Annotated in this window: 79 protein-coding genes and 1 riboswitch (1 of these 80 cut by a window edge); of the genes, 64 read left to right on the top strand and 15 right to left on the bottom strand. The window is 45.9% G+C overall.

The annotated features are described in order from the left end of the window. Positions 1-438: 438 nt before the first annotated feature. Complete coding sequence (gene yicI / locus GQF01_RS08890) at positions 439-2,760, bottom strand: alpha-xylosidase (protein WP_161406409.1); 2,322 nt, start codon at positions 2,758-2,760, stop codon at positions 439-441. 129 nt (positions 2,761-2,889) lie between these two features. Here yicI and GQF01_RS08885 point away from each other — a divergent pair, with 129 nt between their 5' ends. The 6 genes from GQF01_RS08885 to GQF01_RS08860 all read left to right on the top strand — a co-directional run bounded on the left by GQF01_RS08885 (position 2,890) and on the right by GQF01_RS08860 (position 10,397). Next, on the top strand, positions 2,890-3,771 hold the full coding sequence (locus GQF01_RS08885) for an AraC family transcriptional regulator (RefSeq protein WP_161406408.1): 882 nt from the start codon (positions 2,890-2,892) through the stop codon (positions 3,769-3,771). Between the two features lie 67 nt (positions 3,772-3,838). After that, entirely contained in the window at positions 3,839-5,563 is a 1,725-nt protein-coding gene (locus GQF01_RS08880; RefSeq protein ID WP_161406490.1) for a sensor histidine kinase, read from the top strand. Further along, positions 5,556-6,659, top strand: a complete 1,104-nt coding sequence (locus GQF01_RS08875) for a response regulator transcription factor (protein ID WP_161406407.1) — start codon at positions 5,556-5,558, stop codon at positions 6,657-6,659. The genes GQF01_RS08880 and GQF01_RS08875 overlap by 8 nt, the downstream gene beginning before the upstream one ends. A gap of 160 nt (positions 6,660-6,819) precedes the next feature. After that, positions 6,820-8,523, top strand: coding sequence for an extracellular solute-binding protein (locus GQF01_RS08870; RefSeq protein ID WP_161406406.1), 1,704 nt, complete (start codon positions 6,820-6,822; stop codon positions 8,521-8,523). An 81-nt stretch (positions 8,524-8,604) separates the two neighbouring features. Further along, complete coding sequence (locus GQF01_RS08865) at positions 8,605-9,495, top strand: ABC transporter permease (protein WP_161406405.1); 891 nt, start codon at positions 8,605-8,607, stop codon at positions 9,493-9,495. Between the two features lie 17 nt (positions 9,496-9,512). Beyond that, complete coding sequence (locus GQF01_RS08860; protein WP_161406404.1) at positions 9,513-10,397, top strand: carbohydrate ABC transporter permease; 885 nt, start codon at positions 9,513-9,515, stop codon at positions 10,395-10,397. Positions 10,398-10,465: 68 nt separating this feature from the next. Here the strand turns inward: GQF01_RS08860 and GQF01_RS37085 are convergent, their stop codons facing one another. Next, complete coding sequence (locus tag GQF01_RS37085) at positions 10,466-10,558, bottom strand: AraC family transcriptional regulator (protein ID WP_161406489.1); 93 nt, start codon at positions 10,556-10,558, stop codon at positions 10,466-10,468. A gap of 45 nt (positions 10,559-10,603) precedes the next feature. Here GQF01_RS37085 and galA point away from each other — a divergent pair, with 45 nt between their 5' ends. Both galA and GQF01_RS08845 read left to right on the top strand, forming a co-directional pair. Continuing rightward, positions 10,604-12,976 (top strand): beta-galactosidase GalA, encoded by a 2,373-nt coding sequence (gene galA, locus GQF01_RS08850; RefSeq protein ID WP_161406403.1) that lies wholly within the window; start codon positions 10,604-10,606, stop codon positions 12,974-12,976. Positions 12,977-13,445: 469 nt separating this feature from the next. Then, the gene (locus GQF01_RS08845; protein WP_161406402.1) at positions 13,446-16,052 is read left to right on the top strand and encodes a discoidin domain-containing protein; all 2,607 of its coding nucleotides are present in this window, start codon (positions 13,446-13,448) and stop codon (positions 16,050-16,052) included. 201 nt (positions 16,053-16,253) lie between these two features. Here GQF01_RS08845 and GQF01_RS08840 read toward each other — a convergent pair whose 3' ends face one another. After that, complete coding sequence (locus GQF01_RS08840; RefSeq protein ID WP_161406401.1) at positions 16,254-17,249, bottom strand: LacI family DNA-binding transcriptional regulator; 996 nt, start codon at positions 17,247-17,249, stop codon at positions 16,254-16,256. A 173-nt stretch (positions 17,250-17,422) separates the two neighbouring features. Here GQF01_RS08840 and GQF01_RS36600 point away from each other — a divergent pair, with 173 nt between their 5' ends. The 7 genes from GQF01_RS36600 (at position 17,423) to GQF01_RS08810 (ending at position 25,314) form a co-directional block, all read left to right on the top strand. After that, a complete protein-coding gene (locus GQF01_RS36600; protein ID WP_268894330.1) occupies positions 17,423-17,557 on the top strand; it encodes a hypothetical protein in 135 nt (44 codons plus the stop codon). 85 nt (positions 17,558-17,642) lie between these two features. Then, positions 17,643-18,911: an ABC transporter substrate-binding protein gene (locus tag GQF01_RS08835; RefSeq protein WP_161406400.1), complete on the top strand. Its 1,269-nt coding sequence runs from the start codon at positions 17,643-17,645 to the stop codon at positions 18,909-18,911. A 92-nt stretch (positions 18,912-19,003) separates the two neighbouring features. Beyond that, entirely contained in the window at positions 19,004-19,879 is an 876-nt protein-coding gene (locus tag GQF01_RS08830; protein ID WP_161406399.1) for a carbohydrate ABC transporter permease, read from the top strand. A 17-nt stretch (positions 19,880-19,896) separates the two neighbouring features. After that, the gene (locus GQF01_RS36255; RefSeq protein WP_161406398.1) at positions 19,897-20,775 is read left to right on the top strand and encodes a carbohydrate ABC transporter permease; all 879 of its coding nucleotides are present in this window, start codon (positions 19,897-19,899) and stop codon (positions 20,773-20,775) included. A gap of 54 nt (positions 20,776-20,829) precedes the next feature. Further along, positions 20,830-23,445 (top strand): GH116 family glycosyl-hydrolase, encoded by a 2,616-nt coding sequence (locus tag GQF01_RS08820; RefSeq protein WP_161406397.1) that lies wholly within the window; start codon positions 20,830-20,832, stop codon positions 23,443-23,445. A 22-nt stretch (positions 23,446-23,467) separates the two neighbouring features. Then, positions 23,468-24,301: a nucleotidyltransferase domain-containing protein gene (locus GQF01_RS08815; RefSeq protein WP_161406396.1), complete on the top strand. Its 834-nt coding sequence runs from the start codon at positions 23,468-23,470 to the stop codon at positions 24,299-24,301. Positions 24,302-24,858: 557 nt separating this feature from the next. Beyond that, positions 24,859-25,314 carry a GNAT family N-acetyltransferase gene (locus GQF01_RS08810; RefSeq protein ID WP_161406488.1) on the top strand — a complete coding sequence of 152 codons (456 nt, stop codon included), beginning with the start codon at positions 24,859-24,861 and terminating at the stop codon, positions 25,312-25,314. A 64-nt stretch (positions 25,315-25,378) separates the two neighbouring features. Here GQF01_RS08810 and GQF01_RS08805 read toward each other — a convergent pair whose 3' ends face one another. After that, on the bottom strand, positions 25,379-25,795 hold the full coding sequence (locus GQF01_RS08805; protein ID WP_161406395.1) for a GNAT family N-acetyltransferase: 417 nt from the start codon (positions 25,793-25,795) through the stop codon (positions 25,379-25,381). 92 nt (positions 25,796-25,887) lie between these two features. After that, positions 25,888-25,966: riboswitch (ZMP/ZTP riboswitch) on the top strand. 54 nt (positions 25,967-26,020) lie between these two features. Between GQF01_RS08805 and GQF01_RS08800 the strand changes: the two genes are divergently transcribed. The 7 genes from GQF01_RS08800 (at position 26,021) to GQF01_RS08770 (ending at position 39,232) form a co-directional block, all read left to right on the top strand. Continuing rightward, a complete protein-coding gene (locus GQF01_RS08800) occupies positions 26,021-26,869 on the top strand; it encodes a bifunctional 5,10-methylenetetrahydrofolate dehydrogenase/5,10-methenyltetrahydrofolate cyclohydrolase (protein ID WP_161406394.1) in 849 nt (282 codons plus the stop codon). A gap of 98 nt (positions 26,870-26,967) precedes the next feature. After that, positions 26,968-27,423 carry a CBO0543 family protein gene (locus tag GQF01_RS08795; RefSeq protein WP_161406393.1) on the top strand — a complete coding sequence of 152 codons (456 nt, stop codon included), beginning with the start codon at positions 26,968-26,970 and terminating at the stop codon, positions 27,421-27,423. 131 nt (positions 27,424-27,554) lie between these two features. Then, positions 27,555-28,793: a TolB family protein gene (locus GQF01_RS08790; RefSeq protein ID WP_161406392.1), complete on the top strand. Its 1,239-nt coding sequence runs from the start codon at positions 27,555-27,557 to the stop codon at positions 28,791-28,793. A 119-nt stretch (positions 28,794-28,912) separates the two neighbouring features. Beyond that, on the top strand, positions 28,913-30,511 hold the full coding sequence (locus GQF01_RS08785; RefSeq protein ID WP_161406391.1) for a GGDEF domain-containing protein: 1,599 nt from the start codon (positions 28,913-28,915) through the stop codon (positions 30,509-30,511). 555 nt (positions 30,512-31,066) lie between these two features. Further along, complete coding sequence (locus tag GQF01_RS08780) at positions 31,067-36,700, top strand: S-layer homology domain-containing protein (RefSeq protein ID WP_161406390.1); 5,634 nt, start codon at positions 31,067-31,069, stop codon at positions 36,698-36,700. 99 nt (positions 36,701-36,799) lie between these two features. Then, positions 36,800-37,582 (top strand): MBL fold metallo-hydrolase, encoded by a 783-nt coding sequence (locus GQF01_RS08775; RefSeq protein WP_161406389.1) that lies wholly within the window; start codon positions 36,800-36,802, stop codon positions 37,580-37,582. Positions 37,583-37,603: 21 nt separating this feature from the next. Beyond that, positions 37,604-39,232: a metallophosphoesterase family protein gene (locus tag GQF01_RS08770; RefSeq protein WP_161406388.1), complete on the top strand. Its 1,629-nt coding sequence runs from the start codon at positions 37,604-37,606 to the stop codon at positions 39,230-39,232. Between the two features lie 238 nt (positions 39,233-39,470). Here GQF01_RS08770 and GQF01_RS08765 read toward each other — a convergent pair whose 3' ends face one another. Then, positions 39,471-40,049: a TetR/AcrR family transcriptional regulator gene (locus GQF01_RS08765; protein ID WP_161406387.1), complete on the bottom strand. Its 579-nt coding sequence runs from the start codon at positions 40,047-40,049 to the stop codon at positions 39,471-39,473. Positions 40,050-40,223: 174 nt separating this feature from the next. Here GQF01_RS08765 and GQF01_RS08760 point away from each other — a divergent pair, with 174 nt between their 5' ends. Beyond that, positions 40,224-40,964 (top strand): SDR family oxidoreductase, encoded by a 741-nt coding sequence (locus GQF01_RS08760; RefSeq protein WP_161406386.1) that lies wholly within the window; start codon positions 40,224-40,226, stop codon positions 40,962-40,964. Positions 40,965-41,067: 103 nt separating this feature from the next. On the opposite strand, the gene GQF01_RS08755 is transcribed toward GQF01_RS08760, so the two are convergent. Both GQF01_RS08755 and GQF01_RS08750 read right to left on the bottom strand, forming a co-directional pair. Next, positions 41,068-41,472, bottom strand: coding sequence for an Rrf2 family transcriptional regulator (locus tag GQF01_RS08755; protein WP_161406385.1), 405 nt, complete (start codon positions 41,470-41,472; stop codon positions 41,068-41,070). 422 nt (positions 41,473-41,894) lie between these two features. Continuing rightward, positions 41,895-42,833 carry a magnesium transporter CorA family protein gene (locus GQF01_RS08750; protein WP_161406384.1) on the bottom strand — a complete coding sequence of 313 codons (939 nt, stop codon included), beginning with the start codon at positions 42,831-42,833 and terminating at the stop codon, positions 41,895-41,897. A gap of 598 nt (positions 42,834-43,431) precedes the next feature. On the opposite strand from GQF01_RS08750, the gene kdpB (GQF01_RS08745) reads away from it, so the two are divergent. From kdpB (GQF01_RS08745) to GQF01_RS08715, 7 genes are all read left to right on the top strand, one after another. Further along, complete coding sequence (kdpB, locus tag GQF01_RS08745; RefSeq protein ID WP_161406383.1) at positions 43,432-45,468, top strand: potassium-transporting ATPase subunit KdpB; 2,037 nt, start codon at positions 43,432-43,434, stop codon at positions 45,466-45,468. A gap of 17 nt (positions 45,469-45,485) precedes the next feature. After that, on the top strand, positions 45,486-47,765 hold the full coding sequence (locus GQF01_RS08740) for a sensor domain-containing protein (protein WP_161406382.1): 2,280 nt from the start codon (positions 45,486-45,488) through the stop codon (positions 47,763-47,765). Between the two features lie 155 nt (positions 47,766-47,920). Next, positions 47,921-49,939 carry a potassium-transporting ATPase subunit KdpB gene (kdpB, locus tag GQF01_RS08735; protein WP_161406381.1) on the top strand — a complete coding sequence of 673 codons (2,019 nt, stop codon included), beginning with the start codon at positions 47,921-47,923 and terminating at the stop codon, positions 49,937-49,939. 26 nt (positions 49,940-49,965) lie between these two features. Continuing rightward, positions 49,966-51,261, top strand: a complete 1,296-nt coding sequence (locus tag GQF01_RS08730; RefSeq protein ID WP_161406380.1) for a methyl-accepting chemotaxis protein — start codon at positions 49,966-49,968, stop codon at positions 51,259-51,261. A gap of 122 nt (positions 51,262-51,383) precedes the next feature. Further along, the gene (locus tag GQF01_RS08725) at positions 51,384-52,043 is read left to right on the top strand and encodes a hypothetical protein (RefSeq protein WP_161406379.1); all 660 of its coding nucleotides are present in this window, start codon (positions 51,384-51,386) and stop codon (positions 52,041-52,043) included. Positions 52,044-52,108: 65 nt separating this feature from the next. Then, a complete protein-coding gene (locus tag GQF01_RS08720) occupies positions 52,109-53,308 on the top strand; it encodes an MFS transporter (protein WP_161406487.1) in 1,200 nt (399 codons plus the stop codon). Between the two features lie 52 nt (positions 53,309-53,360). Further along, positions 53,361-54,329: a 2-hydroxyacid dehydrogenase gene (locus tag GQF01_RS08715; RefSeq protein WP_161406378.1), complete on the top strand. Its 969-nt coding sequence runs from the start codon at positions 53,361-53,363 to the stop codon at positions 54,327-54,329. Positions 54,330-54,631: 302 nt separating this feature from the next. On the opposite strand, the gene GQF01_RS08710 is transcribed toward GQF01_RS08715, so the two are convergent. From GQF01_RS08710 to GQF01_RS08690, 5 genes are read right to left on the bottom strand one after another with little or no spacing between them, the layout of a single operon-like run. Beyond that, on the bottom strand, positions 54,632-55,729 hold the full coding sequence (locus GQF01_RS08710; RefSeq protein WP_161406377.1) for a GerAB/ArcD/ProY family transporter: 1,098 nt from the start codon (positions 55,727-55,729) through the stop codon (positions 54,632-54,634). Between the two features lie 17 nt (positions 55,730-55,746). After that, a complete protein-coding gene (locus GQF01_RS08705) occupies positions 55,747-56,850 on the bottom strand; it encodes a GerAB/ArcD/ProY family transporter (protein ID WP_161406376.1) in 1,104 nt (367 codons plus the stop codon). Positions 56,851-56,882: 32 nt separating this feature from the next. Further along, positions 56,883-57,122, bottom strand: a complete 240-nt coding sequence (locus tag GQF01_RS08700; protein ID WP_161406375.1) for a hypothetical protein — start codon at positions 57,120-57,122, stop codon at positions 56,883-56,885. Positions 57,123-57,127: 5 nt separating this feature from the next. Beyond that, the gene (locus GQF01_RS08695) at positions 57,128-58,312 is read right to left on the bottom strand and encodes a Ger(x)C family spore germination protein (protein ID WP_161406374.1); all 1,185 of its coding nucleotides are present in this window, start codon (positions 58,310-58,312) and stop codon (positions 57,128-57,130) included. A 30-nt stretch (positions 58,313-58,342) separates the two neighbouring features. Beyond that, positions 58,343-59,902 carry a spore germination protein gene (locus tag GQF01_RS08690; RefSeq protein WP_161406373.1) on the bottom strand — a complete coding sequence of 520 codons (1,560 nt, stop codon included), beginning with the start codon at positions 59,900-59,902 and terminating at the stop codon, positions 58,343-58,345. A 155-nt stretch (positions 59,903-60,057) separates the two neighbouring features. On the opposite strand from GQF01_RS08690, the gene GQF01_RS08685 reads away from it, so the two are divergent. Next, positions 60,058-60,480 carry a universal stress protein gene (locus GQF01_RS08685; RefSeq protein ID WP_161406372.1) on the top strand — a complete coding sequence of 141 codons (423 nt, stop codon included), beginning with the start codon at positions 60,058-60,060 and terminating at the stop codon, positions 60,478-60,480. 101 nt (positions 60,481-60,581) lie between these two features. On the opposite strand, the gene GQF01_RS08680 is transcribed toward GQF01_RS08685, so the two are convergent. Further along, entirely contained in the window at positions 60,582-61,631 is a 1,050-nt protein-coding gene (locus GQF01_RS08680) for a LacI family DNA-binding transcriptional regulator (RefSeq protein ID WP_202556128.1), read from the bottom strand. 272 nt (positions 61,632-61,903) lie between these two features. On the opposite strand from GQF01_RS08680, the gene GQF01_RS08675 reads away from it, so the two are divergent. From GQF01_RS08675 to GQF01_RS08655, 5 genes are read left to right on the top strand one after another with little or no spacing between them, the layout of a single operon-like run. Beyond that, entirely contained in the window at positions 61,904-63,337 is a 1,434-nt protein-coding gene (locus GQF01_RS08675) for an L-fucose/L-arabinose isomerase family protein (RefSeq protein ID WP_161406371.1), read from the top strand. A gap of 13 nt (positions 63,338-63,350) precedes the next feature. Continuing rightward, complete coding sequence (locus GQF01_RS08670; RefSeq protein ID WP_161406370.1) at positions 63,351-64,196, top strand: transketolase; 846 nt, start codon at positions 63,351-63,353, stop codon at positions 64,194-64,196. Between the two features lies 1 nt (position 64,197). Next, positions 64,198-65,139, top strand: a complete 942-nt coding sequence (locus tag GQF01_RS08665) for a transketolase family protein (RefSeq protein WP_161406369.1) — start codon at positions 64,198-64,200, stop codon at positions 65,137-65,139. Further along, the gene (gene glpK, locus GQF01_RS08660) at positions 65,139-66,650 is read left to right on the top strand and encodes a glycerol kinase GlpK (RefSeq protein WP_161406368.1); all 1,512 of its coding nucleotides are present in this window, start codon (positions 65,139-65,141) and stop codon (positions 66,648-66,650) included. The genes GQF01_RS08665 and glpK overlap by 1 nt, the downstream gene beginning before the upstream one ends. Positions 66,651-66,666: 16 nt before the next feature. Then, positions 66,667-67,593: a nucleoside hydrolase gene (locus GQF01_RS08655; protein WP_235959124.1), complete on the top strand. Its 927-nt coding sequence runs from the start codon at positions 66,667-66,669 to the stop codon at positions 67,591-67,593. A gap of 215 nt (positions 67,594-67,808) precedes the next feature. On the opposite strand, the gene GQF01_RS36595 is transcribed toward GQF01_RS08655, so the two are convergent. Beyond that, positions 67,809-67,943 carry a hypothetical protein gene (locus tag GQF01_RS36595; protein ID WP_268894329.1) on the bottom strand — a complete coding sequence of 45 codons (135 nt, stop codon included), beginning with the start codon at positions 67,941-67,943 and terminating at the stop codon, positions 67,809-67,811. A 310-nt stretch (positions 67,944-68,253) separates the two neighbouring features. Here GQF01_RS36595 and GQF01_RS08650 point away from each other — a divergent pair, with 310 nt between their 5' ends. The 6 genes from GQF01_RS08650 to GQF01_RS08625 all read left to right on the top strand — a co-directional run bounded on the left by GQF01_RS08650 (position 68,254) and on the right by GQF01_RS08625 (position 75,891). Then, positions 68,254-68,697, top strand: a complete 444-nt coding sequence (locus tag GQF01_RS08650; protein WP_161406367.1) for a MarR family winged helix-turn-helix transcriptional regulator — start codon at positions 68,254-68,256, stop codon at positions 68,695-68,697. Further along, positions 68,694-69,353 carry an HlyD family efflux transporter periplasmic adaptor subunit gene (locus GQF01_RS08645; RefSeq protein WP_161406366.1) on the top strand — a complete coding sequence of 220 codons (660 nt, stop codon included), beginning with the start codon at positions 68,694-68,696 and terminating at the stop codon, positions 69,351-69,353. Before GQF01_RS08650 ends, GQF01_RS08645 begins: the two co-directional genes overlap by 4 nt. Positions 69,354-69,362: 9 nt before the next feature. Continuing rightward, positions 69,363-70,679: an efflux RND transporter periplasmic adaptor subunit gene (locus GQF01_RS08640; RefSeq protein ID WP_161406365.1), complete on the top strand. Its 1,317-nt coding sequence runs from the start codon at positions 69,363-69,365 to the stop codon at positions 70,677-70,679. Between the two features lie 14 nt (positions 70,680-70,693). Next, complete coding sequence (locus GQF01_RS08635; protein WP_161406364.1) at positions 70,694-72,322, top strand: DHA2 family efflux MFS transporter permease subunit; 1,629 nt, start codon at positions 70,694-70,696, stop codon at positions 72,320-72,322. Positions 72,323-72,345: 23 nt separating this feature from the next. After that, on the top strand, positions 72,346-74,100 hold the full coding sequence (locus GQF01_RS08630) for a hypothetical protein (protein WP_161406363.1): 1,755 nt from the start codon (positions 72,346-72,348) through the stop codon (positions 74,098-74,100). A gap of 135 nt (positions 74,101-74,235) precedes the next feature. Further along, a complete protein-coding gene (locus GQF01_RS08625; protein ID WP_161406362.1) occupies positions 74,236-75,891 on the top strand; it encodes an FAD-binding dehydrogenase in 1,656 nt (551 codons plus the stop codon). A 418-nt stretch (positions 75,892-76,309) separates the two neighbouring features. Here GQF01_RS08625 and GQF01_RS08620 read toward each other — a convergent pair whose 3' ends face one another. Then, a complete protein-coding gene (locus tag GQF01_RS08620; RefSeq protein WP_161406361.1) occupies positions 76,310-76,492 on the bottom strand; it encodes a hypothetical protein in 183 nt (60 codons plus the stop codon). 83 nt (positions 76,493-76,575) lie between these two features. On the opposite strand from GQF01_RS08620, the gene GQF01_RS08615 reads away from it, so the two are divergent. The 22 genes from GQF01_RS08615 to GQF01_RS08510 form a co-directional block, all read left to right on the top strand. Continuing rightward, complete coding sequence (locus GQF01_RS08615) at positions 76,576-78,195, top strand: extracellular solute-binding protein (RefSeq protein ID WP_161406360.1); 1,620 nt, start codon at positions 76,576-76,578, stop codon at positions 78,193-78,195. Positions 78,196-78,370: 175 nt separating this feature from the next. Further along, a complete protein-coding gene (locus GQF01_RS08610) occupies positions 78,371-79,225 on the top strand; it encodes an ABC transporter permease (RefSeq protein ID WP_235959275.1) in 855 nt (284 codons plus the stop codon). Between the two features lie 10 nt (positions 79,226-79,235). Then, on the top strand, positions 79,236-80,117 hold the full coding sequence (locus GQF01_RS08605; RefSeq protein WP_161406358.1) for a carbohydrate ABC transporter permease: 882 nt from the start codon (positions 79,236-79,238) through the stop codon (positions 80,115-80,117). Between the two features lie 148 nt (positions 80,118-80,265). Beyond that, the gene (locus GQF01_RS08600; RefSeq protein WP_235959121.1) at positions 80,266-82,623 is read left to right on the top strand and encodes a helix-turn-helix domain-containing protein; all 2,358 of its coding nucleotides are present in this window, start codon (positions 80,266-80,268) and stop codon (positions 82,621-82,623) included. A gap of 37 nt (positions 82,624-82,660) precedes the next feature. Continuing rightward, positions 82,661-84,286 (top strand): extracellular solute-binding protein, encoded by a 1,626-nt coding sequence (locus GQF01_RS08595; protein WP_161406357.1) that lies wholly within the window; start codon positions 82,661-82,663, stop codon positions 84,284-84,286. 119 nt (positions 84,287-84,405) lie between these two features. Continuing rightward, complete coding sequence (locus tag GQF01_RS08590; protein WP_161406356.1) at positions 84,406-85,191, top strand: DeoR/GlpR family DNA-binding transcription regulator; 786 nt, start codon at positions 84,406-84,408, stop codon at positions 85,189-85,191. Positions 85,192-85,665: 474 nt separating this feature from the next. Further along, positions 85,666-87,165, top strand: a complete 1,500-nt coding sequence (locus GQF01_RS08585; protein ID WP_161406355.1) for a sugar ABC transporter ATP-binding protein — start codon at positions 85,666-85,668, stop codon at positions 87,163-87,165. A 16-nt stretch (positions 87,166-87,181) separates the two neighbouring features. Next, positions 87,182-88,180: an ABC transporter permease gene (locus GQF01_RS08580; protein WP_161406354.1), complete on the top strand. Its 999-nt coding sequence runs from the start codon at positions 87,182-87,184 to the stop codon at positions 88,178-88,180. Positions 88,181-88,243: 63 nt separating this feature from the next. Further along, complete coding sequence (locus GQF01_RS08575; RefSeq protein WP_235959106.1) at positions 88,244-89,251, top strand: ABC transporter substrate-binding protein; 1,008 nt, start codon at positions 88,244-88,246, stop codon at positions 89,249-89,251. A gap of 134 nt (positions 89,252-89,385) precedes the next feature. After that, positions 89,386-90,999: a response regulator gene (locus GQF01_RS08570; RefSeq protein ID WP_161406353.1), complete on the top strand. Its 1,614-nt coding sequence runs from the start codon at positions 89,386-89,388 to the stop codon at positions 90,997-90,999. Continuing rightward, positions 90,992-92,755 carry a sensor histidine kinase gene (locus tag GQF01_RS08565; RefSeq protein WP_161406352.1) on the top strand — a complete coding sequence of 588 codons (1,764 nt, stop codon included), beginning with the start codon at positions 90,992-90,994 and terminating at the stop codon, positions 92,753-92,755. The genes GQF01_RS08570 and GQF01_RS08565 overlap by 8 nt, the downstream gene beginning before the upstream one ends. After that, complete coding sequence (locus tag GQF01_RS08560; protein ID WP_161406351.1) at positions 92,752-93,726, top strand: substrate-binding domain-containing protein; 975 nt, start codon at positions 92,752-92,754, stop codon at positions 93,724-93,726. The genes GQF01_RS08565 and GQF01_RS08560 overlap by 4 nt, the downstream gene beginning before the upstream one ends. 452 nt (positions 93,727-94,178) lie before the next feature. Next, positions 94,179-96,152: an ABC transporter substrate-binding protein gene (locus GQF01_RS08555; protein WP_235959103.1), complete on the top strand. Its 1,974-nt coding sequence runs from the start codon at positions 94,179-94,181 to the stop codon at positions 96,150-96,152. Between the two features lie 87 nt (positions 96,153-96,239). Next, entirely contained in the window at positions 96,240-97,238 is a 999-nt protein-coding gene (locus tag GQF01_RS08550; RefSeq protein WP_161406481.1) for an ABC transporter permease, read from the top strand. 2 nt (positions 97,239-97,240) lie between these two features. Continuing rightward, positions 97,241-98,386 (top strand): ABC transporter permease, encoded by a 1,146-nt coding sequence (locus GQF01_RS08545; protein WP_161406350.1) that lies wholly within the window; start codon positions 97,241-97,243, stop codon positions 98,384-98,386. A 29-nt stretch (positions 98,387-98,415) separates the two neighbouring features. Beyond that, the gene (locus GQF01_RS08540) at positions 98,416-99,459 is read left to right on the top strand and encodes an ABC transporter ATP-binding protein (RefSeq protein ID WP_161406349.1); all 1,044 of its coding nucleotides are present in this window, start codon (positions 98,416-98,418) and stop codon (positions 99,457-99,459) included. 2 nt (positions 99,460-99,461) lie between these two features. Next, positions 99,462-100,487: an ABC transporter ATP-binding protein gene (locus tag GQF01_RS08535; protein WP_161406348.1), complete on the top strand. Its 1,026-nt coding sequence runs from the start codon at positions 99,462-99,464 to the stop codon at positions 100,485-100,487. Beyond that, positions 100,477-101,031 carry an HAD family hydrolase gene (locus tag GQF01_RS08530; protein WP_161406347.1) on the top strand — a complete coding sequence of 185 codons (555 nt, stop codon included), beginning with the start codon at positions 100,477-100,479 and terminating at the stop codon, positions 101,029-101,031. Before GQF01_RS08535 ends, GQF01_RS08530 begins: the two co-directional genes overlap by 11 nt. A 35-nt stretch (positions 101,032-101,066) precedes the next feature. After that, positions 101,067-102,182, top strand: a complete 1,116-nt coding sequence (locus GQF01_RS08525; RefSeq protein WP_161406346.1) for a LacI family DNA-binding transcriptional regulator — start codon at positions 101,067-101,069, stop codon at positions 102,180-102,182. Positions 102,183-102,959: 777 nt separating this feature from the next. After that, on the top strand, positions 102,960-104,054 hold the full coding sequence (locus GQF01_RS08520) for a putative 2-aminoethylphosphonate ABC transporter substrate-binding protein (RefSeq protein ID WP_161406345.1): 1,095 nt from the start codon (positions 102,960-102,962) through the stop codon (positions 104,052-104,054). A gap of 87 nt (positions 104,055-104,141) precedes the next feature. Next, on the top strand, positions 104,142-105,179 hold the full coding sequence (locus tag GQF01_RS08515) for a putative 2-aminoethylphosphonate ABC transporter ATP-binding protein (protein ID WP_161406344.1): 1,038 nt from the start codon (positions 104,142-104,144) through the stop codon (positions 105,177-105,179). Next, positions 105,179-105,210, top strand: the 5' portion of a protein-coding gene (locus tag GQF01_RS08510; protein ID WP_161406343.1) for a putative 2-aminoethylphosphonate ABC transporter permease subunit. The gene runs 1,693 nt beyond the window's last position; only the first 32 of its 1,725 coding nucleotides appear in the window; the start codon lies at positions 105,179-105,181; its stop codon lies beyond the right edge, outside the window. Before GQF01_RS08515 ends, GQF01_RS08510 begins: the two co-directional genes overlap by 1 nt.

Here is a 105,210-nt window from a genome sequence, read left to right as displayed (position 1 = left end):
TCCTTGCTAGAACACCAACTTTAATCCCAGCTAAAGCTTCTTGCGCCACTTTGTTACGAACATCTTTGAATGCGTTGTTTCGTTGTCTCATTCCGTTCAGCCCCCTTTATTTCATAGTACCTCATTTCCCTAGGTACTCTCCAATTCAATTAGGGGGCTAAACAGATTGTGGTGAAATAAGACCCTGTAGTTCCGCTCGCAGCCAGAAATCAGCTTTTTCGCTGAAATAGCGCCCTGTAGTTCCCCTTCGCACACTGATGCAAGTCAACTATGACACGAGAAGTGGCAATTCGTGAGGGCAACCTAATGACTCAAGCAGCATGAAGAATTGCATGCTCAGAGGGCGGAAACAGGAAACACCAACGCCGTCGCCCTTGCCCTCGCCCCTACACAAACGGCAATAAGAAAAAGGCAGTTCCCCAGGGAACTGCCTTCATTTTACAACCTCACGGCTAAGCGCGATTTGCCTGTTTCAGGCGTAAGCACGATGCCGTTAGCGGAATCGATCCAATTCGCCCCATCTACGCCAGCGACTTCATGAATGCCTCTCAGCACGATAGTATACGGCTTCGTTGCACCTTCAATGAAGAAGCTTACTTCTTCCTTCTCGCGAACAGCCTTCACGGACACTTCCAGCTCACCTTGCAAGCTGTAGAGCGATGCTGCAGTGCTAGCGCCATCCTGCAGCTCAAATAAATGCAGGGATACGCCATCCGCGTAGTCGTAATCAGGTTTCTGATCGTTCGCTCCGATAGCGAGCAACGAATTCGGCTTAACCAACAATGGCAGGGTCATGTAGCCATGGGTTTCTTCGTGCCATTTGCCGCCTTCAATGACGTGTCCGCTGAATAAGTCGGTCCAGCGTCCTTCCGGCACATAATACATCACTTGTCCGCGATCATTGAAGATTGGAGCTACAAGCAGATTATCCCCTAACATATACTGCGTATCTAGATGATGAGTAGAAGGGTCTGCTGGGAAATCGAGCACCATCGCGCGCATCATCGGAATCCCCATCTCGGTGGATTGGATGGCACTTTCGAACAGATAAGGCATCAACGTGCTTTTGAGCTTCGTGAAATGCCGGAGCACATCGACGGCTTCTTCGTCAAACAGCCACGGAACACGGTAAGACTCGTTGCCGTGCAGTCGGCTGTGTGAAGACAGTAGGCCAAAGGCCACCCAGCGCTTATAAATATCAGGCGGCGCTGTTCTCTCGAAGCCGCTGATGTCGTGACTCCAGAAGCCAAAGCCGGACAATCCGAGCGAAAGGCCTCCGCGCAGCGACTCTGCCATGGAGTCGTAATTGGCCGAGCAATCGCCGCCCCAATGCACAGGGAATTGCTGGCCGCCGGCAGTGGCTGAGCGGGCAAACAGCATCGCTTCATTTTTGCCAAGCTTTTCTTCCAACACCTCAAATACGGCCTTGTTGTACAGGAAAGTATAATAGTTATGCATTTTCAGCGGATCAGAACCATCATGGTATTTGACATCGGTAGGGATGCGCTCGCCAAAGTCGGTTTTGAAGCAGTCCACACCCATATCGATCAGTCGTCTCAAATGCTCCTTGTACCACTCTGTTGCCGCTGGGTTAGTGAAATCGACCAGCCCCATGCCAGCCTGCCAGAGATCCCATTGCCACACGTCATCTTCCAAGTTTTTGACCAAATAGCCTTGCTCCATGCCTTCTTTGAATAGCGGAGACTTCTGGCCGATATAGGAGTTGATCCATACACAAATTTTCAGACCTTTATCCTTTAACCGTTTCAGCATGCCTACCGGATCTGGGAACATATCGGCATCCCACTCAAAGTTGGTCCATTGATATTCCTTCATCCAGAAGCAGTCAAAATGGAAAACATGCAGCGGAAGGTCGCGTTCAAACATACCGTCAATGAAACTGTTCACAGTAGCTTCGTCATAGTTGGTTGTGAAAGAAGTAGTTAACCACAAGCCGAACGACCAAGCGGGCGGCAGTGCGGGTTTTCCAGTCAACTTGGTGTAATTATTCAGCACATCCTTCAGTGTTTGGCCGCCGACAATGAAATACTCCACATTTTCTCCAGGCACACTGAATTGGACTTTAGACACGACCTCAGAGCCAACTTCAAACGATACATGTTCAGGATGATTGACGAACACGCCGTAGCCTTTGCTCGATAGATAGAAGGGAACATTTTTGTAGGCTTGCTCACTGCTTGTGCCGCCATCTTCGTTCCAGATGTCAACGGCTTGCCCATTTTTCACGAAGGGGGTGAAGCGCTCCCCAAGCCCGTAAATATGCTCGCCAACGCCAAGATCCAGCTGTTCGCGGAAGTATACTTCTTTGTTATCCGTTGTAATATGACCCGCACCTTTGCTGTTGGAGCCAGTCAAACGTCTATTCTCATACAAGAATTCGGTTCCCCATGTTTCTTGTTTATTTATTTTGACACTCAAATTGCCTGATGTCAGTGTCATATGGTGACTGCTTTCTTCTATAGAAACAGGCGTCTGTGGATTATCAAACAATTCAAAAGCAGGTCCTTTCGTTTGCTTGCCTGCATGATGCGTCCAGCGTACCCGGATGACATCTGGCAGAGGCGAGCTAAATTCGCATGTCAGCATCCCGCCATTTAAAGTATCGCCTTTTCGTTGAATCTTCCGTGCAGCGGCATAAACCGTAAGATTGCTATCTGTTTGCTCTATATCGCGGACGTCCACAGGGTTCAAAACTGTGTATCCTTCTTTTGCCATCCAATAGCCATTAGAAAATTTCATTGCCATCAGCCCTCCATTGTAATTTAATATAAGTATATTGATTTATAAATCGCTTTCCTTTCTCTATATTGTGAGAATATATCAGTATTTTGACATAGGGATTGATTTCGTGAAGGAGGAACGAACGCTATGCAGCAGGCCCATCTCAAAGAAGACCGCGTTCACGGTGACCCGTTATATCCAATTCGTGTGTATGAAATCTGTTGTCAGCCAGGGGAAGAGCTGCTTGACCTCCATTGGCACGATGAATTGGAGTTTCTTATGTTGACGAAGGGAAAGGCTATATTCCGCGTATCGATGGATGAGTATGAACTGGAGGCGGGAGAAGCCATTTTCGTGAACGGGGGTCAGCTTCACTCAGGTTACATCGCCTCAAACGAAGAATGCTGTTTCACAGCTGTGGTGTTTCACCCGGATATTGTAGGAAACGGGCGCTTTGACCTTGTGGGCGAGAAGTATATTACACCGCTCATCCAGCAGAAATATGTCATTCCTGCACATATCACGCGTCATTCTACGGAAGAAGAGGAGCTGCTTAACCTGCTGGTACAAGTGTTCGATCTGAACCTCAAGGAAGCACCCTTATATGAATTGACGACAAAAGGTTATCTGCAAGTGATTATTTCGAAGCTGATGATGTTAGGAGGTCCTGCTTATCGCGAGCTGCCTCCTACTGTGAGTCCAACGCATATTGATCGGTTAAAGCTAATCATTGAATATATTCAAATGAATTATAGCGGGCCAATTCGCTTGGAGGAGTTAGCGGCGCTGGTTTCCTTCAGCGAGTCTTATTTCTGCCGATATTTCAAAAATTTCACTGGCAAAAGTCCGCTGGAGTACTTAAACCAGGTACGATCACAGCGAGCAGCTTACCTGCTGAAGGATACGGATAAGAAAATTACGGAAATTTCGCTGGATGTCGGATTTAATACGCTGAGTTATTTTATCGGTGTGTTCAAAGCGCATTTTGGCTGTACGCCATCCGAATATCGAAGAAGAGCCCATGCATAAGGAATGGAAACAGAATCAGGGGTGAAGTCATTTGTTTGCTAAGCTAAGAGACTTTGTAAAGTCATGGATGTATGATTATTTAACTTTAAAAAAGCGAATCTTTATCATCTTTCTCTGCAGTACGCTGATACCGTTCATTTGTATCGTTCTCATCTCTTATTACACGATTTACTCGATCCTGACGAATAAGATTCAGAACGGGATACAAAGTAATCTAAGACAAGTTGAGCTCTCCCTGGAGAGTACGATCAGCAATTTAAATCATGTTTCTCAGCAGCTTGCATTTCCCGGGAGCGTAGGGAAAAAGCTGGATCAGATGCTTTCGCTTGAGCCTAGTCAAACCTATGAACGTTCTCAAATGATCAGCACGTTAAGAGACGAATTAAGCTTAGTCACTTTTACGAATCCGAATATTGGCCTAACCCTGTACTATTTCCAGAATGATCATACTTATGATCTCGAAAATGTAGGGGTCAAAGATCAATTCACCCCTGAGAAGCTGCCCTTGCTAGCGCAATACTCAGGAATTTCGTATTATGGCCCTCATATCAGCAACAGTCGGTTTGATAATAACTTTGTTTTCTCGGCACTGCGTAAGGTGGATTTGCCGATGCGCGATGATGTGTTTGTCTACATTGAATCAGGTTTTCATCTGACACAGAACATCCTGAATAATGATCAGTTTGGCGGCGGCAATTATCATATTTTTCTGGACAATAATGGTCGAATTGCTTATACGGAGCTGCCGAATTCGTTCGTGAAAGATACGATTTTCCCGAATTTCTCAAGCGACAAAACGCACGGCATGCAGAGTGAATTTTATTGGTTCCGGCAGGCCAGCAATCAAGGCTGGAGTATCGTTTCCGTTATTCCCAAGGCGGATTACAATAGGGAAATGAATCAGTGGTTCCTGCAAATATTATTGTTTGCGCTTATTTTTCTAGGGATCAGTCTGCTAATGGCCTGGCTTCTATGGAAAATGGTCTATGTGCCTTTGAATGGCTTTAACCGAGAAATCAAGCTAATGGCACAAAATCGGGTGCAATCGGTTAATGTGAAAACCAAAATACCGGAGTTCGACTTCCTATTAAATCAATTCAGGCAGATGAGGGAGCAGATTTGGGAGTTATTCGCCGAGGTTGAACGTAAGGAAAAGCGGCGGGTGGATCTCGAAGTTGAGAAGCTTCTGTATCAAATAAATCCGCATTTTCTAATGAATACGCTCGATACGGTGCATTGGTTAGCCCTTATGAATGGCCAAGATGAGATCGATCGCCTTGTGTCTTCACTGAATAAGCTACTTCATTACAATCTAGGCAAGCTGGGTGAGGCTTCTACGATTAATGAAGAAATCGAGGCCTTGAAGCAATATTTGACGCTGCAGCAAATCCGTTATGATTTTAAGTTTGATGTGCAAATGCATGTCGATGAAGAAGTATGGAGCATGCCGGTTCCTCGGTTTATCCTCCAGCCGCTGGTCGAAAACTCTCTGTATCATGGGTTAAGCGATGATGGCTATATTCGAGTGGATGTCAGTTTAACGAATGCCATTCTGATCTCGATTCAGGATAACGGTTCAGGCATGTCGGAAGAAAAGATTCATAACCTCCTGAATAACCCGGAAATGGAAAACAAAAAAGTGGGCATGGGTATTGGGTTGAATTACGTGAAGCGGATGCTCGAATCGCAATATGGCGACAAGGCGGAGCTGCGTATACAGAGTGTGATCGGCAAAGGGACAACCATATTTGTAACGATACCTATTTTGGAGGGGAACCGCCGTCATGATTAGAGTGATGATTGTCGATGATGATAAATTGGTTCGAAAAGGGCTTATCTCTGCGATGCCTTGGGGCGATTTCGATATGGAGATTGTTGGAGAAGCCAGCAATGGCGAGAAAGCTTTGGAATTCATGGCTGAGAATGCGGTCGATTTACTGCTCACGGATTTAGCAATGCCCGTCATGTCGGGCATTGAACTTTTGAAGGTTGTACGCAAGCAATACCCGGGTATGTATACCGTTGTGCTCACCTTCCACCAGGATTTTGAGTATATCCAAGAGGCGCTCAGGCTTGGAGCTATTGATTATATTGCCAAGGTGCAGCTTGAGAAGGAGCGCTTTGAAGAAGTGCTAGGGAGAATTCATAAACGGATTCTGGAGGAACAAAAGCATGCGCCTCAAGCGCCGGATGTCTTCTATGAGAGGACTGACTTCCAGGACGAAGCGACTCCCCAAGTGGATAAGACTGTGCCCAATTTAGATCAAGTGAAGGAACAATGGTCGGGGCACGAATGGATGAATCAAGATCAGATATTTGCTGCCCAGGTTAAACAGTTGAAGCATTTGCGGTTGCCGCAAACGAAGTTAATCGGACTTTTGTATACGTTAACTGACAAATGGAATCTATTATTCCACCCTGTTCATATGGCCAAAATTGCGCTGCCGGATGCTTTTGAGAGCTGGCAGGAGGTGGAAGCGTGGTTAACGGATACGCGTGATATGATCCGCAAGGCGATGGACAAGCCAGCCTTCTCACAGGAGGTCGTCGAATGTGTGATGAAAGCCGTACACATTGTGAGTGAAGAAATCCAAGAGCAGATTACCGCGGCAATCATTGCGAAGCGGGTGAATATGAGCAGAAGCTATTTCAGCCAGTGTTTTAAGGAAATTATCGGCACTAATTTTAGCGAATTTTTGCGTAATAATCGGATCGAGAAGGCGAAGGAGTATTTGCTCTATACGAATAAAACGATTCTGTGGATTGCTGAGCATGTTGGCTATATGGATGAAAAGTATTTCAGCCGTACCTTCCGAGAGCAAACCGGTTTATTGCCAAGCGAATATCGGATGAAGCATGGAGCAGGTAGAGAAACGTCCGAAGGTTAGGGGGTCAAATGCCGGAAATGCCGAAGATTGGATACGAATTCCAGAAAACATCGGTCAATTTCCCATCTAAAGGTGTAACCGTTTTCCATCCTTGTTGGTGGATCGTTCGTGTTATTTTTAACGTGTAGACAAATTCTATAAACGAAAGAAGGGGATTTATATGAGCAAGCCTAAAAAAAGCATGCTGCTTTTACTCGCAGGGATGCTAGTTGTATTATCTGCCTGTTCGGAGGCCAACACGGCCAAGGAATCACCTAAAGCTTCAGCAGGGGCTGCACAAACAGCTTCACAAACAGCGGCAGGTCCTTTCACCAAATCAGAGAAGCCGATTACGATCAAAATCGGTAAAGATGTCGATGCAGCGGATAAAAGCTTGCCTGCCGGGGATTCACCGGAAAGCAACCAGTATACGCGCTATATCAAAGATAACTTAAACATTGATACCAAAATTGTTTGGCAAGCGGCGAGCGGGAAAGATTACGATCAAAAAGTAAACTTATCCATTGCCAGCAATGATTTGCCGGATGCGCTTGTTGTGAAGGACAAAGAGTTTAGACAAATGGTGAAAAGCGGCCAACTCGCGGATCTGACAGAAGTTTATAACAAATATGCCTCACCAGCACTCAAAAGCATTGTCGATAGTACAAAAGGTCTTGCACTTAAATCAGTCACCGTTGATGGAAAAATGTATGCCCTTCCGAACGTAACGACGGAATCAGACATGGTTCACATGATGTGGATTCGCAAAGACTGGCTGGACAAGTTAGGCTTGCAACCGCCGAAAACGATGGATGATCTGGAGAAAGTAGCCAAGGCCTTTGTTGAGCAAGATCCAGACGGGAACGGTAAAGCGGATACAATCGGGATTTCAGGCCCGCAATTGGGCGGCTTGTTGAATGCAGATTTTATCAATCCTAACAATAATAACTATGGTTTCGATCCGATTTTCGCTTCCTTCCATTCCTATCCAGGATTTTGGTTAAAAGGCGCTGACGGCAAAACAACGTACGGCTCCCTTCAACCAGAAACGAAGCAAGCGCTCTCGAAGCTGCGTGATCTTTATTCCAAAGGCTTGATCGACAAGGAAATGACGATTCGTAAAGACGCTCAAGAGTTGATCAAAAATGGAACTTCCGGCATTTACTTCGGCCTATGGTGGGCTGGTGGATACGGTCCATTAGCGGATGCCATCAAAAACAATCCGAAGGCGAACTGGCAAGCCTATACGGCGCCTCTGGATGTAAATGGTGAATTCACACCGCATATGGGGAATCCGTCCAATCAATATCTCGTTGTCCGTAAAGGTTACGAGCACCCAGAAGCCGCTATTCAAATGGAAAACTTGTTGCTGCGTGACGAGTCCAAATTCGATGTTAAAGTAAATATTGGTAACTATCCATTACGTATCGTATTTGCTCCAATGGATGAGATGGATGTTACGTACAAAATGATGAAAGAAGTACTTGCAGGCACGAAGAAACCAGAAGATTTGGATATCCCTGGCTACAAATTGCTGAAAGCCGATGCTGAAAAAGTGAAAAAAGTGAAACTAGAGCCTTATGACAAATACGATATTCAATACTGGGACCCGAACGCGGATTTAGGGACTTGGAAACGGATGTATTCCACTCTAGTTGGGATCGCACCACTTCAGCAGCCGTTTAAGAAAACCTACAGCGTAACGTATTCCCAAACGAAAACGATGGAAAGCAGATGGTCTGCGCTGGATAAATTAGAGAAAGAAACTTTCCTCAAAATTATTATGGGCGCTGCTCCGCTAGAAACCTTTGATAAATTCGTCGAAGACTGGAAAAAGCAAGGTGGAGACCAAATTATTACGGAAATCGATGCCAGCTTGAAATAGTCGCAAGGACAATAAGGCGTCAGACTTAGACTTACTCTGGCGCCTTTCCCTTAACAACAATGAATGGAAGTGATTGATAGGATGGTTACGAAGGGTTTTGCCAAACATTACTATCTCATGCTTCTTCCTGGCTTTATATGGTTGACGCTGTTTAGTATCGTGCCTATGTTCGGCATTGTCATTGCTTTTCAGGATTTTAATCCCGGGTTAGGTATTTTTCATTCCGAATGGATCGGCTTGGAAAATTTCAAGTACATGTTTTCACTGAACGACAGTAAAACGGTGTTTTTCAATACCCTGTTTATCGCGGTTATGAAAATTATCGCAAATATGATTGTTCCGTTGATCTTCGCGTTACTGCTCAATGAATTGCGCATTGCAGTTTTGAAGAAATGGATCCAAACGATTGTTTATTTACCGCATTTTTTATCATGGGTTATTCTTTCAGGTATTTTGCTTGATATCTTGTCCTATAAAGGACCTGTTAACGGATTGTTGGGGTTCTTCGGGATCAGTCCTACCCTGTTTTTCGGGAAAGCAGAATTGTTCCCCTTTATCATTGTCGGAAGTGATGTTTGGAAAGAATTTGGCTTTAACACCATTATATTTTTGGCGGCTCTAACGGGAATTAACCCTTCCTTGTACGAAGCGGCTGCGATAGATGGCGCTACGCGCTGGCAGCGATTGCTTCATGTCACACTTCCCGGCATCATGACAACAGTCATTTTACTTTCGGTGCTTAGTCTGGGGAATGTCTTAAATGCGGGCTTTGACCAAATTTTCAACCTTTACAATCCACTTGTGTATTCAAGCGGGGACATTATTGACACTTGGGTCTATCGGACAGGTCTATTGAATCTGCAGTATGGACTGGCAACAGCTATGGGGCTTTTGAAATCCGTCATTAGTTTTGCGTTAATTACCACTTCCTATGTACTAGCCGCTAAGTTCGCAAATTATCGTATTTTTTAATATAAAGGAGCAGGATTATGGTCAGAGAAACATCAATAGGCTCCAAAGTGTTTGATCTTTTCCTAATCGTGCTGCTGGTTGGCATTGCTCTCTTGTGTGTACTTCCGCTATGGTACACTTTGGCTATGTCGTTAAGCGACAATGCAGCAGCGTCATCAGGGCAGGTCAGCTTTTGGCCGGTTGGATTTAACTTAAATTCCTATCATGAAATCATGGGCGACAGTAAATTCTTCAATTCCTTTTGGATTTCGATCCAGCGCGTTGTTCTGGGATCGAGCGTTAACTTTGTAGTGATCGTGCTTCTCGGTTACCCTTTATCCAAAAATGCGAAGGATCTGCCTTTCCGCAACGTGCTCATGTGGATCTTGGTTTTCAGCATGTTGTTTAACGGCGGCTTGATTCCTTGGTATCAAACGGTTAAATCACTAGGTTTGATTAATAATATTTGGGGTTTAGTCCTTGGGAACAGCGTTCCGATCTTCAGTGTTATTCTGGTCATTAACTATTTCCGGAATTTGCCTAAAGAACTGGAAGAAGCGGCACTCGTCGATGGTGCAGGTCCTTGGTATATGCTTGTGAAAATATTCATTCCACTGGCCGTGCCTGTACTGGCAACCGTGACCCTATTCAGTATCGTTTATCACTGGAATGAGTTCTTTAACGGTTTGGTGTTGATGTCGAATGCGGATCATTATCCGCTGCAGACCTACATTCAGCAGCTAGTCGTCATTGTGGATGCGAATACCATGACCGCGGAGCAGATTCAGAAGATGAGTGAACTTTCGAATCAGACGCTGAATTCGGCCAAAATCTTTATTGCAATGATCCCAGTCCTTGTGATCTATCCGTTCTTGCAGCGCTTTTTCATTCATGGGATTACACTTGGTTCTGTGAAGGAGTAAGGAATTTAATTAATAAACGGCTGACTCTGTATAATCAGAGTCAGCCGTTTTTCTGTTTCATGGGGGCATTAGCGAAGTTCATACTGCTTTCGAAATTGTTTCGGTGTAATGCCCTCGATTTTCTTGAATACTTTAATAAAATAGTTGGGGCTGCATTGAATCCATTGAAACTCCTTGCCAAATTAAGAATAGGAAGAGGTCAATTCATGGATCATTTACAATCTAGGAGCAGAGAGTGTTTTGACAGGGACTGGTTTTTCCATAAAGGCGACATAGAGGTGAAGTACGCGATTAAGGCGGGGATGACGGGCGGGATAACGAACAATGGAAAACGGGAGGAAGGTGAATGGCTTGTAATTGCTTACGCGGACAAGGAAACAGCAGAGACAGCTCTTCCAAAGGAATGGAGCCGAGTACATATTCCCCATGACTATGTTGTGGAAGGGGATGTGGTGAATGACCCTGATTTGGGTAGCCGCCCGGCCAGTCATGGTTATTTGCCGATGGGAATCGGATTTTACAGAAAAATGTTCGCCATACCGTCGAACGACGAAGGGAAAAACATAAGTATTCACTTTGATGGTGTTATGGGAATAAGCACGGTCTGGTTAAACGGACATCTGCTGGGCACCCATGAGAGTGGCTATACCAGCTTTCACTACGATATATCTGATGTTCTCAGGTACGGCGAAGAAGGCAATAATGTCATCGTCGTCAAAGTCGACGCTACACGGTGCGAAGGCTGGTGGTATGAAGGCGGCGGCATTTACCGGCATACGTGGCTGCAAAAAACAGACCGCCTGCATGTTGGCCACTGGGGGACTTATGTTACTACGCCTGTAATAACAGAACAGGTAGCGGAAATTGCCATCCGCACAGTTGTGCACAACCAATATGAGGAAGATCGGGTATGCGAGTTGAGATCAACCATTGTGAATGCGGAAGGTGTAAGTGTCGCTTCACAATCTGTTCAAATTAGCGCACCTTGGCTGACGAAGCGGGAGACCGAGCAATCAATTTGGGTATCCAATCCCCAGCTTTGGTCGCCTGAGTGTCCTTATTTGTATCGAGTAATTTCGGAAGTGTCCTTGGACGGCAGCGTCGTGGATGTCTATGAAACAGTCTTCGGTATTCGCACCATCGCATTTACGCGAGATGGATTCTTCCTGAACAATAAACCGGTGCTCATCAAAGGCACCTGCAATCATCAGGATTTCGCTGGCGTCGGGGTCGCGTTGCCAGATCGGCTAGTGGCTTACAAACTGGAGTTGTTGAAAGAAATGGGCTGCAATGCCTATCGGAGCGCTCATCATCCGCCAACACCGGAACTGCTTGATATGTGTGATCGACTTGGCCTGATGGTTATGGATGAGAATCGTCTCTTGGATAGCACGCCCAAAGGGATTGCTGATCTGGAAAGTTTAATATTGCGGGATCGCAATCATCCTTCTGTCATCATTTGGTGTATGGAAAACGAAGAGATTCTTGAAGGCAAGCGCATGGGAGCGCGCATTCTTAGATCGCTGCACAATGTCACTCGCAGGCTGGATCCAAGTCGGCCAACGCTCGCGGCCATGAATCACGGCTGGAATAACGGGACATACAGCGAGCAGGTAGATATCGTCGGCTATAATTACGGTCAGCGCAAAAAGCGAGATATATCGGATCATAAATCCCACCCATACCGAATCATGATCGGAAGTGAAAGCGCAAGCAGTACAACTACACGAGGCATTTATGAGATAGATAAGGAACGAGGATACTGCCCAGCGTATGAAGGGATCTACATGCCTTCATGGTCCTGTACAGTGGAGAAAGCTTGGAACGATGTGCTTATACACCGGTTTCTGACCGGCGTGTTTCTCTGGACGGGTTTCGACTATAGAGGGGAACCAACGCCTTACAAATGGCCTTGCATCAATTCCCATTTTGGCATTATGGACACATGCGGTTTCCCGAAAGATGTTTACTACTATTTAAAATCTGTTTGGACCGACGAGCCGACTGTTCACGTATTGCCGCATTGGAATTGGGCCGAAAAGGACGGTGAACCCATTGATGTATGGGTCTATTCCAATGGAGATCATGTTGAGCTTACGCTGAATGGACGCAGTTTAGGTGTGAAAAGAATGGTCGAAGCCGGTCATTTGGCATGGTCAGTGCCTTACGAGCCTGGCGAGCTGATAGCTGCGGTTTACAAAGACGGCGGCATATTCGCGGTAAAGCAGGTTCAAACGACGGGCGCCGCAGCTCATATTCATATGGAAGCAGACCGAACTGATCTTCTAGCAGACGGGACAGACGTGGCTGTTATCCGTGTATTGATCCGCGACGAACAGGGACGTGTGGTGCCCATCGCCGATAACGAGGTCGTTTTCGTGGTGGAAGGGGCTGGAAGCATACTTGGAGTTGGCAATGGGAACCCGAGCAGTCATGAGTCAGATAAGGCGAAAAGGCGCAGAGCTTTTAACGGGTATTGCCTGTTGTTAGTTCAGACCACTACAGCTCCAGGGGAAATAATAATCACGGGAACGTCGGCTGGCTTGCGTGCTGCGAAGCTTACTTTGACGACACGGTAGGGAGCGGAGCACTGTTTTGCGTTTGAGGCAGTTTAAATAGTGAGGTCCTAGACGCAATTCCCGAGTTTCGTATAAAATAGTTGGAAAAACTCCCTTTATTTCAAGTGAGATTCAGTTGAATTAACCTAATAACTGGAAATATTCCCGTTAATTCTCTCCTGTTACCCTGTTTCCAAGCTCAATCGCCCGCATTAACTGGAGAAATTCCATTTATTCATGCTGTAGCTGTGTTACGCTGCGTTTTAGCGGTAGTAATTCCAGTTAATCTGAAGAGCCGCTCCCAAAAGTTCAAAAACAGGCTGTCTCTCGGTCATTCAATGACTATAGGGATAGCCTTTGTTTTCAAATGCTCCATCGTAAAAAAAGACATAGCTGTGTAAGTTCAGACAAGGTAAAAGAACCTTATAAATAGTAAAATTTAGGCAGAGTTCATTGCAAATGAATGCAAGTAAGGAGGTATGTCATCCGTATGCAGGTTAACTATGCTTTAAAACGACCCGTGATTTGCAGCTCAGAACACATGAATGGCGAGGGAAGATTGGCTGTGGATGGGGAAGCGGGCACTTACTGGCAGCCATTAAGCTTCGATAGAAAAGAAGATAACAAGGTCTGGATAACGGTTGATTTGGAAAGGATCGTCACGTTTAATCAGATTATTTTAAAATTTGCCTCAGGTTTCATAAGTGGTTACCAGATCGTCTATTCGGAGGACAACCTCATTTGGCAGGAGGCTTACCGCAAAGATGCTTCCAAAGATGACATTGAGGCCACCAATACTTGTATCTTTCCACGAGTTACAGCCAGGTATGTCAAACTAGAGGCGGAGCTTTTCGACCCTGAACGCGATTTTCAATTCATAGATTTCGGTGTTTATGAGATGCCATCTATACCAGAGGGGCCATTACTAGCAAAAGTTTGTGTAAGTGAGGGTGAGGATGAGGGTGAGGGAAAATCCTTGGAGCAATGGCATACCTTGTCGCTTGCACAGGGAGGCTGTGCACAACTTTCTATAATAGGATTCATGACGGATGGCACGGTGGCGGATCTGACTCAAGCGGAGATCGTCACCACTAGCACGAATCCAGAGGTAGCCGTATGGGACGAAGAAGGTACAATAACCGCGCTTACAGCAGGTATTGCTCAAGTTAAAAGCCGAGTTACTTTACAGGGCGTAACGCAAGAGTTGAGCCTTTTCGTTGACGCCCACGATTCATCCGAACGAATAGCAGAAATATGGCTAACGCATCCTTCCCTCGTGATGGAAATAGGGCAGCCCGCCATAGTAGCAGCAGGCAGCGAGTTTCCTGCCCTGCATATGATGGCTCGTGAACACACCTCTGTGAAGACTACGCTGATAGATGACTTAACAGGCGAGGTTGTCACTCAATGGGAGCGTGAAATTGATGCGCATACGGAGTGTACATGGACATTACCAGGTAATGTATCTCAAGTGGGCCACTTTCAATGGCGTGTGGAGCTTCAAGTGAACGGAAATATTGTAGGTTACGATGCTTTCTATTTCACAGTTGCAGCTCCTACGGCATCTAAGGAAGGACAGAGCCAAATTGTTTACCTGAGTGAAGCTGGTAAGCTTGTCTACGTACCGGATTATAAGGGAAACCGAGTCATCGACTTTTCAAATGCTGGTTATGGTGGAGGCGGTGTTCCATTACCCGATGTACCAACAGTCATCACAATTGAACCTGTTGCAGGCGATAATACGGCGCATATTCAGCATGCGCTTGATCACATCTCAGCCTTGCAGCTTTCTCCAGATGGCTTCCGAGGAGCCGTGCTTCTGAAGAAGGGCGTGTACCCTGTCAGCGGACAACTGCATATTCGTGCAAGTGGAGTCGTATTGCGGGGAGAAGGCGCAGGCGAAGATGGCACGCTGCTGTATGCGACAGGGACGGAGAAGCGGAGTGTGATCGACATTCAAGGGGCATCGGCTCCTCAGCTGTTAACAGAGACATCAGCGACTATAACGGATCTCTATGTTCCGTCAGGCTCGCGAAGCTTCCATGTCGAAGATGCATCCCGTTTTCGTCCCGGTGATACCGTGAAGGTGCTGCGATACGGAAATGAACGTTGGATTCATGCCATCGGGATGGATTCAATTCGGAAAAGACCTGTAGCAGGAGGGACCGTGCAATGGTCGCCATTTGAACTATCCTTCGACAGGGTGATCACGTCGATTGAGGGCAATCGTGTAACACTTGATGCTCCTATAGCTAGTGCGATTGAGAAACAGTGGGGGTCAGGAGCGATCGTCAAATATGAAGATATCGGCCGGATTGAACGGGTCGGCGTGGAACATTTGCGTATCGATGTGACCTATGACCCGAGTATCATGGAAACGAGAATTGATGGCAATGAGGGAAGCGCTGCATATTTGGCTGATGAAAATCACGCCATCACTGGTGTTTATTTGGACCGCGTTAAGCATGCTTGGGTCCGCGATATTGCCGGCTTCCATCTGCAGCATGCGCTCGTGCAAGTTGAACGCGATACCAAATGGACGACCATTCAAGATTGCGTCGTATCCGACTTTGTAAGCGTGATAACCGGCGGACGCCGTTATTCGTTTCATCTTGTTGGTGAGTTGACACTGGTTCAACGTGTGTATTCGGAATCAGCTAGACATGCCTTTACTGTTGATGCACGTGTAGCGGGTCCGAATGTGTTCCTCGATTGCGAATCCAAGCAGGATTATAACACCAGCGAGCCGCATCATCGATGGTCGGTGGGCTGTTTGTATGATAATGTGAATGGCCGCATTCATATTCAGGATCGGGCTTGGTTGGGCAGTGGTCATGGATGGGCCGGGGCTAATTATGTCACCTGGAATACCAGCAATGAGCTTGTTTCGCAACAACCGCCAACTGCCCAAAATTATGCGATCGGACATGTGGGGAAGAAAGGGAAGGCGCTGCTGCCTAATTCCTATGATCCTAGACTACGGAATGAAGCATTTTGGGATAGTTTTGGCACACATGTAACGCCACGAAGCTTATATATCCAACAATTACAAGACCGAATTGGCGCAGAGGCCGTAAATCTATTAACGACAGGATAAATGGGTATCCGTTTATGGAGGGAACTAGGTTCCCTTATTTCGCTCAAAACTTACCTTTGTGCAGATTCTGGGGAACTACGGTCACCTATTTTGTGGATTTTGGCTGGAAAGCAAGCTTTTGCTAGAATATAAGACCCAGCAGTTCCGAATAAGGAGCCAAGTATGCCACTTTTGCCAAAATAACGACCCCATGTTCCCTTATTATTCCGACATTACGGACTCCCCTTGCAGGACATGATGGTCAATCAATGTCTCGACAGGCACTTCCTCATCGTTAATGCGGCGAATTAACAGATCAGCGAGCTTCGTACCAATTTCGTTCACATTATAATCCACCGTCGTCAGGGAGGGGTTAATATATTTCAGAAACTCAATATTATCGAAGCCCATGAGGCCGACTTGATCTGGCACGCGGATCTTACGTGCTTTTAGCCATTTCAGAACCTCTAGAGCGTACACATCGCTGGAGCAGAGGATGGCGCATTTGCTGTCGATTGTTTCCAGCAATGTTTCTAATTCCGTCAAATATTGTTTGTGTGCAATGACGTTAAACCGCATAGCTGGAATCTCCGCACAGGCCTCGATGAAGCCTTGATAGCGCTGCTCGGGCACATAAATATTTTCTTTGCCTTTGCGCATTAATGGAGGACTTAAATAGATCAGATGACGGTAGCCCTGGTCGGCAAGAAACGCAACAGAATCACAGATCGCCTGCTTATCGTTAATCCAAATGTAGGGAAACGGACCGAACAGCCGGTTGCCGAACGTTACAATCGGTGTGCGCGAGCGAAGGAGAAAGGACTCGAACTTCTTGTTGTCATTCGCCGGCAGCAGGGCAATCCCGTCGACACGACGATCAAACAAGTTGTTGATGTATTCCATTTCGAGCTCCTTGTCCCGATTGGAAAGCACCAGATAAACGATATAACCTCGTTTTCGAGCTTCAGCCTCGAAGGCATGGAAAAGTTGGGAGAAAATTTGGTTGTGGATGTCGAATAACACGATGCCCAGTGTTTTTGTGTGTCCTTTGACAAGACTCTGCGCCAAGAAATGAGGCCGGTAGCCTAGCTCTTCGGCGACGCGCATAATCTTATCGCGCGTATCCGGGTGGATACCGGGACGGTTGTTCAAAGCGCGATCGACGGTCCCTCGGGTAACGCCGCATAATTCGGCGATTTGTTTGCTGGTAACGTTCATAGGAATGGACCTCCGGTAAAGGCTCTAGTGGTCTAATCGTAGCCTAACTCAGCGTACAGGTCAATACCCGTGCTCGTGAACGTAAAGGGAATGCGAGCATATAGGCATTAGGAACGAATTTCATTTAAAGCGTTTACAAAACGAAACTTATTTGTTAAGATGAGTTCGTTCACGTGCACGATGCAGGTGAGTGGAGCTCCAATGCAAGATTAGCCGAAGCGGGGGACGCCTTTATCGGCACGGTTGCTTTGTTGCAAATTTTTTTAGTCTTAACCGTGCACGTGCACGGAATTGACTTCGGATCATGACTCACAACGTAGAAAGGCAGCAGTCCGCACCGGGCATGCGATTTCGGGAGCGCGGCGTCACATTCTGTTAAGGATGGTGTCCTGTATGAAAAAGGTTTGGGTCCTCTTATTAATTCTAGCGCTCGGGTGGTCACTAGTCGCATGCAGTTCCAATTCTGCAACAACCTCATCGAAATCAAGCAAAGCCGAATTAACGTTAGTTTGGAGTAAAAATGAAGCTTCTGATGAGCAATTAACGAACATTTTAGCTGAATTTAATAAGCAAAACCCGGATATTACTGTCAAAAGGGTGGAAGTCGTCAGCAGCGGTTGGGCCGATTACTTCAATAAGATCCAAACGATGATTGCCGGTGGCAAATCGCCTGACGTCATCCGTGTTGCGATCGAGGGCATTCAAATGTTTGCGAAGCAAGATTTGCTTCTCCCACTTGATACATACATGAAAGCAGATCCGGCTGCACTGGATAATTACAATGATTTGCATCCCAAACTTCAGTCGCCTTTTGTCATCGACAAGAAAACATACGGGTTTGTATGGGACTGGAACAATGTCGTGATGCATTTTAACACGGATATGCTTAAGCAAGCCGGCTTGACGATGCCGAATAAAAGCTGGACGAAGGACGATTTTCTCCAATATGCGCAGAAGCTAACCACAGAAAAAGATGGCAAGAAGCAATACGGGTTTGCAATTCCAAATTATTATTTCGGAGCTTCCGCCTGGTTGTTTAACAATAACGCAAGCGTTCTGAACGACGAAATGACAACGAGCAAATTGGATGATCCGAACGCCATCGAGTTAATGCAGTTTTTCCAGGATCTCATTTATAAATATAAAGTTGCGCCAGTTCCTGGACCGAAAGATGATCAAATTCAGATGCTGATGAACAGTCAGGTGGCCATGATTTCTGCAGGGAAATGGCCTTTTGGCACGTATGACAAAAATAAGTTCACGAATATCGATGTACAGTTCTTACCGACATTTAAGACGAACAAAGTGATCTTTGGTTCTGGCGCGTTTCCTGTACTCAAATCAACCAAATATCCGGAAGCTGCCTATAAGCTTTCAGCGTTCCTGAGCGGTGTCTACTCGCAGAAAACAACGCTTTCCAATACTTCCATTCCTACACGCATTTCAGTTATGAACGAAGTACTGCCGAAAACACCGGCACAGAATTGGAAGGTATACGCAGAAAGCGCAGATATCGCCAAAGCCGTGGAAGCACCTATGCAATATGGGGAAATTCAAGGCGTATTCGACCGTCACGTATCGGAAATTCTGTCTAATCAATCCGATGCAGCGACAGCCATGAAGAAAGCGAAACAAGAAATCGACGCTATCCTGAAAAAATGACGCCGAATCGCTGACAGTCCGCCCGGCGATCCGCAGGGGTCGCCGGGCTGCGCGGTTCATGAAAGGAGTCCAGCGTGGGAACCTATCGCAAGATGTCTAATACAGTTGTCGGCTTGTTATTTCTGGCGCCAGCCTTGCTATTTTTTGTCCTCTTTATTGGCGAACCGGTTGTCGCTACTCTTTATTTAAGCTTTACGAAATACAATGTGATTACGCCAGCCAAATGGATCGGTTTTGACAATATCAAGCATTTATTTTCAGATGATCGCCTGTGGCTAACGTATGGGAATACGCTCAAGTATGTCCTGATTTTAACCCCTATGCACGCGATTCTTGGTCTATTAATTGCTCTAGCGGTGAATAGGAATATCGGCAAAGGGTGGAAATACTTGTACCGCACAATTTTCTATTTCCCGGTACTTGCGACTTCTGCTGCTGTTGCGGTCGCCTGGCAGTTCATTTTCAGCAAGGATTTCGGTATATTGAATTACTTGTTAGGCAAATTTGGCGTCAGCCCAATTGCGTGGATGCAATCTCCCCACTGGGTATACGTGGCTGTAGCGATATATAGCTTTTGGAAATTTATCGGTAATGCGTTCCTGTATTACTTAATTGGACTTCAAAGCATACCTGCTGCATTATATGAAGCTGCTGAAATTGATGGAGCGAATAAGACACAGCGCTTTTTCTCTATCACACTGCCGATGCTATCGCCAACGATCTTCTTTGTCTTAGTGACAACTCTGATTGGTGCGACCCAGATCTTTGATGAGCCATACCTCATTACCTCAGGTGGACCAGGAGACGCTTCTCGTTCAGTGAATATGTATATCTATGAAGTAGCGTTCCAGCATCATGAGATGGGATACGCGTCTACCCTTTCGCTCAGCCTGTTCCTAATTATCCTGTGTGTGACGGTTTTTCAATTTTCCATTAGTAAGAAATGGGTCAACTATGACCGGGATTAAAAGAGGAGTTGATACAAGTGGAGGCTTCCAATCTTCAGGCAGCAGGGACTGGGCCAAAAATGGGCGCCATGCGGGGATTCAAGCCAGGCCGTATACTATTAGATGGCGTGCTGCTGCTCTTATCCTTTCTCATGCTGACCCCATTCCTATGGATATTCTCCACCTCGCTGCGCTTGCCCAAAGATTCGTTTTCGCTGCCGCCTGCCATCTTTCCAACAGCGTGGCATATTGGCAACTATGCAGAGGTGTTCGCCAAGGTACCGTTTTTCGATTTTATTTCCAACAGTATGAAAATTTGCTTAATCATCGTGCTTGGGCATATTTTCATCTCCAGCATGGCGGCTTTTGCCTTTTCTCGTATTGATTTTCCGGGACGCAACGCGCTATTTCTCATTTTTCTTTCCGGACTAATGATTCCGGGTCAAGTAACGATCATCCCGCAGTTTATCCTAATGTCGAAGCTGGGTCTCGTTGACACGCATCTGGCACTTATTTTACCAGGACTTATTAATCCGTTCGGTATTTTCATGATTCGGCAGACGATGATGTCGATATCCAGCGCATATGATGAAGCTGCCTATATGGATGGTGCCAGCCGTATCTGGGTGTTTCTTAAGGTTATTCTTCCTATGTCCTATCCAGCTGTAGCCGTGACTTCGGTTATTAGCTTCATCGGGCATTGGAATGATTTCTTCCGGCCGCTGATTTTTCTGAATTCATTTGAGAAAATGACACTGCCGATTGGTATGACGGCATTAACCGGAGCGTTTGGTACCGGGAACCTTTCTGCCATCCTAGCTGGAGTAACCTTGTCGCTCATCGTGCCGCTGCTTTTTTACATTTTTGGACAAAAATATTTGCTTGATGGTATTACGGCCGGCGGACTTAAAATGTAAGTGGGCCAGAAGGATTTATGTTGACAATCATAAGGAGTTTGAGGAGGCCGTCATATGAGTGCGAATCAGTCAAATGAACAGTTTGGAATGGAGAAAAATTTTGTGTACCAAGGTGCCAAAACGAGTCAAATCTCGTTTCCACTTGGTGGTATCGGGACGGGCAGTATTGGTCTGGCTGGTAATGGGCGGCTGATCGATTGGGAGATTTTCAATCGTCCGAATAAGCTGAGCTTTAACGGATTTTCCTTTTTTGCTGTAAAAGCGGAGCGTCAAGGCGAGGTGATCTTGACCAAAGTATTGAACGGGGATCTGCAGGCGCCTTATACCGGTGAAGGAAAAGGGAAATTTGAAGGCTACGGCTACGGCCCTAGACGTGAGAATATGTCTGGATTCCCGCATTTTAAGAACACGTCGTTTCGTGGTGAATTTCCGTTTGCGGAGCTGACATTTGATGATCAAGAGGATCCCATCCATGTCAAGTTGACAGCCTTCAATCCGTTCATTCCGCTGAACGATCGGGATTCGTCGATCCCGTGTGCCATTTTCGAGTATGAAGTAACGAACCGCTCTGCGGATGAATTAGATCTCAGTGTGGTAGGGAACCTGACGAATCCTCTGCACAAAGGAGCTATGAACGAAGCCACCGAAATAGATGGGCGAAGAGCGATTCGGATGTCCTCTGTGCAGTACAAGGAAGATGAAGCGGACTTCGGGGATTTAACGCTGCTTGCCGATCATGATGACGTGAGTTATCAAACGTATTGGTTCCGTGGGAGCTGGTTCGATAATTTGACCGTATTCTGGAAAGATTTTCGCCGCCCAGGCCGCTTTCAGGAACGAAATTACGAAGCGTCAAGTGAGCTGGATCCGAGAAGAGTGCATGAAAAGCACCAAGATGTCGGTTTACTAAGTGGGCACCGAACCGTACCTCCTGGCGGTAAAGCAACGTTTCGTTTCATCCTAACATGGAGTTTCCCGAATTATGTTAATTTCTGGAATCCAGGCGGCGACCAGTTGCCTTCATGGAAAAATTATTATTCGACACTATTTCAGGATTCTACGGATACGGCTAAATACGTGATGACTAACTACGAGCGATTGCATGCGGAGTCGCGAATGTTTAAGGATACGTTATTCGGATCTACCTTGCCTGATACGGTTGTTGATGCTATTAGCAGCAATATTTCTATTTTAAAATCTCCTACTGTCCTGCGTTTAACGGATGGGACCTTGTACGGGTTTGAGGGTGTACATACGAATGAAGGTTCATGCGAAGGTTCTTGCACACACGTATGGAATTACGAGCAAGCGACGGCTTTCTTGTTCCCGGCTCTGGCACGTTCGATGAGGAAGATCGACTATACCTATGCCCAGTTTGAAAATGGAAAAATGGCATTCCGCCTCATGCTGCCAGCGGAACGAACAACTCGCGATAACAAGTTCAGAGCTGCTGCCGATGGTCAAATGGGCGGCATCATAAAGTCATTTCGCGAATGGAAAGTATCCGGCGATACAGAGTGGCTGCGCTCTCTGTGGCCTAACATTCGCAAAGCACTTGAGTTTGCCTGGGAGCCAACCAACGAAGACCAATGGGATGCCGACAAGGACGGCGTCATGGAAGGGAGGCAGCACCATACGCTCGATATGGAGTTGTTCGGCCCGAATTCCTGGCTGACGAGCATGTATTTGGCTGCTTTGAAGGCTGCAGCTGAGATGGCTAATGCATTAGGGGAGCCAGAGACAGCGGCGGAGTACGATGCGATCAGGGCTAAAGGCTCGGCATGGACGAATGAGCATTTGTTTAATGGGCGTTATTTTCATCAACTAGTTGATCTCAAAGATCGTACGGTGCTCGAAAAGTATGGTGCGGAAACCGTGTATTGGAATGAAGAGGCAGGTGAGCATAAATATCAAATCGGTGAGGGCTGCGGCATTGATCAGGTGCTCGGACAGTGGTTTGCTCATCTGGTTGGCATAGGGTACGTACTGGATTCTGAGAAAGTGAAGCGTGCGGTTCAATCCATTTATGAGAACAATTTCATTGAAAATTTAGGCGATCATCCGAATGCTTGCCGAATTTATGGGTTAAATGACGAGTCCGGTCTCGTCATCTGCTCTTGGCCGGATGCGAACTCTCCGATTGTACCTGTTCCCTACGCGGAAGAGTGCATGAATGGCTTCGAATATCAGGCTGCTTGCCATATGATTTATGAGGGCTATGTAACGGAAGGGCTTCGTGTGGTGAAGGCAATTCGCGACCGGTACGACGGTGAACGCCGTAATCCGTGGAATGAATTCGAATGCGGCAGCAATTATGCGCGCTCGATGGCTTCCTTCGGATTACTGCTTGCGCTAAGCGGTTTTGAGTATGATATGGTGCAAGGACATATTGGCTTTAGTCCGAAATGGCAGGAAGACGAATTCCGCAGTTTCTGGAGCTTGAACGACGGTTGGGGTGAGTTCCGCAGCAAGGTTGGACAGCTGGAACTGGAGGTTAAGATGGGGACGCTGACGTTATCCAGTTTCGGCAGCGAATTGTTGAAAGGGCGCGACATTCAAAGCGTCTCGCTTGGTGGAGACGAGGTCGCCCTCGTTCGATCAGAGGGGAAAGTATTATTTAAAGAAAAGATCACTCTTGATCCAGCGAAGCCCCTTATCGTAAAGTTTTAGTATCAAGGAAGGTGATTCGTCTATGGAAGCCAATGAAGTTATTCAAACGGCCGTAGAGCAGCTGCAAAAAGTTGAAGGAATCGCTGCTATTGTATTAGGCGGTTCACGTGCCTGCGGCACCGAAACATCGGAGTCCGATATTGACATCGGCGTGTACTATCGCGAAGAACAGCCGATTGACCTTGCAGCTTTGGAGAAAGCTGCAAGGTCGCTCGATGATCAGCACCGCAGCGGACTGATTACGCCAATAGGCGGCTGGGGTCCGTGGATCAATGGCGGCGGTTGGCTTAGCAGCGGTGGCTTTCCCTTGGATGTGCTGTATCGGGATACCGCGAAAGTGTCAGGCATCATCGAGGATTGCCGGCAGGGACGGATCGATATCCACTATCAACCAGGTCATCCGCATGGCTTCTGCACATCGATCTACATGGGAGAAGTCGCGCGCTGCCGGCCGCTCTGGGATCCGGATGGCCTCGTTGCTGAAATGAAAGCAAAGACATCTCCGTATCCGGATGCGCTGCGGCAAGCGACGATCTCGAAATTCATGTGGGAAGCGGATTTCTCTGTAGCTAACGCTAAAAAAGCTTTGGGGCGTAACGATGTTTCTTACGCAGCGGGGCATCTATTTCGAACCGTAAGCTGTTTGGTTCAAGTATTGTTCGCGTGCAATGGGCAGTATTTGCTGAACGAGAAAGGGGCTGTCGCGCAGTGCAGTCATTTTGCAGCAGCTCCTGCTGATTTCGAGAAGCGAATCCAGGAGGGCTTCGCTTGGCTGACGGCAGATCGCTCGGATTTAACGAAGGCGATTGCTGCTTTTGCGGCGCTTGTTGGCGAGGTTCAGGCGATTGCTGTTTAGGGATGTTTATGAGGTGGAACTATAGGCCGCTATTCCTCAGAAAGGCACAGTGGATTACCTTGTACTTAACGCCAATTACTCCTGCTAATTTCTTGAATTGTTCCGATTATTACCAAATAACTGGATTTTCTACCGCTAATTTCACCAATTAAGCACGTTTTCTTCCAGCTGCAGAACATTTAACTGGAGTTCCTACCGCTATTTCGCTCCCAGCGACCATGCAGCTTAGAATAACGGTAGCTTTTCCATCTATTCGATCTAAAGCTGTCCACGATGAATCGAAAACCACTCAGTTCCTTAGTTTGAAGCCTTAGAATTTGTTACTGGTGGGCGAGGTGGTAGTTGGTTGTATTGGTGAATAGTAAAGCAGCTAGCTTGAAGCCTGACGGAGTTTAATCCGTCAGGCTTTTTATTGATTCTCTAAGAAATTTTTCCCGGATTTCCCTGCTTAAAATTTCATTAACAAAAGGGTTTTGACCTTAGGCGAATTCATGTAAAATATACGTAGAATTAGAGAGTTAGAGAGCAACTATAAGGAGAGATTCAGAATGGCAGCATTGGATATTAAAATTGATGATTTAACCGGTCCAGAGGTACAAGCATTAATTCTCGAGCATCTGAAAGGGATGTCAGAGCTTTCACCACCAGAAAGCATGCATGCCCTGAATATTGATGGGCTCAAATCACCCAAAGTCACATTTTGGAGTGCATGGGATCAGGGACAATTAGCTGGGTGTGGTGCTATGAAGGAACTTGACTCCGAACACGGTGAGATAAAATCGATGCGAACTTCATCCGCCCATCTAAGAAAAGGGGTTGCCAAACAGCTTCTAGAACACATTATTGAGGAAGCCAAGCAACGTGGCTATCAGCGAATAAGTCTGGAAACAGGCTCCATGGAAGCTTTCGAACCTGCAAGAAGACTCTATGAGAAATCCGGGTTTGCCTATTGCCAGCCATTTGCGGATTATGCGGAAGACCCGCTTAGTTCATTTATGACATTGAAATTATAATAAAAAGGCTGCTGGTCCAATAGGGGCCAAGCAGCCTTTTCTTATGTGCCATATATGAGGCTGTTTAAGGTGTTTTCGAATAAACGAAAAATCCGCTTCTTTTTTCCCAACCCGCAGCCGCCCAGAATGAATGGCCAAGCTCATTATTTTCGAGTACAAAAATATGACATTTCTCAATGCCTATTTCTCTTAATTGAGCCAAACTAAGCTCTACGAGCCGATGCCCAATCCTTTGCTTTCGGTGTTCAGGACTTACTGCTAAGTGATAGATAAACCCTCTTCTGCCATCATGTCCCGCTAAAATAGTTCCAACGATCCTGCTATCCGCTTCGCAAACGAAACAAAATCCTTGATTTCGATTCAGGTAGCTCTGGATATTAGGCTTGGAATCAGCCTCACTTAGTACAAGACCTTCAATCTGACTCCAGAGTATAAAGGCTTGTTCATAATCTTCAATTGTCATTTCCCTCATAGTGGACATGGGTGAATTCTCCTTAGGATGTACAAGTTTTATTCCATCCTATCATACGCATTGAAATCTAGACCATTAGTTGTTATGATGAATTTATAGAAGCAACTGTGTGTGACTGGCGGAACATGGGGAACCATGAGGGAGCACATAGATAATCAGCCGTACGCCTGGGCAGAGGTAAGGGATATCCCTTACCTCTTTGCGTTTCCAATTTACTCAAAAGGGATGATCAACATGTCAGCAGAAACAGTAATCTTGGATGGTAATCGAGTCGCAGACGCCATAAAGGAATCGTTGCTCAGCAGAGTAGCCAATATGGCCGAAAAAGGAATCGTTCCTTGTTTAGCAACTGTGCTAGTCGGTGACGACCCTGCTTCAGCCACTTACGTACGGATGAAAGGAAATGCCTGCAAGCGTCTCGGCATCCAATCTATTCGCGTCGTTCTTCCTGAGCACACGACGACAGAGGAGTTAATTGCGGCAATTAACAAGCTGAATGATGATGAAAGCGTGCATGGCATTTTGTTGCAGCACCCCGTGCCGAAACAGATCGATGAGAGGGCTGCTTTTGAGGCGATTTCTATTGATAAAGATGTCGATGGAGTAACTACCTTGGGATTTGCTCAGAATGCTTTCGGCTTTGCTGAGTTTCCATCCTGCACGCCAGCGGCGATCATTGCTATTTTGGACTATTACCAAATTCCTGTAGAAGGTAAACACGCGGTTGTCATTGGAAGAAGTCCAATTCTTGGCAAACCTGTATCGTTGATGCTTTTAAATAAAAACGCAACCGTGACAACCTGCCACTCGAAAACGGCGAATTTGGCCGATATCGTGCGATTAGGGGATATTGTCGTAGCTGCAGTAGGTAAACCGCAATTTGTTCAGGGGGATTGGCTTAAATCAGGCGCAATTGTTTTGGATGCAGGATACAATCCTGGCAACATCGGGGATGTTGACTATGAGGCTTGTGAGAAGGTAGCTTCAGCCATTACACCGGTACCAGCCGGGGTTGGTCCAGTGACGATTGCCACTTTACTCAAACATACGGTCGATGCTGCAGAAAAAGTAGCAAGGAAATGATCAGATAAAAGCGCATGTGCCAGCACTTATGTAAACATCATATTTTCGCCAACATCTGGTAATACTAGAGGCCTAGAGTTAAGAGGTGAAAATAAATCATGCTGTTTAACATTATTGTGGGATTTGTAATCCCCTGGGTGTTTGGCATCTATTTGTATAGGAAGTCTCGAATTATTGTATTTCTCATAAGCCCAATTACGGTCACAATAGCCGGATTAATCAACGATACAGGGTATCATTTGAATTTCTGGGACTTCACACCATTTATTGAAAATGATGAAACACTATCGGCACTTCCGCTTGATTTAGGTCTTTATCCCGTGATGGCGGGTTATATGATTTATTGGATTAGAAAAAATAATCGGCATGTGCTTTTGAAAATAGGCTGCTTATGCCTGGCTACGACTGCGCTGGAATTCTTGGCATTTATTTTTGGCAAAGTAGAATACAGCAATCACTGGACTATAGGTTGGACCTTTGTCTCCTATATGCTGGCTTATAGCTTAGTTTATTTGTATTACAGGCTTTTGATAAGGTACGGCTATTTTAAATGAAAACTCTTAAGTGCTCTGCGGGCCTGTGGTCAGTATGAGTTGTTAAGAGTTTTTTTGTTGTTAGCTATTTAGGAATAATTTGGATCAACCTGCTAAAAATACTCCTGTAACACTTGAAGAGGAGGCACCTGATGAAAATTAAAACGATCGTAGTGAGCCTGTTGATTTCGCTCTTATGGTGTCATGTCGGATTTGCTGAACCCAAGCATTCCTTACAAGCTGCGTTTGTACGAGGCGGTGATTTGTGGATTAAAAAAGAGGATAAGGAGCTGCAAATCACTCTAAATCAAAAGGTAAGCGAGCCCAAATGGTCGTCAGATGGGAAGTTCATTGCCTACTCTCTTGCCCTCGGAGAACAGCAGCATGAGATATGGGTGTACAGCTTGGAGATGAAAAAACATAACCGTGTGTATCCAGGCGGTGACAATTTTCAGTGGGCTCCCGGTAGGAATGATCTTGCTTTTAAAATAGATGGCGTTTTGAATATCGCAAGGGTTACTCGTGAAAAAGTGGAACCCTTTAAGAACGTAACTCTCGGTGTGGATAACTACTCGTGGCTGCCTGATGGCAGTGGATTCCTGGTATCTTCGCCAGCCCAACTGCGGCCATCCGGGTGGACGAATGTTGAACTCTATATGGTTCCGTCGGACGCCAAAATGGACCCTGCTAAGAGTAAGCATTTCTATACGCTTCCTACGGAATCACCCAGCTTTTTTGCCGTCGGCACAAGCATCTTCAAGTGGTCAAATGATAAGAAATGGATCTCATTTACCGCGAATCCAACGGCATCTTTATCAGCTGACGGCAATGCCTTATGCGTATTGTCTGCGGATGGCAATCAGTTTCAGCAGATGGAAAACATGCTGCACTACCCGCAGTGGTTTGCATGGTCGCCTACGAAGGCAAGACTTGCTTATATTGCTGGGGAAGGCCGAATGGCCGTGCAGAATAAGCATTTGAAGCTCAAGGACCTGCCTGCTATGAAGCCAGCTTCCTTTACGCCGCTTGGATTCGCTGATCGCGATTTTACATGGGAAAATGACCGAATGATTATTGTTTCAAGGTCTAAGGAGTCCAAAGAGGATGGCGATTGGCCGCTTCCCGCTTTGTATCAGGTGAGCATTTCCAATAAAGAGCAAAGGCAGCTCACTCATCCACCGGAACAAAGCGGAGACTTCGGGCCGTACATTCTTAGAAAAAGTAATAAACTGACGTGGATCCGGTCCGATGGCAAACATGCGGAAGTGTGGAACTCGAACCCAGATGGAAGTTATGCGGAGATCTGCATCTCTCAGTTGGATGTAGGCGTTCCTTATTATGGATGGAGTAATTGGAGTACGGTTTTGGCTTGGTATGAGCCTCATCGTTAGTGGCAATTTCCATACAGCCCGTTCGCTATTCCAGCGTTCGGGTTGTTGTATTTTTGCGAGATTTAGAATAACATTAAACGATAAATGATCGTGTTAATCCTCATGAAAAGGAATCCCAGATGAACGAAATATCGCTTGATTTTCTAACGATTTTATTGCCATCCTATATGTTTTTTTATATGGCTATTTCTATGTATGCCCGGAATAAACAAAGCTTGGTGAACCGCGTAGCCTCGCTGCTCATGTTCTCTTTGCTCTTTTATTTTCTTGGGGAATATATCAAAACAGCGCTTTTCCCGCAGTATGAAAGCCTAATCGTACTCTATTGGAATGCCCCAATGCTGCTGTTGACAATCAGCAATCTTGTGCATCTTAGTGTGCTTGTTGCTGGTAAGACGAGTACGAAAATAAGACATTTTGTCATATGGATATACCTAACACCGCTGCTTTCATTGGCGATATTGCTGCTGCGCTTTGGTCCTCAGCATCTTTACCAGCCAAGGGTGGATGGGCCTAGTCCATTAAGTCCGCTTATGCTTGGTTTAGCGGTTTTTTTTGTTGGAAGTTATATCCTTTTGGCTGTGGGGATTTTGTTAATTGCCTGGCTGACTACCCAACATTTGAAACGAAAAAAAATGCTCGTGAGGCTTTTAGGGGGGTTACTATCCCTCTTTGGCTGGATTCTTATTGTGACTCTCCTCCTATCTCTAGCTTATATTACGAGTTCAGCTGCTATTGCTCTTTATTTTTCCGGAACTCTTCTGTGGGTTGTGTCGCTTAGAAGGCTCATTAGTAAATACGACTTTCTGCCCAGCTATCGCGACTTGTTTCACACCTTGTTCCAATCCGCTCCGACCGCTATTTTCCTGCTTGATAGGCAGGGGAATGTCAAAGAGATGAATCCGCGCGCGCAGGGTTTGCTTGGCTTATCAGGCAGTGGCAGGGGTCGTATCCATGTTATTTCAAGCCTGTTTTTTGACGATGATAGAAGCTTGGAAGTTAGATGGGATGAGCTTCTGATGAAGCAGACGAGCGAAATCAATTGGGAAATGAAACTGAAAGTTCATGATCAAGCCCAGTTAGATATGATTGTCAGCATAGAGAACATAGAAGGCGCTGAGGAGGGGATGGTTATCCTGAATTTGACGGATATTACCTCTCTGAAAGCTACGGAACGTCAATTGGTTGAATCCGAAAGGAAGTATCGTCATTTGGCCTATCATGATCCACTGACTGGTCTCTTGAATCGGGCAGCCGTGCAGGAACATGCGAATCGTAAAATAGCAGCAGGTGAGCCGTTCGCTCTCATATTGATAGATTTAGATAACTTTAAGACCGTGAACGATACGTATGGACATCTGATTGGCGACGACTATCTCAAGCATATTGCGGATTTATTGGAGCGGCATGCAAAGCCAGGAGATATTGCAGGAAGAATCGGCGGGGACGAATTTGTCCTGCTAATGCCTATCGATTTGGCTCAAATGTCAGTGTACGAGGAAGCGCATTCACGTTTGTTTCCGCTCTCGGTTAACCCTTTTCTTTTCAATCAAAAGATAATTCCGGTTTCTTTTAGTGCTGGGGTGAGTCTATTCGCTGACAACGCTTCGGATCTCACAGGTTTGTTGCAAAAGGCGGACGAAGCGATGTATGAGGTGAAGAGGAATGGGAAGAATGCGATTGCTGTTGCGGCTAATGGAGTGAGCAGAATGGCGTAGAGCGAAAGAGGCTGTCTCCCAAGGTAATTACCTTGAGAGCAGCCTTTTTTATGACTCACTTCCATGCCTTGTAAATATGGATGAATTTATAGTTCTTTAACACGGTGAAACTTTATGGTGGCAATCAAGTAATTGTTTACATAATTTTTATATGTTCAAGGAAAAGTCACAATTATCAAAGGGGAATTTGCTGCATTGTGAATTTTTTTTTGCCTATATGTATACAAGGTTGCAATTTCGCATCTATACGACAAGTCTGACATCGTCATGATTAGAATTGTTTGCTGTCACCTATGAGAGCGTTTCATTGAAAATAGAAAAGGGTTGTTTCATATCCATATAATCTATTAAGTACCATATTTATGTAGATAAATGTTCCGAAGCTGCTTCGGAATGATGTGTTAACGCACAAATTGGTGCGAGATTTTTGTTTCATTTTACAAAATCAACATGTTTCCTATGCTTCGATTGTATTGAAGGAGCTCTTATTAAGTCGTATAGTACCGTATTGTAAAAAGTCTAGTTAACGTTCTATACGATTGAAGGGAGAGTTGTATGAAAAGAATCATTAGAAACAAAAAATTGCCGGCGATGCTGCTGGCAATCGCGACGGTACTGAATGTATCGAGCATGGGTGCTTTGACGGCCATTGCAGCTCCGCCAGGTGACGCAAACATACTGAAAAGCGAGAAGATTTCCTCAGGCGTCCACTTTACCTCGGAGGAATACAATAACTACTATAAACCGAACAATCGCGTAGTCGTTAACCGTCTGGATATTAATCCGGCCGATTCGAACACGAGGATCATTACTGCCAAGGCGTATGATACCATCAGTGCCGTAGAAACAATAGGCGATCAGGCAAACCGCGAAATTTTGAAAGGCAATCAAGTCATTGCCGGAGTTGACGGCGATTTTTACGATATCGATCCGGCATCCGGAAATCCGCTCGGGTTAATGATGAAGGACGGCGAGCTGATTGTAAGCCAGATGCCAGGCGATAACGATCGTATCAGTTTTTATATGGATACCGCAAATAAGCCCGAAATTAAGGAAGTTCATGCTGAAGGAACATTCTCGGTTACGGGGGCCGTCTACGGCGTAAACCTGCTTAACCGAAACCAGGCTGTCAATAACGCTTTAGTCATCCATACGAGCAAAGTTACGAAAACGCGTAAAATGACGCATAACTATGCTACGGACAAAGGCAAGTCCGTGTTCGCGTTGATCCGCGTGGGCAACAATTTCGACGGCGTTCATCCGGGGCAAACTTACACGGGTACTGTTGTTAACGTAACGTCGACAGAAGGCTTCGATATTCCTGACGACTCCGTCGTTCTGGAAGGCGTAGGCACGTCGAAATCAATCGTCCAGGCGTTGCAGGCGAACACCGAGGTTAGCTTTACATACGATTTACACGTAGGCAATGATGCCGCGAACCAAGATATCTTGAACAACAATATCGTGACTTCAATCACCTCTAACGCATGGCTTGTACGTGATGGCGTAGCAGTGACGACCGGCGATCCGGCCGCTAACGCGCGTACGGCATTAGGCATGAAGGCAGATGGAAGCCTTGTCGTGGTAACCGTAGACAAGCCAAGCACTAATTATACGGGGAGCATTGGAACAGGTCTTCCCGATCTTGGGAAATATTTATTAGAAGCAGGAGCTGTCAATGCGCTAAATCTGGACGGCGGCGGTTCGACGGAGATGATCGTACGCCAAGCAGGCAGCGATCGTCCGGTAACCGTCAGCCATCCTGGCGATGTCAATGGCTCCAGACTCGTTTCCAGCTCCTTGTTATTCGTCAGCACGGCGACGAAAGGCACGAAGGTCGGCAACGTGGTCGTCGATAAGAACATGACGCTCTACACTGGCTCGAAATACGATTTCGCCTATCGTTTGGCGGATGAATTCGGCAATCCGATCTCCAGCGGCAACGGTCCTGCAACTTGGGCGTCAACCATTGGAAGCGTCGATCCGAATGGCCACTATATCGCGAATACCGGAGTGGGCACGGGAGAAGTCTCCGCGACAGTCGACAACGTGAAAGGAAGCGCGAAAGTGTCGGTCGTGGATGCCGTGTCTACCCTTGCTTTGACGAGCACCAACGTAGTTATGAACAATAACGCGAAAAAGCAGTTCGGATTTGTTGCTACCGATGCAACCGGGGGCCAGGTTTACATCGACCCTTCCGTGGCAACGTGGAGTCTTTCCGGCAGTATCGGTACAGTGAACGAGAGCGGTTTGGTCACATCTAACGATAGTAACGGAACGGCAACGCTAACGGCAACGGTTGCGGGTAAGACGTTAACAACACAAGTTACGGTCGGTATCAAAGAGCAGGTCATCGACAATTTCGAGACGTACCCGATCGAAGGTTACCATCTAAGCGGAATCGGCTTTAACAGTGTTTCCCAATATGCGGGAAGCGCAGGAACAAGCCCGTACTTGAGCATCTCGTCGGCGGTTAAGCATTCGGGAAGCAAAAGCTTTAAAATGGATTATGACCTTAGTAAGTGGACAAACAAAAATTCGAACGGAACGCTGAACTGGATCCCGCACTGGTATAAGGGTGCGAAATGGTCCGATGCTCTTGCGGATCAAATGCTTTCCACGTATAAGACTGAAGTTTATCCGAAAAAATTCGGGATTTGGGTATACGGGGACGGCAAGGCTCCTTGGTTAAGGGCGATATTTAAAGATTCATCCGGCGGCGCGGATAAAACGCTCGACCTAACAACGGAAACAGACGATATTAACTGGGTTGGTTGGAAGTATTTGGAAGTACCTTTCCCTGAAGGCTGGAAGTTACCGATTACGCTTAACTATTTGTATATGGTTGAGACAACAAAATCGAAGCCGGCATATTCCGGAACGGTCTATTTCGATGATATGAAATTTATTTATACGGACGAGGTTACGGATACTAGCGGTCCGGAGTTTACTGAAACTAGTCCTTCGTCGGAAGGCTTATTCAGTAATACCCTTGATTTCTCGACTACGATTACCGATAGTCTCTCCGGGGTAGACGAGAACAAAATAACGGTTAAAATCAATGACGTGGATTATAAGGATTACACTTATGATAAAGTCACGGGTCGACTTAGTTTCAAATTGGAAAATCTAGCGCAAGGGGATTACAGAGTATTCGTAGACGCCTACGACAAAGCGTTAACCCCCAATGAATCAGTTCCATATATCGACAAAACGTATCACGTGGATTTGACACCGGATGAGGAAGCTCCGACATTGACAGACGTAACACCTACGAAGGACGTCATGGTCAAAATTCCGACGCCGAGGGTCACGTTCAAACTATTGGACAGCAAGTCGCAAGTAGATCCGCAGAGCATCTCCGTTAAGATGAATAATATCGAGCTGCCTGTCTATTACGACGCCAACACGGGTTGGGGATATGCCGAACCGACAAGCGACTTGGCGAATGGCGAGTATGCTTTAAGAATCAATGCTCGGGATAAAGCCGGGAACGCGATGCCGACTTATAAGGATCAATTGACTTTGGCTTCGATCCCTCAACCGCAAGATGGAGATAACTTCAAAATCTCGATGATTCCGGACACGCAAGGCAACGCGTTTACCGATAAATTGTTCGCCAAGGTTGCAGCGGATGATACTTCGTTAGTCATGCACATGGGGGATATCGTGGATGACGGTTCCCAACTGCAATACGATCAAGCGTCGGGCTTCGTCAACAAGTATTTCGGGGACCCAGGTTCTAAACCATTCTTCGTATTGGCGGGTAATCATGAAGCGTTCCAGAACACCTTGGATATCTACTATAAGAAATTCGGTTCTCCGACGATGCATTTCGACTACGGGGATACATTGATTATCATGCTGAACTCGGCATACATCCAAAGTCTTACCTTGTCGGATTCCACCCAGTTCCATTGGTTGGAAGAAGTTTTGAAGAAGAATACGAAGAAAAACGTTATCGTTTATGACCATGTCATTACGCGCGACGCATTCGGCACAAAGCATGAAATGGATCCGAAGGACGCTGCGAAATACGAGTCTATTCTAAGCAATTACAAGATTGAGCATCCAGATGCGGATATCTACAGCATTTTTGGACATTTGCATTCTCTTCAAACTTGGGATGTCGGCGGAGTCAAATACATCATTACGGGTAACGGCGCCGATAAGACGTACCTCCCGCATAGCGATGGAGATTTGCTAGGCACAGGTAAGATGACGGTTTCGGGCGGCAAAATGAAGTACACTTTCGACCCTCTTTTGACGAAGGTTTACATTCATAACGACGCGATTATTTCGGGCAAAATGAACACGGTCATCGGATCCCAAGTCCAAATGGATTTGTTCGGGGATTTCAGAGAGTATCCTGCAAATTACTTGACTCAAATCAATAACCGCAAATTAGTTGGGATTGACTGGAAATCCAGCAACGAAGACGTAGCTTCCGTGGATACCAATGGTGTTATAACTTCGAAGTCTTCCGGTACGGCAATCATTACGGCAACATCCGGAGGAAAGAGCAATTCTGTTTCGGTCGAGACGATTAAGCCTACGGACGTCAATCCGGTCAAACTTGAACTGTCCGTTCCTGCGGAAACGGAAGTCGGCGACACGTTCATCCCGACGATTAAAGCAACCAACGCTTACGGCGTGGGTTACGCCCTTGACGCGAAGGACGTTACCTTCAGCTTCAAGAACGGAAAGGCACACTTGCAAGAAGATGGAGTTATCGTGGCAGATGCCGAAGGCGACGAAGAAATTACGGTTACGTTTAGCGGTTTGAATGCGACGGCCATCGCCAAAATCATTGCTAAGCCGACTCCGCCTCCAGCTCCAGGAAAACCAGTCAAGATCGAGATGTCCGTTGATCCATCTATTGAACTTGGTAAACAAGTCATTCCAACGATTAAAGGAACCGATGCTTACGGTACAGTTTCTGAGATTGATACGAAAGACGTCACTTTCAGCTTCAAGAATGGATTCATCGTTCAAGAAAATGGCATGTTGATTGCGAAAGTAGTAGGAGAAGAGGAAATTACTGCTGCATTAGATGGTTTGACAGCTGTTGCAAAAGTAACCATTAGACCTAAGGCTGATAATGATGATGATACTAATAATGGCTCTAGTGGATCTATTCCTACAGCACCTCCTGTAGGCGGAAAAGATGAACCTGTTGATTTATTGAAGGACAGCGTTGTATCTTCCGATCTTTTTGCTGAATTCAGCAAAGTAAAAGGCCAGACAAAAACATTTGTAGGTAGTGATTACAAATGGACTGTTCGTTCGGAGGATATTACAAATCCGACAGGTTCAGATCATTTTGACTTAGGCGTAAGTCTCGTAAATCTTGCTCCTGTTGGGAAGATCATGACGCCGGTTCAAGTGAGTAAAAGTAAAGTCGTGTTAGGTCTTTCCCTTAATCAACAAGGTGCATTACCAGGGAAAATGACGCTAGAAACGAAAGCAGGCAAAGAACAAGCAGGCAAAAAGCTGTTCTTCTACGCGGTAAATTCCGCAGATCAAGCTCCTGTACTTGTATCCGAGCTTACTGTGGGCGAAAACGGAGAAGTTGCGATTCCGTTCACAACGTCAACTGCAGCTGAGTATTTGTTGACGTCGCAAAAAATTCTTGATTTCAAAGATGCTGATGAGCACTGGGCAAAATCGGATATTTATTATCTGACTGGCAAAGACATTATCAGCGGAGTAAGCGACAATCAGTTCTCTCCGAATAATGAAATTACACGTGGCGAATTTGTAAAACTTATCGCAGGTGCCGCAGGTGTGGATGTATCCGCCTATACGAACAGCACATTCGCAGATGTTAAGTCTACTGATTGGTATGCGCCGTACGTTGCATGGGCAGAGAAAAATAAAGTAGTCAATGGAATCGACGCAGAATCTTTTGCACCAAATGCGAAAATTTCCAGGGAACAAATGGCTGTTATCCTTATCCGTTTGACCAATCTCGTTGGATATAAGTTGGAAAGCAACGTAACACCGAATCAGTTCGGGGACGAAGCGAGTATTTCCTCTTATGCGGTTGAAGCGGTGAGTTTCGCGCAACAAGCTGGGATTATTAACGGATTGCCGAACAACCGATTTGCACCTGCTCAGAGTGCAACTAGAGCTGAAGCAGCTAAGATGCTTGCGACGTTGCTCAAAGCAATGGAAAAGAAAAATTAAGCTTTGAATGAATGGACAAAACGATCGCTCTCCGGAGCGATCGCTTTGCATTTGTCTTTGATTAATTCTTCGGCCAAACAACTTAAACGAGGTGGAGACATGAGCGAAACAACTCCTAACAGCTTAACTTTCCTAGGTACAACAGGTGCTATTCCCGATAGTGGAAATGATTCCCCCTGCCTGATCATTAATCGCGATATGCTGATAGATACAGGATGGCACTCGATACACACCATGCGGACATTGGGATTCGATCCCCTGGAGATTCGGTATGTGGTGTTCACTCATTTTCATCATGATCATTACATGTCGCTACCTTCGTTACTCTATTATTGGATGTCCAGAGGAGAGCATTTAAGCCAGTTAACCATTGCCGGTCCAATGGAAGATCTGGAGAGAATTGTTGGATTTGCTCTAGCTTTTTTGGAAAATGAGAAGGGATTTTCGCATAAAGGACAGCCTAAACTGATTCCTTTAAGAGCGGGTGAAAGCTTCCATACAGAGCGTTTTCATATACATACTTGCCGGACGATTCATCCGGTGGCAGGGCTCTGCTATCGCTTCGAGGATCGAAGATCAGCGGAAGTTTTCTCGTACACAGGCGATACGGCTTATTCCGAGCACATCATCGATCATGTGAAGGGCAGTTCTGTGCTCATTCATGAAACGGCGATGGGGCCACATGCAGCGGACCCGGGTAATAACAGATATTTGCATGCCGGAGCTGTTGACGCAGCGAAAGTGGCGTTAGAGGCTGGAGTGAAAACTCTGTATTTGATCCATACGAGTATCCAACGTTCGGAGGCGTGTGTGCAGGCGGCTAAGCGTATTTTTGGAGGCCAGGTTATTTGGCCGGAAGTAGGAAATACGGTTATTATTTGATTTTACAGAGGAAGTGGCATCGTGCGTATCGTCGTCTTGGGGGATTTTCATATTCACCCGAAAGAGCATCATTTGACTGAAAAAGCTATCGAACATATCAATAGCTGTAAGCCAGATTTGGTTATCCCGTTAGGTGACTTCGGGTGCCATTCTACGATAGGCAGTGTGGAAGGACTTGAGCAGGGGTACCAATTTCTGAGAGAATTGAAGTCGCAGGTTCGCCCTATTCTGGGTAATCATGATCTTCAAAGAGAGACAGGCCCTGGGAAGCAATTAAAAGGAACCATGGCCCGAAAGCTGGCCGAGTTGTACCAGCTTGATGAAGAAAATGGCGTGATGGAATATGAGCATTTTAGATTATTTTTTGTAGGAACGGACCCTCAACCGCGGGAATCCTGCTATCAGATACAAGAGTGTTATGTGACGGATGAGCATTTTGCATGGATCGAGTCGAAGCTTAAGGAACGACCGGAGGTGCCCTGTATTTTCTTTACCCATGCTCCTCCAGTTGGCGCGGCATTAAGAACGGTCCCGCTTGTACATGTTCGAGCGACGAATGCGTATCTGGACCAGAACCATCACTTTGACAGATGGCCGCAACTCATTCAGGATTATCCTTCTATTAAAATGTGGTTCTCCGCTCATTATCATTTAGGACATGATTTTGAAGATTCCAGCACGTATCGGAATGGCGTTACTTTTTTTCATACGGGCGTGCACAGCTCTTACACCCGAGATGGTAAGAGACATTCGCGCGTCATTGATATGGATAAAGGCGTGATTCGTGTCTCTACGCTGGATCATGAGACTGGCGATGTGCGTATGCAGCCGGATTGGTCCAGTCTTTTTAACATATGGAGTATGGGTGATGGCAGCTCTGGTAGAAATTCAATAGAGTACGTTCGGGGAGAACTATCATGCGGGATTGGCGGAAGAGATACTAACATAACAAAGCTTGTAACGATGAATGAGAATCGCTTATTAGCTGTAACGAGTGACGGGTTTATGTGGGAAGTTGATTATAAGTTGGAAGCTGTTTTTGGAACCCATCATATCGGAGATCCGGTTCATTCTGCTGTAATTTCGGAAGATGGCTTATGGAAAGCATGGGGGAGATCCTTGAAGAAAAGCGATCCATGTGATCCATACCGCTTTGTTCGGGAACTGTCAGAGACGGAAATAGGCGAGGTACTCCTTCTCCCTGAGGAAATTTCAGCATTGGCGCAGCGACATGGAGGAGGAGTTTGGGCTGCATGTGGCAGAGATCTCTTTGAAGTCATAGGATCAACCTATTCGTTAGTTCAAACGTTCAGAGAAAGAATTGTCCAAATAACTGCTGAAGGTGGGAAACTTATTCTTTTAGATGAACAGGGTCATTTGATGAAGCGGGATGGTACATGCTATGAGGCTGCTGTTCTCGCGTGGGATGGGGTGGTCTGTTTAGGTGGAGAAAGATTTGTTCTACTGAGCGCTGGGAGCGTGTATGCGCGGAGTAGCGGCACAGGCTGGTTCGAGCAGAAACCCGGTCGTTTAGTAACTGCGATTTCGAGGGTGCATGGACTTGGTCCTCTTCACTTCGCAGTTGCTTTGGAAGCAACGGATGAGGATCCTCGTTCGCTGGTGCAAATCTGGGAGATATCCCTTCCATAGCTGTAAAAAAGGGAAAACCGCGTTGATCGCGGTTTTTTTTGCGTTCCAGAGGGAACTGTAGTCCGTTATATCTCTGGAAAAGCACGTGTTCCACAGTTGGGGGGAACTACGTTCCGCTATTTCGGAGATTTCTGCTGTTAAACGCAGGATGCCGGACAAATAAGGCCTTGTAGTTCCGTCTAAAGTGGAAATAGCCTATTTTGCCTTAAAATAAGGGACTACAGTTCCCTGAGTGACTTCAATGATTCGTGTAAACCTGATTATTCTCAAATAAATTCCTAACCTGTTCAGCCATAAATTGCGTGGAATGCGGCATTTGATGACGAATCCACCACTCCACAATGCCAATAAAGGCGGAGGCCATGAACTGGGCTTTTAACTCATGATCGATATCAGGCTGATTGTCCGGCCTTTTCATTTTAACCATTAAATTGACGGAGATGAAATTCAGCAGCTGTTCCCGGAACAGAAAGACTCTTTGATTGGAGAACATGGCAGAGAAGAACGGGAAATGATCGCGGAAATAATCGAAGATCGGTTTGGGATCCTGCACCATTCCTTGTTTATCCTTATGGGCCTCTCGTTTCGTACAGAGCGATATCAATTCGTTAATGTGATCTTCAATGCATTTGTCCAAAAGATCATATTTGTCACTATAATGCAGATAAATGGTGCCGCGGTTCACATTGGCGCGTTCTGCAATCTCGTTGATGGTGATTTGTTCAAACTCTTTTTCCGAAAATAGCTCCAGAAAAGACTTGATGATGGATTGTTTGGATCTGAGAATGCGGCGGTCCGTTTTTACAGTGGTTTCCATATCTTGCGTTACCTCCTTCCGATAATCAACAATCGTGTGCGTGGTGTTGGATATGTAACAAATGCACAGCAATCAACCATTGAGTAATCGGGCCTTCTGTCTATAATATTAATCAACGGCCGTTAAATATTCAACACGCGTTTTATAAATAAGAAAATGAAGGAGTGTTTAACGATGGAAAACATACAAGATAAAGTGGTTATTATTACGGGAGCATCGAGTGGGATAGGTGAAGCTACAGCGAAGCTGTTAGCCCAGCATGGCGCAAAGGTGATTTTGGCTGCGAGAAGAGAGGAACGTCTGCATGCGATTGTAGCTGAAATCAAACAGAGTGGCGGAGAGGCTGTATCTGTCAAAGCAGACGTCGCTTCAGCGGAAGATATGCAGCAATTGGCCAAATTTGCCTTAAGTGCGTATGGTCGAATTGATGTGTTGGTGAACAATGCAGGCGTCATGCCGAGCTCGAGGATGAATGAATTAAGAGTAGCCGAATGGGATCAAATGATCGATGTGAACATCAAAGGGGTGTTATACGGCATCGCAGCGGTACTGCCAACCATGAGGGAGCAGCAGGCCGGCCATATCATCAATCTGTCCTCCACTTCCGGTTATCAAGTGTCACCGACATCAGCTGTATACGCGGCTACGAAGTTCGCTGTTAGAGCCATCTCGGAAGGCCTGCGACTTGAAGAATCAGCGGCTTCGAATATCAGATCTACCGTAATTGCTCCGGGTCTGACGAAGACCGAACTTTTTGACAGCATTACAAGCCCTGAAGTGCAGGCAATAGCCGGTCAAATAAGCGGCTTAGGCATTTCACCATACAGCATTGCCAGAGCCATCGCTTTTGCCGTTAATGAACCTGATGATACGTTGATCAGCGAAATCATGGTAAGGCCGACCGCGTTAGCTTGATCATCTTGAGAATCAGCAAAGAGAGGCTGCCGACAACAAACGGTCGGCAGCCTTTATGTCATACATGGTTTCTTGTACTTTGGATACACTTCTAACATAGGTACTACTTGAAAATGTGATAAATAACATCCTGCAGTGTTTTATTTCTTAGCTCATTTTCCATAGCCAATTTCACACTTGCAAAGGTTTTATCCAAAGTTTGTTGAATTTCCCGACCTACCGTACAATTCGGATTGGGATTATCATGGATATTGAAAATCTCTGATTCCAATTGAACGGACTTGTATATATCATATAAGCTGATCTCGCTTGGACTTTTGGTTAATGCAAACCCGGCGACTCCTACTCTTGACGATAATAACCCGGATTTTTTCAACATGCTGGTAATCCTTCTAATCACAACGGGATTCGTTGAGACGCTTCCCGCGATCATGTCGGAAGAAGCCTTAGGGTCCGAATGAACTAGAGACAAAATATGAATAGCAACGGAAAGACGTGTGTTAACCATGAATATCACCCCACAAGGTGTCATAATGAAAGTATGAGGTTTCTTTCTACTCGACACATTTACCCCATTATAGCAGAAAAACTAGCGTCTAGCTTCTCCGCTGTCATGGCGCCGCTACAAGAGGCTGTCCCTGGTCGAATAGCGGGAAAAACTCCCTTTATTTCAAGCTAGTCCTTGCTATAAAAACGTAATAACTGGAAAAAATCTCGTTAATTCACTTGTCTTGACCCTGTTTCAAGCTCAATCGCCTGCATTAACTGGAGAAATTCGATTTATTCATGTCTGAGCTGTGTTATTGGGCGATTTAGCGGTAGTATTTCCAGTTCATCTGAAGAGGCGCTCCCAAAAGTGCAAAAAAAGGCTGCCTCTCGGTCATTAAATGACTTTGGGGACAGCCCATGGCTGGGTTTTCTCTACTTCATTCAAAAAACCCGTTTCTTCCAAAAAATAAAAGCCGTTGTACCAGAAAGAAGGATCGAAATCAGGATAGCAACCAAGAAGGCATGAGGACCTGCCTGATAGGGAATCGCTACATTCATCCCATAGAAACTAGCAACAATCATTGGCAATGATAATATGATCGTCACAGATGTCAGAAATTTGATCACAACATTCAAATTATTGGAAGTAACGGAAGCGAAAGCATTCATCATGCTGCTCAAAATTGTGCTGTAGGTTTCAGCCAATTCAATGGCTTGCTGATTCTCAAGCATCACATCTTCCAATAACTCGCGATCGTCTTCCCCAATTTTCAAGAAGTGATGGCGAAGCATTTTTTGCATAACCATATGGTTAGATTTCAGTGAAGTTGTAAAGTAAATTAAGCTTTTCTCTAAATTTAGCAATGAAAAAAGCTCTTTATTTTTCTTGGATTGGAGCAATTCATTCTCAATTTCATTCATCATTTTGCTAATCTGCTTCAGATATCTCAAGTAAAGCAGGGTGATTACATACAGGACTTGAAGTGAAAAATTTGTTTTTTTATTCGTGTAGAAATGCTTCACTTTTTTATGAATAAATTGATTCATGATCGGATGTTCGGTTGAACAGACCATAACAATGCAATCGCCAGTTAGGATGATGCCTAGTGGGACAGTCTCATAAATAAGTTGATTTTTCTCGTTTTTGGTGATGTTAGGCATATCAATCATAATTAGTGTATGCTTATTTTCTTTTTCAATTCTCGCACGTTCTTCTCCATCCAAAGGAGCTTTAATGAAATCAATTGGAATACCAAGTGTATGAGCAACATGCGTCATTTCTTGCCCGCTTGGAGCGACCATATGAATCCAACACCCATAACCGATCTGATTATTTTTAAATAGCATGCCGTTTTCATTGTTGGAATAGATGTTGTACATAAGATAGCCTCCTCTGATGAGGAAGTCATTCATGAACCCATTCGTAAAAGAGTTGATGTTTAACCGTAATCAGTCTCTCCTGATCAGATAGATGCATGACTTCCCTGTGATGATGTTTGGGTTCAGGTTCGCTGCAACTTCGACTTCGCATTAAACGTTCAACTCCTTTCATGGGATGAATGAAATGCCTAATTCACTGAATAATTGTAACGCAGATTCCTATAAAGATGAGGTAAAAAATCCATAGCAAACGTATAAAAATAAAGTAAAAATGAAATTCGTCTGATTTTCAATCCAATAAGGTTCGGGTTCAGATTCACTGAAATTTGTGAAAAACGGAAGAAAACCAAAGCATTTTCATAGAAAATGAAAGTGTCTACTAATTGGACGCGTTTTCATATGCGAAATACGTCAAAAAGCCTGAATAGCGTGCGACAACCGTGTTTTACAAAGATTGCTAAAAAGCGTAACATTCGTTCCAAGAACTTCACATGAAGTTCCAAACGCTGCTTAGAAGCTCGAGCGTAGAGATTCTCTGCTCTTAGGCTTCTTTTTGCTGTTCAAAAATTTGAGGAGTCTCTTCCTAGGGTGGGTCCGCATGAATCAAAGGTTGAAGCATTTATTTCATTCGAAAATGGTCGTTAGAGCCCTTGTAGAACCTTTTTTGAAGTTGAATCCAAAAGTGATGATCAAGAATCCAGTGCTATTCGTACTGGAAACAGCTACCTTCGTCATTGGTTTACTCATTGTATTTCCGCACTATTTTCACTCCGAGAATCAAATGTCCTTTAACATCACGGTATTTTTCATTCTTTTGTTTACGATATTATTTGCGAATTTTGCTGAGGCCTTAGCGGAGGGGAGAGGTAAGGCGCACGCGGATAGTTTGATCAAAACAAGAAAGGAATTAAAGGCCAAACGGCTATCCCAAGATGGCCTTATCCAGGTGGTTGCCGGAACGGAACTGCGCAAAGGTGATCTTGTGCTAGTCGAAATGGGTGATTATATTCCCGGAGACGGCAAAATAGTGGAAGGCATCGCTGCGATCGACGAATCTTCGGTTAATGGGGAGTCGGCTGTCGTTATTAGAGAGGCGAATAGTGAATATAGTGCTGTAATTGGCGGAACCATCGTGGTTAGTGATTGGATTAAAGTTGAGATTACCGTCGACCCTGGTCACTCCTTCCTGGATCGGATGGTCCAGATGGTGGTAGGGGCGAGGCGGCAGAAATCACCGAACGAAATCGCATTGACGACATTGCTGACGGTGTTAACGCTGATCTTCTTAATCGTCGTGGTTACCTTGTATCCATTGGCTGCATTTGTGGGTGTTCATCTGGAGGTGTCTACGTTAATTGTCCTTCTCGTATGTCTAATCCCAACGACAATCGGAGGATTGCTGTCCGCCATTGGCATCTCGGGCATTGACCGTGTCACCCGCATCAACATATTGGCGAAATCGGGGAAAGCCGTTGAGGCGGCTGGTGATATTAATACCGTCATTCTGGACAAGACGGGAACGATCACTTTCGGTAACCGGATGGCTTGCGCCTTTTATCCCGTTGCCGGCGCATCTCAGGAGCAGCTAATGGAAGCAGCGGTGCTTACTTCTTTGTTTGATGACACACAGGAAGGGCGATCTATCGTAGATCTGGCCAAGCGGCATCATATAACGGGCGATCTCAGAGCCTATCAGGGTGAAGTGATTTCCTTCGCAGCTGAAGAGCGGATGAGCGGGTTAAACTTGAATGGCAGCTTTTTTCGAAAAGGGGCGGTTAGTGCAATTTGCAGTTATGTCACTGTCAGGGGCGGCCATATTCCTGAGGAGCTCGAGGAAATCAATGCTTTTATTGCGCGAGAAGGCGGGACACCACTTGCCGTAAGCAAGGATAATTACATACTTGGGCTTATTTACTTGAAAGATACGATCAAGCCGGGCATTCGCGAACGATTGCAATTTCTGCAGCAGATGGGGATTCGAACGATCATGTGTACAGGGGATAATCCGCTGACGGCTGCAACTATTGCGAAAGAGGTTGGCGTTGATACCTATTATGCCGAAAGTAAACCGGAGGATAAATTACGGATTGTCCGGGAGGAGCAAAGCGAAGGGAAGCTTGTCGCCATGACGGGCGATGGGGTTAACGACGCTCCAGCTTTGGCTCAAGCGGATGTAGGTATTGCGATGAGCAGCGGAACATCAGTCGCCAAAGAGGCAGCCAATATGGTCGATCTGGATTCGGATCCAACGAAGATCCTGGATGTGATTTCGATTGGCAAACAGCTGCTTATTACACGTGGAGCCGTGACCACGTTCAGCATTGCGAATGATTTCTCCAAGTATTTTGCAATCATACCTGCGATGTTTGCAGGGGATCTCCCGGAGCTGCAGGTTTTTAATATTATGCATTTGCAATCACCAACGAGTGCCGTACTTTCCGCGCTCATCTTTAACGCAATTATCATTCCGGTCTTGATCCCTGTTGCCTTGAAAGGTGTTTCCTACAAGCCCATGAGCGCGAATCAACTGCTTAGTCGGAATTTAGTCATCTATGGCGCCGGGGGCATCATTTTACCCTTCCTGGGGATTAAGATTATCGATTTTCTCCTGCATATTTTCTTTGAACAACTATAAGACTGGAGTACATAAGGATGGATAAGCTACTAGACATCAGAAAAAAAGAAGAAGGAAAAAAGACTTCTTTTCGCATCGTATCTATGTATGTACTGCTCGCTTGCCTGCTGCAAATTGCCAATAAAATGGGGGCTTCTTATCTATCTTTCAGCTTGATGATCATTGTAACGGCCTACCTGCTGTACATGATGATTCAGCGTAATATAGCGAAGGTTAACCAGATAGAGACATTACAGCTGAAACGAGAGGAACAGAAAATACGTTCAACCTTGGAAAGTATTCAAGACGGCTATTATGAAATTACGATGACTGGCAGCTTCTTAGTCTTTAATCATTCGCTCGTAGAGCTGCTAGGCAAGGTAGAGAAGGAATTGTTAGGCTGTCAAATTGCGGATTTCATGAGTGCGGAAGATGCCAAAAAACTGAAACAGGCTTATCAATGGGTAGCGCATACCGGAACGGCTGTCAATTGTGTGGAATGGGAGGTTATTCGCGAGGATGGCACACGTAAATGTGTGGAAGCCTCCATTGTCCTAATCCTGGATGCACAAGACTCGGCGCCGACAGGCTTCCGGGGGATTATTCGAGATATTAGCGACCGCAAAGATTCGGAGAGAATGTTAGAGGAAAGTAGATTTCGGTATAAATCTTTGGTTGATCATAATCCCGATCTCGTTTGTTCATTTGAGTTAAATGGTCTGGTTACAGCTATTAATCCGGCAACGGAGAAAATAACGGGATATTCGGCGAATCAACTAGTTGGCACTTCCTGCACGCATCTCCTGAGTGTACGGCCAAGATCTACTTATGTAAGACCCTTTATGCTAGCTAAAAAAGGGCTATCCGCTAGTTTCGAAATTTCTATCGCTCATAAACGGGGTTTTCCAGTCGATTTGCACATTCGATTTGTTCCAATCATCGTCGACAGCCAAGTGGTCGGTGTATTTGCGATTGGCAAAGATATTACAGAACATAAGCAAGCTGAGGAAACGATCAATCATATGGCCTACCATGATGCGCTCACCGATCTGCCGAATCGTCGTTTGTTTACGGATCACCTGACCAAGAGCTTGGAGCAGGCGGAGCGCGGGAGACATAAGCTTGCCGTGTTGTTTCTGGATTTAAATCGATTCAAATATATCAATGATTCTTTGGGCCATGCCTTTGGCGACACGCTGCTGCAAACGATAGCCAAACGTCTATTAAGCTCAGTTGGTCATCATGGCACTATAGCACGAATGGGTGGAGACGAGTTTACGATTTTGCTGCCAGTCCTCAAACAGGAGAGCTTTATTCTTTTCATTGTCAAAGAAATTATAGAGGCGATTAATCGTCCGATTGTTATTGAAGGTCTTGAATGTTCGGTTACAACGAGTATTGGTATTAGCTTGTATCCAAATGATGGACAGGATGCCAAAACGTTGATGATGAATGCGGACTCGGCCATGTATCGGGCTAAGGAAAGTCACCGCAATCAATATGAATTTTTCACACCGACGATGAGTGTCCAAGCTTCTGAGAGGCACACGATTGAGCAGGAGCTCCGTAAAGCAGTGGAGCGTAATGAATTGCTGCTGATGTACCAACCTCAACTGCAGTTCGAGACGGGTCAGATTACAGGTGTCGAGGCGCTTGTTCGGTGGCTTCATCCGAAGAGAGGTCTGGTGTCGCCGACCGAATTCATCCCGCTCGCAGAGGAAACGGGTATTATTATTCCCCTTGGCGAATGGGTGCTACGGACAGCTTGTCAGCAAAATAAAGCTTGGCAAGATGCGGGATTCGCTCCTATGCGGGTAGCCGTCAATCTCTCAGCTTATCAATTCAAGCAAGCGAATATTGTCCAGGTTGTCGCTGATATCTTGCACGAAACAGGTCTTCACCCAGCTTATTTGGAGCTGGAGATCACAGAGAGTGTCGCTATGCAAAATGCGAAACAAGTCATTGGGACTCTGGAGGAACTGAAGAAGCTGGGGATTCAAGTGTCTATTGACGACTTCGGTACAGGCTATTCTTCACTGAGTTACCTTCGAAGTTTTCCGATCGATCGACTTAAGATTGATAGATCCTTTGTCAATGACATCACCTCTACCCAGGGTGAAACGACAATTGCAGCATCGATTATCGCCATGGCTCAAAGCTTGAATCTCGAAGTTATTGCGGAAGGCGTAGAGACGGAAGTGCAGTTTGAGTTTCTGAAAAATAAAGGCTGCCATGAAATGCAAGGCTATTTCTTTAGCAAGCCGCTTCTTAAGGAGGACATGACGGGGCGTTTGGCTAGTATTCAAGGTGTTTCATAAATTTACTTGCAAAAGGAGTGAGACTTCATCGTGGTGATTATTTGTGTATTAACGGTAGCGATGCTGCTGTACCTGGCTTATGTGCTGCTGAACATTGAACAGTTCTAACAGCTAAGAATTCGTAAAGTTTTAGTTCACTGGAGGTTTTTGAAGTCATGTTAAGTCCAAGAAAAAGTCCCATTATGCTTAAAGCGCTGCTAGAGGCTGTGTTGAAATTAAATCCGATTATGATGATAAAAAGTCCTGTTATGTTTGTCGTAGAGGCAGGAGCTTTCTTGATCTTGTTCATGATTCTTTTCCCGAGTACTTTCGGTGCTGAGGGAAGGGAACTGCATAATCTTGTTATCTTTTTCATCCTGCTTTTCACCATTTTGTTTGCTAATTTTGCGGAAGCTCTGGCAGAAGGACGAGGCAAGGCGCATGCGGATCATTTGAAAAAAACGCAAATGGATTCGAAAGCGAAGCGCATTCGAAAAAATGGCGAAATGGAAACCGTCAGCTCTACGGAATTACGAAGGGGAGACATGATCCTCATTGAAAATGGTGATCTGGTACCTGGAGATGGCGAAATCATAGAGGGGACGGCTGCCATTGATGAATCGGCGATCACAGGCGAGTCCGCCCCTGTAGTCAAACGGGCGAAGAGTGACTTCAGCTCGGTTACCGGCGGAACGAAGGTTATCAGCGATTGGATCAAGGTGAGAATTACAGCTGATCCAGGGGAAACCTTTTTGGATCGGATGATTCTCTTGGTAGAGGGAGCGAAACGGCAGAGATCTCCCAATGAAGTCGCGCTGAATACCCTTCTGGTCGTGCTTACCATCATCTTTTTTATCGTTACGATCACAATGATTCCAATGGCTGGCTATTTGGGAGTTGTCATAGAAACCTCAACGCTCGTTGCTTTGCTCATCTGTCTGATCCCTACTACAATTGGTGCTCTTCTGTCGGCTATCGGCATTGCGGGCATTGATCGTGTAACCCGGTTTAACGTACTCGCGATGTCTGGCAAAGCCGTTGAAGCTGCTGGTGATGTGAGCACGATCATATTGGACAAAACGGGCACGATTACCTATGGCAATCGGAAGGCATTTCGCTTTACTCCTGTAGAGGGGATTTCCGAACAAGAACTGATTCATGCGGCGGTAGCAACCTCCATTTTCGATGAAACGCCAGAAGGTCAATCTATATTGGAATTGGCTGCAAGCATGAAAATCACTTGGAGTGAGGATCACTATGGAGCGGGAAAAGTTATTCCTTTTACAGCAGAAAGCCGAATGAGCGGTTTAATTGTTGGCGGTGAAACTTATTATAAGGGAGCCGTTGAAGAAATCGTCTCGCACATGGAACAGCAAGGTGGCCTCAGATCGCCAGAGGCGTATCGTATCAGCGAGGAAATTGCCAAGGAAGGCGGCACACCGCTGGCAGTTAGCAGAGGCAACCAATTGTTAGGCATTATTTATTTGAAGGATATGATTAAACCGGGATTGAGAGAGAAATTTGAGGATTTGCGAAAAATGGGCATTAAAACGGTTATGTGTACGGGGGATAATCAGCTAACGGCCCAAACCATTGCGCGAGAAGCTGGGGTGGATGCCTATATCGCGGAATGCAAACCGGAAGATAAAATTCGTATCGTCAAGGAAGAACAGGCGCAAGGCAAGCTAGTTGCGATGACAGGAGATGGAACGAATGATGCGCCAGCGCTGGCTCAAGCTGATGTAGGGTTGGCCATGAACAGTGGAACCATTGCGGCGAAGGAAGCTGCGAATATGGTGGATTTGGATTCGGATCCGACGAAGCTGATCCAAGTGATCTTTATCGGCAAGCAGCTGTTGATTACGCGTGGCGCGCTGACTACTTTTAGCATTGCAAACGATTTTGCCAAATATTTTGCGATACTTCCAGCCATATTGTCATCTGAAATTCCGCAGATTGAAGCACTGAATATTATGAGACTGCATTCACCGGAAACAGCCGTGATTTCATCGCTAATTTTTAATGCCATCATTATCCCCATTTTAATTCCACTGGCAGTGAAAGGCGTTAAATATTCGCCAATGAGTGCGGAAAAGCTGCTGTTTCGTAATATTTGGTTATTCGGTGTCGGGGGGATTCTTGTTCCATTCGCTGGAATCAAAGCGATTGATATGATGATGCAACTCTTTTACTAACTACAGTGAGCGCTGGGAGGCATAAAATGAGATATACCATTCAGACCAAGCTGATGATCAGCTTTTCATTGGCTGCTTGTCTACTAGGCGTAACTGGGCAAGTTTGGTACAATTTGGCGCAAAATGTTCAGGTTCAGCACCTGTCAGCAGAAGGTTTTTCTTCTATCGTAAATTTTGCACTAGGCGTTACTGTGGCTTCTTTTGCTTGCATACTGGGAATAGGATTATGGACTTCGAGGGTGTTATCGCGTCCAGCCGTACAAATAGCGGAAAGGATGGAGCATATGGCATCAGGCCATATCGTGGAAGAGGAGCTCTCTGTGCAAATTCGTCATCGAGATGAGCTGGGAGATGCTGCCAAAGCCATGAGCCGTATGGCGCGTAATTTACGAAGCTTGATACGACGCGTATCCGCTTCCTCACAGCAATTAACAACAGGCGTGGAAACGCTGAACCTTACAGCTGAACAAACGGTGAAGACAAGTAAAGAGATTGGTGACTCTATGAATCAGGTCACGCTGGGAGCGGAGCGGCAAGTTGACCGTGTCTCTGTCACTATGAATACGCTTGATGAGATGAACAGCGGTCTTCACCGTATCGCTGATTTTTTCGAAACCGTCGATGCCTCTGCGCATAATGCGATGAATGAAGCGGCCGCTGGCAATGAGGTTATCCACAAAAATATGGCGCAAATCAAGTCGATTCAATCTGTCTGTGATGACTCGGCAGAGAACGTCAGGAACTTGAGTATACATACGCAAGAAATTGGGAATTTTGTGCGAATCATTACTGGGATTTCAGAAACGACGCATTTACTTGCACTGAATGCATCCATAGAAGCGGCTCGCGCAGGGGAGCATGGGCGGGGATTTTCGGTCGTTGCGAATGAAGTGAAGAAACTGGCTGACGACTCCAAGAAAGCAGCCCATCATATCTCAAATATTGTGAAATCGATTCAAGCGGAGACCTTTCAAGCTTTTCAGACTATGCAGCAAAGCAGTCTAGAAGTGAGTACAGGCATGGAACTCATGTCAGAAGCTAGCATTGCCTTTAAACAGATCTCCGAAGCGGTGAATGAAGTCACTACACTCAGCGGGCAAATTCGCGAAATTACGAATGATGCATTCGCGCGTGCTGCGCAAATCACCTCAGCCGTCAATGAGCTGGCATCGATTGCTAAAGAAGCTGTGACAAGCTCAAGCTTGGTAGCCTCCTCCTCCCTTGAGCAGACGGCATCCATGGAAGATATTTTTATAGCCTCGGAGGAATTGCATAAGATGGGGCATGAGCTTAACGATTTGGTTAGAATGTTTAGAGTTTGAAATCAACCGGAGATCCTCAGCACATCGCTGTGGGTCTTTTTTTGTCGCTCCGCACCTTGGAAAACAGTGGTATAATCAGTTTTGTTGATCATGATCTCACAGAAAGTTGAGGCAGAGAATAGATGATTACAAGAATGATTTATCGAGCGGAATGGCAAGATGGGCAAGTATCTACGGGTGTAAGAGCTTTAGAACAAAGTGAACAAGCCAAACAACGGATCATGCAAGGAGAGCTGATGACCGCTGCTGCTTATGTGTGGCAGAATAGTCTATTCCTCTACTATGAGTGTTTGGACTGCGAACTACGTCCTGATGATATCGCTAGCGCTGCTGTGCCCTATCTGAAGGATTGGCCAGGGCATTCGGACCCGCGCAAGTGGATTCGAATGATAGACGTGTTCCACTTTAATGAACCGGCGAATAACGAGCATTGGCTGCGAAAGGAGCGGGTAGAGAGGCGCGTCGGGAGAGTAGCACATTTGAAACCTGAGATGATCAGCAGTTATATCTATTATCATTATCAGCTTCAGGAAGAGCGGTCGTTCACAGGCGATAAATACGAAATCATCGCGATGCACGAGAATCTACTGTTTGGGTATCAAGAATTTCCTAAAGTCATAGAAAATCCAGTTGTGCCGGGTCGTTTGAAAACGAAAGGAACTCCGGAGAACTGGCAGGACTCGCGCATGGATTTGCACTTCCAGCCTTGGGAAGAAGATGGTTATCTGTACTTTAAACCGATTGAACCCATTTTTGCCTATTATATGGGCGACTTTTCATGAAGTAAGCGGCATGGAGGAATGACAACGTGGAACAACGTTTGGATAAGTCCAAAAAGGTCTATGCCATGCAACTGGCTACGATTTTTCTAGGCTTCATTGTATTTGGTTTTTCAGAGAATATTAAAGGACCCGCGATTCCGCGCATTCAACTTGATTTTATGCTGAATGAATCGCAGCTTGGCACATTACTGTCTCTCAACGCGCTGGGTTACCTCATCGCCTGTTCCTTCACGGCTTTTTTAACGCGCCTCTGGGGGATTAAAATCGTCAGTATTGCTGCTTTTGGCATGATGATCCTTTCCGGTTTTTGTATCTATATGTCCAGCAGTTTTCCCTTGTTTTCTTCCTCCTACTTTCTCATGTACATCGGCAACGGGATGCTTGAGATTGCACTCGCTATTCTGGGGGCGAGAATCTTTGTGAGAAATACGGGAACGATGATGAATCTCACGCACGGCTTCTATGGGCTCAGTTCCACAGTTGCCCCGTTGATTGCAACAGGACTTATGACCGTCAGTGTGTACGGCCATGTGCTTGATTGGCGTGGAATGTATGTGGTGATGCTTTCTTTGTCCATACTTCCTATCTTATTTGCTTTACGCAGTTCGTTTCCTTCCGACGAGATCTCCCATGAAGACCGGGTTCCTTTCAAAACGCTAACGCGTGATCCGGTATTGTGGTATATGGTCCTGATTCTTTCCTTCGGTGTAGTATCGGAGCTTGCGGTAGGAGGGTGGTTAGTCAATTTCCTGGAGAAAGCGTATGAATGGGAAGCAGTGAAGGCGTCTGGCATGCTGTCTGCTTTTTTCCTCTGCTTTGCGCTGGCAAGGCTAATTTTGGGCCCTATTACGGATAAAATAGGATTCAATTTGTCCCTGATTATTTTCTCTGGCTTTTCTGCGATCTGCACGTTTGGTGCGATTCTGGGAGGGGAACCCTTAGCTTTCCTATTCGCAGCAGCGGGAATCGGCATCGCAATGATTTACCCGACCGTTATGGCATTTATTGCCAAAAGATACCCGAACAGCAGCGATACGGCAATTACGTTTACAGTTACGCTAATGGGCGTCGGCAGTGTCATCGGCAACTATCTCATTGGCGGCGTCATTGAACTGGTGAAACAATGGGTTGGATCGGACACCCAAATGGGCCTGATTCGAGGCCTCCAGACCGGATATGGCTTCATTGGTCTGTGCGCAGCAATCTGCGCCGTTTATAGTTTCATTTTATACCGCTACTTAAAAAAGCAAAAAGAACTTATCTGAATCTAGCAATTTGTGGTACGATTCTTTCATATGAGGGAGAGGAGTTTTGAGGATGAGACCGAAAGTTTTTCTCGCAAAGCGAGTTCCAAGTGAAGTAGAAGCCTACATAGCGCAGTACTGCGATTATCGCAAATGGGACAGGGAAGAAGAAATCCCGCGTCAGCAGCTATTAGAGGAGCTGTCTGATGTAGATGGACTCTTAATATCTGGTGGAAGCATTGACGAAGAATTGCTCAATCATGCACCGAAGCTCAAAATTGTGAGCAACGTGTCGGTAGGCTACAACAATTTAGATACGGCTGCTATGAAGGCCAGAGGTGTTATGGGAACGCATACACCGGGCGTATTGGATGAGACGGTGGCGGATACGGTGTTCGGGCTTATTTTGGGCGCAGCAAGGCGAATACCGGAGCTTGACGCATACGTGAAAGCCGGCCAGTGGAAAAAAGGCAGCGATGATCATATTTTCGGGATCGATGTTCATCATGCCAAGCTCGGGATCATCGGCATGGGGCGCATTGGGGAGGCTATAGCCAGACGGGCGAAGTTTGGTTTTAATATGGAGGTTATGTACTATAATCGCAGCCGCAAAGAGGAAGCCGAGCAGAAGCTGGGCGTGGTTTACCGGTCGTTGCAGGAGCTTCTTCAGGAGTCTGATTTTGTGGTGCTAATGACACCGCTAACGCCTGAGACGAACCGTTTAATCGGTCGTGAAGAGCTGGCACTCATGAAGCAAACCGCGATCTTTATCAATACGTCCCGCGGGCAAACCGTTGATGAGGAAGCGCTCATTGAAGCTTTGGAAAAAGGGCAAATCCGCGGAGCGGGTCTTGATGTTTTCGAGCAAGAACCCGTAGACCCGGATAACAAGCTGTTGAAAATGCCCAATGTCGTCACCTTGCCGCATATCGGATCGGCTACTCATCAAACTCGGTTTGACATGGCGATGCTTGCCGCGAATAACCTGGTGAAGGGTGTTCAGGGTGAGGTTCCTCCGAACCTTGTTGCGGAGTTGAGGTAAGAATTAATGTTTGGAGGGAGGGAACTACAGTCCGTTTTTTCGATGAAAAGGCACATTTGCCGAGGTAGGGGGAACTACGCTCCGCTATTTTGCTGTTTTCACTTGAAAAACGAGCGATGGAGGCTGAATAAGATCCTGTAGTTCCCATAATCGAGGAAACAGGTCGTTTTCCCTTAAATAGAGGACTGCTGTTCCCTCAAGCTAAATAAAGCTTTGCCCCATTCAAGCAGAATAGGCTTATGGCAGGCGAGGTGGGAGTTGACTGTACCTGACGGATCGAGTTTGAACTCCGTCAGGTTTTTCTATTTGGTGCGCAATCGCCCTCTTATCCAACTGATCAGTATAATGCTTAATGGATAAACAACGCCTAGAAGGAGGGCAAGAGGAATGTAGGTATGGTTATCCCATTTTTGTTCATAGGCTCCATTCGGGTAAACGACAAGAGCCAGGACGATAACGATTAGCCCTAGGGGAATGCAGAGCGATTTGTAATCACGCAGTTGGAATGCGTGAGCTACACCACGAAGTGTTGTATGAAAAAACATCGATGTTTTGAAAAAAATGGAGACCAGCCACAAGAAGGCAACGACAACTTCAATGCGCTGCAAGAAATTCCCGATGCTTATTCGTTGTGCCAAGGCATAACTGGGGAAAGACTCCATGGCTGTAGTATCAGCCCCCAACACTAGCACACTGGAAACCACGAGTAGAAGCAAGGCCAGACCGCTTATTACAACGCCTACGTGGTAACCTTTTGCAGCTCTTTTTGCATTAGAAACTTGATTAATAATAGGTCCAATTGTTATAAACAAGGGAATATAGGTAAAGCTGACGATTCTTATGACAGACCGAGTGATCGGGATGGCCGTCGCTTCGCCAATCGGTAAGAGATTGTTCGTATCCATATTAGGGATATTCATGGTCATGAATAAGGTAAACAAGAGGATCAGCCATGGGAAGAAAATTTCAGCCGTTCTAAGAAAAACAACCAATCCCAGCTTGGCTCCCATCATGACGACAAGCATGAATAAGATGTTAATGGACTGGATTGGCGTTGAAGGCATAATTTGAGTGCTCAAAAAATGGCCTACGTAAAAAACATCTTGAGCGGCAAAAATAAGCGTTAGAAAGGAAATGCCAAACGTGATGATTCTGCCCAGCCACTTGCCATAAACGAGGTCATTAATGTCGAAGAGAGAAGAGATCGGAGATCTCTTCGCGACTGCGGTATAGAGGAAGGTCAGCATTGTGCCCAATGCTATGCTCAGTAAAAGAGGTATCCATGCATCCTGTTTGACATCCGCTGCTATGGATGCTGGAATGACCAGTATAGCTGTGCCTACGGAATAAAGGATGACGATGATCATGAGTTGTCGCGGTGTTATGGACTCTTTGTCCATGCAAGCACGTCCCTTGTTTAGCTGTTTTTAACTCGTTTTCTGCGCAAGTAGCCGATGCCGATTAGCAGAGCGGGATGAAAGGCGCCGAAACATAACCCCAGAGGTACCCAGGTTAGTTGATCCCATATATGGATGTAGGCCACATTGGGGTACACCATTAAAGAAAGCACGATCACAATGAAACCTGCTGGCGTTGCGAGAGCTCGATAATTTTGGAGTCGAAAAAAAGAAGCAATGGCTTTGAGTGTTACGTGAAAATATAGCGTCAGCTTAAAATAAATGGAAATAAACCATAAGAAAGCGACCGTAACTTCGATCCGTTGAAGAAAATTCCCGACGCTAATTTTTTTGGCTAGCGCGTAAGTAGCATATACATGTCGTGCCGATTGGTCCGCCCCCATCACCAGAATGCCTAATAAGGTGATGATGATCATCATGATTCCGCTTGTTATGCCGCCATAGAAGAAGGATTTGGCAAACCTCGCAGGGAATTTCGCCTCTTTTGAGATTAAACAGAGCGTAAATATGATTGGAAAAAAGGAGAATACGATCATAAACATGGCAGGTCGAGCAATCGACATGAAGCTTGCTTCGCCAATAGGCAGCAGATTCTTAATATTGGACTGCGGGGCTACAAAGATCACCAATAAGAAAAACAGCAACAGTATCCATGGGAAAAAGATCTCGGCGGTTCTCGCTAAGATGACTACACCCAGCTTGGCGCCAATGACAGTAAACGTGATCATGAGAATATGAATGGATTGGATGGGTGTCGTAGGCATGATCTGGGTTGTCATAAAAGTACCAATATAGAATAGAACCTGCGCGCTTAGGACGAACATCACATAGATATAGAGAAGCGTTACCCCTTTGCCAAGCCATTTGCCCAATACATGCTCATTCATATCAAAAAGCGTCATTGCCGGATACATCCGGGCTAACTTGACATACATCCAAATGAAGAGTAGACCTACACTTACTGCCGCTATCCCGGCAATCCAGGCATCCTGTTTGGATTCTGCAGCCAAAATGGAGGGGACGACAAGGATCGTTGTTCCCACTGAAATCAAGAAAATAAATATCATGAGCTGCCGAGCTGTTAATGTACTCTCGTTATTCATGCTCTGCCTCCCTATGCCGAGCTTAACTTTACTTATTTGATTAACCCGATTTGCAATAACAGCTTGCTTAATGGGGCCATAAAAACCGTAATTCCATCGGCTGGATTTGGCAGCATTTTTCCCATTCCTTTCAACGTTGCAAGCACATTTCCGATCACCATGAGTGATACGTACAACCAAACGGTCTTCTTACAACCTTGATTCCACAAACGAGGAAGCTCATACCACGCAATCAGGATGGTAATTACAAGTATGCTGATGCCAATTAACATAACGCCTACTCCTTTACGTCATTTACAACAGAGTCACCTAACGTGCCTGTTCCTCTCACCTTCGCAATCACATTAAGATGGGGCTCCACTTGTTTGAATTCCTGCTCCCAATTATCCTTGACTTTGTTCCAATAGGTCGGGTCAGCCCGATGAACAGCCTCGCCGAATCCATAGATATCTGTCCCTAACTGCTGCGTCTTTTTAATGGTTTTCTCCATATTGGATTTAATAAATTCAACGTACTGTGCATCCAAATAGGCAATCGTTTCTGTTTTGAAAAGATTGATCTTACACTCCACATCAGAGACATTCCCTTCTGTCCGCGTGTTGATGAAAATTTCAGGTTTATCATTTTTGATGACAGCGTGTATCTTGCTTTTGACTCGGGCGATATCGATCCCAATATTCCCGCCATCGGGGCAGATCAGGTGGATGGAAGAGCGCATGGATTGATTCGTAATGACGGAGTAAGCGCGGGACTCTTTCTCGTTCAACCATCCAACAAGTTTGTCTTTTTTAAAAACGGCATTGCCCGAATATTGCAGCCTCACGCGGGGTGTCGTGTAATTAATGTTGTTGTTGCTCGTGCCTGTCGTATGATCTCCTATAATTTGTATGCCTGATACAACGGAGCTTTTTCCAGCGGTGACAAGACCACTAGATAATTGATCGAGTTTAATTGTGACGGCAGAAGTCCACTCCTTTTTGGCAGCTTCGAGAGAATTGAAAATATAGTTTGCCGGAACTTTCTCAAGCGGTGTCATGACGCTTAATAAGTCCTTGGCTGTGCTGTCTCTTGCAATAACAACGTCAAAATCAGTTCGGAATTCGCTTCCTCTCATGAGATAATCCATCGTTTTGACGATTCCTTTGGAGGCTAGATCCTCTGAAATGACAAGGATGCGAATATGAGCGAAATAGATATTTCTCGAAATCGACGAAGTTAATCTTCTGACCGCTTCATTCAGGGTTACACCTTTGGAAGAATAGACGATAATGGGAACTTCAGAATTCCCATTTGACTTTGTCACACTCCCCGGATTCACAATTTGAACGGTTAACTCAAACTGACCGTCATCTGAAATATCAATACCTACACCTTCGGCGATGGCGATGTCGTTCAGCTCTCTGCGGCTCCAACAGCCGCTTAATAGGAACATGATCATGAGCAAGCATGCTGTTAGTCGCATCCAGGATATCAACTGAGCCTCGTGCCTCCCTTAAGGTCTGAATGGCTTTCTCTTCGCTTTCTTGACAACGTTATTGGTATGGACGGTACGCACTCGGGAAAATAACGACTGAAAGGGCATCCGAAATAAGGCATCCTTTTGTTTGTTTAATTCCAGAGGGGCAAAAGGGCTTAAGTAAGGAACGCCAAACGATTGTAAACTGTTCAGATGTAGAATCAGCCCAAGCAAACCCGCTAGTATTCCAAAAAATCCGAAGGAAGCCGCTAAAGCCATGAGCGGAAATCGTAAGATGCGAATGGCGTTCGATAAATCATAAGAAGGAAAAACAAAGCTGGAAATCGCGGTGATGGATACGACAATAACCATCGCAGCAGATACAATGCCAGCTTCAACCGCTGCTTGCCCGATGACCAGCGTCCCGACGAAGGATAATGCTGATCCAATGCTTCGCGGCATGCGAAGTGCGGCCTCCCGCAGCACTTCGAAGGTGATTTCCATCAACAAGGCTTCGATGAAAGCAGGGAAGGGAATGCCCTCTCTCTGCGCGGCTAGGGAAATGAGCAGCTGTGTTGGCAGCATTTCCTGATGAAACGTCGTAATGGCTACGTAGAAGGAAGGCGCTAATAAAGCTATAAGAAACCCGGCATAGCGGAGTATCCGGACTAAAGTGCTGATATCCACGCGATGATAGTAGTCCTCGGAAGCTTTGAGGAAGGTCTCAAACAAAGCTGGGGCGATGAGCACGAACGGGGTGCCGTCGACCAGGATGGCAACTTTGCCTTGAATCAGTTCAAGGGCTACGACGTCCGGACGTTCTGAGTTGTAGACCGTTGGAAAAGGCGTGATGACTTCATCCTGAATAAGCTCTTCGATATTGCTGCTTTCGAAGATGCCGTCAATTTGGATCTGACTGAGCCGATTGCGAGCCTCGATAATGAGCGAATCCTGGGCGATCCCGTGCACATACATCAGGACAACGTCTGTCTGGGTCACTTTACCAACTTGAAAAGTTTCCACCCACAAATTTGGATCCTTGATCTTTCTGCGGATGAGTGCCGTATTCGTACGGATCGATTCAGAGAATGATTCGCGCGGTCCACGAACAACGGTTTCAACATTCGTCTCCGTTACACCCCGGTCTTTCCAGCCTTTGGTGCTTGCTGCAAGACCTGTGGTGTAGCCGTTCATTAAGATAACCGAGTCGCCCGATAGGATATGATGAAACAAGTTTTTCATATCCAAGACCTTCTGAATTTCACCAATCGTTAACGTATGCATTTCTAATACGTCAAAAGGGTTTTGTTTAGGATCAATGTCCAAAGAATCTGTCATCATAGCTCGCATTATGAAGTCATTAATGACATTCCCATCCACAAGGCCATCGGTATATAGGATGGCGACGCCCTCTGTAATCGAGTTATAGGTAAACTCCCGAATGACTATATCCGTGCTGTTTCCGAGCGCTTGCCTGACATAATCCGTATTTTCTTGAATGGTTGCGAATAAAGGCATAGATGCCATCGGTTCCACGATGATGTTTTGTTTAGGAAGACTCGGATGTTTTTTGGAGCTCAGCCAACGAGCGAACATATGGTATTTTCTCCAAGCTCTAGGATGTTGTGCTAGTATCTTTTCCTTAAGTTTCCTGTGGTATGCGTATAAGAATAAGTTTGAAGGAACACAAATTCGGGTAAGTAGGCTTAGGATGCATAAAGTTAATGTAACGATCAAAGGAGGAAAAAACTATGTATAACAACATTCTTGTTCCTATCGACGGTTCTCAGCAATCGGATCAAGCACTGGATCATGCGATCCGGCTTGTCAAGCATATATCTCCGAGTGCCCGGATTACGGTTATCCATGTGAGTCCTCTGTTGATCTTGAACGAACCACCGATAAGTGTTCCGCTAAGTGAAACATTGGCTGAAGAAGGACGGAACATTGTTGAGCCTGCTTCGGCGAAATTGATGGAGAACAGGATACCTTTCAAAAGTATGACGTTGACGGGGGATCCATCAACGACGATCTGTCATCAGGCAGATACAGATGGCCACGATTTGATCGTGATGGGCAGCCGAGGGGTTGGCCTAATGTCGGAAATCCTTCTCGGCAGCGTAAGTCATGGTGTGATCAAACATGCGAACTGCCCGGTCATGATTATTAAATGAGGCATGAAGGAAAAAAGCTGCACCTTAACGGCTATTGGCCATTAAGGTGCAGCTTTTTTGAGGTATTGCCGTTGAAGGGAAGTGGGGCGGACCCTCCAGCATCAATTAGCGCTGCTGCGCGGCGGACGAGAAGAATCCCGCTCGACAAATCGGGTGTCCACCCTGATTTTGGAGGTGGCCTCGACGCCTTGTTCGATGGATTCGATTAACAAATCAACGGCTAAGTGGGCCATGCGTTTTTTCTCCACGTGAACGGTGGTCAGCTCCGGAGAAATGATGCGAGACTCCGATATATTGTCAAAACCAACAACAGATACTTGTTCAGGCACTCGGATGCCAAGCTCCGTCAACGTTTTCATGGCGCTAATGGCGATGTAATCACATTCGCAAAAGATCGCGGTCGGGAGTTGGCGGCCCGATTCCATATACGCCTTTATTTGTTTCTTAAGATCTTCCTGGGACGATAACATCGTCGGCGCTACAGCAAAGATGTGGTCAGGATGGATCTCGAGACCCTGTTCATGCAAAGCCTCATAAAAGCCAACTTTACGCTCCTCAAAATTCTGAATCCGAACATTGGAAGCAATGTAGCCAATTTCTGTATGACCAATTTCGCATAGATGAGCACCCGCTTGATAAGCCCCCATGAAGTTGTTCATGCTCACGAAATGGACGGGCAGCTTATCGAAGCAATTGTCGAGCACAACAAGGTGAGGTCCTAGCCGATTAGAAATGTCCAGAATTTCCTCAGGACTCAGGTTATTCCCGAGTAGAATGATGCCATCGCTTTGGTTATCCTCCGCAAGTGTTCGAATTTCGCGTTCGAAATACTCCATATCCACGGATGAAAAAAGCAAAGAGTAACCTTTGGAGCGGCAGCGATCCTCAATATAATGAATCAGCTCTCTAAAAAAAGGCTGCTGATAATAGGCTTCAAGCACGATTCCCGAATTGGTAAATACGAGAAAAGAGAGGGATTTCACGGCGCTTTCGGCAGCAGCTGCCCGAGGCTTCGGGGAATAGCCGCTTTCCCTGGCAATTTCAAGTACGCGGTCGCGGGTCTCCGAGCTGATCCCTGTTTTACCGTTTAGAGCAAGTGATACCGCAGATTTGGAAACTCCGGCCATCTTCGCAATATCTTCCATTTTCAAGTCGAACAATCCCCATTTACTAAATTAGTTGAGTGAGTTTAGTTTATCTTCATCCGCAAAAAAATGCAATAAATCATTTAAATTAAACTAAACTTTTTATATAAAAATAACTAAATTTCATAATAAACAGCATTGACGTCCCATTATTGGCATGTTAGCATGAATTTATTCATAAAATTAGCTAAACAAAGGCAAACATAAATCTATTAATTTTAGTAAACTTTCATCTCAACATTATATTTGTTTAGCTAAACATAACAGGAGGCACATCCATGAAAAAACTAAAGCTAGGCTACGCACCGACGCGCAGATTCGTTTTTAGCGCTGAGGATGCGTTTAAGTACAAAGTGCTCATTCGGGAAAAAATCCAAAACTTCGGATTGGACATCGATATTGTCGATCTAGAGGGGATCAATTCGGAAGGCCTTCTCTATGACGATAACATTAACGCGGATCTCATCATCAATCGATTCAAACAAGAGGAAGTCGATGCCGTATTTTTCCCACATTGTAACTTCGGTACAGAAGATACGGTTGCGCGGGTAGGCAAAGCGCTAGGCAAGCCGGTGCTGTTATGGGGGCCTCGCGATGAAGCTCCACTCGAGGATGGCATGCGGCTTCGAGATACACAATGCGGATTATTCGCAACAGGCAAGGTGCTTAGGCGTTTTAATGTGCCATTTTCCTATGTGACGAATACGCGTGTGAACGATCCTGTTTTTGAAAGGGGTTTCTCTAATTTCATCTCTGCAGCGAATGTTGTTCGCCAGTTCCGTTCGCTGCGTATCCTGCAAATCGGGCCGAGACCGTCCTCATTTTGGACAATGATGTGCAATGAAGGCGAATTGCTGGAGCGTTTCGGTATTGAGCTGCACCCGATCACACTCGTTGACATTCAGCGTGCTACTAAGCGCATCGAAAACGGTCAATCCTCTGAATTGGCGCAAGCGATGGATTACATCAAGGAGAAACTGGACTGGTCGGAAGTGACGGAAGCGGATGTAAGGCGAATTGCCTCGCTCAAGGTAGCGATGAAGCAGTACGCTGAGCAAACAGGCAGCACGGCAATTGCGATCCAATGCTGGTCATCGCTGCAGGAAGCCATGGGAATTATGCCTTGTTTGGCGAACGCCATTTTGACCGATGAACAAATCCCGGTGACGTGTGAGACTGACATTCATGGTGCGATTACTTCCGTGATGGTTCAAGCTGCAGCGATGAATGAAGCGCCTACTTTTTTTGCGGATTTAACTGTACGCCATCCAGAGAACGCCAACGGTGAATTGCTGTTCCACTGCGGGAATTTCCCAGTTTCCCTATCCGTTGAGAATAAACCGAAGCTGCGCAAGCATTTCTTGTTCGATGATCATGCCCCTGGGACTCACGAAGGTGAGATTAAAGGCGGCGGCATGACGCTGGCACGTTTTGACGGTGATCATGGCGATTATCAATTATTCCTTGGGAAAGCCAAGGGAATTCAAGGACCTTATACACGTGGATCTTATGTGTGGGTTGAAGTAAACGATTGGCCGCTGTGGGAAGAAAAGCTTGTGAAGGGGCCGTATGTGCATCATTCCGTAGGCATTCATGCCAATGTCATTCCTGCTTTATATGAAGCATGTTCGTATATCCCTGGACTCACCCCTGACCCTGTGGATCCGACGGAAAGTGAAATTCAGGCTTGGCTGCGAGGCAAAGGCCTGTAAATAAGGAGGACATATGGAAATCAGAGCACTTCAAGCGAAAGCAACGCAAATCAGGATGGATTTATTGCAAATGATTGCTGGGGCACAAACAGGTCATACGGGTGGTTCACTTAGCAATACAGATATTTTGACTGCACTCTATTACCGCGTGATGAATATTGATCCTGCGAGACCGAAGGCGGTAGATCGTGATCGGTTTATTTTGAGTAAGGGGCATTCGGTAGAATCCCTTTGGTCGATCCTTGCTGACCGCGGGTTTTTCCCAAAAGAGGAGCTCACGACTTTCAGCAAATTCGGCACGAAGCTCATTGGACATCCGAACAATAAGGTGCCAGGCATCGAGATGAACACAGGCGCGCTTGGCCATGGGCTTGCGGTCGCAGTCGGTATGGCGCTTGCCGCGAAAAAAGACGGTGCAGCCTATCGAACTTACTGCCTCATGGGAGATGGCGAGCAGGCGGAAGGCTCGGTATGGGAAGCTGCGATGGCGGGATCTCACTACAAATTAGATAATTTAATTGGCATTATTGACCGCAATCGGTTGCAGATCAGCGGCTCCACGGAAGACGTTATGGGCCTAGATCCGCTCGAGGACAAGTGGACAGCTTTCGGTTGGCATGTTGTTTCCATTGACGGCAACGATATGCAAGCTTTGGTCGAGACTTTCGATGCCGTACCGGCACACAATGGTAAACCGACGCTTGTCATGGCCAATACGGTTAAGGGCAAAGGTGTTTCCTTTGCCGAGAATGTGCCACACTGGCATCATCACGTGCCTAACCAAGTTGAATTGGAGAAAGCTCTGGCAGAGCTCGCTGCCGCATTCGACAATTACGAGCAGAAAGGTCAGGTGCGATAAGATGAACACGATTCCAAATCGTCAGGTCATTTGCGATACATTGCTAAAGAAGGCACAGGATGACCGCTCCATTATGGTGCTTGCCAGTGATTCGCGAGGTTCGGCAGCTATGGGACCTTTTGCCAAAGCATTTCCGGAGCAATTCGTGGAGGTGGGGATCGCGGAGCAAAATATCGTGGGAATTTCCGCAGGTCTTGCCCACAGTGGCAAGAAGCCGTTCGTTACGTCGCCGGCTTGCTTCCTCAGCATGCGCAGCATTGAGCAAATCAAAGTAGACGTAGCTTATTCAGCTACGAATGTGAAGCTGGTCGGAATCAGCGGAGGTGTTAGTTACGGCGCGCTTGGCATGTCCCATCACTCGGTTCAAGATGTCGCCGTTATGCGGGCGATACCCGGTATCGCTGTTATGATGCCTGCTGACCGGCATGAAACGAAGCGGATGACGGAAGCGCTTGTTGAACACGAAGGCGGCGTCTATGTTCGGATTGGACGCAACGCGGTGGAAGATGTGTATGAATCGGACGACTACGAATTCATCATTGGCAAATCCGTCCAAATGCGCGAAGGCAGCGATGTGACGATCATTGCGGTAGGGGAAACGGTTCGTGTCGCATTGGACGCTCATGAAGCCCTGAAGGAAGCGGGCGTAACTTGCCGGGTAATCAATATGCATACGATAAAGCCTCTGGACGCAGAGGCGATTATCCAGGCAGCGAAGGAAACGGGTCGCATCATCACGGTGGAAGAGCACAGTGTTCATGGCGGACTTGGCGCAGCTGTGTCGGAAGTGGTCGTTCAGAATTGGCCCGTACCCATGCGGATCATCGGTATCCCGGATGAACCGGCGATTGCTGGGAAGACGGCTGAGGTTTTTGGTCATTATGGCATTAGCAGCAGCAATCTTAAGCGTGTGGCGCTTGAAATGCTCGGCAGACAGGAGTAATGACGATGGAAAAGTCCTATCTGCTCGCGATCGATCAAAGCACATCAGGTACGAAAGCGCTTGTCATTGACCGCGCAGGCCAGATTACGGCGCAAAGCGCGAACCCGCATCGTCAGTACTATCCTCGTCCAGGGTGGGTCGAGCACGATCCTATGGAAATTTATGCGAATGTGATTCGTTCTGCGCATGAAGCCTTGGCGATTGCCGGCATCGGCCCCGATTCGCTAGCTGCCTTAACAATCACGAATCAGCGGGAGACGGCTGTGTTGTGGGATCAAGCGACGGGGCTTCCCGTCCATGCCGCGATCGTATGGCAGTGCCAGCGAACGGCGGACCAGTGCGCCATCTACCAAAGGGCTGGGCACGAGGAGACGGTGCGCAGCAAGACGGGACTGATGCTCGATCCGTATTTCTCCGCTGCGAAATGGGGCTGGATCTTGCAGAACGTAGAGGGAGTGCACGACAAGCTGGCAGCAGGCAAGCTGCTCGCAGGCACGATCGACAGCTGGCTGCTGTGGAAGCTGAGCGGGGGCAAGACGCATGCGACCGATTACACGAACGCGAGCCGCACCTCGCTTTTTAATATCCACTCTTTACAGTGGGATGAGGAGTTGTGCGGCCTCTTTGGCGTGCCGTCCGAGCTGCTTCCCGAAGTCAAAGCTTCAGATGAGATTTTTGGCTACACGGAAGATAGCGAACTATTCGGCGATTGCCGTGTTCCGATAACGGGGGTGATCGGCGACTCGCAGGGAGCTTTATTCGGTAATCAGTGCTTTGAGACTGGCATGGCGAAAGCTACTTACGGGACTGGCACTTCGGTGCTAATGAATGTAGGCGATAGCCCGATCCCGTCTGGCAACGGACTTGTAAGCGCCATTGCTTGGGGCCGAAGCGGCAAAGTGACGTATGCCGTTGAAGCCGTTATCCGTACCTCTGGTGACAGCTTGACCTGGGTTCGGGATAATTTGGGCTTGTTTCGTACATTTGAAGAGATGGAACAAATGCTTGAGCAAGCGCCAGATAGTGAAGGCGTATATTTGGTGCCTGCGTTCGTAGGGCTTGGCGCCCCCTACTGGGACGCTTATGCCAGAGCTTCCATCACCGGGATGAATCGGGGGACGACCAAAGCGCACATCATTCGAGCAGCTATTGAAAGCATCGCTTTTCAGGTGCATGATGCGGTTAAACTAATGGAAAATGAAACCGCTGTTGCGCTCCAGGAGCTGCGGGCAGACGGCGGTGCATCCGATAATGTGAATTTGATGCAATTCCAGGCTGATTTGTTAGGTAAAATGGTCGTAAAATCAGAAATTGCGGAATTGTCTGCGCTAGGCTCTGCGTATTTGGGCGGTGTCGGGATCGGCTTTTGGCCGTCAATTGAAGCGATAGGTACAAAGCTGGAAGGCTCTATCAAGTATCAGCCGAAAATGCTGCCGGAGCTGCGCGAAGCCCATTGTTCCGGCTGGAAGAAGGCAGTATCCTCCGTGTTAACACGGAATGATCAGGAGTAAGAAGGAGAGAAAAGGAATGCCGCACCATTTTATGCCTTATGAGGTTCCAGAGCAGAAGCAGGTTCGTGTCATTATTAATACCGATGCCAAATGCGAGGCTGACGATCAATATGCGATCGTACATGCGATTTTATCACAACGTTTACAAATTAAGGGCTTTATCGGAGCCCACTTCGGTCCAAGAAGTGCTGCTTCGATGCAAGAATCTTATGAGGAAGTTGAACATGTGCTCCAGCTCATGGGGATGAGAGACCAATATGACGTCTATCGGGGGGCGCCCCACAAACTCCCGGATGTTCATACACCTGTGCCTTCCGAAGGCAGCCAACTCATTATTGATGAAGCGATGAAGGACGATCCGAGGCCTTTATTTGTCACGTTTCAGGGACCGTTAACCGATCTGGCTAGCGCTTATTTGCAGGAGCCAAGAATTGCGGATCGGCTTATCGCTGTTTGGATCGGCGGAGGTACGTATCCTGAGGGGCATGAGGAATTCAATTTATCTAATGATGTCGAAGCCGTTAATGTCGTTTTCAATTCGCCTATCCCGTTATGGCAAGTTCCTAAGAATGTGTACGAAATGGTGCGCGTTGGCATCGCCGAGCTTGCCATGAAGGTTCGTCCTCATGGCCGCATCGGCAGCTATTTGTATGATTACCTCGTCAATCACAACATGAATAACGGGCATCGACCGCAATGGCCGAAAGGGGAGACCTGGGTGTTAGGCGATTCACCGGCGGTTTCCTTGCTGCTAGAAGAGCAAAGGTTCGATTATGAGATGATCGAGGCGCCGAATGTCGATGCCGAAATGCGATATATCGCGAAGCCGGGCAACCGTAAAATCCGAGTCTACCGGAGTGTGGATTCCCGGTTTATTTTGGAGGACTTTTACGCGAAATTGGCGTTGTTCGCTCTCTATGAGAAGGAGCAGGATTCACAGTAACGTTAGGAGTAGCTCCGGTTGTAAAACAAGCTTAAATGTGGCGTGGAGCCTCATTCCACGCCAATGCTACGCCGTAACGTTGTTTTACGACGCTACCGTAGCAACACCAACTCCCCCGACCCCAGCTGAGAAAGCTAAATCGGCTGTCTCAGAGCCGAAATATCCCCCATTCCCAGCCGAGAGAACCCAAAAAGCCGTCTCATACTGCAAAGTAGTCATAATTCAGCCGTAATATCCGGCGAGAAGGTCAAAAAGTCCGTCTCGCAGCCGTAATATCCTCCAATACCTTCCGAGAAAGCCCAAATGGCTGGCTCGCTATCCGGGCCTTGTTTGTGCATCCACATTTCCATGAAACGCCGTTTCCACCTCGAACTGTTCCAAACGTTTTGCAATACGAAACTGGTAGTGGATTTATGAAAGCGTTTCAGTAAAAAACGCTTCAAGTTGATCCTTTATTATTTTCAAGTTGATAATTACAATACTTCAAATGTCCATTTAGAGGATCTCTTTTACAGCTGAAAAACATAGAAACTTATCGATTCATTGTAATTTGCAAATTACAATTCTACATATATCCAGTTTCTTAAAAGCGTGGTATGATTTGTGATGTCATAATATTTCGCATACGAATGATTTCTGTTTGTAAGGGGGAGGCGTATTTTGGAAGAGATTAAAGGACTTGTAGCTGAACTTTCAAGACTGCATAAAGTACGGGCTTCTTTATTGTATCGAGAACTTCAGAAAGAAGAGCTTACAGGACCTCAGTTATTTATCTTGCGGGAACTGTTCCAGGAGGAACCAAGAAAACTTGGCGATCTGGCCAAGTCCGTCCAACTCAGTAATAGCACGGTATCTGGTATTGTAGACCGGCTGGAACGTAATGGGATGGTGCAGCGCAAAAGAGATGAGCAAGATCGCAGGGTGGTCTGGATTGGTACGACAGATTTATGCCAACAGTTGAAGAAAACGAAGGTCGAGACGATGAACAATGAGTTTTTTGCAGGCCTAGAGAACGTCTTTACACTGGAGCAGATTGAGACTTGCCAAGAAGTGGTTGGCATGTTGATTAAACATTTGGAGAAAAAGCTGGAGGGAACGGAATGAAACGTAAATTAATTTTAATTATTATTCTGGCTGTTATCGTTATTAGCGGAGCCTATATTGGCGGGTATTACTGGTATCAGGGCGCTAATTACGTTGCAACAGACAACGCCCGTATCTCGGGAGATATCTATCGTGTCATGCCTCGAATTGCCGGCAAAATTAATACGCTTGGCATTAAAATGGGGGATACGGTTGTGGCGGATCAAATCGTTGGGCAGCAGGATATTACGAACTTATCAAATAGTTTATTAGATCAAGCTTCACTACGCTCACCAATAAGTGGAACAGTCATTCAAACTTCTGCTAAGGTTGGCGAAGTCGTGGCCCCTGGGCAGTCTATCGCCATGATTGTGGATAAGAATGCTCTATTCGTATCTGCAGACATCGACGAGACGAAGATCCAAAAAATCCATGTTGGACAGCCGGTAAGCATTGATATTGATACATATGGCAAAACGGAGTTTCAAGGAAAAATCTTGGAGATTGGTCAAGCGACAGCTTCTACGTTCTCTTTGCTTCCAACAACCAGTTCAAGCGGGAATTTCACCAAAGTAACACAACGAATGAGTGTAAAGATTTCTATAGACGATCATAAGGGATTGGATCTAGCGCCGGGAATGAATGCTGCGATCAAAATCCATATCAAAGGGGAGTAAGGATTGCCCATGAAAAAACATCTTAACGTTGTAATCTCTTTAAGTGTTCTGGCTGGTTCCATGCTACTTGCGAGCGGCTGCACATCTTCATCGACCAGCACTGCACAGTCAACCGTTCCTTCCGTCAAGGTCATTACAATCAACAGTGCGAATGCCGTAGGGGCAAGTGGTAAATTAGCATCAGATCAAACCGTTCAAGTCGTCTCCAAAATCGGTGGTAAAATATCCGCTGTTTCCGTAGAAGAAGGCGCAAAAGTGAAGAAAGGTGATCTGCTTGTGCAGCTAGATACGGAAGATTTGCTCCAACAGTTGGATCAAGCACAAGCAGGACTAACAGCTTCGCAAGCCAAACTTGCTGATACGGAAGCGGGTGCTCGTTCGCAGGATGTGCAGGCGGCAGCGTCAGGTGTTGAGCAAGCCAAAGCGGCTGTTAATCAAGCTAAAGCAGGTGTATCACAAGCGCAAGCGGCTTATGATCTTGTGACCAAAGGATACAATCATGCCAAGAATTTCTACGATCAAGGCGATGTTACTTCGGACGAATTGGATAAAGTAACGCTTGATTTTGAAAAAGCGAAGGCAGCTAATGATTCTGCACTTTCACAACAACAAGCAGCGAATGCGCAATTATCTGGGGCAGAAGCGAAGCTAGGGTTGATTAGAGAAGGTGCAACGGCAAATGCATTAGAACAGTTGAGAGCCGATGTGACTGCCAAACAAGCAGCGTTGAATCTCGTTCAGATTGCTGTGAAAAATGCCGGAGTCGTATCCCCTATTGATGGTGTCATTGTTAAAAAGAACGTCAATGCCGGCGAAATGGCGCAAGCTGGTGCTCCTTTATTGACCGTTGTTAATGTGGATAAAGTGAAAGTTGAAGTTAGCGTACCTGAAGGAATGATTAATTCGATCAAGGAAGGAGCCAAAGGAAACGTTATTGTCCCTAGTGTTCCAGGTAAAACGTTCGAAGGAACCGTTTCTTTTGTAAGCCCGGTATCTGACACGAATAATAATACATTTCCAGTTAAGTTGACGGTAAACAACTCAGATGGAACTTTACATGCAGGCGCTGTAGCTAGTGTTGACTTCGGAGGCAGCAGCAGTGAAACTCGCATCGAAGTGCCTAAAGTTGCGCTTGTTCAAAAAGATGGCAAATCCGTGGCCTACAAATTGAGCGGTGACGCCGTCCAATCCGTTGTGGTGCAGACCGAAGATAAGAACCAGGATTGGGTTTACCTTAAAGGAGACTCGGCTCTGAAACCGGGAGATAAAATCGTCTTGAACCCAGGTGACAAACTGACAGACGGAGCCAAGGTTCATGCCGAGTAAAGGAGGCTGCTACAATGTCAACAACAACGGCAGATACAGCTACTCCGGCAGTTGAGCAACAAGAGGAGAAAATTACCGTCTATCAGTGGTTAGCGCTGTTAGTACTTATTTTAGGCACATTTCTAGCCATTTTGGATAATAGTTTAATGAACGTAGCGATACCAAAACTCATGGCCGTGTTCGGCTCCACCTCTACGGAAATTGAATGGGTTGTCACGGGCTACATGCTCGCTTCAGCTGTTGTTGTTCCTATGGGCGGCTTTCTAGCGGACCGATTCGGTTACAAAACAACGTTTCTATCAACGGTGACTGCGTTTATCATCGGCTCCGTATTATGCGGGATCGCTTGGAGCGACACGAGTCTTACTATTTTCCGGATTATCCAAGGACTTGGCGGCGGTTTTATTATGCCTGTCGGTATGGCTATGCTCTATCAGATCATGCCACGCAGCAAAATCCAAGTAGCCATGGGGATCTGGGGGATTGCAGCGATGGCTGCGCCTGCGATGGGGCCAACCTTAAGCGGATATTTAATTGATAATTTTAGCTGGCGGTATTTATTTTACATCAACGTTCCCATTGGTATTATTGCCGTAGGTCTTGGTTTAATTATCTTGAAAGAGACACCGAAACGTGCAGGATTGAAATTCGATTATGTCGGCAGTATCCTGTGTATGATTGTTTTCAGCACGCTGCTGTTGGCCTTAACGGATGGTCAAGTGGAAGGGTGGACATCTTTCTATATCGTGAGTCTGTTCTTCATCTCTATTTCAAGTTTTATCCTATTAATTTACATCGAGCTCGGTAAAGATAACCCGATCATGGATTTTCGATTATTTAAAAATTCCGTGTTTACGCTAAGCTTGGCAGCCTCAAGTTTCGTTATGATCTCCATGCAGGGCGGGATCTATATGATGCCGATTTTTCTGCAAAATGTAACGGGGTTGACGCCAATGCAAACAGGGCTCGTCATGATGCCGCAATCGATAGCGATGGCTTTCATGATGCCCGTTGCAGGGAAGCTTGTCTCCAAATATGGCGTCGTGCCACTTAGCATCTTAGGTTTGGCTATTATCGGCTTTACAACCCTAGAGATGCATGTGCTTTCCCAGCAAACGTCGACACATTGGATCAGCGGTTTGCTTGTTATCCGGGGGATTGGTATTGGTTTGTGCATGATGCCACTATCTTCAGCTGGGATGAATACCCTGCCCAACCATTTGATCGGCAGGGCTTCCTCCGTATCTAACGTTGTGCGTAACGTTATGGCATCACTTGGTATTGCTTTGCTGACCAGCATAATGAATAACAAATCAACGCAGTTCGGAGTAAGATTCAATGAATCAATTTCTACGAGTACACCTGCATTTGCTGATTTCCAAACGAATGTCGTACATCGTTACTTAGAACTCGGAACGGACGCAAGTTCGGCATCCGGTGGTGTTATAGGCGTTTTATTCGGACTTGTACAAAAAGAGGCTTTGACCCGAGCAATTGCAGACACCTTAATGGTATCAGCAGTTCCGGCCTTCATTGCGATCATCTTGGTCATTTTTATGCGGAAGAGAAAGAAAGATCAAGCAGCTGAGCAGCAAACCACCAAAGATTCCGATGCTCAACACCATGTGATGATTGAAATGTAAAACGCTTAGGAGGAACGAAAATAATGAAAATTCAATTCAAACAAGTAGCTATGACACTCGTTCTGTCATCCGCTTTGCTAACGTCGGGACTCCCGGCGCTAGCAGAAGGAACAGACGCAGCTGTCGCTGTTACTCAAACAATCGCAGCACCGGTTTACAAAATAAGCGATAACCTTCAAGTTACGATCGAAGGTGTTTCAAGTGAGAAAACAGCAAGCGGAGTGCGTCTTGGTTCTGTAATTAGAATAATGAACACCAGCAATCAGACTCTTCGTATCCCAGACTACGAGCTTAAAGTAAAAACGACGGATGGTACCGTGTATACACTGCGTCCAAGCAGCAGCAATGCACATGGCGTGCAGCCGGATTCAGAAGTCGAATTGACGTATCTGAAAGTCATCAACCGCCAAACAGAAGTAGATCTGAGCAATCTATCGCTGATTGATGTTAACTATGATGTGTATCCGAAACAGGAAACCGTCCTCTTCTCTGCTCCAATCGACGGGCTGGTTTGGAACGGCAATCGTGGAGAGTTTAAAACAGCTCCAACGCCTATTAAGTGGGGAGAAACGTTCAGCATCCCAACTGTTGCATCACCACTGCAGTACAAAACGGTAGATGTAACCAAAAGCAACAGCAATGAAGGCGTTGTGTATGTTGTGAAGCTTCTGGTAACCAATCCGAACGATCAATCCGAAACCTTGCCAGCTATCGAGTTGGATGGCAAGTCCAAAACGAATCTCTATACAGGCAAAAAGGTTGAAACAGATCCAGTTGATCTGGAAGCAGGCCAGAGTAAATATGTCCATTATGCCATTCGCGCCGAAATGGATACCGTGCTTGACAGTATCAATGTGCTGACATCCGAAAGCTTCACGCAAGCAGATGCAGCAGGTAATGTCAAAACCTCGGCATTTACGATCGGGAAACTGAATGTTACGATGCCAGGCGCTGCAGGTGCCATTGGCAGCTATACGTACGGCACGCCGATTGCCTTTGAGAAATGGAATGACGTTATTAATCAGGATCTTGATGTAGCGCTAGTAGAGCTGCATGTGACAGACAACAAAGATCAAGGCAGCAAAGTGGCTTTTGCTAAGTTTACGTTGACGAACAAGGGAGTAAGTGATATTCCTGTGCCAGCGTTCTCAACCATGTTGTCGAGCTCAACTGGTTATGATTACACAGGAGCCAGACAAAGTGATGTTCAGAAGTCTATCGCACCAGGAACATCAACAGTCGTTAGTTATGCCTTTGTTCTGCCAGTCGCTGAGTCAAGTGATACATTCACGATGAAAGTACAGAATGAAATCAATGGACAAGCGAGCGGGGAAACCAAACCGACGTTCAAGTCAACGATTGCCTCTTATCAGGTAGCTGTGCAGAAACAAGAGGATATACATGCGATCTCCTTGTATCCCTATAAGCTTGATATGAAAGATCACACGTTAACTCAAATTACGTCCCTTGGACAAACAATTGCAATCAATTACACCTATAAATTACAGCTGTACATGGATCTCATTCGTGATCCAAAGGTGTTGGTAGACAATAATTTTTCCAAATTGAAGTTTGAGTTGGTTGATGGTTCGGGAAGCATTCTGGGTTCTAAAATGTTCCCATTCACTGGTACTGAACGCTTAGTTAATGGAAAACAAACGTTAACCTTCCCCAACTTAACGACAGATCAAATTCAGAATAATATTCTAGTTAACGTATATGAAGTTTTGAATACTCCTGCAGGCGAGGTAGATCGACTGATTGCGGAGTTGAAATAAAAATGATGAGTGACCCTTACTTTGTAAGGGTCTTTTTTGTTATGCCGCACAAGAAAATCAGCTGTTTATTTTTTATTCAAAATGAACTAAGTTAAAGACATAGATCACTATGGACTATCAAAGGAGAGTTCGCGTATGGATTTCGATGTCATCGTAGTTGGGGCAGGGCTTGCTGGTTTAGTAGCAACGACCGAGATCGCGGATGCTGGAAGAAAGGTGCTCCTGTTAGATCAAGAACCAGAAGCTTCGTTCGGTGGACAGGCCTGGTGGTCGTTTGGCGGGTTATTTCTGGTGAATTCACCGGAACAGCGCAGACTTGGCATTCAGGATTCCAAAGAATTGGCTTGGCAGGACTGGATGGGGTCAGCGGGCTTCGATAAGCTGGAGGATGAGGACTACTGGGGGAGAAAATGGGCCGAGGCCTATGTGGATTTCGCTGCAGGGGAGAAACGCGAATGGCTGCACAAAATGGGCGTTCGTTTCTTTCCAATTGTAGGCTGGGCTGAACGCGGAGGCTATCTGGCCGATGGACATGGGAACTCGGTGCCCAGATTCCATATTGTTTGGGGGACGGGCACAGGTATTGTCGCCCCTTTCGAGAAACGCGTCCGAGCGCAGATGGCAGCCGGGCTGGTGCACTACAAACCGCGCCATCGGGTTGATCGCCTGCTGGGAAGCGGCGGCGCCATTACTGGCGTAAGCGGCTCCGTGCTTGTGCCGAGTGATGCGGCACGCGGAGAAGCTAGTTCGCGAGAGGCCATCGGCGAATTCGAGTATCACGGCCAAGCCGTCATCGTAAGCAGCGGAGGCATCGGGGGTAATCACGACATGGTTCGCCAATATTGGCCAAGCCGTCTAGGTGAACCCCCTGCGCATATGCTTTCTGGCGTGCCTGCGCATGTCGATGGTCGTATGCTGGCGATCACAGAAGAGGCGGGCGGCCGAATTGTGAATCGAGATCGGATGTGGCACTATACGGAAGGCATTAAGAACTGGGCGCCGGTGTGGAACAAACACGGGATTCGCATCCTTCCAGGGCCATCCTCCCTTTGGCTTGACGCCTATGGTAAGCGTTTTCCTGCACCGAATTTTCCGGGGTTTGATACGCTTGGCACGTTGGAGACGATCCAGAAGTCCGGTCACAGTTATTCCTGGTTTATTTTGACGCAAAAAATTATCGAACGCGAATTTGCGCTGTCAGGCTCCGAACAGAATCCGGACATTACGGGAAAAAGCATAAGAAAAGTATTGTCCAGAATACTGCCGGGGGCAACAGCGCCCGTCAAAGCATTCATGGACAAAGGAGAAGATTTCGTGATCGCCAATCAGTTGGCCGATCTCGTCGCTGGCATGAATAAGCTATCAGGTCATGAGCTTCTAAGCCTGCCGGACATTCAACGGCAAATTCAGGCAAGGGATCGTGAAATCGATCACGCCTTCACGAAGGATCTGCAAATTACGGCCATTCGCGGGGCGCGTAATTATATCGGGGATAAATTAATTCGGGTTGCCAAGCCGCATAAATTGCTGGATCCCGCCAATGGGCCGCTAATCGCGGTTCGCTTAAACATTGTGAGCCGCAAAACGTTAGGCGGCCTTCAGACCGACCTTTCCGGCAGAGTGCTTAATGCAAAGGGGGAAGCCATTCCAGGACTTTATGCGGCAGGCGAAGCCTCGGGGTTTGGTGGCGGCGGCCTGCACGGCTACCGGGCGCTGGAAGGGACATTTCTTGGTGGCTGCCTGTTCACCGGCAGAGTCGCAGGGCGAGCAATTATCGCCGAGCTTACTTAATAGGAGGCTGTCCCGAAAGGTTTTAATGACTGAGGGACAGCTTTTTATGACCTTTTGGGAGCCGCTTTTCATATTGACTGGAAATACTACCGTTAAATGGCCCGATTACACATTACAGGCATGAATAAATGGATTTTCTCCTGTTAATGTAGATGTTTGAGCTTGGAAACAGGGAAAAAGGAAATGATTAACGGTATTTTTTCTAGTTATTAGGTTTATTTAGTGAAAAATTCCTTGAAATAAAGGGAGTTTTTCCCGTTATTCGCTTCAGCTCCATACGAAGAGGCTATCCCAAGTCATCCAATGACCGAGGGAGCGCCTCATTTTTGTCTTCCCCGTCATGCTCCCAGTCGTCTTCTCATCCACTCAGCCGTCTTCTCAGCCATCCTCCTAATGGTCTTCCCAATCTACGTCCCGGTCATCTTCGCATCCACTCAGCCATCCTCCCAACCATCCCCCCAATGGTATCTTCCCAATCTACGTCCCAGTCATCTTCCCATCTCCTTTCCCCGCCATCCGCAAAAACGTTTTTTGCGAAATCGCCGATCGTTTTGGAGAAATCATCAATAACGCTACCGAAAATCATCATGCGTTTTCTCATTTTACGCATAGGAACGGGCTCGCCCTTCCATTAGGCTTAAGGAAGAGATGCATCTCACCATAACCATAATGGAGGGTCAATGAATGAAGAAAATGTTAGCTTCAACAATGACCGTCATGTTGATGAGCACAATGATCGCCTGCTCATCTCAGACGGAAACTACGCCGCAGGGCAATGAGACCAAATCGCCAGGGGCGGCAACAGCCACTACATATCCAATCAAAACGGATAAAACACTCACCTATTGGGGCGAATTAACCGGTAACCTAACGGGAGTGAAAACCACTCATAATGATGTGCCTTTCTTCCAGGATTGGCAAAAGAAAACGGGCGTACCGCTGAAGTTCACGGCGCCGCCGACAGGTCAGACGAAAGAGGCGCTTAACGTTATGCTTGCGTCAGGGGATTTGCCAGATATGATCGAGTACAACTTCTTAAGCGATTTCCCTGGGGGTCCTGAGAAAGCGATTAAGGACGGTTACATTCTCAAATTGAATGATTTGATCGATCAATACGCGCCTAATTTGAAGAAATACTTAAAGGAACATCCCGAAATTGACAAAATGGTCAAAACGGATAACGGCAGCTATTATGCATTTCCTTTCATAAGAGGGGACGAATATCTCCAAGTTTTCCAAGGTCCGATAATTCGTAAGGACTGGCTGGACGAGCTGGGACTTCCTGTACCGGAAACCATTGACGAATGGACGACGACGCTCAAAGCGTTCAAAGAGAAGAAGGGGGCAGCTGCACCGCTATCTTTCATCTCCAAGCCGCGTTTCTTCAACGAATCTTATAATGGTGCGTTCCTTGGTGCTTTTGGCATTAATCGCGGTTTCTATTTAGAGAATGGCGACATTAAATTCGGACCTGCAGAGAAAGGCTTCAAAGAGTATTTGAACTTGTTCAACAGCTGGTACAAAGACGGTCTTTTGGATAAAAATATTGCCACAGTGGATACGAAAGCACTGGATGGCAGCTTCGCTTCAGGCGGCACTGGCGCAAGTATCGGCAACGCAGGCGGCGGGATCGGGAAATGGCAGCCGCTCGTTCAAACCAAAGATCCTAAAGCGCAATTGGTCGCAGCGCCGTATCCTGTGCTGAAAAAAGGGGATTTGCCGAAATTCGGCCAAAAGGATAGACCTTACTCTTCCGGAGGTATCGTAGCGATTACTTCCAAAGCCAAAGATCCTGAGTTAGCTACAAGGTTGCTGGATTATGGCTACAGCGAGGAAGGACGCATGTTCTTCAACTTCGGAACGGAAGGCGTAAGCTACAAGATGGAGAGCGGGTACCCGAAATATACAGATTTGTTAATGAAAAATCCAGATAAATTAGCACCCGCGCAGGCGATGTCCATGTACGTACGAGGCAGCTACAATGGACCATTTATCCAAGATAAACGGTATGCAGAGCAGTTCTTTACGATGCCTACACAGCGTGAAGCTGTGGACATTTGGAAGAAAACGGACGCTGACAAATACAGCTTGCCGCCGCTGACACCAACACCGGAAGAGAGCTCGGAATACGCGAAAATCATGAACGACATCAACACATTGGTCGATGAGATGACGCTCAAAATCATTTTAGGCAACGAACCCGTTAGTCAGTATGAAAGCTACATCGCCAAAATGAAATCGCTAAACCTGGATCGCGCGATCGCGATTCAAAAAGCAGCACTTGACCGCTACAACAAGCGGTAAGCTTGGGATATAAAAAGAAAGGGAGGGCTTCTAGCAGCCCTCTCTCCTACTTTGAATTGAGGTGAGGATGAAGGTGGAGAATGCCAGACCGCTTGAGAAAGCGCAGCTTGCCAGGAAGAAAGTGGACGTCAACCGATATGTCCGCGACTTCGTTTTAAACAAATATTTATATCTGATGATGGTTCCCGTTCTTGCTTATTATCTCATTTTCCATTATGCACCGATGTATGGAGCCTTGATCGCATTCAAAGAATACTCGCCAATGAAAGGGATACTGGGCAGTCCTTGGATCGGCTTTAAGCATTTCCAGGACTTTTTTGGCAGCTATTATTTCTGGCGGATTTTGAAAAATACGATCGTTATATCGTTGTATTCCTTGATATTTGAGTTCCCGGCGCCGATTATTTTGGCTTTGCTAATCAATGAAGTGCGCAGCAAAATGTTTAAGCGGGTAGCCCAAACGATCACGTACATGCCATATTTTATCTCAATGGTCGTTATTTGTGGGATTATTACCGATTTTACGAATGCAGATGGGGTGATTAATAAAATCATGATGGCGTTTGGCTATGACGGACAAGCGATGCTGCAGAAGCCGGAACTATTCCGTCCTATCTACATTCTGTCGGAGATTTGGCAGCGGATTGGTTGGGAATCCATCATTTATATTGCTGCCCTAATGGGGATTGACCAAGAGCAGTATGAGGCGGCTCGAATGGACGGGGCCAGCAGATGGAAGCAAATTATGTATATCACACTGCCGGGCATTATGCCGACCATTGCGATTATGTTTATTTTGCGAATGGGGAACTTGCTGAATGTGGGCTTTGAGAAAATTATTTTGCTGTATAACCCTGTAACATATGAAACCGCAGACGTGATCTCGTCTTTCGTCTATCGTAAAGGACTCCTGGAGTTCGGATGGAGCTACAGCTCGGCCGTTGGTTTATTCAACTCGGTCATCAACCTGATCCTCCTGATTACAGCGAATTATATTAGCCGCAAAGTGAACGAAAGCAGTCTATGGTGAGGTGAAAGTTATGACAAAACAATCTAGCATACTTGAAAAATTGTTCGATGCCATTATTTATTTAATCCTAATCGCGCTAGTCATTGTAACCTTATATCCGCTGCTTTACGTGCTTTTTGCCTCGTTAAGCGATGCAGGCCGATTAGTTGCGCACAAAGGGATTTTGTTCAAATCACTTGGTTTTAGCTTGGAAGCTTACAAAGGTGTCATGAAAAATCCAGGCATTCTCATCGGATACCGGAATACGTTATTCATCGTTGTCGCTGGCGTTACGGTAAATTTGCTAATGACAGCGCTTGGTGCGTACGTGCTTTCCCGTAAAAATGTCATTTGGAATAAAGCGTTCATGCTCATCATCGTGTTCACCATGTTCTTCCATGGAGGCTTAATTCCCTTATATCTGGTTGTCAAAAATGTGGGTCTGCTTGATTCCCTGTGGGCGACAATCATTCCTTTCTCTATTGGCACGTTCAATCTGATCATCATGCGAACCGCGTTCATGTCCATTCCGGACAGCTTGGAGGAGTCGGCCAAAATCGATGGAGCAAACCATTTTACAATTTTGTTCCGAATCATCATTCCGCTTTCCATGCCAGTCATTGCCGTTATGATCCTGTACTATGCGGTGGATAAATGGAACGGTTGGTTCTATGCTTCGGTGTTCATTAAAAGCCGAGATCTGTTTCCGCTGCAGCTTGTCCTTCGTGAAATTCTGATCGCCAATTCAACGGACGGGATGTCCGTCGGTGCGGATGCAGGCGACCGTTTCCAAATTGGAGAAACGATTAAATATGCAACGATTATTGTTGCGACATTGCCGGTGCTTTGCCTTTACCCGTTTGTTCAACGTTTCTTCGTCAAAGGCGTTATGGTGGGCTCTTTGAAGGGGTAAAATGGTTAAATTCCGGCCCCAATAGAGCTTTTGTCAATCGGATTTGTCATTTTGGACATTCCTCCCCTTGCATATAAAGGTATAATATAGGAAAGTGGAGACGATCCCTTCAGTCCTGTATCGATCATCCAATGGGAGGAGGTCCATATTGAACATCGGTTTTTTATGGCGAAAAAGAAAAAGCATTATTTTCACGTGGCTGATCTCCTATAGTGCAGTATTGTTCATCCCAATGATGATGAGCTTAATTATTTATTCCCAATCCAGCAACGCGTTAAAAAGCGAGATTCATCGGGCCAATGACTCTTTACTCAAACAAGTGCGCTATACCATCGACGCACAGATCGATTTAATGAAACGCTTAAATATGGAGATCACATGGAATGCGAAGCTGCAATCCCTAATGTATTCCAACATCCGTCAGAGTGACGATCAATTCCTTGCTTTTCAATTAGTGAAAGAGTTTCGGATGTACCAGACCTCCTATGCGATGATAGACGAGTTCTATGTGACTTGGGATCAGACTTCTTCCATTCTTCGGCCTGGCAATGTCCGTGATATGAAAACAGCATTCGATACGATACATAATACAGGTACGCTGCGCTACGAGCAGTGGCTGGATACGATTAACAATGCTGCGAATAATCAATTTCTCTTGCTGCCTCATACGGATGCAGAGAGTCCGCAAACCTCTATAGCGTATATTGCGCATCTGCCCAAAGATCTGAATGGGAAACAAACAGGGACCGTCGTTGTAATGGCGGATTTGGAGCGATTCCAGAAAGCGATGGAAACGATTTCTGGGTTTAGCGGGGGGCAAATTTTAATTCTTAACCATGACAATCAAGTTCTGCTTTCCAATTTACCTGTGTCGGTCAATACGAACTTAATTCTGGAACAGGCGTTAGATCCGGATCATGTGGCGTATTCACAGGCAGCAAACGGGGATTCAGAACTCTTTTATATGCAATCGGCGGTATCTGATTTGAAATATGTGCTGGTTATTCCCAGCGGAATTTATTGGGAGAAGGCGGAATATGTTCGCAACTTCACCTATGTCAGCATTCTCATTTCGCTCATTGGAGCTTGTGTGTTGACTTGGTTCTTCATGCGCCGCAACTATTCACCGATTCAACGGCTCGTACAGTCGCTCTCGGACAAGCATTCCGCTGAGGAGCGGACTGACGGGAATGAGCTGAGCTTCATTCAGCGAGTCATCTCTGATACCCGCAGTGAAAAGGATCAGATTGAGCTGCAGTGGCAATCCCACCAATATGTCCTGCGCTCCAATATGCTAAACAGGCTTCTGAAAGGGAAGATCGACACGCTCATCTCCTATGAGGAAGCGTTTAAATCTTTTGATATGGAACTAGTATCCAATGAATTTGCAGTCATTTTATTTGCTGTGGAAAATAATGAAAAGCTTTCCTCCAATTTGCCGGGGATGGATCTGAATGAAAGGCGGAAGCTGATTCAGTTCATCATTACCAACGTGGTTGAAGAGCTAGTCGGACATCGTCATCATGCCGGTTACGTCGCGGAAGTTGACGATATGATGGTTTGTTTAGTCAATTTTGCCGAAAATGCGGCAGCTGAGCGGAAGGAGGATCTGAGCTGGATCGCTTCTGAAGCCCAGAGATTCTTGCTGCGGTATCACATGGACTTGACCATTTCGATCGGAGGCATTCATTCCTCTCTCTTCGGCGTAGCGCAGGCCTATCGTGAAGCGCTGGATGCGATGGAATACAAGATGGTGCGAGGCAAAAGCGAGATCATAACCTATGATGAAATCCGCATCGATTCCGCAGATAAGCTTCAATTAGGTTATTATTATCCACTGCAAGTCGAACAGCAAATTATTAATTTGATCAAAATTGGCGATTATGAATCGGCGTCTGCGAGCATGAGCGAGATCATGGAGCGGAATTTCAATAAACCGTTGGTGTCGCTGACACTGGCTAGATGTTTAATTTTTAATCTTGTGGGTACGATGGTGAAAGCGATTAATGAACTTGGGGACGGGGATAGTCGATTGCTCGGCGATAATCCGCTGTGGATGGATTCCATCATCGCGTGTGACACGATTCTCGAAATGCAGCAGGAGCTTCTCGCTTTGCTCAAAGAAGTGTGTGCGCATGCGGCGGCCAAAATCGGATCGAACTCCAGCAAAGAACGCGCTGAGACGCTGCGTGAGCTGATTGCGAATGTTACCCGCTATATTGAGGATCATTACCAGGATGCGAATCTGAATGTGAATACAATTGGCGAACGCTTCGAGCTCAAGGGGAGCTATGTATCGAAGCTGTTCAAGGATGGAACCGGCGAAGGCTTGCTGGATTATATAACGAAATTCCGGATTCAGCAGGCCAAACGAATGATTGGCTACAAGCAGGACTCGATCTCCGAAATTGCCAAGAGTGTCGGCTACAATGAAGTGGCGACTTTCATTCGTGTCTTCAAAAAATATGAGGGGATTACGCCTGGGAAATACAAGGAGATGCACTGACTGCTTGGTTAGATCCCAGCTGATGGAGGATTCCTAGATGAAAATGCATAGAAAAATACTTATCCTGAACATGGTGATCAGCGCCTTCGTGCTAACGGCCTGTTCAGATGTTTTCCCTTCTGCGTCGTCCGTTGGAAATACAACACAAAAAGAGGAAGCTCAAGGAGAGGCGGAGCAAGTTAATGCGGCCAAACCAACATTAACATATTGGGCTGAGCTTAACGGCAACGCTGCAAGTGTAAAGCCGAACACGCAGGATATTCCTTTCTTTCAGGAATGGCAAAAAAGAACAGGCGTCCGGATCAAATTCATCCAGCCGCCAGCCAATCAGGCCAAAGAAGCGATGAATGTGCTTCTGGCGTCCGGGGATTTGCCGGACATGATGGAATATGAATGGGACAGCCATCCCGGCGGCCCGGAAAAGGCGATTAGTGATGGATATATAGTGAGATTGAACGAGCTCATAGATAAACATGCGCCCAACCTTAAGAAATATTTAGCCGAGCATCCGGATGTAGACAAGCAGGTCAAAACCGACAATGGCAGCTATTATGTTTTCCCATTCATTCGAGGAGATGAACTGCTGCGCACGTTTCAAGGTCCGATTATTCGCAAGGATTGGCTCGACGAGCTGGGCTTAGAGACGCCGACGACCATCGATGAGTGGTATACGGTGTTGAAGGCTTTTAAAGAAAAGAAAGGCGTCGAAGCTCCCCTAACATTTCTAGGTGTTCCGAATCCGTTATTCGGCATTGAAGGCGGCGCTTTCGTTGGTGCTTTTGGGGTCAAGAAAGGTTTCTACCTGGATCAAGGTCAAGTGAAATTTGGTGCCATGGAGCAAGGGTACAAACAATTTCTCGCAACGTTCCATAAATGGTATGCAGAGGGGCTGCTGGATATAAATATAGCCACTGTGGATACCAAAACGATGGACTCGAATATGATTAGCGGACGAAGCGGCGCAACAGTCTGGAATGCCGGTGCAGGGATTGGCAAGTGGCAGCCTATCGTGCAAGAGAAGGAACAAGGCGTCATGTTCGCCGCAGCGCCGTACCCGGTTTTGAACAAAGGCGACAAGCCGGAATTCGGACAGCGCAGTTATGCGTATGTTGGAACAGGCGGAGTAGCGATTTCGAGTAAAAGCAAACACGCCGAAGAGGCCGCGAAGCTGCTCGATTACGGATACAGCGAGGAAGGACACATGCTGTTCAACTTCGGTATCGAAGGAACCAGCTACACCATGAAAGACGATTATCCGACGTACTCTGATTTTGTTTTGCGCAATGGGGATAAACTAGCTCCGTCCCAAGCATTAGCGATGTATACGCGGGCAAGTTATTTTGGGCCCTTTGTTCAAGATATCCGCTATATGGAGCAATACTATACCTTGCCTCAGCAGAGGACAGCTATTCTGGATTGGGCGAATACGAATGTTGATCAGCATATGATGCCGCAAATTCCGAAAACGGAGCTGGAAAGTGCGGAGCTTTCCTCCATTATGAATGATGTCACAACGTTGGTTGATGAGATGTCTTTGAAGATTATACTTGGGGTAGAGTCTGTGGAAGCTTTTGATAGTTATGTGAGTAAAATTAAATCGTCCAAAATAGATCGTGCGATACAGATCCAAAAGCTAGTTATTGACCGATATGAACACCGATAAGCAAGAATTCGGGTTAACGCTTACCCTTCCTGTTATTTTTTTAAATACAGATAGGCAAACGATTCGGAAAGCCATATAATTAGGAAGGACAATCACAGTTATTCAGGAGGAAGGGAACCATGTCATTAATCGGAGAAGAACGCAAAGACTATATACTAAACCTGCTTAACCTTGAAGGTAAAGTAAAAACGACAGACTTGGTTGATAATTTGAATGTTTCTTCCGAAACGATTCGCAGATATCTGGAAGAATTGGAAGAAGAAAATAAGTTGAAGCGGGTATATGGCGGTGCCGTCAAAATCAATATTTCCCGTGAGGAACCTTCCCACCTAAAGAGAGAAGTTTTGCATGCGGAAGAAAAACGAATCATTGGTCGTTCAGCGGCTACATTAGTAGAAGATAATGAGGTCATTTTCATCGATGATGGCTCCACGACGCTGCACATTATTGATTATTTGCTAAATAAGAAGAATTTGACAGTACTTACGAATTCCGTTCCTGCTCTTTACTTGCTTATCGATTATAAGAACAAGGAACTGCTCTCTGGCGATATCTTCTTTATCGGAGGGAAAGTAAGCTCATTACAGTCTCGTGTCGTTGGTTCGATGGCTGAGAAAATGATCGAGAACTTTTATGTGGATAAAGCCTTTATTTCGATTGACGGCATTATGTTAGGCAAAGGGATTACGTCGTTCGATGAAGAACGAGGGCAATTTGCGAGGAAACTAATTGACCAATCGAAGATTAGTGTTGTAGTAACCGATAGTTCGAAATTTGGACAAGTCCAATTTTATAAAATTGCGGATTTCAACAAGATCGATATTATCGTTAGCAATGTGGACGCTCCGAAAGAGTGGAAGGAACAGTTAACACAAAAAGATATTACTTGGATTCAAGCGGAATAGAAGTGAACCCATCAGGTGAAAAAGGAGAGGCTGTCCCGAAAGTCATGAAATGACCGAGGGAGCGCCTTTTTTTTGAACCTTTGGGAGCGCCTCTTGGGAATAACAGGAAATACTACCGCTAATTCGCCCAATAAACCAGCTATGGCATGTATAAATGGAAATTCTCCTGTTAATGGGGACGAGTGGGCTTCGAAACAGGGTTAAAGGGGATAATTAACGGGAATTATTCCAGTTGTTAGGTAATTTTTGGTAGATTAGCTCGAAATAAAGGGAGTTTCTCCCGCTATTCGATTCGGCTCCAGCATAAGAGGCTGTCCCAAGTCATTTAATGACCGAGGGCGCCTCTTTTTGCTTTTTCATCAATCACCCAGATATCGGTAATTTTTCGACTTTTTTATGAAAATACTCCACTCTCAATTGAAGCGTTTACAGCTAAGATGAAGACAGTAAACGATATTGAGGTGAACAACTGAAATGCTACATCCACTGGTGCAAATGGAAGGTATTGATAAATATTTCCCCGGCGTACAGGCGTTATCTAACTGCCAATTTGAATTACTCCCTGGTGAGGTCCATGCCTTGGTTGGTGAGAATGGCGCAGGCAAGTCGACGATGATGAAGATTCTAACGGGGATCTACCAGAAAGACGGCGGAAGCCTCCTGCTGAAGGGTAAGGAGGTTCAGATTCCTGATACCAAAACAGCTCAACTGCTAGGGATCAGCATCATTCATCAAGAGCTCAATTTAATACCCGATCTGACCATTGCTCAAAACATGTTCATTGGCCGTGAGCCGCGAAAAAAACTGCGATTTTTAGTGGACGAAAAGAAAATGAATGACGACACAAGTGCGCTTCTCGAGCAGCTTAACCTGAGTATGGATCCACGAATGAAAATATCGGAGCTTAGCGTCGCCAAACAACAAATGATTGAGATCGCCAAGGCTTTGTCCTTTAATTCTGAGGTGCTCATCATGGATGAACCAACTGCGGCACTGACGGAAACGGAGATCAATGAATTATTCCGGATGATTGAGAAGCTGCGGCATAACGGTGTGGGAATTGTATATATTTCCCATCGCATGGAAGAGTTGAGAAGAATTAGCGACCGGATAACGGTCATGCGAGATGGCCGTTATATCACGACGGTGAAGACGCAAGGTACGTCAATGGATACGATTATTTCGCTGATGGTTGGACGGGAAATCGTTGTTGAGAAACGGCCGAGCTTGCCAGCTGGATCGAAGAGAGCCGTCCTGCAGGTTAGCAATCTGAGCAGAGGGAGTGCCTTCAAGGATATTAATTTTACCGTGCATGCTGGTGAAATCGTGGGCGTTGCCGGTTTGATGGGAGCAGGCCGAACGGAGATGGCGCGAGCTATCTTTGGGGCAGACCGGATGGATGCGGGCGAAGTTTATGTGGACGGAAAGCTAGTGAACATTCGCGGAACCCATGATGCGGTGAAACACGGAATTGGTTATCTTTCCGAAGATCGTAAGCGATATGGGCTTGTTGTGGACATGGAGCTTGGTGCGAACATTGCACTGCCATCCTTGAAGAAATTCCGGAATCGCTTCGGATGGATGAAAGATGGGCGGATTGAACAAGTATCGGGCCAATATGTGGAGTCTTTGAAAATAAAGACGCCAAGTGTTCAGCAGAAAGCTAAGTTCCTGTCAGGGGGCAATCAGCAAAAGGTCGTTATCGGGAAATGGCTGCATCGTGATTGCCAGATTCTCATCTTCGATGAACCGACAAGAGGGATCGATGTGGGGGCCAAATCGGAGATTTATGCCCTGCTCGAAGATTTAGCCAAGCAGGGCAAGGCTATTCTGATGATTTCCTCCGAGCTGCCCGAAATTCTACGTTTAAGCCATCGTGTTCTGGTGATGTGCGAAGGCAGGATAACAGGTGAACTTCCGGGGGAGCTAGCCAACCAAGAAGAGATTATGAAATTAGCGACCAGCCGCCATTAAGAAAGGATGAACATCCATGCAATTAAGCAGTTTGAAGTCATCTAGGCCAATCATTCGAAAGACAGCAGCAACCCAGAAGTTGTTAGCGTTCGCCAGCTTAGCGCTATTAGTTGTTATTTTCTCGGTATCTTCCAGCAATTTCTTGCAATTCACGAATATCGTCGGGATTCTCTTATCAACCGCTGTGATCGGTGTCCTGGCATTAGGTTCAACGTTTGTTATTATTGCTGGCGGTATCGATCTCAGCGTTGGCACAGTCATGACCTTCTCTGCTGTGATGACCGGTGTATTCATTACCAACTGGCATTTGCCCATTCCTATTGGGATTCTGGCAGGGATTATAACAGGCATCCTCTGTGGATTGTTCAGCGGATTTGCTGTAGCCAAGATGAATATTCCTCCGTTTATTGCCACGCTGGCTGTCATGATGATGACCAAAGGCTTGTCACTCGTGATTTCGCATGCGAAACCGATTTATTTCAATGAAACGCCTGCCTTTCGTGAAATCGTGATGGGGACAGCGCTGGAGAAGGTGATTCCGGGCTTTGCCGTTCCGAATGCCATCCTGATCTTCTTCGGGCTTGCCATTATTTCAAGTCTGGTGCTGACGAAGACGGTTATTGGACGCTATAACTTTGCTTTAGGCAGCAATGAGGAAGCGACGCGATTATCCGGTGTAAACATCCGTTTCTGGAAAATTTCAATCTATGTATTAACTGGTTTATTTAGCGGGATTGCGGGCGTCATGATCGCTTCGAGATTAGACTCCGCGCAGCCGGCGCTTGGCATGGGGTATGAATTGGAAGCCATCGCGGCAGTTGTCATCGGGGGCACTTCGTTAAGCGGAGGCCAGGGATCTATTTTGGGAACCGTAATTGGCGCCTTAATTATGAGTGTGATGACCAATGGACTAAGGATTTTGTCCGTGCCTCAAGAATGGCAGACGGTCATCGTTGGGATTGTGGTTTTACTTGCGGTGTATGCAGACATTTTGCGTCGGCGCAAAGCCGGTTAACAACTGGTATTCCTTCTTTGTAAGAATTCATATACCAAATTGATGGAAAAGGGAGACGACAAAATGAAAAACAAAATGAGAAAAATGGTCATGACTACCGCTGTATTAACGCTTTCGGCAGCTCTTCTGGCTGCTTGCGGATCCAACTCAACAACCAGTACAACAACGTCAGCATCGGCTAAACCAGCTTCTTCCAATGGTTCAAAGGCTTACATTCCTGTCATTTCCAAAGGTTTTCAGCACCAGTTCTGGCAAGCGGTGAAGCAAGGAGCAGAGAAGGCTGCCAAAGAATATGATGTGAACATTACGTTCGAAGGCCCGGAAACCGAAGCGCAAGTTGATAAACAGATTGAAATGCTGCAAGCTGCCTTGGATAAAAAGCCTACAGCCATTGCTTTCGCAGCGCTGGACAGCAAAGCATCCGTCTCGCTCCTGCAGAAAGCGAAATCGGCGAATATCCCGGTTATCGGCTTCGATTCCGGCGTAGACAGTGATATTCCCGTTACGACAGCTGCAACGGATAACAAGAAAGCCGCCGCGCTCGCCGCTGACAAAATGGCGGAGAAGATTGGCGATGCCGGCGAAGTGGCGCTGGTTGTGCATGACCAGACGAGCCGCACCGGTGTTGATCGCCGAGATGGCTTCGTCGATCAGATGAAAGCCAAGCATCCATATATCAAAATCGTAGATATTCAATATGGCGGAGGCGACCAATTGAAATCAACCGATTTGGCCAAAGCGATCATTCAAGGGCACCCGAATTTGAAAGGTATTTTCGGAGCTAATGAAGGCTCGGCGATTGGTGTCGTTAACGCGGTCACAGAGCTCAAAAACGATAAGCTTGTCATTATCGGCTACGACTCGGGCAAAGCGCAAATTGACGCCATTAAGAGTGGTAAAATGGCTGGAGCCATTACCCAAGATCCGATCGGAATCGGGTATTGGTCCGTCAAAGCAGCGGTCATGGCGAGTAAAGGCGAAAAAGTAGAGAAGACGATCGATACAGGCTTCCATTGGTATGATAAAACGAATATCGATTCCGCTGAAATTAAGGCATTGCTGTATAACTAAGTTGAGACGAGGTTGCTCCTATGCGGGCAACCTCTTTCTCGAAAAGAAATTCCTCCTCTCAAACAGGAAATGAAAGCGCTATTCTCGAATATAGTTGAAGTTCAGTGAGAATTTGTTAAACCTGAGGTGGTACGGTGTATACCCTAATCATTGTTGATGACGAAGAAGCTGTACGGGAGAGTATTCGTGAGAAAATAGATTGGGAAACTTATGGTTTTGAGTTAATTGGTTCATACGGGGATGGGAGAGAGGCGCTGGATTCTCTAGAAATCCGTCTGCCTGACGTTATTATTACGGATATCTCGATGCCCCATATGGATGGGCTGGCTCTTGCCGCTGCGATTGCTGATCGTTACCGGGATATTACCGTCATCATCATGACGGGATTCGGAGAGTTCGAATATGCCAAACAAGCTGTGAAGCTGAAGGTTTATGAGTATGTGATGAAACCTGTCAGTCAGCACGAATTTACAGGTATTTTACAACATTTGAGAGATGAACTGGATGAGAAACGGATAAGGAACGAAGATGTGTACAGGCTGCAAAGCCAGCTAAATATGAGCTTGCCTTTATTGCGAGAGCAGTTTTTGGAACGCATGGTAACCAGTGAAGTGAAGAAAGAGGAGATTCTGAATAAATTTGCTCTGTTTCAATTGTCGCTTCCTGGGCCGTACTATATGGCGGCAACGTTAGACGTGGAAGAGTTTATGTATCCATTAGCTGCAAAAATAAGCTCGGAGACCGAATTGCTGCGGTTTGCCGTGTATAATATTGTTCACGAAATTTTTGAATTGGAACAAGGGGGTATCGTCTTTCGAACGAGAGATGAGCGAATCGGCATTATTTTTGCCGGGGAAATGCCCTATCTGATTCTAGCCGTCCAGAAGTATGCGGAGCAAGCCGTGCAGTGCATAGAAAAGTATGTGAGAGTTCGCGTTTCGATCGGGATTGGCAGACCTTATGAAGCGATGGAGGAGTTGTCCAAATCGTATGCCGAGGCGGTGTCGGCGCTCGATTATCGATTTATGGTTGGCAAAAATAAGATTATTTCGATTGAAGATATCGTGCATGGCAAGGGTCAGCTGCAGGTCCATCATGCGGAGTGGGAACGTAAGCTGATCGCAGCGCTGAAGACGGGGAATAAAGAGCTTTTCGCCAGACTGCTGAGTGACTGGATGCATGAACTGCGCGCTTCGCAATCCTCGGTAGATCGCTGCTACATTTATGTGCAAAGGTTTCTTGTCTCCATCATTCAATTGTTTGAGGATTCCGGCCATGACGCCCTGGAGGCTGCAGATATTCTGGGGCAAGTTCGAGCTTATCAAACACTAGATGAAGTAAAGGTATGGTTGGAGTCGCTATGTTTGCAGCTGTTTGAACAGGTAATGGTGAAAATGGCGCAGGATGTAGACTCATTGTTAATCCGATCTGAAGTGTATATTCTAGAAAACTATCACAATGAGAACTTGTCGCTGAATGATGTAGCCCAACACGTATACATGAGTATGAATTATTTCAGTGGGCTGTTCAAACAAAAGAAAGGGCAGTCGTTCATTGAATATGTCACATGGATACGTCTTGCCAAGGCCAAAGAGCTGTTAACTTCGACGAATTTGAAAGCTTATGAAATTGCCGCGATGATCGGGTATAGCGACCCGCAATATTTCAGCGTGATTTTCAAGCGGCATCATGGGATGACGCCCAAAGAATATAGAGCAGCAAGTAGAGAGGGGATCTCTCTTGAATAAGAGGCGTTTTTTCCGATTTAAAAGCATACACACGAGCATAGCCGTCGCTTTCTCTTGTCTGATCATAGGTACTACGCTTATTCTGAGTTACAACACATATCGCCAGTCCTCGGACTCCGTTACCGAAAACTCCGTGCAGTATACGAATGAACTGATCAATCAGGTCGGAACGACCATTGAGACTTACATCGATAATATGAAAAGTATATCCTCCCTTCTCTATAACAATGGGCAAATCAGACAGTATTTAACGATGGCGGATCCACAGTCAGATGTAGGATTAAGCTTAGTAAACGCTATCGAAAGCTCTCTGCACGTCATCGTTCAATCCAGAAATGATATTAGTGCAATTCTCTTTATAGGCTCCAATGGAGCTGTGATATCGGACAGGGAGCAGGGTGCTCTGAAGAGCTACCCGGAGCTAATTGCACAGGATTGGTATACGAAAGCGAAAAATGATGCCATCTATATCTCCTCTTCGGAGGTTGAACATGTCTATCGAAATGAATATCCCTGGGTCATCTCCATGAGCCAGCAATTTCGGGGGAACGACCGATTAGACAAAACTGGCGTATTGCTGATTGATTTGAATTACACGATCATTAATGACCTCTGCAGCCATATTCGACTTGGCAAGAGAGGCTATGTGTTTATTGTTAATTCCGAAGGTGACCTCGTATATCATCCTCAGCAGCAAATCATTCATACGAATTTGAAAAGTGAGCCCATTGAGGCGATTCTAGCCTCGGAAGACGGACAACTATCTTTGAAAGAGAATCAGCATGAGAAAATCTTATCAATCCGAACGACGAATTTCGGTTGGAAAATTGTCGGTGTCACGTATCCTGAAGAGCTTGTTGCCAATAAGAAAAAGATGCAGCTGTCTACGGTTCTGTGGGGCAGCATTTGTTTGATCATTGCTCTGGGCATCTCAATCGTGCTTTCTTTTACACTCAGCAGACCGATTAAGAAGCTGGAAGCGAATATGAAACAGGTTGAGCAGGGTAATTTCGACATCCGGGCTGATATCACGCAAGCCGATGAGATTGGGAAATTAGCGAGAACGTTCAATGTCATGATTATTAAAATAAAAGACCTCATGAAGCAAATTGTTCATGAAGAAGCGCTGCTTCGGACAAGCGAAATCAAAGCGCTGCAATCCCAAATCAATCCGCATTTCTTGTATAACACGCTGGAATCTATCATTTGGATGGCGGAAACGAACAAAATGAGGGAAGTCGTGAAGATGACCATGGCTCTTTCCAAAATGCTGCGGTACAGCATCGGCAAAGGGGAACAAGAGGTTTCCGTCTCTATGGAAATGGAGCACTTGGCTAACTATCTTACGGTTCAATCGATGCGCTATACGAATAAATTTAAGTATGAGATTGAGGTTGAACCCGAGCTTCGAGGCTGCCGCATTCTAAGAATTGTGCTTCAACCGCTCGTGGAAAATGCGATTTACCACGGCATTAGGCGCATGGAAGAACAAGGGCATATCCGTATTCAAGGCCGATTGGTTGAGGGAGTTATTCAAATTACAGTAAGCGATAACGGTTTAGGTATGGATAAAGCCAAGCTGCAAGGCTTGCTGGGGCCTTCCGTCGATCAGGGGCTCGGCGTTTGGAATGTGCATCATCGTATTCAGCTGTTTTATGGTACTGCGTATGGCTTGTCTTTCGAGAGTGAACCTGAAGAAGGGACGACGGTCACCTTGCGGATTCCTTGCTCGGAGTTGGAGGTGAAAGACGCATGAAGCGCTGGTTATTCTTAATTGTCATCGCGTGCTTGTCGATTGTTGTTTATGTGTACGGCTTAAAAGCAGCAGGTAAAAATAATCAGCCCATCGTTTTTGTACCCAAGACGATCGATAAGCAAATTGAGTTCTGGCAGGTCGTCGAGCAAGGCGTCAATGCCGCTGCTGCAGAGATGGGGAGTGCGGTGAAAGTAGTCGGCACAGAGACTGAACAAGATGTCGAGGGTCAAATTCGGCTGTTGCGCGAAGCAATGGCGATGAAGCCGAAAGCAATCGTCTTGTCGGCTCTAGATTACGAGCGAACAGTACCTATTGCACAGGAAATTGTAAAAGCTGGCATTCCCTTAATTACCGTGGACTCTGGTCTCAAAGGAGGCATTTCTAAGTCCTTTATCGCCACGGATAATGTGGAAGCGGGGAAAAAGGCCGGTGAAGCACTGATCCAGACACTGCCGAATCGCGGGCAAGTAGCAATTATCAATTTCATTAAAGGGTCATCTACATCCATTGAAAGAGAAAATGGGCTTCGTGCTGCCATTCAAAGAGACACGGGCTTTCAAATTCTTACTACCTATTATAGCGAGGGGTCTACGGTAAAAGCATACGACATTACGATGCAGCTCCTGAAGGATTATCCGGATTTGCAGGGGATTGTCGGGTTAAATGAGCCTTCAACTCTTGGCGCGGCAAAAGCGCTTCACGACTCGAAGAAGCCGGGGGAAGTCAAGTTGATTGGCTTCGACAGCTCCATGGAAGAAATTGGCTTCCTGGAAGAGGAAATCATTCAGGCCATGGTAGTCCAAAAGCCGTTCAATATGGGCTATGTGGCGCTAAAGACAGCGGTTCAGCTGAGTAATGGGCAGAAGGTGGAGGGGATGATCGATACGGGTTCGGAGGTTATCTGGAAAACGAACATGTTTACCAAACCGAATCAGAAGCTGCTGTTTCCAATCCTGGATAAGCGTCCTTAGCGGATGCATTCAGGATTTTTTTTATTTCCTTGCGAAAAATGGCATATACCGTCGAAAATCCACCTAAGAGAACGGAGGTGCACGACGTAATTCGACACCAAATTATTCCAAAAAAACTTATTGCAATTTCCAGTAATACGCTGTACGATACAGTTATTAGTTAAGCGCTTACATTTCCAGTAACCAAGGTTAAAACGGTTTAATAACGATCCATAGCAGACGTTTAATTCCTCTTGAAAGAGGGGGTTACCCTAGTGTTATGAACGATGTTAAACCGGTTTAACCGGTTATTTGTTGTTCTCTTTGACGCAAATTGAAGAAAGCGCTTTCCCTCGTGCTCAGCCTATTTAAACCGGTTTAAGCTTGAATCTATCTAGGGGGTGGAGGGGTACCAATTTCCAGTTCGTGATGAGGAAGATTGAAGTGCCAGATGAATGATGGAGGGGATAGGGTTGAAAACAAACCGCCTATTTTTGGGCATGATGTTGATGGTTGTGGCTATTGTTTTTGCTGCCTGTGAGAGTGAAAGTGAAGTTAGTCCAAAGGCGAGCTCATCTGTTAAAGAGGCAACGACGGCTTCTGCTGCTCCAGCTCCAGTAAAGACAGATGGATTCAAAGAAGCTCCAATGCTAACTAAGCTTGTAAGCGCAGGTACGCTAAAGGCAGTTGCTGAACGGATGCCTGCGAAGGAAGATATCATGGTGGAAACCGTAACCGAGGAGATTGGCAAATACGGCGGAGATTGGAAGATGCCATGGACTGGACCAAATGACCGCTGGGCTGTAGGTCAGCCTACCGAGGAAGCTCTGTTCCGTTTCAAAAAAGACGGAAGCACAGTTGAACCTAATGTGGCCAAAAGCTATGAAGTGAACAAAAATTCCACCGAATTCACGATTCATTTAAGAAAAGGCATGAAATGGTCAGACGGAGTGCCGTTTACGGCCGATGATGTTCTCTTTTACTGGGAGCACATGCTCACCAAAGAAACGTTCGGTAAAAAAATATATGACGCCTATTATTCCGTTGACCCTGTTACAGGCGAGAAGGCTCTGGCGACCGTTACTAAGGTTGATGACTATACGTTTAAGGTTGTACATAAGTATCCAAGCGTACAGTTTCTAGAACGCGTTGCGATAGATAACAAATGGTTCTTCGCACCAGCCCATTTCCAAAAAACGATACTTCCTGAGTTTGTCGGCCAAGAGAAAGCACTTGAGATTGCGAAACAATGGGGCTTTGAAGACGTCAAAACGTTCTTAGTCGCAACAGGCTACTACTATTGGGTGAATCCGCAAATTCCAACCTTGCGAGCTTGGGTGGCAAAAAATGACCCGAACAGCGATCAGTTTATTATGGAACGCAATCCTTATTACTGGAAAACAGACAAAGAGGGAAATCAGCTTCCTTATATGGATCGCATCGTTGCTACCAAAGTACAGGATCCAGCACAACGTATTCTTGGAACGCTGGCTGGCGATTATAACCTGCTTGATTTCGATTTCAAAGATTTCACAGTTCTCAAGGAAAATGAGAAAAAAGCAGGATTCCGTGTGATGCCTTGGACGACACCCAACTGGTCAAGTGCTGGCCTGCAGTTGAACCAGACGATTGCCGATCCGAATTTGCGCAAGCTGTTTCAGGATATTCGATTTAGAGAGGCCTTGTCCGTTGCCGTCGATCGAAAGGAAATTTCGGAAATCGTTACGAATGGCTTAGGCGCTCCTCAGCAGGCATCCGTTCCTGAAGGGTTGGTAGGCTATCAAGCAGGCTGGGCAGATCAATGGAGTAAGTTCGATGTGAATCGGGCTAACCAGCTGCTGGATGAGATCGGTTTGACCAAACGCGACAAGAATAATTTCCGGCTGCATGCAGACGGTTCTGATCTGACGATTACGATCATTGAAGGTAGTACGAATACAGCAAGTTTCCTGGAACTTGTCAAAAAGTATTATGAAGCAGTAGGCATTAAAGTAGACCTTAAAGTAGTAGATCAAGGAACACATCAGGAACTCAAATATGCGAATAAAATTCCCGCGACGACAGAAAATATTTCACTGGTGAACGTAGCTTTCCGTCCTGATACGCTTGTTCCTCTGAGGGTGCTTACGCCTTGGTATGGACATTATGGATTGTACTCGTCTTCCAACGGCAAAGAAGGTGTCAAACCAGAAGGTGATGTAGCTTTAATTCTCGACTACTGGAATAAAGTTAAAGCGTCTACAAGTAAAGAAGAGATCGAGAAGTGGAGCAACGAGATTGTGAAGCTGCATCAGAAAAATCAATGGATTATCGGCTACGCTGGTCCTACACCACGACTTGTGGTCGCTTCCAATAAAATGGGCAACGTACCAAAAGAATTAGTCTATTCGGATGAATTCCGCAGCTTGGGGCATGGCCATCCCGCGCAATTTTTTATCAAACCTTAAATGAGCTTTGAGCGGCATAGGGGGATTCCAATTCCCCCTGTATCGTTCAGCGGCATTCTTGCAGGATACGGAGAGGATAGGGTAGAGATGCTCCACTATATTTTAAAAAGAATTGTTTTGGTGATACCGGTTATTTTCTTCATCTCCATGATTGTCTTCTACATTATTCAGCTGCCACCAGGTGATTACGTGTCAACTTATGCCGCTAAAATGTCAGTTGCTGGCGATGTCATGTCAGAAGCCGATATCGCTGCAATGCGAGCAAGCTTGAAATTGGATCAGCCTTGGTTCATTCAGTATGTAGCTTGGATGAGCAATATGATAACGAACTTCGACTTCGGATATTCCTTTAGCTATAACAAACCGGTTACGACGGTTATCTCGCAATATATGGGATTAACGATTATCGTCTCATTGGTAACTATGGCATTCACATACGCAGTGGCGGTTCCGATCGGTATTTACTGCGCTGTAAAGCAATATTCGATTGGTGACTATATTTTTTCGGCTGTCGGCTTTCTTGGCATGGCAACGCCGCATTTTTTGATGGCAATTATATTAATGTACTTGTCCTATGTCTACTTTGGTGATCCCTTGTTAGGTCTTTTTTCAAGTGAATTCGTTAATGCCGGTTGGTCGTTTGATAAGGTCATGGATTTGCTCAAGCATATGATCATTCCTGTTATCGTAATTGGTTTGGCGAATACGGCCGAGTTGATTCGAGTTATGAGAGGTCAAATGCTGGATGAATTGAATAAGCCAAATGTGGTTACTGCAAGAGCAAAGGGCTTATCGGAAACGAAAATATTAGTTAAGTACCCGACACGTGCAGCAATGAATCCGATCGTGAGCACAATAGGCTGGTCGCTAACATCCATTTTCACAGGTTCCACCATTACAGCAATTGTTCTCAATCTTCCCATCCAAGGGCCTGTTATGTATAACGCGCTCTTAGCGCAGGATATGTATTTGGCGGGTACATGGCTATTGTTTATGGCTGTTCTGACGGTTCTGGGTACATTGATTTCAGATATTTTATTGGCATGGCTCGATCCAAAAATTCGCACTGAGTTCAGAGGTATGTGACCATGAAAACAATACCAATCGTCGGAAGACAGAAAATAGCGCCAATCAAAGATGCCCCCAAAGGCGATCTTTCCCACAGTTCGCAATGGCGACTGATGTATCGTCGTTTAAAAAAGCATAAGTTGGCCCGCATTTCCTTAACTATTCTCGCGTGTTTTTATGTGGCGGCCCTATTTGCACAGTTTATTGCACCTTATGGCTTGCAGAGCTATGACAGTAAATATGTCAATGCGCCTCCTGTGAAAGTAAGCTTCAAAGATGCAGACGGCCAGTTTCATCTGAGACCGTTCGTGAATGAGCTGAAGTCAGGGCGGGACCCTGTGACACTTCGAAAAATATTTGTACAAGACGAGAACGTTCGTCATGCGGTTCGCTTTTTTGTGAAAGGTGAAACCTATAAGTTTTTAGGACTATTTTCAACGAATATCCATCTATTTGGTGTTGATGCTCCGGGACGCATATTTTTGTTCGGAACCGACGGTATGGGCAGAGATTTATTATCCCGTGTTTTCTTAGGAAGTCAAATTTCATTAAGTATCCCCCTTATTGGCGTGTCAATTAGCTTTGTTTTAGGTTTGTTTATCGGAGGGGTGTCCGGTTATTTCGGAGGTTGGCTGGACTCGGTTATTCAGCGGAGTATTGAAATCATTCGTTCCTTCCCGACGCTGCCATTATGGATGGCATTGTCAGCTGCCATACCGGCGAGGGTTCCAATCGTCACCATGTATTTGTACATTGTCATCATTTTCGCCTTTATTGGTTGGACGGAATTAGCCAGGGTTGCAAGAGGGAAGTTTATCTCTTTGAAAAATGAGGAGTACGTGTTGGCGGCCAAAATTGCCGGCGTCAGTGATGCGAAAATTATTATTAGACATCTGTTGCCTGGATTTATCTCCTATTTGGTTGTAGCAACGACTTTAGCTATTCCCGGTATGATTCTTGGAGAAACAGCCATGAGTTTCCTAGGCCTCGGAATTCGCTCGCCTGCCACGAGCTGGGGGGTTCTGCTGCAGGAAGCGCAGCAAATTGAGAATGTTGCTTTGTATCCATGGAAATTGATTCCTTTGGGCTTTGTTATCGTGACTGTGTTAACTTTTAACTTTCTTGGTGATGGTTTGCGCGATGCTGCTGACCCCTACAAGAAGTAACCCATTCTAGTCTAAAGCGAGGGGATCCTATGACATCGCAAGCCTCTGTTTCACAATCTGAACGCCCCCTTCTGTCTGTCCAAGATCTCAAGATTCGCATTCAAATGGATAATGGAGAAATGAAGGCTGTTGATGGCGTTGACTTTGATATAAAAAAGGGAAAGACGCTGGGCCTTGTTGGTGAGTCTGGCTGTGGGAAAAGTCTGACCAGCAGAGCGATTATTAGCATTAATCCCAAAGAGTGCGAAACCACCGGGAAGATCGTATATCACTCCGAGTCGGAGAAAGCTTTACATCAGTTGGATTTGTTGTCGTTACCTACACGGAGTAAACAAATACGTTCCATTCGTGGCCGGAAAATTGCCATGATCTTTCAAGAGCCGATGACGGCATTTTCACCGATGTACACCATCGGGAACCAGATCATGGAAGCTATTTTAATCCACCGAACCAAGAACAAAAAAGAGGCTAAAAAAATTGCGCTGGATATGCTTAGCAAGGTCGGGATTTCTGATCAAGAGAAACGGTTTGACCAGTTTCCACATGAGTTCTCCGGGGGGATGCGCCAGCGGGCGATGATTTCAATGGCCTTGTCCTGCAATCCAGAATTGCTCATTGCTGACGAGCCTACTACAGCGCTGGATGTAACGATTCAAGCGCAAGTGTTGGAGCTTATGAAGGAACTTCAACGTGAATTTGGCATGGCGATCCTGCTGGTCACGCATGACCTGGGGATTATTGCAGAAATGTGTGATGAAGTTGCTGTTATGTACTTGGGGAAAATCGTCGAACAATCAACCGTGAAAGAAATTTTCAATAATCCTAAACATCCTTATACCAAAGGGCTGCTTAAATCCATGCCCAAGTTATCTGGGAACAGGCATGCAAGATTGGAATCCATCGAAGGCACTGTGCCAATGGCCATGAATATGCCGCCGATGTGCGGTTTCTACGAGCGCTGTTCAGATCGCATCGATGGTGTATGCAATACGCAAGCTGTTCCGAAAACGCATATCTCCGATAACCACATGGTGAGATGTTTTCTCTACAAGGCTGAGGGCGAAGGAGAATAAGCATGTCTAAACCAATTTTGAAAGTACATCAGTTGAACAAGGATTTTCAGGTGAAATCCAAGAATAAGCTGTTTAGTAAGCCTTCCCACATCCGTGTGCTGAATAACGTTTCCTTTGAACTCTTGGAAGGGGAGACGTTAAGTATTGTCGGAGAGTCAGGCTGCGGTAAAACGACATTAGGCCGATGCATTGTGAGAGGGATGGATGCAACATCCGGGGAAGTTCTCTATCATCCAGAGGGAGAAGAGCAAGTAGACTTTTTGGGATTACGGGGAAAAGCTTTTAAGAAATATCGCAAAGATATTCAAATGATTTTTCAGGATCCTTTTTCATCGCTAAGCCCTAGAATGAGCGTGTATGACATTATTTCCGAGCCGCTTTTGGCCAACTTCAAGCTGTCCAAATCGCAATTGGATGAGAAAGTGAGCTTAATTGCAGAGAAAACGGGCTTAAATGTCAGTTATCTCAAACGTTATCCTCATGCGTTCTCTGGCGGACAAAGACAGCGAATAGCGATTGCGAGATCGCTCATTTCCCAACCCAGACTGATCGTTTGCGATGAAGCCGTGTCGGCGCTTGATGTCTCGATTAAAGCTCAAATTATTAATTTGCTGAAGGATTTGCAAGAGCAGCTTCAGATCACCTATATTTTCATTTCGCATGATTTATCTATAGTACAGAACATTTCCGATCGGGTCGCCGTCATGCACTTGGGTAAAATCGTAGAGCTGGCGCCTGTTGATTCGTTATTTACCCATCCGATGCACCCTTACACCGAAGCGCTTCTGTCAGCTGTACCAGAGCCAGATCCGAATACACAAAAGGATCGCATTATTCTGGAAGGAGAAGTTCCTAATCCGGCTAATCCTCCGAGTGGCTGCCATTTTCACCCGAGATGCCGATACAAAACAGACAAATGTGTGCATCAAGAACCTGATTTGCAAGCTATAGGCAATGATAATACCCATTTTGCTGCGTGTCACTACGCGAATCAACTAAACCTGAGAGGTGTAACTCATGAGTCATGATACGACGAATAATTCGGCACAAAAGAAACTAATTGTTTTTCTGGACTGCGGCGACACCATTATTGATGAGGGTACTGAAATTAGGGATGATCATGATATTGTTATTCAAGCTAATGTGATTCCAGGAGCTGATGTCATGGTGAAGACGTTGGCTGAACGGGGGTATACACTAGCGATTGTAGCTGACGGCAATGCCCAGTCTTTCAAAAATATTTTGACGCAAAATGGTCTGTATGATTATTTTACGACGATGGTATATTCGGAGACGGTCAAAGCCTCCAAGCCAAGTCCGCGGATGTTTAAAGCAGCAATTGGCGCTTTAGATCTCAGCGAACAGGACTGCTACCGGATCGTCATGGTCGGGAACAACCTGAGCAGGGATGTCAAAGGGGCCAACCAAATGGGGATTACGAGCGTCTTCTTGAGCTGGACGCCACGGTATCCGAAGCTGCATGCAGACGAAAGTGAAATCCCCCAATATACAATCAGCCATCCGCTGGAGTTAATTGAATTAGTGGAGCAGCTCAATGAAAAATTAGCCTAAATGGATGGGTTTTCTGAAGGGATGTTTATAAAGATATGGCTAAAATAGATGACGTTGCCAAATTAGCAAATGTGTCGAAGGGAACTGTTTCCAATGTTTTTAGCCAAAAGAGACCCACAAGTAAGGAAGTGAAAGAAAGAGTATTGCGTGTTTCCAAACAACTGAATTATGTGCCGAATCATATCGCACGCAGCTTGGTGACGAAGAAGACGATGGCGATCGGGTTAACAATCCCGCATGGCAGCTTCTTTTTTAGCGCCTTTCATACGCAATTCATCAATGGGGTCATTCTTGAAGCCTCCTATTATGGATACCGGGTGCTGCTGGATATGATTCCTTTGCAAAAGGTTCAAACTCCTTTCTTGTCCAGTTACCCGATCGATGGTGCCGTTGTCATGCGTCCAACAACAAATGATGAGCGAATTCATCTGATGGATTCAGAAAATATTCCATTCGTTACGGTAGGCAAAGTCATGAATCCAACGGTTCTTAATGCTTATAGTGTTGATAATGACAACCAAGCAGTAAGTTATCATATATGTAAATATTTGATTGACAAAGGTCATCGCAACATTATGTTTTTAAATGCTAACGAGTTAATGACGGTATCTATCGATCGAAAAGAGGGCTTCATTAAAGCTATGGAAGATCATCATCTTCCAGTCGAAGAGCACATGATACACCATAAGCCTGATCTAAGCTCAAATGTATACATGGATTACGGGTATGTGGAAACGATGGCCACTTTAGGGGAACTTAAAAAAGGGGTAACCGCCATCATTGCAGATGATGACCGCACGGCATTCAGCGCTCTTAATGCAATGAAAGACCTTAATCTCAAAGTCCCTGAAGATGTATCGGTATTCGTTATATGCGGTGATTTATCCATGATGATTCAATCGAATCCGTCGCTAACCAGCATGGATTTGCAGCCGTCGGAATTAGGTGCACAATCCGTCAGGCTGTTAATGAAACAACTAGGCGTACTATCAACAGACGTGCAGAGAAATGTCATCATTCAAAGTAAAATCATTGAAAGAAATTCTTGTTCCACGCCGAGGGAAGCGGGGGATGATAGGACAAGGTATCCGACATTTCATGGCGCTGGGCACAATGAGGTTATCCCTCCAATAGTGGAGATAAAAAAGTGAATCAAGTGAGGCTGCCCCGAAAGTCATTCAATGACCAAGGGACAGCCTTTTTCTCGATCTTTTTGGAGCGCCTGCTTTAGATTAACGGGAATTACTACCGCTAAATCGATGAATAACACGGCTACAGGCATGAATACATGGAATTTCTCCAGTTAATGTGGGAGATAGGAGTTGGAAACAGGGTTGAAGGAGTGAAATAACTGGGCTTTTTCCAGTTAATAGCTTTATTTCGGGGTGATCTCCTTGAAATAAAGGGAGTTTTTCCCGTTATTCGATTTGTTTCCATAAAAAGGGCGTCCCAAGTCATCCAATGACCGAGGGAGCGCCTTTTTTTGAGCCTGTTTGGACAGCCCGCTTTTATTTGTTATATAGGGAAGCTCTTAGTAATTTGTAACTTTCGACAGTTTTGTGTGAGATTAATGTTATATTTCATGACATAAATGAGTTAATGTTCTTGTTTTTTGTGCATATAGGCATATTCCGTAAATAAATAGCTCTCATGTTACCTATAGTGACATTAAAGTTGTTGACACAATCGAAGTGAAAAGCTTATAATTTCATTATAAAAACAACCAAAAACAATTAAAATCAATTAAAATCAATTAAATTAAGTTGTTTTTATCTTTGTTAATGAAGGAATACGATGTGGGGGGGATCCTTGATCGATAGTCGATCAGCGAAAACAACGTTTGCACCCAGAGTTTACAAAATTAAAGTAGAGAGAAGCGTGCGTAATATCGGAAGGAACAGATTATAACCAGGAGAGGAATCGGAACAATGAAAAAATTAACTAGAAGTTTAGTCGTTGCGGTTACATTGGTTACCTTATTATCGGCATGCGGCAAATCTGCAAGTATTAATGAGTCGGCACCTGGAGCAGCCGCAAGTCCTGCTGGAATAGGCAATATCGATGCAACCAGTAAGGAATTGACGGTGTATACAGCACTGGAAGATGATGCGATCAAGAGCTATCTAGCTAGTTACAAAAAGAAATATCCTGATATTAAACTTAACATTGTCCGAGATTCGACGGGAGTAATCACGGCTAAACTGCTGGCCGAGAAAGACAATCCACAAGCAGATATTGTGTGGGGATTAGCAGCAACAAGCTTGCTCGTGCTCGACCAAAGCAATCAGTTAGAACCATATGCTCCGCAAGGGGTAGATCGTATACTTCCAGAGTTTAAAGATAAAAATGTACCGGCGCATTGGGTTGGCATCGATGCTTGGGAAACAGCTTTCATCGTTAACAAAAAGGAGATGGATAAGCGTAAATTGCCAATTCCTGAATCGTATGCGGATTTAATTAAACCAGAATATAAAGGGCTTATCACGATGCCTAACCCGTCGTCCTCAGGAACAGGTTTCCTGACCGTATCTGGATTAGTCCAATTGGAAGGCAAGGACAAAGCCTGGGACTATATGAACAAACTGCATGAGAATGTGGCCATGTATGTTCACTCCGGTTCGAAACCCGCTAAATTGGCTGGTACAGGCGAATATCCAATCGGCATTTCTTTTGGATACCGAGGCTTGCAGGAGAAGAAGAACGGTTCTCCGGTGGAGGTTGTGTTCCCGAAAGAAGGCTCAGGGTGGGATGTTGAAGCCAATGCGCTTATTAAGAAGCAAAAGATTAAACAAGTGTCCCAGCAGTTCCTCGACTGGGCCATTACGGATGAAGCTATGAAAGAATACAACAAAAACTACGCCATCTTGGCTATCAAAACCGACAGTTCAGTGCTTCCTGAAGGTTACAAAGTGGACCCGATCAAACAATTAGTCAAAAATGACTTAAACGAAATTGCCAAGAATCGGGCAAGTATTTTGGCTGAATGGGATAAACGATATAACACGAAGAGCGAGCCCAAATAATCAAGTAGTTTCTTAAACGGCTGCTGCCTGGACCTGTCTAGGTCGGCAGTCGTTCCCTTCTCAAATCTAAGTTCAAGGAGGCAGATTATGCCAGAAGCATATTTATCCATTCAAGGTGTGAACAAAACATTTGACTCCTTTACAGCGCTTAGAGAAATAAATATTGATATTAAAAAGAATGAATTCATTTGCTTGCTCGGCCCAAGCGGCTGCGGCAAAACAACCTTGCTGCGCATCATCGCCGGTCTTGAGAAACCGACGCGCGGGCGAATAACGGTTGGAGGCAAGGATATCACGAATCTGCCGCCATCCAAACGAAACTTCGGCATGGTCTTTCAATCTTATGCCTTGTTTCCAAATTTAACGGCTGCTCAGAACGTAGCTTACGGCTTGCAGGGGAGGAAACTTACGAAGAAGGAAATTAGTGACAAAGTAAGCGAGGCGCTTTCGCTGGTCGATTTACTGCACTTGAAAGAACGATATCCGTCTCAGCTTTCTGGAGGTCAGCAACAGCGTGTTGCCCTTGCAAGAGCTGTCGTATTATCACCGGATTTTCTCCTATTAGATGAGCCATTATCGGCCTTGGATGCCAAAGTTCGGACCAAACTGCGTGAAGAAATTTGTAGCCTGCAAGAGAAATTGGGCATTACAACCATTATGGTCACTCATGATCAAGAAGAGGCATTGACCATGGCTGATCGGATTGTCGTTATGAATAATGCTGAAATTATGCAAGTTGGAAGCCCTCAGGAAGTGTACGATCTTCCGGAATCACCTTTTGTAGCGGATTTTATAGGATCCATTAACTTCTTGGCCTACGGACATCGCAAAGGGAACATACCACTCACCAATTTTGCCGTCAGACCTGAACATATTCGTATTTCTTCTCCAGGTTCAGGCTACCAGGCTGTCGTCAAACACATGGAGTTTAGAGGTCCGTTTTATAGATTGCTTTTGCAGCCCATCCGTGAGCTGAAGGAGCTGTTAGGAAATCAGCTGCTCTCCGTGGATGTCTCTTCCCAGCATGCACAGAAACTGAATTTGATGAAGTTTGCTGAAGTATCGGTTGAGTTTCCACGAGAAAGAGTCATTACCTTTACACCGGATGACGTGGTGACTGCGTGATGGAGAAGCGAAGCGCTGCCTTGACACCGCC

Source organism: Paenibacillus silvestris, from assembly GCF_009882985.1.
GTDB classification, from domain to species: domain Bacteria; phylum Bacillota; class Bacilli; order Paenibacillales; family NBRC-103111; genus Paenibacillus_E; species Paenibacillus_E silvestris.
This window is presented reverse-complemented; position numbering and strand designations above follow the sequence as displayed.

What these genes read in the sequence shown, in the direction of transcription:
- GQF01_RS08775 (WP_161406389.1), top strand. Translation starts at nt 36,800, where the DNA reads ATGAGCGAAACAACTCCTAACAGCTTAACTTTCCTAGGTACAACAGGT.
- GQF01_RS08685 (WP_161406372.1), top strand. Translation starts at nt 60,058, where the DNA reads ATGTATAACAACATTCTTGTTCCTATCGACGGTTCTCAGCAATCGGAT.
- GQF01_RS08820 (WP_161406397.1), top strand. Translation starts at nt 20,830, where the DNA reads ATGAGTGCGAATCAGTCAAATGAACAGTTTGGAATGGAGAAAAATTTT.
- GQF01_RS08845 (WP_161406402.1), top strand. Translation starts at nt 13,446, where the DNA reads ATGCAGGTTAACTATGCTTTAAAACGACCCGTGATTTGCAGCTCAGAA.
- GQF01_RS08605 (WP_161406358.1), top strand. Translation starts at nt 79,236, where the DNA reads ATGACAAAACAATCTAGCATACTTGAAAAATTGTTCGATGCCATTATT.
- GQF01_RS08575 (WP_235959106.1), top strand. Translation starts at nt 88,244, where the DNA reads ATGAAAAACAAAATGAGAAAAATGGTCATGACTACCGCTGTATTAACG.
- GQF01_RS08795 (WP_161406393.1), top strand. Translation starts at nt 26,968, where the DNA reads ATGCTGTTTAACATTATTGTGGGATTTGTAATCCCCTGGGTGTTTGGC.
- GQF01_RS08730 (WP_161406380.1), top strand. Translation starts at nt 49,966, where the DNA reads ATGAGATATACCATTCAGACCAAGCTGATGATCAGCTTTTCATTGGCT.
- GQF01_RS08755 (WP_161406385.1), bottom strand. Translation starts at nt 41,472, where the DNA reads ATGGTTAACACACGTCTTTCCGTTGCTATTCATATTTTGTCTCTAGTT.
- GQF01_RS08620 (WP_161406361.1), bottom strand. Translation starts at nt 76,492, where the DNA reads ATGAGAAAACGCATGATGATTTTCGGTAGCGTTATTGATGATTTCTCC.
- GQF01_RS08815 (WP_161406396.1), top strand. Translation starts at nt 23,468, where the DNA reads ATGGAAGCCAATGAAGTTATTCAAACGGCCGTAGAGCAGCTGCAAAAA.
- GQF01_RS08875 (WP_161406407.1), top strand. Translation starts at nt 5,556, where the DNA reads ATGATTAGAGTGATGATTGTCGATGATGATAAATTGGTTCGAAAAGGG.
- GQF01_RS08550 (WP_161406481.1), top strand. Translation starts at nt 96,240, where the DNA reads ATGCTCCACTATATTTTAAAAAGAATTGTTTTGGTGATACCGGTTATT.
- GQF01_RS08885 (WP_161406408.1), top strand. Translation starts at nt 2,890, where the DNA reads ATGCAGCAGGCCCATCTCAAAGAAGACCGCGTTCACGGTGACCCGTTA.
- GQF01_RS08595 (WP_161406357.1), top strand. Translation starts at nt 82,661, where the DNA reads ATGAAAATGCATAGAAAAATACTTATCCTGAACATGGTGATCAGCGCC.
- GQF01_RS08700 (WP_161406375.1), bottom strand. Translation starts at nt 57,122, where the DNA reads ATGTTAATTGGCATCAGCATACTTGTAATTACCATCCTGATTGCGTGG.
- GQF01_RS08860 (WP_161406404.1), top strand. Translation starts at nt 9,513, where the DNA reads ATGGTCAGAGAAACATCAATAGGCTCCAAAGTGTTTGATCTTTTCCTA.
- GQF01_RS08750 (WP_161406384.1), bottom strand. Translation starts at nt 42,833, where the DNA reads ATGTACAACATCTATTCCAACAATGAAAACGGCATGCTATTTAAAAAT.
- GQF01_RS08655 (WP_235959124.1), top strand. Translation starts at nt 66,667, where the DNA reads ATGCCGCACCATTTTATGCCTTATGAGGTTCCAGAGCAGAAGCAGGTT.
- GQF01_RS08725 (WP_161406379.1), top strand. Translation starts at nt 51,384, where the DNA reads ATGATTACAAGAATGATTTATCGAGCGGAATGGCAAGATGGGCAAGTA.
- GQF01_RS08560 (WP_161406351.1), top strand. Translation starts at nt 92,752, where the DNA reads ATGAAGCGCTGGTTATTCTTAATTGTCATCGCGTGCTTGTCGATTGTT.
- GQF01_RS08580 (WP_161406354.1), top strand. Translation starts at nt 87,182, where the DNA reads ATGCAATTAAGCAGTTTGAAGTCATCTAGGCCAATCATTCGAAAGACA.
- GQF01_RS08610 (WP_235959275.1), top strand. Translation starts at nt 78,371, where the DNA reads ATGATGGTTCCCGTTCTTGCTTATTATCTCATTTTCCATTATGCACCG.
- glpK (WP_161406368.1), top strand. Translation starts at nt 65,139, where the DNA reads ATGACGATGGAAAAGTCCTATCTGCTCGCGATCGATCAAAGCACATCA.
- GQF01_RS08715 (WP_161406378.1), top strand. Translation starts at nt 53,361, where the DNA reads ATGAGACCGAAAGTTTTTCTCGCAAAGCGAGTTCCAAGTGAAGTAGAA.
- GQF01_RS08780 (WP_161406390.1), top strand. Translation starts at nt 31,067, where the DNA reads ATGAAAAGAATCATTAGAAACAAAAAATTGCCGGCGATGCTGCTGGCA.
- GQF01_RS08630 (WP_161406363.1), top strand. Translation starts at nt 72,346, where the DNA reads ATGAAAATTCAATTCAAACAAGTAGCTATGACACTCGTTCTGTCATCC.
- GQF01_RS08705 (WP_161406376.1), bottom strand. Translation starts at nt 56,850, where the DNA reads ATGAATAACGAGAGTACATTAACAGCTCGGCAGCTCATGATATTTATT.
- GQF01_RS08880 (WP_161406490.1), top strand. Translation starts at nt 3,839, where the DNA reads ATGTATGATTATTTAACTTTAAAAAAGCGAATCTTTATCATCTTTCTC.
- GQF01_RS08530 (WP_161406347.1), top strand. Translation starts at nt 100,477, where the DNA reads ATGAGTCATGATACGACGAATAATTCGGCACAAAAGAAACTAATTGTT.
- GQF01_RS08590 (WP_161406356.1), top strand. Translation starts at nt 84,406, where the DNA reads ATGTCATTAATCGGAGAAGAACGCAAAGACTATATACTAAACCTGCTT.
- GQF01_RS08635 (WP_161406364.1), top strand. Translation starts at nt 70,694, where the DNA reads ATGTCAACAACAACGGCAGATACAGCTACTCCGGCAGTTGAGCAACAA.
- GQF01_RS08835 (WP_161406400.1), top strand. Translation starts at nt 17,643, where the DNA reads ATGAAAAAGGTTTGGGTCCTCTTATTAATTCTAGCGCTCGGGTGGTCA.
- GQF01_RS08805 (WP_161406395.1), bottom strand. Translation starts at nt 25,795, where the DNA reads ATGTCCACTATGAGGGAAATGACAATTGAAGATTATGAACAAGCCTTT.
- GQF01_RS08615 (WP_161406360.1), top strand. Translation starts at nt 76,576, where the DNA reads ATGAAGAAAATGTTAGCTTCAACAATGACCGTCATGTTGATGAGCACA.
- GQF01_RS08515 (WP_161406344.1), top strand. Translation starts at nt 104,142, where the DNA reads ATGCCAGAAGCATATTTATCCATTCAAGGTGTGAACAAAACATTTGAC.
- GQF01_RS08840 (WP_161406401.1), bottom strand. Translation starts at nt 17,249, where the DNA reads ATGAACGTTACCAGCAAACAAATCGCCGAATTATGCGGCGTTACCCGA.
- GQF01_RS08785 (WP_161406391.1), top strand. Translation starts at nt 28,913, where the DNA reads ATGAACGAAATATCGCTTGATTTTCTAACGATTTTATTGCCATCCTAT.
- GQF01_RS08545 (WP_161406350.1), top strand. Translation starts at nt 97,241, where the DNA reads ATGAAAACAATACCAATCGTCGGAAGACAGAAAATAGCGCCAATCAAA.
- GQF01_RS08760 (WP_161406386.1), top strand. Translation starts at nt 40,224, where the DNA reads ATGGAAAACATACAAGATAAAGTGGTTATTATTACGGGAGCATCGAGT.
- GQF01_RS08720 (WP_161406487.1), top strand. Translation starts at nt 52,109, where the DNA reads ATGCAACTGGCTACGATTTTTCTAGGCTTCATTGTATTTGGTTTTTCA.
- GQF01_RS08535 (WP_161406348.1), top strand. Translation starts at nt 99,462, where the DNA reads ATGTCTAAACCAATTTTGAAAGTACATCAGTTGAACAAGGATTTTCAG.
- GQF01_RS36595 (WP_268894329.1), bottom strand. Translation starts at nt 67,943, where the DNA reads ATGGAAATGTGGATGCACAAACAAGGCCCGGATAGCGAGCCAGCCATT.
- GQF01_RS08585 (WP_161406355.1), top strand. Translation starts at nt 85,666, where the DNA reads ATGCTACATCCACTGGTGCAAATGGAAGGTATTGATAAATATTTCCCC.
- GQF01_RS08765 (WP_161406387.1), bottom strand. Translation starts at nt 40,049, where the DNA reads ATGGAAACCACTGTAAAAACGGACCGCCGCATTCTCAGATCCAAACAA.
- GQF01_RS08540 (WP_161406349.1), top strand. Translation starts at nt 98,416, where the DNA reads ATGACATCGCAAGCCTCTGTTTCACAATCTGAACGCCCCCTTCTGTCT.
- GQF01_RS08830 (WP_161406399.1), top strand. Translation starts at nt 19,004, where the DNA reads ATGTCTAATACAGTTGTCGGCTTGTTATTTCTGGCGCCAGCCTTGCTA.
- GQF01_RS08625 (WP_161406362.1), top strand. Translation starts at nt 74,236, where the DNA reads ATGGATTTCGATGTCATCGTAGTTGGGGCAGGGCTTGCTGGTTTAGTA.
- GQF01_RS08865 (WP_161406405.1), top strand. Translation starts at nt 8,605, where the DNA reads ATGGTTACGAAGGGTTTTGCCAAACATTACTATCTCATGCTTCTTCCT.
- GQF01_RS08670 (WP_161406370.1), top strand. Translation starts at nt 63,351, where the DNA reads ATGGAAATCAGAGCACTTCAAGCGAAAGCAACGCAAATCAGGATGGAT.
- GQF01_RS08525 (WP_161406346.1), top strand. Translation starts at nt 101,067, where the DNA reads ATGGCTAAAATAGATGACGTTGCCAAATTAGCAAATGTGTCGAAGGGA.
- GQF01_RS08800 (WP_161406394.1), top strand. Translation starts at nt 26,021, where the DNA reads ATGTCAGCAGAAACAGTAATCTTGGATGGTAATCGAGTCGCAGACGCC.
- kdpB (WP_161406383.1), top strand. Translation starts at nt 43,432, where the DNA reads ATGAATCAAAGGTTGAAGCATTTATTTCATTCGAAAATGGTCGTTAGA.
- kdpB (WP_161406381.1), top strand. Translation starts at nt 47,921, where the DNA reads ATGTTAAGTCCAAGAAAAAGTCCCATTATGCTTAAAGCGCTGCTAGAG.
- yicI (WP_161406409.1), bottom strand. Translation starts at nt 2,760, where the DNA reads ATGAAATTTTCTAATGGCTATTGGATGGCAAAAGAAGGATACACAGTT.
- GQF01_RS08640 (WP_161406365.1), top strand. Translation starts at nt 69,363, where the DNA reads ATGAAAAAACATCTTAACGTTGTAATCTCTTTAAGTGTTCTGGCTGGT.
- GQF01_RS08870 (WP_161406406.1), top strand. Translation starts at nt 6,820, where the DNA reads ATGAGCAAGCCTAAAAAAAGCATGCTGCTTTTACTCGCAGGGATGCTA.
- GQF01_RS08690 (WP_161406373.1), bottom strand. Translation starts at nt 59,902, where the DNA reads ATGTTCGCTCGTTGGCTGAGCTCCAAAAAACATCCGAGTCTTCCTAAA.
- galA (WP_161406403.1), top strand. Translation starts at nt 10,604, where the DNA reads ATGGATCATTTACAATCTAGGAGCAGAGAGTGTTTTGACAGGGACTGG.
- GQF01_RS08665 (WP_161406369.1), top strand. Translation starts at nt 64,198, where the DNA reads ATGAACACGATTCCAAATCGTCAGGTCATTTGCGATACATTGCTAAAG.
- GQF01_RS08695 (WP_161406374.1), bottom strand. Translation starts at nt 58,312, where the DNA reads ATGCGACTAACAGCATGCTTGCTCATGATCATGTTCCTATTAAGCGGC.
- GQF01_RS08790 (WP_161406392.1), top strand. Translation starts at nt 27,555, where the DNA reads ATGAAAATTAAAACGATCGTAGTGAGCCTGTTGATTTCGCTCTTATGG.
- GQF01_RS08710 (WP_161406377.1), bottom strand. Translation starts at nt 55,729, where the DNA reads ATGGACAAAGAGTCCATAACACCGCGACAACTCATGATCATCGTCATC.
- GQF01_RS08740 (WP_161406382.1), top strand. Translation starts at nt 45,486, where the DNA reads ATGGATAAGCTACTAGACATCAGAAAAAAAGAAGAAGGAAAAAAGACT.
- GQF01_RS08645 (WP_161406366.1), top strand. Translation starts at nt 68,694, where the DNA reads ATGAAACGTAAATTAATTTTAATTATTATTCTGGCTGTTATCGTTATT.
- GQF01_RS08675 (WP_161406371.1), top strand. Translation starts at nt 61,904, where the DNA reads ATGAAAAAACTAAAGCTAGGCTACGCACCGACGCGCAGATTCGTTTTT.
- GQF01_RS08520 (WP_161406345.1), top strand. Translation starts at nt 102,960, where the DNA reads ATGAAAAAATTAACTAGAAGTTTAGTCGTTGCGGTTACATTGGTTACC.